A 115343-nucleotide genomic window follows, 5' to 3' on the forward strand; every position below is an offset into this window, starting at 1 on the left:
TTGTTCTATTGGTGAAGCATCTCCTGAGACCATTCGTGAGTACATACTCAATCAGGGGTAGTCGCTTACATCCCACAGGCTAAAGACCTCTGGGTTTTACGCTCTATTTTATAAAAGAACTTCTAATAGAATCTCACAAAACTAATCAGTAGATTTTTCGTTAACCGCTTTATAAAACAAAAGCAACCGGTCATAGCTGGGACATTTCTCTAAATCTTTTGTCCATCTTTCACAATTCGAGAATTGGGCCTGTAGAAATAATTCGGCATTACAGACTACCATATGAGGGCCAATTCTTATATTATCCTCGTAGGTACGGCTAAGTAAAGTAGTTTTTAGTTCTTCGATTGTCATGGCGGCAAATTTAGTATATTTACGCCATGAAAGGCAAAGAAAATACACCTTACAAACACGATCGTGTTTCGGCAGAGAAATTGCGCAAGTTGAATAAAAAATATTTAGATCGTGTCCAGATTCAGGCTAGAAAGATGGCGGAAATATTGGGTGATAACCAAGGAGAGCAGTACATTAAAGATGCTTTAAAAAATTATGACCAATTACTAAAATTAGAGTTAGAGAGGTTTAGAGCTAAAAAATAAACTCATAAAATTTTAATTCTGTGCCCTTAAAAACATCAATCACCTAGTTGACAACGGCAAACACGAATTCATAGATATAAGGATACCACTGATCTGTTCCCAAAAAAAATAAAGCCTCTAATCGTTTTTTGATGGGATGCTAAAATAACACGACGAAACGATGTAATTATACAATCCAAAAAAAATAGCGTGTAATTCCTACTAATTAAGCTTAAGGTTTGGTTCCTTCCCCATTTCTATTTCTAATAATCCACCATTTACAATATCTTGAAAAGGTATGGCTACAGATTGCTGAGCATCCCCATTCTTATGGATTGATTGGATATATCTATTTTCTGAACTATTCTGTTTTACTTCGATGATAAATTTGTCACCCTTATAATAGGATTTATTCAATTTTATTTCAATTCGATCAAATAAGGGACTTCCGATCTGAAATTCGGGATCGATCTGCGTTAAGCCTTTTACATCAAACAGCCCCATTCCAGCCATCACAAACCAGGCTCCCAATTGTCCCTGATCTTCATCTTGACCATATCCGTAACCGTGGATACCGTCAATGCCGTAAAATTCATCGCATATTGTACGCACCCATTTTTGTGTTAAATGTGGTTTACCAGAAAAATTGAACATCCAAGACACGTGTAGGTTCGGTTGATTACCATGGTTATATAACGCATTCACTCCTGCAAATGCGTCCACCGTTTTGCCACCTCCAAAAGTATTCTTTTGAGATTGGACGAAAATACTATCCAGACGATCGTTGAATATATTTTGTCCAACTTTATCTATCAATTTTTTGGGTTCATGAGGTACATAGAAAGTATATTGAATCGCATTTCCTTCCTGAAATCCTTCCCAAGCGGCTAATGGGTTAAAATCTTGCAAGAATCTTCCGTCTAATTTACGAGGACGTATGAGCTGGGTTTGTGTGTCAAAAAGATTTTCCCAATTTGAGGCCATCTTTGACAGTTTTTGATAATCTTGATCTTTGCCCAAATGTTTCGCAAACTGTGACACAGCAAAGCTGCTAAATGAATATTCCATAGTATGGGAAGCTCCGAAAACGGATCCCTTCTGCTCATCTTTAATTGATGGATCATCATTCGGAATATATGGGGAATACCCAAGATCAACAAAGGCCTCTACATCAAGTTTTCCAGCTCCAGAGGGCCGGTTAAATCCAACTAATTCATTCTTTAATGCAGCCTCATACCCTAGCTGAAAATCAAAATCACGGATCCCGCAATTATAAGCAGCGGCAATAGCAAGTCCTGTAAAATTGGTACCCACTCCAGACACAAACTTACTGTTCGCGATACCATCTCCTAACCATCCTGTTTCCTTATAAACCAGCAATTGGCTTTTCACCCAATCAGAATAATATTCAGGATAAGCTACAGCCCACAATTGTGTCAGGTTCCAGAACGCTCCCCATATTGCATCTGTATTGTAGAAATTATGTGCTGGTAAACCATCTTTATTCAACGGTATTTCACCAATCGTACCGTCGTTTTTAGGATATGCTCCATTTACATCGTTTGCAAGTCCACGCCCCAAAAGAGCGTGATATAAACCCGTGTAAAATTTGACTTTATTGTCATCAACACCCTCTACTTTTATACGCGAGAGCATCTCATTCCACCTCATTAGTGCACTTTCTTTAACCGCATCAAAATCTTGATTGGCACCTTCGGTTTCATAATTCAGTTTCGCATTTTCAATTGAAGTATAAGATTGTCCAATTTTAACCGTAATTTCCTCATTTTCATATGTTTCGTATTTTAGCGCAAGGGTTGCTCCTATCCCTTTTACTACCTGGTGATTATTAATCGAATCCCCTCTCAAGAATGATTTTTGTTCCTTTGAAGGCTTGCTCAATTTTGCATAAAAGAACATTTTCACTGTTGCTTCCGGTTGAAATTTTTTGACATATTCTGGTTTGGTTACCACGTAGCCTTCTACGGTTGTATCGTCAACTTTTGTAATGGATGCATCTACCACTGCACCACTCTCACCCAACTTATTTCCGATATCGAATAGAATATAGGATTCATCGGACTTGGGAAAAGTATAACGCTGGTATCCTACCCGGTCGGTGGCGGTAAGTTCGACTTTGGTGTTGTATTTATCCAGAAGAACTGAATAATATCCAGAAGTAGCATACTCATTCTCTTTCTTAAAAGGAGATCGATACCCTTGATCAGGTTTCTCAAGAACACCCGGATTGTTGTTTAACTCTCCAACAATTGGCATAAGCATCACGCCACCAATTTGGAATTCATGAAAACAGGCGAATCCTTCAATAGAACTGTGAATGTCCTCGTATCCAACTGCTTCCCAACCACTCGCATTTCCATACGAGCCATTTGTCGAGGGTCCAAGTTTAGCCATACCGAAAGGAACAGCACCAGGCGTGTAAAAAAACCATCGACTATGCACTGACCCTATATTTGGATTGACATATTTTGATAATTTTTCAACAGTATCTTTTCTGACAATACAAGATGATAAGGTGAACTGGCAGGTAAACAGCAACAGCAATAGGTAATTAATTTTCATTTATTGAGTACATTTAGGTGTTTGGCAGATGCCAAATTGCTCTTATAATACATGGACAAACAAGAATAAAAGGAGCTTCTAACCTTCTTTTGAGTTGTTCATTCGAGTTGTTCAATTGTTAAAGGACCCCCTCATACGACCTCCACATCCATTAAAAATTACAATTATTACAGCATTTGTCTAGCGTGTTTTCTTCAGAATATAATGGTCTGGTAAAATACAATTTTTTCAATTCAATACAAAAAAAACACCCAAACTAACTGCATGTTTTTTAACTCATAAAGCAGTAAATCAGGTGCAACCATTTATTTTTAGTATAAAATTATCATTTCTGATAGATCTCATGAAATTGAAAGTTTCGTGCAATTCAATCTTATCTTTTTTCTTTTTTGATAACCGCGAACGTCCAAGGCATGCAGATAGTATTGTATAATTTTAATTATTATCTTTATCACGGAGATTACTAACCGATCTCCTATTGACTTTAATTTGAATACCTTCAAAAATCATAACAGATTAACCACGAGAAAAAAAATGAAACATTTAACAACCTTTATTCTTTTGTTATCTGCTATTACTGGATACAGTCAAACCGATTTAACCAATTCCGTCTCATCACTAAAAAAAGAACTGAATTTCCCTACTCGTAAGAGTACAGGTCAGAAAGTACTTAATGGAACATATTTGTTCGTTGTTGAACTAGATAGTACCATTAAAGAAGTCAATGTGAAGGATAGTATGGGGTATGGTATGGATGAGCAGATTATTGAAAAATTAATGCAAAAAAAAGATTGGAAAGTAGCAAGAGTTAACAATGTGCCAACGCGCGTGTCATACTCTTTACCGATTCGTTTCAAATTGGATAAGAAATAAATGTTTTATAAAACAGAATAAGGATAAATTCAAAACTTTAATTATGTATACGTTCACACTTTTTTTAATGTATTTTTTCTGGATAGGGTTCATAATCGCGGTGATTTATGGAATATACAGACTCCTTTCTGCACTATTGGACAAATATCTAGTGACTAAAAGAGACCATACAGCTGCTCTCCGAGAACAGAATGAAACCTTACGACAAATTGCATCTGCTTTAAAAGAGAAAAGCAGCAACAGTGCTTCCAATGATTAGAAATAAAATCAAGGGGGAACTAGGTATGTCTTATTTTTCAATGCTAAGAAATTGATTACAATGCGCTAATCAGGTTTTTCTGCTTTTGACAACAATTTGGTTAGAAAATTAGTTAGTTTAGAATCTATGAATTTATTCAAAGGCAAGGTGATTATTCGCCCCATATTTCCCATAGGAGGTGAATAACTAAACACAAAATCAATTACGGTGCTCTCGGGCCTAGGTCCTGATTTGAATTCCATTTTTCCGGAATGGTAAATCATCGAATTTTCACCAGTAGACCATCCAATAAATTCCTCAGCTCTTTCCTTTACAATAAATATTTCAAATACACAGCTTTTACCGAATGCACATAATGTAATTTCCCAATGTGTTCGATCTGAATTCAAGGGGATTACATGATCAATCCAAGGTATAAGATTTGATATATTTGTAAGGTCTCTAAAAAAAAGATAAACTTCGCCCAATGATTTCTGAACAAATAGTTCTTTCTTAAAATTGAATTGTCCGTGATTTATATTTTTTCGCTGAATCCAATGTAGTATAGGAAACTTCCCAGTGAAGCCTATATAGAGTAATCCGGCTGCACCCATTAGATGGAACGGTTTAGCTCCTTTGACTGCTGAACGAAAGAGTTTCTGTCCGATTACTAAAGAAAAAAAACGAAATATAAATTGTTTAATAAAAATTGACTGTTCATTCAATCGCTGTTGAAGTTTTATCTGCTGTATTTGCACTTCTTTAATGTTATCCATGGTGATTACTATTTAAGAAATTTTGTTTAATCTATTCTCAATGAAGAAAAGGTCAAATATCACCGACCTTGAATTATATAAACAGATGACTGCCATAAAGGTTCTGTTATATGCCTGTTAGAATAATGATTCATAGCATGAATAAAAAAGGTAGGTTAATATCAACTTCATAGGTTTAAATTATTGAGCTGAAAAATTTAGCCCTCCCAGCATCAGTCGATAAAACATGCTGAAATTTACGATGTTTTATGCCAAGAAAATTAGCTCCATTTTGAGTAAAAAAAAAATTTAACGATCTTCTTCCACACAGTCGTATTTGTTTTCTAAGTATTGTTATATTTAAATTTTATCTTTTGCTTATTTTACCTTCATGAATCAGCTGCTTATTAATGGTTCCGGGATAACAGATATTTCCTCTTTCTATTTAGAAATTAACCGAGTTTTTATGAAAGATGTGGATTGGCAACTTGGCCATAGCCTAGATGCATTTAATGATCTTTTATATGGTGGATTTGGCGCTATTGAGCCTAACGAAATGAATGAAATTATATGGCTGGATTCCGACAACTGCAAAAAGACACTTGGATATGAAGCCACCCTGTCCTATTACAAGGATAAACTTAAATCAGGTTCACCTTTTAACAAGGAAATATTCCAAAAAAAACTAGAAGATCTGCAAAATGGTATTGGGAGCACCTATTATGAAATTATTAAAGAAATTATTTCCGAACATTCCAACATAATCCTTACAGAGAAGTAATTTGAATTTAAAAGAAAAAAGATATTAATCATTTAACCAGGTTGACTATCTTGTATCATTTCACATATTTCGCATTGATTAGTAGGCTCAATTCAGGACCTAGAAGTTGACTCCATGAAAACCGATTGCGAACAAGCCAAAGCCAGATAAAAATTCGTAATTTTGAACTAAATGAACTTAATTTAGCGTGGTTAAAGTACTTATAATAGATGATGAAGAAAAGCTGAGAAACCTACTTTCAAAAATTATTGGTTTTGAAGGTTTTGAATGTTTTCAGTCTTCCAATATCAAATCAGGATTAAAAAAATTAGAACTCGAGGATATCGAGGTAGTCATTTGCGATGTAAAACTCCCCGATGGAAGTGGTGTAGAGACCGCAAAAGTGATTAAAGCAAAATACCCTACAACTGAAATCATCCTATTAACTGCTTTTGGAAATATTCCAGATAGTGTTCAAGCGATTAAAAACGGAGCCTTTGACTATATAACAAAAGGAGATGATAACAACAAAATAATCCCCTTACTATATAAAGCAAGCGAAAAGGTTGCTCTCAATAAAAGAGTGCGTCAATTAGAAAAACAACTAGGAGAAAGGCATTCTTTTGATAAGATAATGGGAAAATCAAAACCTATTCTTAAGGCAATAGAATTGGCTAAAAAAGTATCTGTTACTGACACAACGGTCTTATTAACCGGCGAAACTGGAACCGGTAAAGAAATATTCGCGCAAGCAATTCATCAAGGTAGCCGTCGGGCAAACCATAATTTTCTCGCTATCAATTGTTCTGCATTCAGTAAGGATTTATTGGAAAATGAGCTATTCGGTCATAAAGCCGGGTCATTTACAGGCGCTTCTAAAGATCAAAAGGGACTTTTTGAAGAGGCTCATAATGGGACCCTTTTCCTAGATGAAATTGGTGAAATGGCAATGGACTTACAAGCTAAATTATTGCGGGTATTGGAAAACGGGGAATTTTTACGTGTGGGTGATGCTAAACCAATACACGTGAATGTCCGTATAATTGCTGCAACCAATCGAGATTTGCAGCTGGAAATTGAAAATGGACATTTTCGAAGTGACCTGTTTTATAGGCTTTCGGTATTTGGTATTCATTTACCTGCATTAAGAGAACATCCCAAAGACATTAGGTTACTCGCAGAATACTATGTAAATTATTTTGTACAGAAGTCCAAAAGGAGTCCTTTAGTATTGAGTAATGAGTATATTTCAGCATTAGAAAAGAATGTATGGAAAGGAAATATCCGCGAATTAAAAAATGTAATTGAAAGAAGTGTCATCCTAGCTGATGACGATACTTTAGATCTAGATACGCTCCCCATAGATTTTCAATATACAAAATCTACAACGCAGCAGCTTTCCGCATTTTCTATGGCTAGTATTGAAAAATTACACATCCAAAAAGTTCTAAACTACACAGCTGGTAATAAAGCGGAAGCAGCTCGACTACTGGAAATAGGTATTGCTACTCTCTATCGAAAAATTGAAGAGTATAAACTCAACTAATCGATTTTATTAACCTTATAAGGGTTAGAATAGCTTATTTGGCCCGCCAAACCACCCTTCGCCTGGATAGCCAGTTTCTTTTCGATTCTCTAAAATTTAAAAATACGTACCATTCTAATCTGTAAAAGAATATAACCCCCTTAAAACCCCCACTACCCCGTAATTTGTCACGCCTATTTATTGCTGACTCCATAAAGAATTACACTTTATTTTATACCTCTTTCCAAACTTCGCATTTCATTCCGCTTCTCAGCCAAAAAGAATAGCCTATCATTTTGATAAAAATCTATCATTATGATAGGATTGTCACTTCGACATGAACCTAAAATTAAATATAAAACACTTATTATCAAATAATTAAATACTACCGGAACACATTTTGGCATGATGGGAAAGATAGCGATGAAAAATGGTAAAAGACCTCTTCGTCTATTTGCAGGCATTTTGGGAATAATTTAAACAATAAAAAGTAGAAAACATGTTGATAATAATTTTAGTTCTAGCGGGCGTGGCCTGTTTTGGTTTATTCATTAAGGCGATCGACTTTTTTGAGAAAATGTAAAGTTAAGATGAAAACAAAAATTACACACACTATTCATCAATGGGCTCCAGAGGCCATTGATGAATTTCAAAGAATAGAAGAACTGGATGAAGAGGTAGCAGATTATCGTCTCCTTCATCTGTTGGCAGAAATATGTATACAAAAAATCAGTTCAGGTGTAAACCATGAACTAGATCGCGTACAAGAAATTGTGAAGGTTGTTAATCTGCTTTATCAAGAAGGCAATCAATATACCCGTAATGCCATCGAAAATGAATTCTTAACAGCATTCTCTTATGCAGAAAGTCCAGGAAGTCTAAAAAAACATTTGGCTCTTTTTCCCTGTGAATTACGAAAAGGATATATCAGAACAATTTTAGAGAATTAACTAGAAAAGCAAATAAACCAACTAAAAAGAAGAGACTCATGAAAAGGATAAACGAAATAACAGCCGGTCGATATCTGGCTGTTCAGTACAAAGAAATCAAAGAGGAAATACACAAATTGTCCAACAATAAAAATTTTGCAGGAATATTTCAGGCAATTGTAAATCACATCAATTTTTTACTCCATAGAGGACAAACTGAAAAAATTGCTGTGAAAATAAAATTCATCGGTTGGCTGTATAAGAGAGGGAATGACTATGTTCAGTTTATCATTGAGAATCTTTTTGTCCGCGCTTTTGACGGGATGAAAAGACGATGCACAACAGAGCAATGGAACTATATCTACCAACTCATCCCCGAGAATCTAAAACAGATTCACTTGCTACAAATAAAGAATATTTACTACTAAAAACAAGTATATGACAGCATTATTCATCGTGGCTATTGGTGTATTTATTTACATCTGTTACGTATTACTAAAGCCAGAACAATTTTAAATCATTTGTTTGGACGACTCGCAAGATAAATGGAAGCGACGAGGCGAGATCCCTCCTACTTCAAATGAATAAATAAAACAAATTTTAATTAAAAAAAATGAATACAGAAATTTTAGGAATAATCGCCACGTTTATTTTGTCGATTTTACTAGCTATACCATTGGGCAAATATATAGCAAAGGTCTATGAAGGGAAGAGCACATTACTAGATCCGGTTTTCAATCCAATAGAGAAGGTCTTTTACAAAATCAGCGGTATTACTCCTCAAACTGAAATGAGTTGGAAAGAACATATGGTGGCTTTACTCACAATAAATATGATCTGGTTTTTACTGGGTATTCTTGTTTTAATGACCCAAGGAATTCTTCCTCTTAATCCAGATCAAAACCCCAGCATGTCAGCTGATTTGGCTTTCAATACAGTGATTTCTTTTGTGGTTAACTGCAACTTACAACACTACTCTGGGGAAACAGGCTTAAGCTATTTAGGTCAATATTGGTTGATGTTTTTACAATTTGTTAGTGCAGGATCGGGAATGGCAGCTGCAGTTATTGTCTTTCGGGCATTTCGGGATAAATCAGCAAATCGACTTGGAAATTTTTATACCTACTTTATAAAATCATGTACGCGCATTTTATTGCCAGTTACCTGTATCGTAGCTGTAATTCTTGTATTTGAAGGTATACCTATGACTTTTGAGGGCAAGGATACTATAACGACCCTCCAAGGTGATTCGGTTGACATATCCAGGGGGCCTGCGGCCGCATTCATCCCGATCAAACACGTAGGAACCAATGGTGGTGGATTCTTTGGCGTAAACTCAGCACATCCATTTGAAAATCCAACATACCTATCCAATATGGTCGAAATGATAGCTCAACTAATCATACCCATTGCCATGATTTTCGCATTTGGATATTTTATAAAAAGGAGAAAATTGTCATGGCTGATTTTTGGTGTAATGAGTGTAGGTTTTTTAATGCTTGTTATACCCAATATAACTATGGAAATGAAGGGAAATCCTGCTATTGCAGCAATGGGTATCGATAATTCACTTGGGGCAATGGAAGGTAAGGAAATACGCTTGGGATCTCCTGCGTCCGGTTTTTGGAGTATTGTCACTACTGTTATTTCAACCGGTTCAGTAAACTCCATGCACGACAGTTCCATGCCTTTGTCGGGAATGAATGAATTGCTCGCAATGATGATCAATAGTTTTTATGGGGGTGCAGGTGTTGGGATCTTAAACTTTTTCATATTCATTATACTCGCCGTCTTTATCAGTGGGTTGATGGTTGGAAGAACACCTGAATTCCTTGGAAAAAAGGTTGAAGCAAGAGAAATGAAAATTGCAATGGTTATTGCCATACTGCATCCGTTTCTCATTCTAATTGGAACCGCCCTAGCCACATCACTCCCTGTTTACACCATGGATACCTTAAACAATCCTGGCTTCCATGGATTCAGCGAAATGCTTTATGAATACACCTCTTCATCTGCCAATAATGGAAGCGGTTTTGAAGGACTTGGTGACAATACATTATGGTGGAATATCAGCACTGGTTTTGTGCTCTTACTCTCGCGCTTCTTACCCATTATTGGTCCGGTGGCCATAGCAGGGTTATTAGCTGAGAAAAAATTTGTCCCTGAGAGCGAGGGAACGCTGAAAACCGATACGATAACATTTGGGCTGATGATATTTGTTGTAATCGCTATTGTGACAGCACTGGCATTCTTTCCAGCGCTAGCATTGGGGCCCATTGCAGAGTATTTTTCACTTTAATAAACTTGACTAAATAAATAAAAAATGAACAATAATACATCCTTGTTTCAGAAAGACATGGTTCGGAAAGCATTCAAAGAATCTTTCGTGAAACTCAATCCAAAAACAATGTTCCGTAATCCAGTAATGTTTACGGTATGGATAGGCACATTGGTCATGCTAGTGGTCAGTTTTTGGACATTGGCAGGAGCAAAAGAACAGGGAAGTTTTGGATACAACTTTACCGTTTTTAGTATACTGCTGTTGACATTATTATTTGCCAATTTTGCCGAAGCGATAGCCGAGGCCAGAGGCAAAGCACAAGCAGATAGCCTACGCAAAACAAGAGAAGAAACACCCGCAATACTACAAAATGGAAAATCCATTTCTTCCTCCCAATTGCAAAAAGGAGATATTTTCGTCTGCCAAGCAGGAGATATAATACCTTCTGATGGAGAAATCGTTGAAGGTCTGGCAACGATTGATGAAAGTGCAATTACAGGAGAGTCAGCTCCAGTAATACGCGAAGCTGGTGGAGATAAAAGTTCAGTGACAGGTGGTACCAAAGTATTATCAGACAAAATTATCGTCCAGGTTACAACGCAACCTGGCGAGAGCTTTTTGGACAAAATGATCGCTCTGGTGGAAGGTGCTGCTAGGCAAAAGACCCCCAACGAAATAGCACTAACAATCCTTTTAGCAGGCTTTACATTGGTCTTTATTATTGTATGCTCAACCTTAAAGCCGTTTGCCGATTACGCCAATGTAAGCATTACAATTGCTTCGCTTATCTCCTTATTTGTCTGTCTTATCCCAACCACCATCGGTGGTCTGTTATCTGCTATAGGCATAGCAGGAATGGATAGGGCTTTACGAGCCAATGTGATTACCAAAAGCGGAAAAGCGGTCGAAACTGCAGGCGATATAGACGTTTTGCTCCTTGATAAAACCGGAACAATTACGATCGGTAACCGCAAAGCAACTCATTTTTATCCCGCTAATGGAATAGATCAAAAAAGTTTTATCAAAGCCGCCGTATTGAGCTCCATGGCTGATGAAACACCAGAAGGAAAATCCGTCATTGAGCTGGCAGGGATTGATCCTTTAAGCTACGGGGTACAAAATCCTGTATTCGTAAAATTTACTGCAGAGACCCGTAGCTCAGGAATTGATTTTCAGCAGACACGGATCCGAAAAGGAGCAACTGACTCCATTCGGAATCTTATACTGCAGGGTGGAAATTTGTTTCCTGAAGAAATTGAAGAACAAGCAAAAGCCATTTCTAAAAATGGAGGTACACCACTAGTGGTATCAGAAAATGAAAACGCCTTAGGCGTTATTGAATTACAAGACATTATTAAACCAGGCATCCATGAACGATTCGAGCGACTACGTAAAATGGGTATTAAAACGGTAATGGTTACAGGCGATAATCCCTTAACAGCAAAATTTATAGCCCAAAAAGCTGGAGTAGATGATTTTATTGCGGAAGCAAAACCCGAAGACAAAATGAACTACATCAAGAAAGAACAGTCACAAGGTCGTTTAGTGGCCATGATGGGTGATGGAACCAATGATGCTCCAGCATTGGCCCAGGCCGATGTAGGAGTCGCCATGAATAGTGGTACTCAAGCAGCAAAAGAAGCAGGCAATATGGTGGATTTAGATAATGATCCAACCAAATTGATTGAGATAGTAGAAATCGGTAAACAATTATTGATGACTCGCGGGACTTTAACGACTTTCAGTATTGCCAACGATGTCGCTAAATACTTCGCGATTATCCCAGCCTTGTTTATTACTGCCATTCCCGAATTACAGGGATTAAATATTATGAACCTGTACAGCCCCGAAAGTGCCATTCTATCTGCTGTAATTTTCAATGCTATAATCATCCCCATGCTTATACCTTTGGCTTTAAAGGGAGTTGCCTACAAACCGATCGGTGCAAGTGCTCTGCTTGCTCGGAACCTATTCATATTTGGTCTTGGCGGTATTTTGGTTCCTTTTGCAGGAATTAAACTAACCGATTTGGCCATATCAGTTTTCTTTTAATCATAAAAAAATAAAAACAATGAAAAAACATATTCTAAATGCGATAAAATTGACGGCTGTATTGATCTTGTTCTTTACAGTTGTTTATCCCCTAGCAGTATTAGGCATTGCCCAGTTTGCTCCAAACTCAGGAAAAGGAGAAGTTATTCTACACAATGGGAAAAAGTTTTATACCAACATAGGACAAGTCTTTACGCAGAACAAATACTTCTGGTCTCGTCCATCAGCTATCAACTATGACGCCTCAAGCTCAGCGGGAAGCAACAAGGGTCCTTCCAATAAAGAATACCTTGCAGTCGTCCAAACACGAATTGATTCATTTTTAAACCACAACCCAGGTATAGATAAATCTGAAATTCCTGTGGATCTGATCACAGCGAGTGGCAGTGGTTTAGACCCAAATTTTTCTGTACAAGCCGCAAAAGTACAGGTAAAAAGAATTGCAAAAACAAGAAATATTAAGGAGGCTAAACTTCATCAATTGATCACCGAAAACACCGAAAAACCATTGTGGGGAATGTTTGGACCAGAAAAAATTAATGTGTTAAAGTTAAACATCGCATTAGATAATATAAACCAGCAATAAGAGCGTGATCTCCTCCCTTTAATCAAAAAATAGCTAGGGCAATCTTGGTTATATACCAGACAAATCCATTTGAAAACTGTTAAATTTTACAAATCAAAAATGAAAAGAATACTCATACTCTCAGGCCTTTTCTTAGGAATAGCAGGAAGAGGTGTGGCGCAACAATCAGAGCCAAAAACAGTCACCATAAGCGGTTATGCAGAAGTCTATTACCAGCAGGACTTTAACAACCCAAAATCAAATACAAGACCAAGTTTTGCCTACAGCCACCACCGCAATAATGAAATAAGTTTGAACTTGGGTTTAATCCAAGCGGCTTATGAGACAGATAAAGTTAGAGCAAATCTAGGGTTTGGATTAGGATCCTATATGAACGCTAATTATGCGACAGAACAAGGCGTTTTAAAAAATATCTACCAGGCGAATGTTGGGGTTAAGTTATCAAAAAACCATGAGTTATGGCTCGATGCAGGTATTTTACCTTCACATATCGGTTATGAAAGTGCAATCAGCGCAGATTGTTTCACACTCTCAAGGAGTATAATGGCTGACAATTCACCTTATTTTGAAACCGGAGCTAAATTATCTTACAGGACTACCAACCAAAAATGGGATATGGCTATCCTAGTGATAAATGGTTGGCAACGTATTCAACGAGTTGAAGGCAATACCACGCCGGCATTCGGACATCAACTGACCTACCGAATAGATAAAAAAATAATGTTAAATAGCAGTTCTTTTATTGGCAATGATTTTCCGGATGATGAACGAAAAATGCGATACTTTCATAACCTTTACGGACATTTCGAGATCAGTCATCAATTCGCTTTGATGGCCGGATTTGACCTGGGTATCCAACAAAAAGAGAAATCAAGTAGTGATTATCATACCTGGTACACGGCCGCGCTTATTGCAAAATATTCTCCTAATCCAAAAGTGAGTATAGCCGCAAGAGGAGAATATTACAACGACAAAAACGGCGTGATAATTTCCACCGATACAGCGAATGGTTTTCAGACTTTTGGAGTTTCTTTAAATATAGACTACCAGATTTTACCTAATCTACTTTGGCGTACTGAGGTGAAAAGTTTAACCAGTAAAGACGCTGTTTTTTTAACCCGTGGCGAGCACATCAACAAAGGAAATACGGCGGCCATAACTTCATTAGCAATACATTTTTAACTATTTCAGTTTACTTAGATTCTCCTTAACAATTTCTCTAAGGAGAATTAGTAAATTTATAAAACCAAACAGTTGGTATGGATGAAAGAAAAAGTGCTGAACATTTTTTAAATTTAATACAGAAATCCCGAAGAGGAAAATTCAAGCTCTACATCGGGATGAGTGCTGGTGTAGGTAAAACGTACCGGATGTTGCAGGAGGCTCATACCCTTTTGAGAAACGGCATTGATGTCAAAGTAGGTTATATTGAAACGCACAACCGCGAAGAAACACACGATTTATTAAACGGTTTACCAATCATCCCCCGAAGGAAGCTTTTTTACAAAGGAAAAGAGCTTCAAGAACTTGATTTACAAGCTATAATCAATCTTAGAGCAGAGGTCGTCATTGTGGATGAGTTGGCTCATACCAATATCGAGGGAAGTAAAAATGAGAAACGCTGGCAAGATGTGATGGACATTTTGGATGCAGGCATCAATGTAATAAGTGCGGTAAACATACAGCATATTGAAAGTCTGAATGAAGAGGTAAGAAACATTACCGGTGTAGACGTTCAAGAACGTATTCCAGATAGCGTGGTTACTCAAGCAGATGAAGTGGTCAATATTGATCTTACCGCAGAAGATTTGATTGATCGTCTTAAAACTGGCAAAATTTATGAAAGCTCGAAAATAGCACTGGCGTTACAGAATTTTTTCAAAAGCGAACATATCCTTCAACTTCGTGAATTAGCATTAAAAGAGGTTGCCTCACAAGTGCAACGCAAGGTGGAAACAGAGGTTGTACTCACTCGGAATGTCAAGAAAGAACGTTTTTTAGCTTGTATCAGTTCAAATGAAAAAACAGCCAGAAATGTCATTAGAAAAACAGCTCGATTAGCCAACTATTACAACAGTAAATGGTATGTAATGTATGTTCAGAGGCCGAATGAAAACGCCGATAAAATCGCTTTGGACAAACAGCGTCATTTAATCAATAATTTTAAATTAGCGACTGAATTAGGTGCTGAAATTATAAAAGTGAAAGCAACAAACACCACCAAGGCAATAATTAAAGAATGTGAATCCCTTAAAATCACGACGGTGTGCATTGGCAAACCGCACATTACATTAATAAAAATCATCATGGCTACAGATACATTTAATACATTATTAAATAAACTGTCTCAAGAAAATATTGACCTTGTAATATTATCATAAAATGAGAATAAAAGCAAAATTAACAGTTGGAGTAGGTTTGCTATTCTTATTGATTTTAGCGTTAGCTGTAATCAGTAGCTGGTCAATAAATCAGCTCAAAAAAGATACAAACAACATATTGGTCGCTAATTTTAATACATTACAATATTCTAGAAATATGCTGCTAGCGCTGGAGGATATGGCCTTAGATCCTTCTGCTATCCAAGTCTTTCAAAAAAACCTAGATTTACAAACAGACAATGTAACTGAGCAGGGAGAACTTGAGGCCACAAAGCTCATTATCGCTCATTACAATAGTTTAAAGACACAACCAGCAGATTCAGCACTCATATCTTCTATACGAAAAGATATCACGGAATTGATGCGTTTAAATATGGAGGCAATCAATAGAAAAAGTGATATCGCTGATCAAACAGCTCAAAAATCAATTGTAATTATTTCCATTACCGGAGCCTTGTGTTTTATGATTGCTTTTATTCTTCTGGTCAACCTACCCTCCAACATTGCCAACCCGATCAAAGAGATGACTGAAAGTATAAAGGAAATCGCCACTGAAAATTATAAAAAGCGAGTCCACTTCGATCGCCACAATGAGTTCGGAGATTTAGCGAAATCATTTAATACCATGGCGGAGAAACTCGAGGAATATTCGGAGAGTAATTTGGATAAGATTTTAAAAGTCAAGCAAAGGCTGGAGACATTAATTGATAACCTGCATGATCCCGTCATTGGAATTGATGAAAACAATCAGGTACTTTTTGCAAATGAAGAGGCATTGAAAATTTCAGGACTATCTAGGATAGATCTTTTAGGAAAGAACATACAGGAAATTGCGGTTTACAATGACCTTATCAGAGATCTTATAAAGGATATCTCCTTTGTTAAAACTGAAAATGAGAAGTCTTCTCCATTAAAAATCTATGCAGACCAAAAGGAGAGCTACTTTGAAAAAGAAGTTGTTGATATCAATATAGTACCTACCGGAGAAGAGAATAGCGAATTTATTGGCCAGGTCATATTGTTACGAAATATTACGCCATTTAAAGAGATGGATTTGGCCAAAACGAATTTTATGGGGACGGTTTCTCATGAATTTAAAACTCCTATTTCATCCATCCAAATGGGCTTGCAGTTACTGGAAAATGAACAAGTAGGAAATTTAAACCAAGAACAGAAAGAGTTAGTGAGTGGTATAAAGGATGATACGTTTCGTCTGTTAAAAATCACTGGAGAGTTATTAAATATCACTCAGGTAGAAAGTGGATCAATTCAAATAAAGTTGCTCACATCTGAAGTGAATCCTATCATTGAATATGCCGTGAATGCTACAAAATCTGCTGCTGGACATAAAAATATAAGCATTAGCATTGAAACAGATCAAAATGCGCTCATTATTTCGGCTGATAGTGAAAAAACAGCATGGGTGCTCACTAATTTAATCTCTAACGCTATCCGATATTCATACGAAAATTCGGCTATCTATATCAAAACGAAGAGGGAAAATAACTTACTGAAGTTTTCGGTTACAGATAATGGTCAAGGTATACAACCACAATACATAGCAAAGATTTTTGAACGGTATTTCCGGATACCTGGCACAAAAAAAGAAGGCACAGGACTAGGACTCAGCATTAGTAAAGAATTTATCGAAGCCCAAGGAGGCAAAATTTGGGTAGAATCAGAATATGGTGCTGGAAGCACCTTTTACTTCACCTTGAACATCGAACCAAAGCTTTCCTAGTATAACAATCGATATCCCTTCCAAAGAACTGTAAGGAAGAGAAAACCTTTGCCTACAGTTCTTTGTTCCACATTCCTGATTTGTATTGACGTTGTTAGGTCCCTTCTTGAATAACCACTATTTCTTTACAAAAATTACGATGATTTAAAACACAAAATTTATTCCTGCGCTTAAACCGCCATGAAAACTTCTTCTTTGTTTATCTGCACCCCATAATTTCCAAACAATGTCTTTGTCCAGGGGTGCCTGAACCTCACTGTAATTGAAGCTTGGCGCTACATAGAGTTCAAATTTATCAGCAAGGATTATAGCGGGGATAACCCGTAAGCTAGAACGGAAATAATCTTGTGATTTAAAGTTTTTATCAAAAAAATGTCTTTGATTGAGCTCAGTCGATAGGGTAAATTTAGCTTTATTAATTAAATGTGCCCCAAGGCCAAAATCCACTCCATATTGGCTTGCCGACTCTTGAGAATCCACGAAACTACCTATGCCCAAATTGCTATAAAGGACCCTACCCCCTGAGCTGAAATTGACGCTGAAAAATCGACTTTCATCTATTTGTACACCTATTATTTTTTTCCCATTTTTAATTAAATTCAAAATACCAATAGGATAATCACTACTATCTGCAATATTAAGAAGACCAGCAACTTGTATGCCTTTCACCCGCTTAGCAATGTTTACACCACCGGCGAGCTGATTTGATATCCTGTCTTTTGCAATATTCACTCCGCCTGCAAGTTGGCTACCTGTCCCGCTTTTGGCAATATTTAATGCGCCGGCAAGTTGAAGCCCTCTCAGGGTATCCGCATTATTCCAAAGCCCAGCAATTTGAAATCCCTTACTATTCCCTAAGATGACATTACCTAAACCTGCCATCTGAATTCCATGAACATGCCCCCCCACAACATTTATTCCACCAGCCACTTGCGCACCTTTAACATCGAATTGATTGACATTAAATATTCCCGCCATTTCAAATCCATCAACTCCAGCAGTCGAACCACCAATAATATTTAATGAAAATTTATTAACAACTTGAGAATTGAAAAATCCATGCGTGCTAAGACCGGGTGTCAAAGATACTTGAAAGGGACTATAGGCAAAGAAACCACCCAGATTAATACTTTGCAAGCGCTCTCTGGAACCGGTAAACAAGGCCCCAAAAAAATTCTTATATACAGAGCCGCTTGAATCGCTGATGGCATAGTATCCTGTCTGACTATTTTTCTTGCCTTTTCGAAGTTCTATTGGAAGCATTACCGTGATGGTGGTATCTCTGTAATTTTCCTTGCTTAGGGTGATGCTTACCGTTTGTTCAGGATATTTTACGTTCAATTCAAAATACCCATCCTGATTGGATAAGGTAGCAGATTGGAAGGTTAACCGGTCATATATGGATGCATAAGGCAATTTCTTGTTGGTACGGACATCCCGAACCACGCCAACGATCATTCCCTTATTGCTTTGATTAGTTTTCCAGTCTACATGTGCATCCATTCGTTTAGGTGCATAGGTAATGATGAGATGCTTCTCACTTTCTTTAAAAAAGTACCGATCACCTAATACGCTTTCCATGTAATCTATAAGCATTCCCTTAAAGGGTTTTACATGCACGGTGCTGTCTAAATCTAATACATTACTATTGTACGAAAAATAGACGTTTTTCTGACTGGTTATCTCTTCAAAGACCATCTGCAAGGTTGCCGATTTGTATTCAGGCATAGTAATCGTCCTTGTAAATAAATTTTGGGCTGATAGAAAATTTTGGTTAACCACCAAGGCAGTAACGATAACAAACCATTTTGATTTACGAATAATATAAATGATGATCTTGATTGTATAAAAGAAATTATTGAGTGCCATGTGTGTTATTTTATGTAATAGGTATTTCCTTTTCTCTCTAATTTCAAATTGAAAGTCTCAAGGATTACCTGTATCATTTCGTTTAAATTTTGTTGTGGAAAGGTTGCCGTATAGAGCAATTTGCCATGCTCAGCGTTCTCAATCACAAAGGTGTGGTTATACGCTTTTCCCAATACCTCGAATACTCTTTTAAGCGGCGTGTTTTCAAAAATGAATTCTTGGTGCACATAGTATCTGTAGAGATCATCGGGAACTGTGTCGAGTTTTAGTCGTATTTTACTCGTATCCTGTATGGTGATCGATTGTCTAGGTTTCAATATGACCTGCTTGTCGGCATAATTAACCATAACAGATCCTGATGTTACAATAACCTGTGTTTCTTTATTTTCCCTTCTGAGATGGAAACTTGTTCCCAAAACTGTTATTGTGCTGTTGCCGCTGGAAATGATAAAAGGCCTTTTTTCGTTTCTTTTCACTTGAAAGAAAACCTCACCTTGTTTTAGAGTTACCATTCGCTTATTAACCAGCCATTTTGTCTGGTAACTTAATGCAGCATTTTTATTTAAGTTAACAGTACTTCCATCAGGAAGTTCAGTTTGTTTGAACTCATTCTTGGAAACTACATCCAAATGAACCGATTTGAATTGAAAGAGTAACCAAAATGAAAGTAAAAAAACAATGCTTATGCTCGCAGCAACTTGCCAACGGGTAAACGTCTTGATCTTATCATTCTTTTTAGATAACGCGTCTCTTTTGGCCTTAAGCAATTGAAAATCACTCCACCCCTTGTCTACATCAACCTCCGGTAATTCTTGATCGCCTTTGTTGCTTATTTCCCAAATTCTCTTCATTTCCAAATATTCTTTTTCATGCTCCGGATCTTGTTTAATCCACTGCTCCACGAGCATTTTCTCTTCATTATTTACTTCCAAGAGTATATAGCTAACTAATAAATCCTTATTCATAATCCACTGATTAACATTAATAATAGTATGTTCAGATAATCAACCAAATATATCCGCAAATGTCTCAATGCTTTTGAAATATGACCTTCCACCGTTTTTTGGGAAATGTTTAGTTCATCAGCAATTTGCTCATATCTGAGGTGTTGAAATCTACTCAACTCAAATACTGCTCTACATTTACTAGGCAATTGTTCCAGAGCAGCATGCAATTGTAATTTTAATTCCTTTTCCTGTTGAAGCTCATAATATTCATTTACCCTCTTTTCCTTCTGAAAAACTTCATAGCGACGCTTTACCTGATCTTGTTTAATATGATTTATACTTTCATTATAAACTGATCGATACAGATAAGCCTTAGGAGATGTATGGATTTCATTTTCCCAATCTCTTTCCCAAAATTTTAAAAACACTTGTTGTACGACTTCTTCTGCCCTATCCAGATCACGAAGTATTCTATAGGCATGATGAACCAACTCTTTAAAATGTGCTCTAAAAATTGATTCAAACTTTTTTTCCTTAGATATCGGCATAAATTAATTTTTGTGCTTAATGAATATGTCTCTGATTTATCTTATGACAGCTATACTCGTCTTTACCCTTAGTTGCATCAGAAAAAAATAATTCATTATTAACCAGGGGTGAAATGCTTTTCATCAATCAAATTTAAAAATAAAGTGTGGCAAGACGTCTTAATAATGAGCGATTATAGTCTTCAAAACTACTTGATAAATAGTGTGAAATTGAGATTCAAATACTTATTGGTGCCATTGTTAGAACGCTGAACCGTTGTCAACAATCGAATACAGAAAAAAAATAAAATTAAAAACAAGGGTAAAGTCAAAATAGAGTGTCTTCAAAGTAAACAAATTAAAAATTAAAGAAAATGAAAAATCAATTAAAGTTCGGAGTATTGTTTCTATCCATAGTGTTTGGTATCCATCAAGAAGTTAATGCACAACAAATTGAATATGGTATTAAAGCGGGTGCTCTTTATAGTACCTCATCCTATGGAAATAATAATGTAAAGGACAAAGAATCAAAAATTGGTGCTCAAGCAGGCGTATTTCTTCGCACCGGGAATCAAGTCTATTTTCAACCAGAGCTTTTGGTTTCTACGTTTAAATCAGGTTATAGTGTTGATAACATCAGTTATAATCCTACATTTTATCAACTGAATCTACCACTTCAAGTAGGCTACAAAATTTTACAGGAAGATGAGTGGACCTTAAGGGCTTCTTTAGGTCCTCAGATAAATTACAATCTAAAGAAAAATAAGGCCCTCGGAAATAATGAATATAAAGATTTTAATTTCGACGGTTTGGTAAACGTGGGGGTTGATATCATGAATTTCACTATTGATTTACGTTATAATCATGGATTTACGAAAACCAGTGAAGAGCTGGATTCTAAAAATAAGGTGCTGGGATTGTCCGTTGGTTATAAATTTTAAGGAAATTTAACCACTTAACAATCATGGTATAAGTAGATTGCACGAGTATGTGCAATCTACTTATCACTTCCCTTGAATGCATAGTACAATGGTTGTTATTTTTTAATCTGTAAAGTTTTTATTCCAAAGCGTGGCATACTAAGAGAGACAGCCGCTTTGCCCTCATCTTTGCTAAGAGCCATTTCTTGAACAAGATCACCGTTCAAAAGAACTTCCTGTATACTAGATACCTCAAAAGCAAATCGTATCGTTTGCATTTGCTGATCTCCCTCCGCATTAAATAAGCGAACAAGGATATCATCACCTTTCACCTGCACACTTGTAATCTCGTATCCTGGCTGATCTATCTCAATAAAAGATCGATCTATTAATGAGATCGATGGTTGGTAAACGGCCAACAGTGGTTCGTTCCAATTGGTACTTTGGGCGGAAATTTGTGCGAGGTCCCAATCCCCTTGGTGGGGAATCAAAGCATATTTCATCTTAGTGGCCTCCGTCATTTTGTAATCGACTCCCCAAAGTCCAAGACCAGCATATTGAGCAGTCAAACTTAAAGGATAATCTTTCCCGTGACCATAGGAGGTCGTATGATCGCTAAGAAGTGCCAGCCCATAAGAATTATCTTGCGCTCTAATGTCGACCCAATTCAAAATCACATTGTGCTTAATGCTGTCCCAACTTCCAAAAAACGTGTTTTCCAATTTGCTTTTAGTCACATCAAATGGTGCATTCTTATATACATTAGTCGCTCCTAGACTTGACGGAAACATGATTTTTAATTTATACCGATCATCTGTGTACGCCCGTCTATTGTCTGTCCATTTATGTTTTTGCTCATATTCACCTATACCGATTTGTTGTGGGTTTATCCAATCGATTCTTAGATCAAAATCAATTCGCTTTTGCCCTTTTTCAAGCGTGATAATTTGGGTAAAAGGGTGTGATGCGATATACCCCTGAATTTGAATGCGAATCAGAAACTCCTGGTCTTCTAACACGGTAAAGTTAGCCAAGGTTTCCTTAGAGGAATGGAACTGGTTATCGGTATAAAAATTCCCTGCTATCTCGCCCAGCTTATACGTTTGATCGGATCCGACGAATTCTTTGTTGTTGATATGTTTGGCCACCAAGCTCTTCAAGGTACCACCTTTTGCTTTATCCAGAATGATCTTGTACATATCATTCTCGATAATGCAGTTCCCTTGCACGTCAAATGTAACACCTTTAATAACGGTATTTTTATGCTCTTTCCGCTCAATAACATAGGTTGAAAAACCAAAACTTGGTACAATCGCCTCAAAAACAATATTTATAACACCATCTTTATCAGATAGATGACTAACAACAGCTTTATGGTTACTATCGTATACAACAAGGTTCTGATTGGTAAACGAGGCAGGCAATTCAACACTAACAACTTCTGAACGTGCACTGGCAGTAGTATTGAATACACGAATGTATCCCAAGCTATCCTGATCTCTATCCGCATTCCACTGATAGGAATCCATAGCTCGATAGGTGATATCATCCGATAAAATGTTTGCACTATCAGTCCATATCCTAATGGCTTGAGCCCAAGTTTGATTCTTCTTCAACTCATTGTATGGCACAATCCAAGAATCGTGGTGTTGGGCCATCATCAGCTTACGCCAAGCTTCCCTCAGTTGACTAACTACAGGAGCATACTGAACTTCAATATTGGCCATTGCGCTTATTTTTTCGGCCATGATCAGGTTATTTTCGGATTTGCGTACTTGTCGTGCTATTCGCTGCAGAGCCTGACTGCCCCACATGAGACTCACTTGAATATCTTCTTGAGATAAATGCCAATTGTCATCGGTTTTCTTAGCTGAAATCTGTTCAAAATATTCTTTCCAAGTGAGGTAGATTGAATTGTTCTTAATCCGCGATCCCGTGCCTAACCACGGACCATTCCTCCATCCGGCATCCTGATAACACATCCCTACAGGATTGCTAATTCCACTCGCGTAACTCGACCGAAGAAAAGAATCTGAATTATTCCAAGCCTTGGTTTGCCAGGTAGAGTTATCCTCAAACTCTTCGTTGCCATATCTTGGAACTGTCAATATGGAGCTTCCCTGAGGACCAATCCAATTCACTAATTCGCCCCCACGGGCTCGGGTATAGCCACCCCAACACGTATTTGGGCATTTTAATACCGCGTATTTGAAACCGAATTGCTTCAATAGTTCGGGTAAGCTACTGGTAAAACAAGGTTCTTCGACCGCATAAGTACTGAAAGTAACCTCGGGGAAATGGGCACGTATCTTTTCTATTCCATATTCGAATTGGCGGATAATGCTCTCTCCGGAGATATTGTAGCAATACGGTTGGGCATATGTGGGATTGGTAAATTCAATCCGTTCCTGGTTGGCAATCTTGCTAAAACTCGCATAGCCTACCGGATCTCTCCGTTTAACCGTATCCCAAGTTTCAGGTTCAATTTCCAACCCTAACTTCCACTCAGGATATTGCTTTAAGGTATCCAGCATAAACTGGGTTACCCACATAGGATAGTGGCCATAGATTCCACCATGATATCCATCAACAAAGTAAGCTTGCTGTGCGTAGGTACCTGTAACCTGCAAAATCGCGCTGAGTACTGTAATAATAATATTTTTTCTCATCATGGTTTATTCAGGTTACTTCAGGCGAACAAGACTGACTTTCCTTTTTAGTGGCCTGCTAGTGTCTTTTATGGAACGCAGGAGTACCTCCATTTGATCATACCATGCTTTTCGAACTTCAGGGAACATTGCCTTTGAATACAACTCCCGTTTAGCGCTAAGCCATGCATCCTTTGGTGCATGCTCATCAAATACCTCAATGGCTTTACGATTATTCACCTCCAGCATACCTTTGGGTTGAAAGAAATTATACTGAACCCAGGCATAATCCCTAAAACGCCTTTCAATTTCCCAGCGTTCCTCATTTAAATACATAACCTTCAGGGCTTGTTGGTATTGAGGAGTATTGCTCAGGACTGCCAAATTAATTCCTGAGGCAAAGTCTTCAGCAGTCCACTCCCCTATAATCTCCTCATCGATAATCAACTGATAAGAACCCTTGAGTCCTTGTACAGTCAATACCTCTTGATTCATTTCCTGCATAAATGGAACGACTTTAGTTCCATCATATTGGCTTTTCTTACTCCCCCATCCTCTTTTCAGCGTATCCAATGGATATGGCAATGCATGCGCCTGATAATCAAAACTAATACCTGTATTTGTTTTCTTAAAATCTGTTATCGTACAGTTAACCCCTGAGGTAATTTTTTGTTTAGAGGCTTCTATATTTATCTCAGCAACCTTCATTCCGGCAAATCCTTGAGCTTTGAGAAAAAGGTAAGCCATGACCATATGGCCGTCGTTATCGGGATGAACCCGATCATTACCACAGAGCGTAAAAAAAGGATCCTCTGCTTGAAACTTTTGATTAAGTTTGGTCATTGGCACATTAAAATCATAAAATTCCCAACGATTAGCTTTTGCTGATTTTTTCTGAAAATCAACAATTTGGAGCATTGCCTTATTTTTATTCTTCAGAGATGTATTGTCTCTGATCTGCACACCTTCATCGTATGGAGAACTGCCTAGCAGAATTATTCTGGTATCGGACAAACCCTGATAACGTTTCTCCATTTGCTGATAGGCCTCCCAAGATTCTTTAACTTTTTCCCGGGCAAATTTATCCGGTTGGGAGCCATTGTATTCTAAATAACCCGTATCATTCATGCCAAAAGTAGTAATTAGGACCGTAGGACGTTTACTAAAAACATCTCCATCTAAACGTTCAATCATATCTATAACCCTATCTCCACCGATTCCAGCGTTCTGTATTAGTAAGTTCATTTCGGGAAAACGCGTCATATAATACAACCATATAAAAGAATGATAATGCCCGCCATCTGTGATACTATTACCCAAAAAAACAACCCGATCATCTTCCTTAAATGGATGAATCTCTTGGGCATTCAGTTGCATACTTTCCAATACCAGGATAGAAAAAAAGATACACAAACGAGAAGTTGCGAAAAAAGCTGTATTCATAACTTGATTATAATTGTCGGGTTAAGTATAGCGCAAGAACATACCGATATGATCCGCTTAACAAAGCTATAAAAGAAAGCGCCAATTAGGAAATGTAAGTTGGCTCATATTTAATGATTTAGAAACCAAATAAGATTAATAACTTATTGCAGAAGTTCCTCCTCGCGTTGACTATGAACTTACGCCCATAGGCTATGAATTAAAGCCTATTATTTCGCAAATGACAGAACGGGGTGAAAAACACAAAGCTATTTCTACCGAATAGAAAGTTTAGTTAGTACAGATGCATTTTAATTCACGAAGGACAAATACTAAATTTCAACTCTCAAGCATATTTTCTGAACATAGGATGTTTTCTACCAATTAACAATAGGCTTGTATCAAAAAACAGTTCAATACGGTTGGAAATAGAATATTGTGATTTGTAGGAACTTTATTCATAAGCTGGGTTGTAGCGAAGGAGTTGGATTCGTCGTTTACTCTCAAACAAATTTCATGAAATATTTATATTCTTTTATTTTGATCGGAACACTAATCGTTGGTTCTTGTAGTACCACAAAACATCAAAATAATTTATATGAAACCGACCAATTGCTCGCTCATATTAGCATCAAACCCGTTATTCAATCCAACGATTCACTTTTACTAATATTTACAGTTTATAACCACGCAAAAACTCCCCAACAGTTTTGCAAATGGCATACGCCTTTTGAGAGAACAATGAGTAAATATCTTGACATCAAAGATGAATATGGAATAGAAGCAGAGTATCATGGTGCAATGGCAAAACGTATCATGCCTGCCCCTGAAGATAGTTATATTAAAGTAATGCCAGGTGATAGTCTTCAGGTTAGCGTCGATCTCTTTAAAGATTATAAAATAAACAAACCGGGTAAATACACGATCAACTACAATGCACAAGCAATCAGTGGGCTATTAGTTAGAGACTCAATCAACTTTTTGTATAGACCATAAGCAAACGTTCTCTATGTTTAGAATTACAAAAAAAAAATATTCTCCGCATGATTTGCGGAGAATAGAAATGTTTTTCGACGCATATCTAATGTTATTGACTTAATTTGCGATCGCTATGGTTCACAAGTTGCTGTTCTAGAGACTTAGAAATCCATCAACTTCTTAAACGCTCTATTTTCATCTCATCTATTCCATCTTGGCTAATGTTCTCCTTAACATTAGCAGTATACTAACGATAGCAAATAACCGATCTTAAACGGATCTATTATTCGGTTAATTTTCTTTGTTATTCTATTAGAAAATAACCATACAGGACACTGGCAAGTGATCTGATGGATACCGATTCCCTTGATATTTATCGGAATATACTTGATAATCACGAGCCACAATATCTTTAGATAGCATAATATAATCAATCCGATCTATTGGATCATTTTGAAAATTACCTCCTCCCAAATTCGTATTCTCTACCCCTTTTCGCCCATTTTTTGATATATCATAAGCATCCGAAAGAAAAGATTTCAGTGCTTGAATTTGACTTGATTCGACTGTGGAGTTAAAATCACCGACACAAATAGCCGTTTGCTGTCCTGCAATTTCCTTGATCTTTTTTACAATCAAGGGGCCAGAGTTTTGTTTAGCTATTTGTTTTTGCCAGAAAAAATGTGCGTTGAAAAAGAAAAATATTTTACCGGATTCCTTATGCCTGAATTTGGCCCATTGACATATTCGACGGTCATTGGCGTCCCAACCAATGCTCGTGATCTCAGGAGTTTGACTCAACCAAAACACTCCAGCATCTAACGGCTCAAATAGAGCTGTTTTGTATACTATTCCAGCTTGATGATGATCATTTTTTCCTCCATAAGGATATCCTATATAATCAAAACCGGGCAGCATCTTTTTCAGGTCAATCATCTGTTTGATCATTCCTTCTTGCGTGCCGATAATGTCAAAACCATGTGTAAGAATAAGTTGGGTTAAGGCTGCCTTTCTGAGATCCCAATTATTACCCGTTTCCCTGTCTACTGCGGCATCATAACGGATATTGTACGTGGCTACATTAAAAGAAGTCTTTTTCCGGACAGATGTAGTTGAATTTTGAGCAAAACTATTTATATAGTTGCATAATAAAGCGACTAGTACGCTGAATAATGCTCTTTTTGACAAATAATTAATCATAATTTATGAGTGTAGGTGAAAATTATTCATGGAAAGATCTTCGTATTCAAAAACACGAATTAGTTATTATATTGCGTTTCCCTCTCTTCATTTACATTTTGACCTGAATCTTCTGTTCTTTTTGATTTCTGAAAATTAACAAAGTTGGGCTACTTATATAGCTATAACGTTTACTGATACGTTGAAGATCTTGAATGTTTTTGATTTGTTCTGACTGAAATTCAATAATAACGTCTCCATTTTGAATCCCGCTTTTGTATAAAGAAGAACCCGAACTAAGCTCCAAGACCAAGGCACCCTCCATACTTGGTAAGCCAGCGGCAGATTGCTCACCAAGACTTTCAATTGATTTAAAAGTTCCGCCCTTCCATCTAAACAATTCACCTCTAGTCTTTGAGTTGGTCACAAAAACTGTTGGAATATCGGGAGAATCTGTTATCGCTTTTAATCTAGGGGATTTTACACCAATATTTCTCAATTGTAGCATATTAAACGCTTCCAAATTCCCAGAGGTCACTTCAAATTTTCCTGTAGCAACATCTTTAAAATTTAAGTTCACAATAGATCCATGGGCCTCTAGACCCTTCGCCTGATCCTTTTTCAAATCATCAGGATTGGTATAAAAATTATAATCCACAGTGTCACCCCAAAATTTCACTTGAATATCTTGATGAGCTGTCATAACAATATTATTCCGAAAAACATCATGACTGTTCTTAAACCAGACATGAGGATGAAAACCATTATTCAGAATTAAATTATTAAAAACTTTTCTATAAAAACCTTCCCGTAATTTAAGCCCGCCACTCAAACAAAGATTGTTATAGATAGCGTAGTTCGTTGAACCATCATCCAAGTCAATATCCCAACCATGGTCACATTGAAATCGATTGTCTCTGATGTGTGTCGTTTCTAGCGCATCTAATTTCACCCAATTTGGATGAGTCGTGGTAATACGATCCATTTCCTGACGATTTGGGTGCCAGAAACGATCTCTACCCCAAGAATTAAATGCCCCATGATCACTTGTTTCAAGCACTGTTCGGAAAACATCATTGAAAGCTATATCATGACCACCCCAAGTCCCATCACCAATATTAATTCCCGCTCGGGGCACATCATAGATAGTATTGTGAAGGACAGATATCCTTGATGCCATAGCGATTTGAACTCCGGCTACTTGTTTCTCAATTAAGCCAATATTTCGGATTAAATTATCGCTGACCTCACAATCCATCGGGTAATTATTAGACTTTGGACCAACAACAGTATCAATTTCAGATTCAGGAACAAATTTTTCATATCGGAACGAAGGTGATCGGACTGCGTTGGGATCGCCAACAAAATTAATTCCCCCTGCTCCCACTCGTTCGATCAAGTTGCCAGTCAAACGAATATTTCGATTGTAATTACTAACGAAAATTGCATTTCCGCCCAAGTCCGTAAAATTCGAATTTTCAATCAGGCAACGTTCTGCACCCTCAATCCTAACTGCCGCCTGTCGATAAATAGTCCAATCACTTCTAAGTAAGGGCTCCTCTGTCTTCATAAAAGTTGGTGAGGTATGAATAAAATGAATTCCTTGTACATGCACATCATGTACGGGGTTCATTTGCGTACCTGAGAGTGTAAGGATTGATTCCAAAATCGGGGCCTCAAATTTCTGAGTATTTGGATCTTGCCCTTGAGGAGCTTTAAAGTATAGAGTTGAGGTTCCTTCGTCCAAAAACCATTCATTATCAGCATCCAGCTCTTCAAAAACATTTTCAACGAACCTATACGTTTCATGCATTTTGCTAGGTCTATTGTTTTGAAGACCACCTTCTAATTTTAATTCACCTCGCTGAGTCTTTCCCGTAATGCGGTAATGAAACCCACCCCATCTGCCTTCATGAAGAGCATGAACGATACCATGGCTAGGATTCTTCCAACTATTTACTCGTTCAACGCTGATAGCATCCTCTGCGTACCCATTGAATGGCAACACATTAGGGTCGTAATTTGGGTATCGAGCTCGAATCAGTGGCTTTCCATCAACGTATAAACTCTGAAATACAAAACCAGATGGAACTTTCGCACTCCATAATCCTGATGATTCTTGTTGCCAATTTAGTTTCAGCAGCTTTGCTCCAGACAATATCACCTCTTCTCCTTGTTCTGCTTTAATCGTAAACGGAGATTCTTTATTTCCGGACATTGCAGGCTCAATATGTAAAGTTTGGTCAATGTAATACTGGCCTTTTAGAATTAGCAACTCAATTGCTATTGAAGGATTTTTTTCTCTCAGTTTAGCAATACCTTGAAAAGCCGCAGATAACGAGGCATAAGGTTCCTCTTTAGTCCCTGTATTGCTATCCATACCATTTTTAGCAACATAGATCTTCAAACTGGAAATCTGTTGAGAAAACGTGCAGATATTGCCACAAAACAATAGGGCAATAATTAAAACAACATATTTTTGACTGTATTTAATTGATATTACTTTCATCTGATCTTTATCGATATAATGGTTACTGAAAAATACAATAGTTTGATATCCTCGATTCGAACATTTCAGGTCCGATTACAAGAAATAGTAGCAATGAAAGAATGAAATTGTTGATTCAAAATTTATCAAAATTGTTGGTTTTTAGCGTGGTTATCCAATGCAAATTCACTTGATTCTACCGATTTGCTAACTTGTGTATTTGCAATTAAGAAACTTAAAATAAAAAACCATTTATTTTCCTAATGTTCTATTCTTTTGCTAAATAGAAGTGGTCTATTTGATGAGTATTCAAGCAGAAGAAGTTATAACAGATCGATCTAGGTCTAACGACTGACACCACAAAAATTTTAAAAAAAACTTCCTCCTTAATTCAATAAAGCCTTTGCCTTATTTAAGTCTTCGTTCCAATGTTCAGATCGTTTTGGATTATCCAATTTTTGGATTGCATTATTTAACTCTTCCAGTTTTTTAGAATCATTCTTGTTTGACCATTTCTTTCTCAACACCTGTACTTTTTCATAATCTTGAATTCCTTCCAACATGCGCTCAAAACGTATGGAACTTCTATTTTGTGGATATACGATGTAAGTATCCCCTGCAGGCCATGTTCTAAATCTCGAATCCTGTAAAGGATTTTCTACCCATGAATTATATGCCCATCGCAATACGCCATCAAAGCCCGCTGCTAATGCATACCAAGCTAAATAGGTTGATTCTGCAGGATCAGAAAAGGTAAACTGATTAGGAAAGGAATCACTACAACAGATATAAAATGTACTATTCAATCCTCGGTTACGTCTATCAATTAAATCTTCTTTTGAATAAGGATGGCCTACCGCAATACTAATATCCTCACTATCGGGAAACTTCTTGTAGGTCTTTTGATTATCAGCATAAGAAACTCCCAATGCTGGAGCTACCTTTTTCAATAAAGCAAATGCCGCCTTCATCTGCTCAGGTTCGCGCTCATCAATAGCTATGTTTGTAATTTCCAACCAACCCTTCGTTTGCAGATGTGATGCAAAACTGGTTAGAAATGGCGTCCACATTTCTTCGAAGACTGCACTTCCTGGTTTTGCCTCAATATCAACAAATTTGCCCGTCGATTCGTCCATATAATGAATCATATTGTTCCAAGGAATAATGGAATAGCAATTAATCATTTTTTTTATCCCTAAATTCATCATAAAACTTACCCATTTATCAAACACTTTGTAATCATACTTCCACGATCCGTCCTTCTTTTTAGTCCAAACAATCATATCGGCATACGGATCATATGTTTGTACATTCCATGGATCCTTATTGAGGGTTGTGGTAATCACCTTCTGCCCTGCAGAGGCCAGACGTTTCATCACGGGTTCCAATGCCAAAAAATGCTCATCAGACCACATCGCTACATTTTCTACCCGTGCTACTGCCGAAGGGTGTTGCCACTGATCTAAATGGAAGCTCCACTGGCTAACTGGAGGTAGTACCTGATCGATAACCTCTAATTCTAAAATGAGATTTTCCAATCTTCTATCTCCAGATTTTATAGTAACATTAGCTTGATATACACCCTTTTCACTGTCTCTGGGTAAATCGATACTTATCCATACCGGGCGTACCTCTCTTGCCTTGATATCGTAGGATGACAAATCATCCAACATGTCTGGAGACAAGGATGCAGAAAAATCCTCCGGCTTGCGATGTCCACATCCAGGGCCAAATTCATCAGTCATCACATAACGGACAAATCGCGCCTTAGCTGCAGTATCTATAATCTTCCTAGTATTGGATGATCTAAACGGCCCTATCTCTATCTCGACATCTTCGACTTCCTTCACTGACCATAATAACAGCTGTGCAGATAAACGCTCTCCTTTCCAACCCTTTATGGTCGTCCTTTTGGTTAATTCTACCTGCGGAGCAACTGATCGAGAGAAGCGGTTGTCTATAGAAACGAAAGAACTATTAAGACCTCTCTTTACCGCCGACCAATCAGACAAGGTATCAGCAGTTGGGTCAGCCAATTCTACAAACTGCTGTCCTTTATTACTCGATTGTGATCGAACCAAGGAAGTCTGAGCCAATACGGCCAGAATAACAATACCTATTTTAATTAACGTTTTCAATATATTTTAATTTAGCAGACAATATAAAAAGTTCAATTCAGCAATGCAAAAAGCCACCTTATTTTGTTATTTATAAGTTATAATCAGACTAACAGATTTGCATTAATTTTATTATCCAATATAATTATCTATCAGACCTTCTAATTAAATATTCAAACTTTAAGTTTCTCAAACCTTTCCAATTAACGCTTCTCAGAATGACCTTTATCATCTGCATTAACGTGCTTCCATATTATTTATGTTTGGCCAGGTGACTTTGTTTTAGACCAAAGTTAATGAATCAAATACACACTTTAAACGAACATCTTATTAATTTGATATTGTTTTTGTTATGGTTCAACTCATATGGGCTGGCTCCAACCCCGTAAAAACTAAAGCGATCCCTGGCTAAGTCAAATCCTCAATTGCCCATCAAAGGGTCTGTAATACTATCTTTCCCGTTTTCGATACGGCCAGCATATCGCCGTTTGAAAGGGCTCCCTGGTACAGAAATTTGGATATCGTACCAACGTTTTTGCTTTTTTACTGAAATATTAATTTCTTTTTCAGCACCAGCTTTTAGCTTGATTTCTTTCTCTCCTAGTTGATACCCATTGGATAAGAGTAGTGAAACTGTTTCAGAATTTGTGTTTTTTATCTTGAAAACAAGCTCTTCATGATTTGCAAGGTATCGAAGGGTAATTTGAGGATTTACATGGTTTGAAGTTCCCTGCAAACACCGATAAAATCCATTTGGTCCATGGATAGCAAGGTGGTAGCTTTCATTTTTAAAATTTTTAAGGTTCCAAAGGTGAGATACCGTGTTACCTGGAGAACACGCAAAAGACCAATTTGCTCTTTCTAGTTTATACCCATAAGCGTAGACGTTAAATACTCCCGCTAATGCCTTTCCTTTGAAAAAATTTTTACTACTCTCGAAGCCCAAAACAAGGGTTTCTCCTTGGCATTCCTCCTGTATGTAAAGCTCATAGTTAAGCGCGTTAGAAGGTTTAATTCCGCGCTCTTGTTGTGGAAAATTTGTTGTTATTTTCCCTTCTTTTATAGCTTCAATTTCGGTCGAGCTCAGTTTTATAAAATTGTTAGGAATAGGTTTTTCTTTTGCTTTATTGATTTGAGCAATCTGTTTGTTGCGATCTAAAAATTCAGGTAATACTTCTTCCTTTGATTGAAAAGGTCGAAAAACTGAGGTAAGATTTCCTGTTATCGCCCTCCTCCAGCTACTAATATTCGGCTCAAAAATAGATTTACCAAATTTTTCGCTAAGGAAGTGTTCCAAAAACTGCAAGGTAGAGGTTATGTCACATACTTCGGAATTTACCCACCCACCTTTACTCCACGGAGATGCTATAATAAGCGGTACCCGATAACCCAACCCAACTGGACCTTCAGTTGCATATTGTTCTTCAATGCCATAACTGAGTTCTTGTTCCCGGGTTACATATTCACTGCTGCAATCTAAATCAGGCGAAACCTCTCCCGTGCTTGCATCCCCGGGTTTAGGTGCTACAAATGGAGGAACATGATCAAAATAACCATCATTTTCATCATAATTGAGTATAAAAATGGTTTTTTTCCATATCTCAGGATTTTCAGTTAAAATATTCAGTATCTCCGATACATACCAAGCTCCATACATCGGTGCGCTTGGATGATCAGAAAAGTTCTGTGGGGCACAAAGCCAGGAAACTGTTGGTAATCTATCCTGTTTTACATCTTCTCTAAATTGATGAAGAACATCTCCTCTGGGTACTGTAATTTTCTCTCCTTCAACCTCCACTTCTTCAATTTCATGATACAGTGGATCTCCTTCGTTTGTTTGGAAGGCGCGTTGATGTAAGGACTTGCTTAGAGGATCTAGTTGCTCAAGTTTTAAGGCATTATATTGATCATACTCTTTTTGAAAACTTTCTAGTTGTTGCTGTTTCTGTTCTAACTTCTTACTTAGCTTTTGATCAGTTCGATTCGCAAGTTCATTTTTTATAAGCTCTATTTCCTGCGGAAGTGCTTGAATACGTTGCTGATAAAAATCAATGTGGCTCTTTTTGTATCGGATATGGTATTGCTCAAACCATTCTAAATTATTATCTGTAAAATTTCCTAACCAACTCTCTGCTTCAGCTGACAGTTGATTTTGTATACTGACTTCATTCTGATAAACCTTCCAGTTAATGTTTGCCTTTTCAAGTCTCTCTGGAAAAGTTTTCCATCGAGCCATTCGATTAAAATAGGTATCCGAATTGCGGACCAAAGGTTTAGCTCCCTTTTCTGGAACACAAGTTCCTGTCCAAAAGAAATGTCTATTCGTTGTCGTACCTGTGATGGATGAACAAAAATGTTGATCACAAATGGTAAAAGCATCAGCAAATGCATAATAAAAAGGAATGTCTTGACGCGTATAATATCCTAAAGTTAACGGAAGGTCTTTGTAGAGCTTGTTACCTGAACGCTTTGATTCCAGCCAGTTATTATATTCTCCCTTGTTCCACGCACCAATTTGATTTTCCCAAGAATGCGGAAGATCACGTGTCCATGCAGCTCTTGAATTTTTTATATCGAGCCGGAAAGGTAAATAGGTATCCCCATTTTTATACGATTGTAACCAAACAGGGCGGTTGTCCGGTAGCCTAACAGCACGGGTATCATTGAACCCGCGAACACCTTTGAGAGTCCCGAAACTGTGGTCAAAGGATCGGTTCTCCTGCATTAAAAGTACGACATGCTCAGCATTTAAATAGGTAGATCCATGGGCGGGGTTAATCTCAAGAGCAGCTTGAATTGATTTTGGTATACTGTTTAAAAAACCTAGGCTTCCAGTTAGTAATCCTGCTTTTTTAATAAATTCTCTTCTACTTTCCATTGTATTTAAATAAGGCATCCTTGTAAGAATGCCTTAAATTATAAGATTTTAATTAATTATTTCAATATCCACATCAATTTATTGATATTATCAACGCCATCAAATTGGTTTTGCACAGCTTGATCAACATTTTGAGAATTATAATTGAACTCCGTACTTGGATACTTCCATCTCACTGGAATTTTATCCGGTGCTTCCGAATTTAGACTAGATGCCGGATTAATCTTCCATTTAGGATAACCTGTACGACGATAATCATAATACGTAGAGAACTCAGATTGCAGAAAGCTCGCTAGGTATTTTTGGGTAATGATTTCCTCAATTCTTGCTTCTGTGCTCAAAGGCAAATTGGCTCCCAGAGTTGCTACATAACTGCTCACATAAGTTGCATCCAATGGCATACCGTGGTGAAACTGACTCGAATTTGGCGTATGATCATAAATAAAATTCATGGATGCTTCTACTCCTTTCATATACCACTCCGCAACTGGCTCAGCGATCCATCCCCTAGTGGCCGCCTCGGCGATAATGAAACAAAGTTGTGCATAGGAAAGTTGCTGAGTTGGTTCTCCTGTAGGAATTTCTGTATATCGATCATTAAATTTAGAATAGTCTTCGGTATTTTTGATATCTAAAATGTCATCGTAAACTAATGAAGGGTCTATGCCAATATATGCCTGAAAATCTGATGCCGGCTTTCCTGCTTCTATTCTTTTGGATGAAGGATTGGCATAATAGAATAGTCGTCGATCCGATCGAGCCTTTAAACGCTCGATAATTTCACTCGAGACAATCGGATAAATAGTGAAGTTGTTTCCCACTTTATAAAATGGATATTGTTGACCATTTTTATCCGAACGGATCACTTGATAGTTATCTTCATTTGCCGTGAAGATGGGTTTATTAGTCAATATATGCTGGAATCGAGATTTGATGTTTAAATCAGCATCCGATTCTTTCTTGCTCAGTTGAAGTAACACATTCAAGGTGTAGCTGTTCACCAATTTTCGCCATTGTTGAGTATCTCCAGCGTATATAGGATCTCCATCAAATGTTTCTCCCTGGGAAAACGCTTTATCGGCTAATTCTAGCTCATTCAAGATACCCAAAAACACCTCTTTTTGAGTATCATACCTAGGAAAATAATTCTGTTCATTTTCCCCCTTCAAAGCATCATGATAGGGAATATCACCTAAATCCATCGTGGCTTCAAAAAATTTAACCGCCCTAGCAAAATACATCAATCCTTCATAAGAAGATGCTAATCCTTCTGTCCCTGCAAACTCTACCATAAAGTGAGCGTCGTTTATGGAAGTAAAGCTTAGTGAACCCTCCCCAAAACCATTGTACTGATAGCTCTCTACAAATTCGGTCCAAACCACATTTTTATTGAGCATGTAAGGTTGCAAAAATGATTTTTGGGTAGGTTGATTTGCTAAATTAATAATAATACGTGTTGCAATCATGGCTGAAGTTACTTTCTCGGTGGCTTCAGGATTGCTATTTATTTCATCAAATTTGGAGCATGATAATAATGAAGTGCTCAAAACACCGATGAATATATATTTGAATATCTTTTTCATTTTTTAAAATATTAAGGGATGCTATTCTTAAAACGTTAAGTTTATATTAAAACCCAAATAACGCATGGATGGAGAGTTCAGATCTTCAGATCCAGTATCTGGATCTGAGAAACGATATTCCTTGGTCCATAAAAAAAGATTCTGTCCTGTAATTCCAACACTTGCCTTCTTCGCTTTAAACCTGTTCGCTATGCTTGCAGGTACGTAATAATTCAGAGAGACTTCTCTAAGTTTAATGAAGGTTTCATCCCAGATGTTACGGGTTCCTGAATATGCTCTTTTCCAGTAATTTTCGTAGGAAACGACTTTATCATTTGGTGCAAATACTCGGTCGTCTGATGTGATTTGACCGTACTTGTCATAGGTTACTGATCCAGATACGATCTTCACTCCTTCGCCAACAAACGTTTTGTTTCCATTCACAACCTCTTCATAACGTTCGGGGGTATCCGAATCAGGATGTGCACCAGTTTGCCATAAACGTGCATTCATATTTGAATAAGAAAGTCCTTTAATACGCCCATCAAAACTAAATGATAATGAAAAATCCTTGTAACTGAATTGGTTTGTCAATCCCCAAAACCATTTGGGTCCGGTATATCCAAAAAGACGAGGCTGATGGGTAGCACTAATTGGCATGCCTGAAGCATTGTGAATAATTTCGCCATCGGGAGCTCTTTCCCAATCTCTTGTTACATAATGGTCGGTTCGTTCACCAACCTTAACATACAATGCGTCTGAGGAGTACTCTGGATCGAGCTTATGATAATAGGTTAAATTTTGTGAAAGGTTCCCAAGGATGTCCCATTTAAATTTTTCCCTTTTGATCACCGCACCACCTACTGTAATTTCATGCCCTTTGGTCATGGTCTGTTCGCTGGTATTGATCAACCTAGACGAAAAGCCCGATGCAGAAGAAATTGTGGCATAGGTCGTAACATTGTGCAAACGTCTGAAATAGCGGGTATAATTTCCATAAAGTCTATTCTCAAATAAAGCAACATCTGCACCTATCTCTGTCATATCCCGCTGCGTTGGAGAGATTGTAAAGTCTTTGATAGAGTTCGGATAAGCCGCTGTGGACATTCCGTCCCAAACATTGGAAGTCACAGCAAATGATTGCCTTATTTCATATGGACTTGGGACAGCCTTGGTCACCGCCCAAGAACTTCTTACTTTAAAAAGCGATAACCACTCTGGTTTATAGTCCTTTATTAGATCAGAAACAACAATGCTTCCTGAAAGAGATGGATAAAAGAAGGATTTATTCTCCTCTGGTAAGGTGGATGACCAATCATTCCTACCTGTCGCTTCAATGAATACAGCATTTCTCCAAGATAATGACAGACGTCCATAGATGCTATTGATCATTTCTTTATTCTTGCTTTGTGTTGCCGAAATAGGATCAATAGAATTCCTTAAGGAGTAAAATCCTGGAATGGATATGCCATTCACGGTAGAGGCTACAAGACCATTATCTCTTCGATAAAATACGGCGGCTCCTGCCAATCCATCTAGTGTAAAATCAGAAAACGATTTGTTCGCTGTGAAAATTAAGTCATTTGTGCTCGCAAAACCGTCTGTCTTGTTTGTCCAATATTTACCTTTATTATGATAACCGCTATAACCGCCCCGGGTACCGTGTATACCCATTGGATTTGTTTGTTCCTGTGTATTGCCATAATAATCATACCCACTACGCACCATGATTTTACTCCAATCGTTTATTTTGTAGTTAAGGGTCACCGCAGCATTTAACTTGTTCACTAATTCCGAGCTCAGCTTTTCATAGGCCGACAAATATGGATTATCATACCATGCACTATAATGCCAATTTTGCTGTTCATTTTCCACTAACCAATAGTCTTTGTATTGCATTAGGTCGTATTCTGGACCAGTCCATACCAAGATATTATAAATATATCCTTGTGAATTATATCCTGCACCAAAATCGTTCGGTGCATAACGTCTGTTATAACCAAAACGGCTTTCAAGGCTTATTTTTTCGGAAATTTTCGTCTCCCCAGACACGGATATATTAGTCATATTTAACTTGGTATTGGGATACTGACCTTTGTTATAAATATGATTAATGGCGGTCCGGATACTTCCATTTTCCCCCTGATTGGTAAAACTAACTGAGTTATTAGAGATAACACCCGGCTCTAAAAAGTTGTTGAAGTTATTTTTACCCTTGGAAGTTAATTCGCTTTCTTCCATTTGTTTGGTTAATGGATTCCACTGTTCATATTGGCGACCAATATCAAGTTTGTCACCCCAAACCTCGTCATCCGTGTTATACTTTCCACCATAACCGGCAGAATATGACGATTGAACATCAGGTAATGCTAAATATCCTGAAAAAAACATGTTATTCGTGCTTGCGGTGATTTCAACCCCCTTCTGATCGAGTCCCTTTTTTGTGGTAACCATGATAGCACCTCCGGCTCCCATACTGCCATATAAAGCGGTTGCTGTAGCGCCTTTTAGAACAGAAATGTTTTCGATATTATCGACTGGAACATCACGTAGATTTAGATTTTCATAGTACACGCCATCAATGACTAAAATAGGATTCATTCCTCTAAGACTAATTGAGGGCATGGTATTAAACTCTGAGCTATTAAAAACGCGTAATCCCGCGATACGGCCAGTTAAGGTCGTACCCACATCAACTCCCTTTACTTTTTGAAGTTGATCTCCCTTGATATCCTGAACGGCATATCCTAAAGCTTTTTGTTCCCTTTTAATCCCTAGAGCCGTAATAACAACCTCCTCAAGTAGCTGATTATCTTTGTTTAGTTTGATAATCTGATTATTACTAACGGTAAGTTCAATCATCTGATAGCCCATACTAGAAACCGTCATTGTGGTTTGATTATCAACATTTTTAAAAAAGAAGCGTCCCTGTGCATCTGTTTGAGTGGATCGGTTACTCCCAGTTATGTTTACTGTGGCACTAATAATAGGTTCATTTGTACCTGCGTCTACCACTCTCCCGCTGAGTGTCTGCTGTTGACCAATCTTTGCTTGCACAACCGAGTTATTTGCTGAAGCTTTGCCACGGACGATTTGGTCGCCCTGACGAATTACATAAGCATTGTTTTCAACCTTTTCAACAGTAATCTGATTTAGTGTAACTGTTTGTAAAAATTCTTCGATATCAGCGCGTTTTAAGGAATTGATGTTGAAGTTGTTTTTGATTTTTAGATTTTTGACATCTGATTCATAATTAAAGCGTATTCCAAAACGGCTTTCAACCTGTTTTAATACTTCTGTAATGTTCCTGTCTTGATGAAGCTCAAAATAGGTCCCCTTAGCAAAGTTTGGAAGGGGAACCCCCATACCCAGAACCAGAGCTAAGACAATGGTTAGCGATTGCTTTTTCATTCTTTTTTTATAATAGTTAAATTGTGGTTTGCAAATGTTCTTTGTAATATCTCTATGGTCCGGTCCAAATCATTCCTCGGGAGGTATCCTGTAAAGCTTAGTTCATAAAACAATGGCGATATACGTAATTTGGCATCAGGATACACATCGTTCAGTTGCAAAAGAACCTCCGATAATGCTTGTTCGTTAAAGCTGAGTTGATTCTCTAACCAGGCCTCGAATACCAGAGTGTCTGCCTTTCTGCGTTCCAAACGGTTTGTTCCTCCGCGATAAACAGCCATCTGTTGGGGTTTTAAAATCAAACTATCGTACACTGTTTTTACCGCTACAGAGCCTTCGGTGAGAATTACTGACTCATCCTTATTCCGGAAATTTGCATAAAAGCGGGTGCCTAAGACGCGGATAACCAATCCTTTCGGCGAATTAATCACAAATGGTTTTCTACCATCCTTATGCACTGCAAAAAAAGCTTCTCCTTTTAATTTTATATGCCGTATATCATCGGTGGCGAAATTACTAAGTGAAGTAATACTTGCTTTGGGTTGCAAATAAACGGAGGAATGATCTGACAAAACAATACGTTGGACAGTATCACTTGTATTTGAATACATTGGATAATCAGAGAGGTTCTGAGTAAGAAAATAAAAAGATAGGAATCCCACCAATAAAATAGCCGCCGCCGCAACGTATTGAAAACGGAGAGATACACTCTTCTTCTTCCTTACAGGCAATGAAGCAAGAACGTAGTCAAGAATTTCTTTGGAACGCACAGAATCTAAGGGCACATCCTGCGGTATCATCTCCTGGAGGAGCTCCATGTCAACCAATTCGTTGGCACTATTCATTTTTACAAAAAACTCTTTTATCTCCGCAAATTCACTTTGGGAACAGTGGCCTTGAAGATATTTTTTGTATAAAAATCTAAATCTATCTTGGTTCATCAATTAGTCTGTTTATAGTATATACGAACAGCTAAAGGAAAAAGACGACTCGTTTAAAAAATTTAAATGATATTCGTAAAAATAACCGCGAGTGGAAGAATGGAAGAACGGCTGACAATGTATTCCCGAATAAACTTGTTCCCTTTAACAAGCTGATCCCGTACAGTATTTCTAGAAATATTTAATGTTTCTGCAATTTCATCCAGACTTAGCTGTTCGAGTTTACTCAACCGAAATATTTTTTGTCTTTGTTTTGGAAGGTGATTGATTGCTTCTTGATAAAGCCTTTCTAACTCATTAAAATGTATGGTATCTTCGTTATTATTAATACTATAGGGTGTATTATGGCTGGCATACTCTGCAAAATTTTGGAATTGTATACGCTTTCTCAGTTCTTCAAAAACCACATGGCGAGCAATAGTATAAAGATAGGAACGAACATTCTGATCAGGATTTATACGATCACGATGATTCCAGAATTTTAAGAAGACTTCTTGCACCACATCTGCGGCAATATCTGTATCACGGAGATGTAAAACTGCATATTTGTACACTGCATCTTTATGCTGATAAAAAAAAGCTTTAAAAGCTTCTTCATTGCCCTCGCAGAGTCTATGTATCATTTCTCTCATAACATCTTGTCCCAGCGCAGGACATTTATAGCCCGTAAAATCCCTTTATCAGATAGTCTATTTCGAGTAGGTTATTACCTAATCTTTGCTAGAGTGTACAAAAATAGTTGTTAGTTTTCTTTAGTAACGAAAGGACCAAAATATCGTTAATGATGACGTTCTATTTTTTAATCAAATAAATCGAGTAACATCAATTACTTTCAATCAATACATTCAACAGGTTTGTTAATCGGTCTGAAGTTTATTGTCCTTTCATACTTCTCATTGCAAAGATAGAAATATATGCTTTTCATAAAAGAGAATTACAGAAAATTCTGTTTAAATGGATCGTCGTTGTTACGTATTTAATATGCTGAAAATTCCCTCTGCAAGTTGTGGACAGCTTCAGAGAGATAATAATAAATGGGCAAAAATTTTTCAAAAAACCCTGAGCAGAATGAATAGAAATGGAGCAAAACCGTTAGCGTCGTTCTGATCAATATTTAAAAATTCACCGGTAGATTTAGTGCCTTGGTGAAAATACCATTTAAGCTTAGCGTATAATTAAAATAAGGTTTGTTAACTTCGATTCAGATGTTTAAATTACAATCGAACCTAAGCGAAAATTATGATCAGGAAAGGATTTGGAATAAAGAATATTGCCGAAATGCTAGGAATATCTGTATCCACCGTTTCCAGGGCCCTACGTGATGCGCATGACATCAATTCGGAGACCCGAGAACGGGTTTTAAGCCTAGCGAAGGAATTAAATTTCAAACTCAATAAGAACGCATCGGCTTTGGCCTCAGGTAGTACCAAAAATATAGGGGTGATCATTCCTTTTATTACAAATTATTACTTTAGCACAGTGATATCAGGGATTCAAGAGGAAGCTTATCAATTGGGATATAACATCATACTGTTTGTAACCAACGATGAAATGGAACGAGAGAAATATGTCATAGATCACTTAGATACCACTAGTTTGGATGGACTATTAATCTCTATTTCAGCCAATTCAGACGTTGTAGAACATTTCGAGGGGCTTTTGGAAGACGGATTTCCGTTGGTCTTCTTTGATCGCGTACCCGAGAACATCAATGCTTCCAAAGTCCTTCAAAGTGATTTTGAGGGAGCATTCCTAGCGACAAGCCATCTAATTTCTAAAGGGTATAAAAAAATCGCCCACCTTGCCGGACCTGAAAATTTAAATTTTAGCCAAGAGCGTTTAAAAGGATATTTGTGTGCCCTTGAAAAGGCTAATTTTCCGATTTGCAATACGCTGATACTCCATTCTGGTTTTACCCAGCAACATGGATATTCGGATACAGAAAAATTATTGGAACTAGCCAATGGGCCTGACGCCATATTTGCAGTAAATGATCGCAAGGCCATCGGCGCCATCCAGGCCTTAAAGAAGGCCGGTAAACGAGTAGGAAAGGAAATCGGTGTCATTGGCTTTACGAACGATCCAATGTCCACTGTGATAGAACCTAATTTAACAACTGTCGAAGAACCTGCATTCGAAATAGGGAAACAAAGTTGTCAACTCTTAATCAAACATATTAAGAATAAAGATTTTGAAACACGTTCGTTAATTATTCCATGCAAGCTAATTCACCGAGACTCGACATAATTTTCAATCACGGGCAATTAATTAGCCTACATTATCTCTCATAAACGAATCGACCATCGATCATGGTCTTCTGTATTTGGATGTTGTTATCGAACAGTAAAATATCGGCTTTTAAGCCAACCGAAATGGCCCCAATCTGATGATGAAGTCCTAATATTCTTGCAGGATTTAAGGTCAACATCTGAATAGCATCTTTAAGTTCCAATCCAGCCATATTACACATCGTCCTGATCAACTGGTCTGCCGTTGCAACACTTCCGGCAAACGATTGACGATCAGGTAGTTTTGCGACCTGATCCTCAATGACAACTGGCAGACCGTGATCCCTACTTCCCAGAATACTTTCCTTTACATCAGTTCCGGCTGCACGCATGGCGTCAGTAATCAATATAATCTGGTTTTTAGCTTTCACTTTACAAATCAGTTTCAAAAAGGGTTCAGGAAGATGGGTACCGTCTGCAATAATCTCCACATCGATATCATCAACCAGAAGGCAGGACTCGATGGCCCCAGCATACCGATATGCATTCCGCCGGGTCATGCCAGACATACCTGAGTACAAGTGTGTTGCAAGACGATACCCAGACTCAACTCCTTTAAGTATGTCTTCATAAACCGCATTTGTATGAGCAAGCGAAAGTAATATTCCATGCTCACAGACCCTTCTTCCGAAAGGTAGCGCACCAGGAAGCTCAGGAGCGGCACTCCATCGGGCAATTAAATGTTTATATTTTGATAAGATAGGTTCATATTCTTGCGGATCGGGATTTCGGATATATCGAGGGTCTTGGGCACCGCGTTGCTCCATAGCAAAATAGGGACCTTCCAAATGTAATCCATAAAATCGGGCTCCATTATTATTTTTTACTAGTGCTTTAGCATATACCTCAAAGGTTTCCTCTAAAAGACTCTGTTCACTGGTCAATGTCGTTGGAAGCATTGCGGTGGTTCCATATCGAGCATGTGTTTGGGCTATGTGTAAATAAGCATCCATGTCATTGTCCATAAAATCTGAACCTCCGCCTCCATGTACATGAATATCAATAAACCCTGGGGAAAGAAATAAACCTTGGGCGTCTATTATCTGATGACTGGCGGTAGCTATCGGCCAGTTAACTGACTCTTGAACATCGATAATTCTTCCATTTTCAATACTAACAAAACCTTTTTCAAGGATTCGGTAAGGCGTAATTATTTGAGCATTAATAATACTAATCATCACTTGAGTTTTTACGCCAATATTTTAATTTATGGCCGGCAAAAGCGTAATAAACGATATAGATAAAGCAAGGCACTAATACCCAGTAGCCTGTTTTCACTTGACTCGCATCTGCAAGAGCGCCATAAATCATTGGTAATATAGCGTTTCCGCATAAACCCATAATAAGCAGTGCAGATCCTTGTTTGGCATACTTCCCTAATCCATTCAATGCAAGTGGCCAGATACCTGCCCATATCAGTGCATTAGGTAGTCCTATCATCGCTAAAAACCATATCGAGATATCCATATCCAGACCCAGCCAGCTTACCGGATGAGTTGTCATACATACCAAAATTGATAACAGCAATCCTAATACTGCACAGAATTGCAACATGCGTTTTTGCGAAATCAATGCCGGTATCAATACAATCCCCATTAAATAACCAACAATGTTAGCTGATAACACGTACGAGGGTAATACTTTGGCCTCCAATAAGGAAACACCCATTGATCCTGCATAGTTAATGATGGTATCAATAGCGATAACCTGGGTTCCTACATGCAAAAAAATCGCTATTGCACCCAATACTAAATTCGGGAATTGAAATACCCCGGACCGTTCCTTGGTATGCTGGTCCTCTTGCTGATTTTGAATCTCAGGAAGCGGAGAAAACTGAACAAAAAGACCGATTAGAAACAGAACGACAGCGACAACAATATACGGCAGAACAACACGTAAAATTAACTCATCTAACGTGTGAGCTCTTGTTACCTCATCCATCAATGGAATTTGTTTAAACAGCTCATTATCACTAGGGCGCAGAATTGCCCAAGAAAAAGCTAATGGAGCTAAAATTCCAGCCCCCTTGTTGCAAATCCCCATGATACTGATTCTTTGTGCAGCACGTTCTTTCTCACCAATCATGGTAATGTATAGATTGGCAACAGTCTGTAATATTGCTAGTCCAGAACCTAAAGTGAACAAACCAACTAAAAATAGTACATATGTACGCCCATAGGCCGCCGGCACAAACAAAAGGGCTCCTACCGCCATAATCCAAAAACCGATCGTAATGCCCCGTTTATAACCAACTCGCTTTAACAGATAAGAAGACGGCATAGACATCACCAGATAAGAAATGTAAAATGCGAATGCAACTAAATAGGATTGAAAATTACTCAGTTCACATGCTATTTTAAAATAGGGAATCAATATTGCATTCACCCAGGAAACGAAACCAAAAATAAAAAACATGGTCCCAATAATCCCGATCGAAATTACGGTTGTCTTCTTATCTAAAATTTGTATGTTCATCATTTAGGTTTTAGGAGGATAACAAGGACGCTGAACCTTTGTCTAAATAGCAGAAGCAATGTTCATGATTTTGTAATATACTGGCCGGGTAATTTTCCGAGACGGCTTGATTTAAACAATTTTTTACCGCTTCGGCTTTCCGTTTGTCTGGAACAGCACAAATAATCTTCCTGGCTTTCATAATTTGTTTAATGGACATGGAAATTGCTTGACGCGGAACCTCATCAAGGCTATTGAACCAGCCTTCTCCCATTTGTTGCGTTCTACATTGTAAATCTAAGTCGACAACAATGTACGGATCTTCCACCTGGTAATCCGCCGGTGGGTCATTAAAAGCCAAGTGTCCATTTTCCCCTATCCCGACAAAACCAACATCTATAGGATGTTCTTTAATAATCCTCCCCAATCGCTCACACTCTTTTTTTGCATTTTCTTCTCCATTAATCAGTACAACTTCTTTTAAGGCTCCAACCTTATTCAAAAAGCGTTCAGTTAAGTATTTTCTAAAGCTTGCTTTATGCGTGATGGGCATACCGATATATTCGTCAAGATGGAACATGCGTACCTTGCTCCACTCGATATCCTGATCTTTGGTAAGTGCCTCCAAGGTATCAAATTGACTTTGACCTGTTGCTAATATAATATTAGCCTCCCCTTTCTCATGGATAGCCTCTTTAATCCATTGGGCACCCTTTGCTCCAGCATGCGCGCCCAAAGATTCCCTATCCGCGAAAATTTCAATATTCATATCGTGTTTTTTAGTCTTATTTTTTGTTCGTTTTCAATACTTTGGTAGTACCACCAGTTTCCAAATGTATCGTATGTACCAGATTGTCCTTCCATCTTCCCATTGTAAAATCAGGCACTTGGATTGGCTGAGATCCATTGGCTACCGACCACTCGCTCAGTGGGCCAATAGCGCTCCAACTTGCCGCATCATAGACATCCATATCCACTGGTAGACCATTCCTTAAACAATCGATTAATCGCCAATCCATAATAAAATCCATCCCCCCATGTCCCCCAACCTGCTGGGCCATTTCTCCGATATACGAAATAATCTTGGGTGTATTTTTGCGTTCAATTTCCTTAAACTCTTCCTCGTCCAAGAATTTCTCATGACCAATAGCCAATTTTGCAGGTAATGGATATTTCTGGGCGAAAGCCTTTGTTCCACTAATCAAATGAAGTCTGGAATAAGGTCTTGGTGTGCTCACATCATGCTGTAGCATGATTGTACTTCCATCATTATTCTTAATGGTGGTGGTATTCATATTTCCCCTAAAAGGATACTGTAGGTATTTTTCAAAATCTTTATCGGTCTTTGCCAATTCTTCCGCCTTTGGACGAAGTGAAAAATCTTTGGATGATACCGAGCTCAGAAATTCCATTTTATTTCCCCTATTAAGTTTTAAAACCTGGGCAATAGGTCCGAGTCCATGCGTGGGATACAGATTTCCATTTCGTTTAGCATTCTCCAGCAAACGCCATTTATCGTAACGGGCATCTTCCTTAAACAAGCTTTCCAGAATATCGTGAATGTAAGCACCCTCGCAATGAACGATCTCACCAAAGAACCCCTGTCGTGCCAGATTCAGGGTTAGCATTTCAAAGAAATCATAACAACAGTTCTCCAAAATAACGCAATGTTTTTTCGTCCGTTCAGAGGTTGTTACCAAACGCCAACACTCTTCTATAGTGACTGCGGCCGGTATCTCCAGGGCAACGTGTTTACCTTGCTCCATTGCATAAATAGCCATTTCCGCATGCTTGGCCCAATGCGTTGCCACATAGACAAAGTCAATATCCTCTCGCCTGCACATTTCTTTCCACACTTCTTCGTCTGCACTATATATTTTAGCTTCGTGGCCCGGGCTCGCAATACGGGCTTTAGCCGCTTGGGCTTTTTCATCTCGGACATCGCAAATCCCTTTAATTGAAACACCATCAATCAAACTCAATCGGTATACTGCAGCAGATCCTCTATTGCCAACACCAATAAAGCCGGTCCGGACAATTGGTATGGCCGGTGCTGCATAACCCGACATATTAAAGATTGGTTTATAAGGTTGTTCTACCTGTTTTAAGATATGGTGAACATTGGACTTTGGGTTCAATGGACCTGCGGAAACCTGATTGGATAGTATTCCCAATCCCGCTAATCCAGATAATTTCAGAAACGATCTTCTATCTGTAGACATCATATTAAGTTTAAGGTTATCGGATAATTTTTATTAAAGAAACAGGAATTGTCTTAATATTCCAATTTCAGACCTTGCTAAACTACGGCATCGTTATCGGTAATTTCTCGTGAATGTAAACTGTTCCATCTTTTTACCGAGCAATCGGATTCGAGTATTCTGGCTTCCAATGTTGTTCTTGATGTGTTTCCATTGCGATATTAGCCATATGACAAGCAATAGCTACATCCCGAGCTGTATATACATCAGCAGATGGTGTGTTTCCGTTGCGAACACAGTCGCAAAAATCCGCTAATGCATAATAGGTTGGATCTTTCTTTAGTGGATCCAAATCAGAATAATCTAGAATTTCTCCATCTCCATAATGTGCTGCCACCGTAGCGCCTGTTACCCCGTCCACAGTACCAATTTCTTTTTTTACGTTCTCAGAAAACAAAAAGGCTTGGTCCCGCTCGACAATAATAGATCCCTTGTCTCCCAGTATCCGAATACCATATCCCTTATAACCGTTTGATAAAATAGATGAAACGCTGGATTTAATTCCATTGGGATATTCATATACGACACGAACATTATCATAATTCTCACGTCCATCCTTCCAATAGTCAACACCTCCGATCCCACTTACGCGCAAAGGGTGCGAGCCAACCATCCAATTAACGACATCAATAGGGTGTCCACATAATTCAGTCATTAATCCTCCGCTGGACTCTTTATACATCCGCCAATTCACAAAACGTTCTTGCAATCCAGGAGGAACCGGAAATCGCCAATCCGAATTTCGGTGGTACTGGCATTCGTAATGAAGTACTTTACCCAGCCAGCCTTTATCAATCACTTCTTTGATCCGCTTGTATAACCCAAAGTAGCGGTATTGATGACCTACCTGAAAAATAAGTTTAGATTTTTCCACCCTATTGACTAAATCAATCGCTTGTGGGATGTCATAGGAAATAGCCTTTTCTAAATACACATGTTTCCCATGATCCAGGGCGGATACTGCCATGGGGTAATGCAAATAAAGTGGGGTAGCAATAATAACCGCATGTACCTGTTCATCTTTCATTAAATCCTTGTAATTCTTAAAGATTTTCGGTTGAAGGGTAAACATTTTTTTTGCTTGAGCAATATGGTCCTCTCTGAGATCACAAATCGCTGTAATCTGCACGTTTTCAATGTCCTTTAACAGGTTTAATAATCCTTTCCCCCTACTTCCTACTCCGACTATACCGATCTTCACTACTTTTGAAGGCGGTGGGTTCCCTAAAAAACTCAGTTTGCCAGGCCATATTGCAAGGCCAGAAATTGCCATACTGCTATTTTCAATAAATTTTCTTCTAGATAGGTTATTTATCTTCATGATCTAAAGTTTTTTAATTTTGATATTGCGAAAACAGGCACCATCTTGATGATCAGTTATCAGAATATGTCCAGCGGATGCCTCGCCGTATCTAGAGGAATACATGGCGAACTTTGTCTTTGCCAGGCGCGCTCTGAATTCATCTGAACCCCTTTGGTAAGAAAGGACCTTGAGTCCATTTAACCAGTGCTCTACTAATTTTCCTTTAGCTACTATTTTGGCCTTATTCCATTGACCAAAACGCTTAAAAATCTTGTTTTCAATTGGAGCATACAACAAATAGAGGGATCCAGTTTCTGTTTTAGGACTAATTCCTCCTTTGACAGATTCATGGTTGTCATCATCAATCATTTGAAACTCAGGACCATTTAATTGTACTTTTCCCTCTTTGGTATGCAATGGGCTGACAAAATATTTAACCCCGGTGTTCGCATTTTTCTCTAATTTGAATTCGATTTCCAAGATAAAATCTCCATAAGTTCTCTTGGTCATAATGTCTCCCCCTTTTTGGCCAGCTAACAAACGAAGTTCTCCTTGTATTGCTTCCCATCCATGCGCTGGAAAACCATTTCCATGGACACTGACCCAGTGTTTAGCGGGGTCTTTTCCATCAAAGAGTGTCTCCCAACCTTGGTTTGCATTTAGCTGATTTTTGTCAGCTACGGGATTGACAGTGGTAAAGAGTGTTGAAAAATAAACCCAACACACCAACATACTAAACATTTTCATAGTCTGATCCGTTAATATTTAAAGAATTTCGTCAAGGGGTGGTATATTTCTGGAAGCACCATCGTAACCCTTATTTTGATTAATTACCCCCTTTGTATTGGCCGTAATCACTGTTGATGGTATAGGCCACAGTACATGAAACGGGGCAATATTAGCGACATTCCCAAGCATCTCAATCTTTTGATCGTAGGTAGGGTTATGTCTTTTCAAACGATCAAAGAAATAATTCTTCTCACTGAAATTAGCAGTCGTGTAACCTTTAAGGTTCTGATCAGCAAGCATGTATGAAATTCTCACCATTTCAGAGTGCCTAGGTTCTTCGGCAAATAATTCTCGCGCTCGTTCATCCATAATAAAATCAATGGTTACCTCGCTGGAGGTCATAGGAAGCGCTTTTGCCCTTGTTCTGATCCGATTGATGTCAGAGGCGGCTAAATCCATTTGACCTTTCCAGTAATGGGCCTCAGCTCTTAACAAATAAGTCTCTGCTAATCGAAAGACGTACCAATCACCATTTCCTCCTGCAGGTAATGCAGCAGGGTTCTGCTCTGGAACATACAGTTTATAATGCGGTGTCGCATAAATACTTCGAAAAGTATCTAACGGATCTGCGAAATATGCTGGATTCACAGGTTTGCCAAAATCTTTCGAACTTGGATTGTTGTAGAAATATTCATGTTTATCCATCCAATTCGCATCACTCCTTCTTAAATCAGTTGTATTTTGCCAGGAAGCTCCTTTATAGGACCAAACATCATATTGATAATAGCCTGTCAATCTAACATTGGCATTTCCTCGTCCTAAAGAATCGTACATTGGTCCTGAGGCAACCATCCCTGCTTTACCTTCACTATCTTTAACGGGTGCTTGAAACCAGGAACATCCATAATAGCGCATGGTAAATAAGCCTAAAGACCTGGCATCAGCTGGCGCCTCAAACCTGTCAATGGTTGCTAATATGGTTTCTTTATTGCTTGGTAAGGAAATATTTTCAGGCCTATGCAAATCCCATAGTACATTACGATAGTTATTTGCCGCATCTTTTCCAAAACGTTCATTCATCAAGGCATAAGGTCCATTAATAACCTCGGTGGCCGAGCCAATAGCTTTGTCAAATTCCAGATTTGCTAAATACACTTTGGTCAATAAATGATTGGCAGCTCCTTTAGTCAAATCACCTGCCGGGGCAGAGATCGGCAACCAATTGACTGCAAATTCCAAATCGCTTTGAATTTTCTTTAATATAGCCGCCCTGCTATGGGTTTGAAAATCCAATTTAGCACCCTCAATTTCCTTATCAATAAAGGGTACATCTCCATAAGAATGTACAAGTCGATAATACCAGTATGCCCTAAACCAGAGACCTTGGGCCAACAACGCATTTTTCTCTTTCTCATCTTTAAATTCGACCAAATCGACCCTCGCAATTAGCACATTACAGTTCTTTATATTCTCATATATTGTATTGAACATTTTTAAAAAATTATAATACACATCGTTGTTTGGGGTAAGCTTATAGAAATCTAGTTGAGACCACGGTGACCCTAAATCAGATGCTGCAAATTCCATAATCAGGTTATGGATTCCATTCCCTGTGTTATGGGTTTCTTCCTTAAGATCTCTCTTTAAAGTAACCCCTAAGGAGGCTAATCCCTGGGGATCTTGGTAAACATTCTCTGGCGTATAAAACGATAAAGGTTCTGGATTCAACCATGACTTACCACAGGATAAAATCATCATGCTCAGTAAGAAACAGATTAGTATGAAATTGATTTTTTTCATGATTTTGCAATTTAAGGTTATAAAGAAAAGTTTAGACCGGCAGAAAATGTCCGAGGCATTGGCATCGTGTTTTGCGAGTTATAAGCCGTTTCTGGGTCCCAACCAGGCCATTTATCCAAGGTAAATACATTCCTGGCAGCCAGGAATATTCGCAGGTTTTTAACCTTGATTCTTTCCAAAGTTGAATTGGGAACTGTATAAGAAAAGGATAAATCTTGCAGACGTAAATACGACAGCGGTTTATAAATCTTAATTCCGCCGCCGAAGACTGTTGTTATCGTATTTAGTCTTGCATATTCAGACTCTCCATTTTCAGGTGTCCAATACGGCAAATCGTAAGTACTGCGTTTATCATAGGTATCGGTTCCTCCGGCACGGGCGGCCTCAGCAAAATAGCCCAAATGTCCTAATTCTGCTCTTAAAAAAAAGGAGACACTAAAGTTTTTTAAGAAATCGAAGGAATTTCTAAAACCAATTCGATGCCTGGGTTGCTCGTATCCGATAAACTGCTTGTCTATCAGGGCATCATAAACGTAATTTCCATCCAAATCCACCACCTTGAAATCCCCTGGTTTAAGCTTATACTTAGCAGCTTCCTGAGCTTCTTCATTCTGCCAAATACCTATCACCTCATAATTCCAGATCTGATCAATAGCTTGACCTGGAAACCACTCATTTGTATAATCCGGAAGTTCTTGATAGCCTGTCTTTCCACTAATGGTAGTTTCGCCAAAATCGCCAAACAACTCTTCTATTTTATTTCGGTTAGCAGAATAAACTATACTGCTGTTCCATTTTAAATTTTCTCGATCAATATTTACAGTATTCAATGAAACTTCCCATCCCTTATTGCTTAGCCTTCCTAGATTGGTTACAACACTTGTATACCCCGTAATTTCGGGTAATTTTCGGTTCATCAATAAATCAATAGTTTCCATGCTATAAGCATCGGCAGTCAAACTGATCCTATTTTTAAACATCGTAAGGTCAATACCGAGGTTATAGGATTCTGTTTGTTCCCATTTTAAATCGTAATTCGACAATGTATTATTATATACCCCAATCTGAGATAATGAACCGTTGTAATAGCGATTAGAGTTCACAGTTGCCAATGCGGCATATTCCCCGATAGAGCGGTTACCATTTATACCCCAAGATGCACGGATTTTTAGATCATCAATGTGTTTAACTTGAAAAAAAGATTCTTGCGAAAGACGCCAAGCGACAGCAAATGCAGGAAAGGTCGCTCGTGGATTTTTCTTTCCAAAAGCTGAATATCCGTCGCGACGGACCGACGCCGTAAATAAATACTTATCGTTCAAGGTATAATTTAAACGAGCCATCGCGGCATCACCGGTAGCTCTGGTGTCGTTAGAGGAAACTTTATGATCCGATCCGAATTGAATCCCATGATAACCAAGCGATTGGTTAGGACTAAAGGATTGATTACTTAAGGAGGAGCTCCAGGAGTCTATCTTTTCAGCGCTGTAGAGCAAAGTGGCGTCAAACTGATGGATTCCAAATGTTTTATTCCAATGAAACAGATGATCAAGAATCCACTCGAAACTCGAAGACTCCACCCGCGTAGCATAACCGTCTTTATATGTAGATCCACCTGTTAGGGTGGTGGACGGGAAAAAATTATACAGTTTACTAAACGTATATCGAGGTTGAAAGGAGGCTTTATAGGAAATGCCAAGAGGTAACTTGATGTTCATATATACTGATGAAAACAAACTATTTACCTTATTTAATTGATCCTGCCCTCCCAAGTTATTCAGCAGTGGGCTAGCCACGGCAAATGAGTTAGGATACCACAACAACTCGCCGTCCAGGCCATACATACTCCCAAAGGGACTCATTAAATACATGGAATTTATACTGGGAATTATTTGCTGTTGATTTCTGTCTGAAAATTGGGCGTTAATACCTGCTGACAACCAATTAGTTAACGTAAAGTCTGTATTCAAACGGCTTCGAATAATATTAAAATCATCCCCGAGTGAAATTCCTTCATTGTCTTGATAACCCAAGGACCAATAATATTTCACTTTTTCAGCACCACCTGAAATGTTAAGATCATAATTCTGTTTAGTTCCTTTCCTGAATACCTCATCCAACCAATAGATTTCCTTACCTGCAAGGTAATTTTCTGTTTCAATATCATAAAAATTCAGACGACTAAGCCATTCTCTTGTATTGTCTTCTTGCGGGTTGTTACTCGCCTCTCTCCAGGTCTCTAAATCAATACCTTGGGGCAGATTATCAGGATGATTAAAATAGTAAGCGGGTTTATTGGAATTGTATCCACGCATAACATCGGTTCTAAATTTAATATAGCCCTGGCCATCGTAAGACTCTAAGGCATGGGTTAAACTAGAAACACCTAAATTGGTTTCCAAATTAATTCGAGGACTACCATTTATTCCTTTCTTGGTGGTTACCTGAATAACCCCCGCTGCCGCTCTGGCTCCATAAACTGCTGTAGAACTGGCATCCTTTAAAATATCCATCGTCTCAATATCAGCCGGGTTAATGTCCGTTAAACTTCCATTGAATATAACACCATCCAGTACAATCATCGGCGCGGTTGATGCATTCAAGGACTTAGGTCCACGAATCTCCATGCTTCCTCCACCGGCCGCAGTAGAACTTTGATTAGAGTTAAATCCCGCTACCGTACCATTTAACATTTCAGTTAATTGCGTGGTTGGTTGATTCTGGAATTGTTTAGCGTCAACCCGGGCAATGGATCCGGTCAGGTCACTCCTTTTCGCCGTACCATATCCAATAACCACCACCTCATCTAAGTTGTCGATCGAACCCTGTAATTTGATCACTAAATTTGATTCAGACTGACTGGCGATAAAATCTTGTGATTTATAATTCAACATACTGAAAATCAACTGATCCCCCTGATTCACCTCTATGTTAAAATTTCCCTGGTCGTCAGAAACTGTACTTCTTTTTTTTCCTTTAGCAGAAATCGTAACACCAGCCAGTGGTTCATTGGTTTCCGCTGAAATAACCCTTCCACGAATCTCCATAGTCTGGAGTTGATTAATGTAAGATTCATGAAATAACTTCATGGGTGTTTTTGCATGCAGTAAGCTTGGGCTGAGAGCTGTTGATATGGCCAACAGTAGTAGACATTCTTTTCTCATAATTTATTAGTTTAGAAAGGGGTAGACAAAGCACAGTATAGCTACCGTGCACTAACACAATGATAAATATATTCTCTATTTCATTTTTTGAATTACCCCAATTTATTACCGACAGCGTTTCCGTTAATTTTTAGTTTTTAATTAAAAATAATAGGGTATTTTGTAACAACAAGTTCCATATATGAATGAAAACATATTTAATAAATAGTTTTAGCAGCCCATTTATTGTCTTTTTAATGGTTTTAATCAATTACCAATCCGCATTTACGCAAGGAAAAATCGTTTGGGATGATAATTCGATCACAACTTGGCCAAATGAGGCACAAATAATTGACATCGTGTCATCAATTGATGGAGATATTCAAAAAAGTTATTTATTTCGAAGCAAATCAAAGGAAAAAAGACCGCTAATTATCAGTCTTCATACCTGGAGTGGCGATTTTAAACAAAAAGATCCCATCCTAAAATATTGCATAGCTGCTGATGTACATTACCTGCATCCTGATTTTAGAGGACCTAATACTAGACCAGAAGCCGCAGCGAGTCCTTTGGTGATCCAAGACATTGATGATGCCATACAGTGGGCTCTGGATTCTTTACAGATCGAGGAAAATCAAATCCATATTTTAGGGGTTAGTGGAGGGGCTTTAGCAAGTGTAGTGGCCTATATGAAATCCAAACATGCTATTGCCTCTGTGCATGCCTTTGTGGGTATGTATAATCTAGAAGATTGGTTTTACGAATCCAAAGCACGAAAGAATCCGTATGCAGATCATATCTTAACCATCACCGGTGGAGATAAGAAACCCAACCTCAAAGAAGCAAGAAACCGATCTCCGTACTATATGCAAACCCCTGTTAAGCGTCGCCAAAAAAGCAGTATAAATCTATATTGTGGGCTAGATGATGGGTACACCGGCTCGGTTCCTATTTCCCAAACCTTGGAGATGTACAATAAATTAATACAAGATTTTGATCCCAATGAAATGGCCTCGAGGATCCCTTTGCTAGATATTTATACTCTTTTGAAAAGAAAGCATAGCCCTAGTTTCCAAGTGATAAACAATGGATTCATGGGAAGAGATTTAATATATAAAAAGAACTATCAGGATAAAGTCCAAGTCATTGTATTTGATGGCGGCCATGAAATGCCAAAAGGCAATGTGTTAGAGTTAATAGGAGAAAACTGAAATTGTCCGTAGCGTGTTCATTGAAAACGTTCTCGCTGAAAGCGTTTCGTTTATCCTGTATTTTATAGTACAATTGCATAGATCCAGAGAGCAAAAATTCAAATTTACTATGAGATTAAACAACCATAACCTAAACCAGATTGCCTTAGCAAATGACTTCAGCTATGCAGAGAGAAACAAACTGAGCGAAAAGGTAATTCAATTTGGCACAGGTGTATTATTACGGGGTTTAGTCGACCCCTACATTGATCGGGCGAATCGTAGTCAGTCCTTTGCAGGTTCGGTTGTGATCATCAAATCAACCCAGCTCGGCGATTCCACTGTTTTTCAGGAACAGGATCAGCTCTATAGCCTGCAAACCGAGGGATTAGTGCGGGGGAAACCTGTCCAGAGAAAACAAATCATCACATGCATTTCACGAGTCCTTACCGCACATCGGGATTGGAAAAAAATAGAAGAACTTGCCAGAGACCCCGAGATCGAATTTGTGATTTCCAACACGACTGAAGTCGGAATAGTTGACATTGATGAGGTGCTGGAAAATAATGTCCCTATAAGTTTTCCCGGAAAATTAACCGCACTGTTATATCACAGATTTAATTATTTTAAAGGTTCACCGGATCGTGGCTTAATTATACTCCCTACAGAACTGATCGAGAATAATGCTGATACATTAAAAGCAATTGTCTATGAATTAGCTAGAAAAAATCATTTACCAGAACGCTTTTTAGACTGGATCAGAGATCATAACCATTTTTGCAATACCCTTGTCGATCGGATTGTACCTGGACTAGTGAATACGTCCCAATGGAATTATCAAGATGAGCTGGCAATCCGTGCAGAACCTTTTAATTTGTGGGCAATTGAAGTCAAATCCGAGAATATAAAGCAAAAATTAGGTTTTGCGAACGCAAATCCAGAAATTCAATTACTACCTTCCATTGCCCATATAAAAGAGCTTAAATTGAGGTTATTAAATGCTACGCACACCTTAACCTGTCCGATTGCGATGATTGCTAATCAGAAATTTGTACGCGAAACACTCGGAGATATCCTTTTCGAGGATTGGATAAGAGGTTTAATGTCTTCCGAAATTCAACATCATTTACGCTGTCAGGATATTCAACAAATAGACATCAATAGTTTTGCCAGCGCTGTTATTGATCGGTTCAAAAATCCATTTATTGACCACAAATGGTCATCTATTGCCCAAAATGGATCCAGTAAATGGAAGCAGCGTGTCATCCCCATAATCCAATCATGGTATGCCCATTACCAAACTCCCCCAAAAGCCATAACGCTAAGCTTAGCCTCGTTTTTAGCATGTCATCAATTATTTGACGATCATCAATTTGTGCATGATGCACAAATAAAAATGGCTTTAACGCGTCAGGCGTCTATGGCTGAAATCTTGGCAGATGTTCAGATATGGGGTATTGATCTCACGCTTTATCCTCATTTTTTACGGGAAATTGAAGAACATATCACGGATTTAAGCGTATCAAATATTCGAGAAAAACTACATTAAGTAAAATATGAAATTTTTAAAATTAGATCTTGCTGATAATATCATTGTTGCTCTACAAGATTTGAAATCGGGGGATGTCATTCAAATAGACCTTGATCAGATTATTATTCCAATGGATATTCCGGCAAAGCATAAATTTTTCGCCAGGAGTCTGCAAGCAAATTCCGATATTATCATGTATGGAGTTACCATTGGCAAAACCACCACCGCTGTACAAAAAGGAGAACAAATGTCCACCAAAAACAGCAAACATGCCACCGAACAGTACGCTTACCGAGGTTATCAAAGCTCTTGGAAACCATTGGACATCTCCAATTTCAAGGATCGGTTTTTCTACGGTTACCACCGAGAAGATGGACGGGTCGGAACAGCCAATTATTGGTTATTCATTCCAACAGTATTTTGCGAGAACCGCAATATTGAAGTGATTAAAGAATCACTCTTGCATAATTTGGGCTACGGAAAAACAAATGATTATGATCGGTATGTAAAACATCTGATTAACTCGTTTAACCAAGCACCTAGCTCCGAGCATGAGCATGAAATACGTGCCTATTCAAGCCAGGAAAAATTATTTAAAAATATTGATGGTATTAAGTTTCTCACTCATCAAGGAGGTTGCGGAGGCACTCGTGAGGATGCTCAAAGCCTTGGAAAATTACTTGCCGCATATATTGATCACCCAAATGTAGCTGGAGCCACAGTATTGGGACTCGGGTGTGAAAATCTACAGATGCAAGCTCTATTGGAAGAGCTAATGGCTCGGAATCCGAACTTTTCGAAACCAATTCTACATTTTGAACAGCAGAAAACAGGAACTGAACAAGAACTGATAAAAAAATGCCTTCATGATACTTTTAAGGCGTTGGCAGAGGCCAATAAACAACAAAGAAAAGCTGCCAGTTTAGATCATTTGGTCTTGGGTGTAAAATGTGGCGGTAGTGATGGATTTAGTGGCATCTCTGCAAATCCTGCTGTTGGCCATACCGCGGATCTTTTGGTTAGTTTAGGCGGATCTGTTTTACTAGCCGAATTCCCCGAACTCTGCGGAGCAGAACAACAGTTACTGGATCGCATGCGCAAAAAAGAACATGCCCAAAAGTTTACCCAATTGATGGAAATGTATAGTGAATCAGCCCTTAAGGTAGGTTCAGGCTTTCACATGAACCCCTCTCCTGGGAATATTAGAGATGGCCTGATTACCGATGCAATGAAAAGCAATGGAGCTGCCAAGAAGGGAGGAACTTCTCCTATTGTGGATGTGTTATCCTATACAGAAGGAATTAAACATAATGGGCTAAATTTAGTATGCACTCCTGGAAATGATGTGGAGGCAACCACGGGAAAAGCCGCTTCAGGAGCAACATTGATCCTCTTTACAACGGGACTAGGTACACCAACTGGCAATCCCATCTGCCCGACCATTAAAGTGTCCACCAATAATCAATTGGCAACACGCATGCCTGATATTATTGACATCAATACAGGTGGTATTATCGATGGAACTAAAACCATAAGCGAGCTTGGTGAAGAAATATTAAACTATTGCATCAGCGTAGCCAGCGGTGAAATTATTCCAAAGGCAGTTCACCTGCAGCAAGATGATTTTATTCCATGGAAACGCGGAATAAGCTTATAAAGACATTGTATCAATACCGATTTTAAAAATTATAAACTAACTCCCAAAAAAGTGTTTTATATTTCAAAAGATCATTGTCTAAAAGCAATTAGAAAAAGTCTTGAATAAAGTACTCATCTGTATAACAGTACAGAAACGAATAGATAAAAAGATTACTTCTATTCGTTTTTAACTTACGTTTCATATGCAGAATCGGTTTTTTTGGCTTGATATTAAAAAGATCTGCAAGTTCTGGGGAGGCTTCAATGGCCCATATTTTTTGCTCTCCTTCCTTCACCTCTATTTCATGGTAATTTTTTAAGGTGTCGAACAAAGAATTTTTTTCAAGGTTATGCAAGGTAAAACGAGGGATGTTTATGTTGCTTATATAGGTTTCCTCAAAGAGTGTTGGCAGACTATTGACGTAACGAAGTCTTGAAAAATAAATAGATCCTGCTTCTTTTTCCTGGGCAGAGAGTTCAAATTCAAACGGCTCGGGCCAAAGCTGTTTCTTGGGCTTGGTAACGATAGCCGTTTTTAAACTATGCTTCCCCACTCCAGCCGTTGCGCCTTTTAAGGATAAGATACCTAGCCCATGTTTTGGCTCGCAGACAATGCTCCCTTTGCCATGTTGACGAATAATGTACCCCATGTTGGATAGCTCTTTCAATGCCTGCCGAACCGTTGGCCGGGTGGTAAAATAAAGTTTACACAATTCGTTTTCAGAGGGCAACAAATCACCTATTTTGAAAAGACCAGCGTCAATCTTGCTCTTCAACTCCTCCAAAACTTGCTTGTACAATGGTGTTCCTGATCTTTGCATAATTCCTTTATATTACCGCACAAATATAGCGATTAACCTAACGATTTAGCAAGTGTTTCTTGTATATACAGGTTATTAAAAATTTCATGAGCTACAGGTGAATTTATGACAAGAATAATGAAGTTCTAAAGATATCATTTTTTCCCTTTTTAAAAACCATATAACAGAATGTGAATAACCCTGATAAACTTGTCTACACCAATATGTTTATATCAAAATTAGAAACAATATTACGATAGGTAATTATATAGTTGATTTTAAGATATATAAAATCACAATATATAAAAATATCATTTTATTTAAAATAAACTCTTGTATATACAAGTTCAATTATTATATTTGATTAACTGATCAATTTAAGACATCAGATATCTTAATATTATGAGGGGAAGAAAACACATTGAAACCTTCTCCATATGTGCAGAAACTATTCCTTGCTTCCAAAATGATTGATGGCACTATTTACAGCAATGAGTCACCGGGAGACTAACGCAAATACAGATTCACAACTATCCAAACTTAGATGAAAAATATAACCTCTACCCTTTTAATTGGCCTGTTGATGTTTTCAATAAAAACATATGGTCAATCAGACTCGAGATCATTGGTCTTCCAGGCAGGTGCAGCCATCAGCAACATCACACCTAAAATAGGTTCCTCCATAAATGGGAATATGCAGGACGTTCGGGTCAAAAATATTCATGATGATATCCACGCTAAGGCCATCGTACTAGACAATGGCATCACTCAATTGGGTTTTGTAGTATTGGACCTTTGTATGGTGTCACGAGAGACCGTTGACAAAGCAAAAGAAAGGGCCTCTGAATTCACAGCAATTCCTGTTGAAAACATATTGATTTCAGCTACCCATACGCATTCTGCAGGAACCGCTTGCGGTGTATTTCAAAGCGAGCCGGATTCGGCTTACTTGGAATTTATAGCTGAACGCACAGCAGATGCACTGATTCGTGCCCATAGGAACAGAGTTCCTGCCAAGGTTGCTTGGGGAGTTGGCGAAGAAGCAACAGAGGTGTTTAATCGTCGTTGGCATATGAAAGCAGGAACTTCTATTCCTAATCCATTTGGTGAACAAGATCAAGTCAAAATGAATCCAGGGGTTGGCAATGTCAATATGCTGAAAGCTGCAGGACCTATCGATCCACAGGTACCAACCTTATTGCTTCAAACTCTCCAGGGCAAACCCATCGCCGTTCTAGCAAACTACTCATTACATTATGTTGGAGGTGGTGGCAGTGGTGAAATTTCAGCCGATTATTATGGACTGTTTGCTGATTATATTGGTGAACGTTTACAAGTCAAAAAGGAGCCTCACTCCCCTGATTTTGTAGGCATCATGAGCAATGGAACAAGCGGCGACATCAATAATATCAATTGGTCTGGTAAAAAACAGGATCCTTTACCCGCCTATGAAAAAATGAGCTCGGTAGCCAATAAGCTGGCCAGTGCCGCCTACCTGGCGATCAAAGACCAACCACAACACACTTGGGTGGCCTTAGCAGCTAAGCAAAAGGAAATTTCACTTGGCGTAAGAAAACCAAGCGACACAGACATCCAACGTGCAAGAGCAATTGTAGCCAAAGCGAACAGTCCAGTGATGACCTCCCTAGAAGAAATTTATGCCCGAGAAACTTTACTTTTAAAAGACTATCCGGATCAGGTCAATGTGTTATTGCAAGTTTTCTGTATTGGAGACCTCGCCATCACCGCGATACCGGCAGAGGTCTTTGTAGAAATTGGTCTTGAATTAAAAGAAAAAAGTCCTTTTAAGCCTACATTCAATATTGAATTAGCAAACGGATATAACGGGTACCTGCCAACCCCTGCTCATCATCGTTTGGGTGGATACGAGACTTGGAGAGCGAGATCAAGCTATCTGGAAGAGACGGCATCGGATAAAATCTTAGGAACCTTATTCGATCTTTTAAATCAACATAAAGAACAACAAAATAGTTCTAGCTCTTCTGATAAACTTGACAAGAAAACCATAACCAAAACTAAACAATGATAAGATATACTTTATTTATCCTTTTGCTGGGTTCATGCATTGTCAGTTGTAAACCCAAACATGAAAATGAAAGAATCCGGCAAGCCTTGGAAAGTTTCCAGTTGGAAAAAGGACTTCGTATTGAATTGGTGGCTTGTGAACCACTGGTGATCGACCCCGTAGCCTTTGCCTTTGACCGAGACAGAAACATGTATGTGGTAGAGGATCGTGGTTATCCGGACCCCGTAGAAGAAGGTCCCCCAAGCAAGTTGGGAAAGATCGCCTTGCTCACGGACACCGATGGAAATGGCACCTATGATAAACGGAGCGAGTTCGCCACTGGCCTTACTTATCCAAACGGAATCTTACCTTGGAAGGGAGGTTTATTTATTACTTGCGCGCCGCATATTTATTATTTCAAAGACACCGACGGTGATGGCGTAGCCGATCTCAAAAAAACTATTCTAACCGGCTTTAATGATACCAAAACCTCTCAAATAAGAATGAGTCACCCCACCCTTGGGCTAGATGGATGGATTTACGTTACAGGAGGCTTAAACGGTGGTCACATAACCTCTCCAGAGCATCCTGACCGTCAAGCCGTTACATACACTTCAGCCGATGGACGTTTTCATCCAGAAACCTTTGAGTTTCAAGTTACCGGGGGCAAAAGTCAATTTGGATTAAGCATGGATCCCTATGGCCACCGCTTTGGCACCTCCAACCGTCACCCGGTAATGCAAGTGATTATGGAACCCTGGAATCTTGCACGTAACCCTCATCTTGTTTTCAATCAAACAGTACAAAACGTTTCGCCTGTGGAAGCCCAGGCAATCGTTTATCCCATTAGTAAGGCAGTAACAACTGCGGATTATATCCCGAGCTTAATGGGAAAATCACATGCAGGAACATTTACCGCAGCCAGCGGACTCGTCGTGTTTAATGGTAATGGATTAACTCCCCAACACAAAGGAAATATCTTTATATGCGAATCTGCACAAAACCTTGTCCAGCGGCAAATCGTACAAGAAAATGGTCCAAGCTTTTCCTCAGCGATCGCTGAAGATGGAAAAGAGTTCTTAGCCTCTAGTGACGAATGGTTTCGACCCGTATTTGCGCAACATGGTCCCGATGGAGGACTCTACATTGCCGATATGCATCGAAAAATAATTGATCATCCTGCCTACGTTCCTCAGGAAATGAGGGATAAACTAGATTTTCGAAGTGGAAAAACAGACGGGCGCATATACCGGGTCTTGAGGGAGAATTTCAATATGAAGCAACAAGATACAATAGGAAATGTTCATACTGGTTCCTCAAACTCCGATTTAGTACGTGCCCTATCCTCTTCAGAAGAATGGACCAGAGCAACCGCGTTTGGTCTGTTGCTTGCTGAAAAACCGAAAGAAATCATCGGCCAATTAAACAATACCATTCAAAGGGGAGGAAATCCAGAAGGAAAAACCCGCGCATTATGGTTATTACATCTGATGGGTGCCTTAAATTCCAATTTATTAGATCTGGTAGCAGCCGATTCATCAGCCTATGTGAGGGAACAAGCAGTACAAATCTTAATTTCCAGTCCCCGAATGTATATCGATGCGCAGCCATTGCTGTTTAAAATGGCCAAAGATTCATCTGCCCGGGTTCGCTATTACACGGCCCTTGCCTTAGGAAATATGCAGCATTCTAATGCTGTACAATCCCTTTCACAGATTGCAGCAAAAGATGGCATTAACCAATGGAGCAGGGCCGCTGTTTTCAGTGGCTTAAAAGGAAGAATTCAAGATTTTATTACCGCTTTCCGTACCATAGAACCGGTAGAACAAGAAACATTTGCTCTGGTCATGCGAGAGATCGGTAATTTACTTGGCCATGGCGGAACTCTGGCAGAATCAAGAACATTTTTCCATGACTTATTAACAGCAGATTCTCTAGATCTGTGGAGGGTTCCTGCTATGCTCGGACTTGCAGAAGGTCTCAGTACTAGAACGCAAGAGATCCCCATAAGTAAAAAAGGTCTTTTGGACGCAATTAACGGGTCTCAAACTCGCCAGAAACTTGATCAATTTATTGTAATGCTGAAAGCACAAGCTTTAAACCAAAACTCTCAAAAACAAACTCGAGCGATTGCACTTTTAGGTTTTAGCAATTTCGAACAAGCCGGAGATGTCCTTGCTCAATTATTAGCTGCACGATATGCTCCGGCGGTACAGATACAAGCTATCAATTCCCTTGCTAAATTACAAGATCCACGGGGAGCAAAGATTCTCACTCAAAATACTATATGGAAATCCTATTCACCAACGGTTAAACCGGTGGTGATCGCAGCACTCATCTCCAATACAGCATTTATTCCCATTCTTTTTACAGCAATCGAAAATGGCCAAATAGCGGCAGCGGAGATCTCATCAGTCGACCGTGTAAGACTCACCAAAATGAAGGAATCAGCTATTTCCGAAAAAGCAAAAATTCTTTTTAAGGAATTGGAAGCAGGAGATAGAATGGCTGTATATGAGCATACAAAACGATCTCAACCAACGATGCTCAGCCAAAAGCTGGAGCTGTTATCTTTCAAAAGCAATGCAGTGCTTGTCATACTTATGCTGGAAAAGGTGGTCAGGTAGGTCCTGATTTGTCAGGCGTTAACAATCAACCAGCAGATGCACTTTTGCTTCATATCTTGGTTCCAAATTATGAGGTATACCCCTCCTATCAATCAGTCCATATCAAAACCAAAGATGGACGTGTTACCTCCGGTTGGGTAGTTTCAGAGAATGAAAACAGTTTAACGCTTCGCACAGTCACAGGAACCGATCAGGCTATCTTGAGGGAAAATATTGAATCTTTAAACAACTCGGGACTTTCTCTAATGCCAGATGGAATGGAAAAAAACATATCCAAAGAAGAAATGGCAAATTTGATTCAATACTTGAAAAAGGGAGATGAAAATTAAATACACAATATAACTTGTATATACAACTTAGATTTATATATTTGTATTAGAAACCTAAAATAAAGAAACAAAAAACGCAAGCACGTTAAAAATACATCTATAACGTTTGAGCTTTAAAAGTCTTATTTCCACATTTAAATTAAGGAGATTAATTATGAAAAGAATATTTGGAATTATGTGTACATGCTTCATGCTCCTGTTTGTATTACAGGCATATATTGACGCGCCACGTCCTATATTTGAGACAAAAAAAGCGATTCCCCTATTCAACAAGAAAAATCTGGATGGGTGGTATGTCTTTATCCAAGACCGTGGAATAAACCAGGATCCAAAAGGTGTTTTTACCGTCAACAATGGAGTGCTCAGGATTTCCGGAGAAGAATGGGGTTGTATTACGACCAATGAAGAATACGCGGATTACAAACTGATTATGGAATTCAAATGGGGAGAAAAAACCTTTGGAAGCAGAAAAGAAAAAGCCAGAGATAATGGGCTCTTGTTTCATTCTGTCGGTGCGGATGGTGGATACTCAGGCATTTGGATGCGCTCTATCGAATGCAACATTATTGAAGGCGGCGTTGGTGATTTTATTGTAGTTGGCGATGGAACAGACGCTTTCAAGATTACAAGCCCAGTCTCTGCAGAACGTCATGGCGGTACCCCAGTGTATCAGCCTGGTGGAGAGCTTGTCACGATCAATAAAGGAAGAATAAACTGGTTTGATCGAGATCCAGCATGGAAAGATACGCTTGGATTCCGTGGTACCAAAGATCTCGATAAGCCTGTTGGGCAGTGGAACAAATTAGTTTGCATCCTCAAAGGCGACTCGATAGATATTTACCTGAATGATATCCTGGTCAATCAAGCAATACGGGTCACACCATCAAAAGGAAAGATCCAAGTCCAATCAGAGGGGGCAGAAATGTTTGTCCGCAAACTCGATATGATTCCCCTGAAAGGTTCTAAAAAATAACACTCAAAAACGCTAATTATGAAGATAACTGCATTTATTATTTACATCATGCTGGCCTTGAATTCCAGTATGTGCTATTCCCAAAGTAAACACTTATTTAATGGAAAGGACCTCTCCGGATGGACCGTTCATGGCACTGAGAAATGGTACGTCGAAAATGGCGAATTGATCTGTGAGAGTGGGCCAGAAAAAGAGTATGGCTACCTGTCCTCGAACACTTCATACACCGATTTTGAACTCACCTTGCAGTTTAAGCTTGAGGCCAATGGTAACAGCGGCGTATTTATACGTTCGAGTATAGATGGTTTGAAAATTAAAGGTTGGCAGGTAGAGGTTGCCCCTGCTGGATTACATACTGGAGGTATCTACGAATCTTACGGACGCGGCTGGTTAATCAAACCCGAAGATGAAATACAAAAAGCCCTAAAGCCTGATGGCTGGAACACAATGAAAATCCTTGCCAAGGGAGATGAAATTACAACTTGGTTAAATGGTAAGCAAATGGTTTATCTAAAGGATGAAAAAATCGGTGCGGCAAAAGGGTTTATCGCTTTGCAAATCCATGATGGAGGCGGGATAAAAGTAAGATGGAAGAATATACGCATTAAGGATCTCTCCTTATAAAGTTAGGACATACAATGAAACAGGAAAACAAAAAAATCCGTGTCTTGGTTGTCGGATGTGGAAACATGGGAGCATCCCATGCATGGGCATACCATACACTCGAGAGTTTTGAAATTTGTGGTTTGGTATCTCGCGGAAAAAGCAAAGAATCGCTAAACGAAAAATTAGGAAACGCATATGAACTATTTGATGATTTTGAAACCGCGTTAGCGACTAGCAAACCTGATGCTGTCTGTATTTCAACCTATCCGGATACACACGAGCAATACGCCGTGGCAGCGATGGAAAATGGCTGCCATGTTTTTATTGAAAAACCCATTGCCAGTTCAGTCCAAGGAGCTGAGCATGTACAGCAAGTTGCTAAAAAAACGAAAAAGAAACTTGTTGTTGGTTATATTTTAAGGCATCACCCCTCTTGGATAAAATTTATTGCTATGGCTGGAGAATTAGGAAAGCCTTTGGTGATGCGCATGAACTTAAATCAACAAAGCGATGGAGCGATGTGGACCCTTCACCGAAATTTGATGGCTAGCCTCAGCCCTATTGTGGATTGTGGTGTTCATTACATCGATGTGATGTGTCAGATGACCAGGTCCAGACCAACCCAAGTGTATGCCATTGGCGCCCGGTTGACTCAAGAGATCCCAGTAGACAATTACAATTATGGCCAACTGCAAATTCGCTTTCAGGATGGATCAGTCGGCTGGTATGAAGCCGGTTGGGGACCAATGATCAGTGAAACGGCCTTTTTCGTAAAAGATGTTGTCGGACCCAAAGGATCGGTTTCCATTGTAGCCAAACAAGCTGGTGGAGCGGGAAAATCAGGATCCATTGAAGCACACACCAAAACTGAATCTCTGCTACGCCATTATGCCGAGTTGGATTCCAATGAAAAGTTCGCCCGTACGGATGATTGGGTCGATTTAATGGACGAACCTAACCACCAAGAGCTATGCAACCGGGAACAAACTTACTTCCTTCAGTCCATACAAGAAGATCTGGATCTAAGTGACCACGTTGAGGACGCTGTTAACAGCCTACGCATTGCCTTTGCATGTGATCGTTCCATAAAAACAGGCGAAGTAGTTCACTTATAGCGTGCTCTTAAAGGAAAAGGAAATAGTCGTAATTTATTAAAAATATGAAGAACCTAACGATGAGAAAAAAAAGTATGTTAGCAGAGGGGTGGTGGGATTATACTACCTTGGATGAACAGATAATGCGTGATGCAGCTCAACTTAGTGAAAAAGATTTATTGCAACTGAGCCGCCCTGGGTTCAGAGTGATATTCCACGATACCTTGGAAGAATTTTACCTAGCAGAAGCTTTGGAATATATTGACGCCTGGAAACAGGCCACCGATTCATCGCCGGCCGGAATATGCGGTCCCATTGGTCCTACCGAACAACTCCCCTTGGTTGCACAATTAGTCAATAGTTTAAATATTTCGTTAAAGAACTGTCATTTTTGGGGAATGGATGAATGGTACGAAAATGGTAAAGAAGTTCCGGAAACACATCCTTTATCCTTTGTAAAAGCCAATCGCAACCTACTCTTTGATCAAATAAAGCCTGAACTCAGAATGCCGGAACAAAACATACATTATCCACTCGCCTCTAACCTGCAAGCCTATACCAAGAGTTTCGAGCAAATCAGATGTGTGACTATGCAAGGAGGTCAAGGAGATACTAAGCACTGGGCATTCAACGACCCATTGCCTCGGACAGGTGCCTATATCGATCAGCCCCCTACACCCGAAGAATACCGTAAATTAGGAGCTCGTGTCGTTGATTTACATCCCATCACGCTGATGCAAAACGCGCGAACCTCCGGAGGTGGTTATGTGGTTGGAGTTCCCAATCAGGCACTAACTGTAGGACCCCTTGAAACCTGGAATGCTGAGAGAATATCAATTTGGCAGGCAGGAAATCACGATAACCCATTTGGAATGCGCTTAACGGCTTTCATGATTGCTAAGGGAATTGTAGACACCGCTGTCCCAATGTCATTATTAGCAGACCATCCTCATGTAGAATTCCATTACTATAGAAAAGCAATTAAATCTGTTGAAACCGAAATGCATTAAGAAAGCAAATGAGCGATATTAACAAAACCATCTTAGCCATTGTAGCACATCCTGACGATGCAGAAATCTTGTGCGCAGGAACCTTAGCCCTTTTGAAAGAAAAGGGTTGGCATATTGAAATGGCCACCATGACCCCCGGAGATTGTGGGACCACCACCCTTTCGCGCGAAAGCATCAGTGCCATTCGAAAAAAAGAGGCAAAAAAAGCGGCTGATCTATTGCAAGCAAACTATGAATGCCTGGAATGTGACGATCTTTTTGTATTGTACGACAGGCCGACTATATTAAAAACAATCAAGTTGATCCGAAAAGTAAAGCCCAAAGTAGTTCTTACTATGAGCCCTTCTTGCTATATGGTAGATCATGAGATGACGAGCAAGTTAGTTCAAACGGCTTGCTTCAGCGCTGGAATTGTAAATGTAGAAACTGAAAATACAGATCCCTATTTTTTTACACCCTACCTATATTACATGGACGCCCTGGAGGGTAAAGATAAATTCGGAAACGATATCAAACCAAGCATGATCATCGATATCTCATCCAAAATAGCCCTAAAAGAACAAATGTTGGCCTGTCATGCCTCGCAACGTAGCTGGTTAAAAGAGCACCATGGAATGGATGAATACATTATCGCTATGAAATCCTTTTCCGCAGTACGAGGTGCACAAATATCTACCTCTTATGCAGAAGGTTACAGGCAACATCTTGGACATGCATTTCCTGAAGACAATATTTTAATGCAGGAATTAGGAAATCTAGTCCACATTAATTTATAACGGATTCAAAATTGTCCTGTTTATATTTTAACACTTACTTATGAAATTATATCGTTTAAATAGACTTTTTAATGCTGCATCAGGCAATTGCTTTGATGTGGCAATTGATCACGGTTTTTTTAATGAACCCTCTTTTTTACAGGGTATAGAAAACATCAAAAACGCCGTGGATATTTTAGTGGATGCTGCTCCTGATGCCATACAATTAACTCTGGGGCAAGCCCGCTACCTACAGGCCATGCCCGGAAAAGAAAAGCCTTCCTTGGTACTTCGAACAGATGTTGCAAATGTATATGGAAAACAGCTTCCCAGAACATTATTCAGCCGAATGATCGAGAATCCAATTGAACAGGCTATTCGGTTAGACGCTGTATGTGTGGTAGTTAACCTATTTAACATACCAGATGAGCCAGAAGTAATGGATCAATGTATTCAGAATATACTAAAGATTAAACCAGAAGCTGATCGGTATGGAATACCATTAATGATCGAGCCACTTGTTTTTCGTGCGAACAAGGAGGCTGGCGGTTATATGGTCAATGGAGATCCAGAAAAAATTATTCCATTGGTACGTCAAGGGGTAGAATTAGGTGCCGATATTATCAAGGCAGATCCCACAAACAATGTATCAGAATATCATCGTGTGGTGGAGGTAGCAGGTGACATTCCCGTCTTGGTTCGTGGCGGAGGAAAGGCCAGCGATCAAGAAATCTTGGATAGAACTTATCTGTTGATGCAACAGGGCGTTTGCGGAATTGTTTATGGAAGAAATGTTATTCAACATGCCAATCCAGGGGGAATGACACAAGCATTAATGGAGATTGTACATCGGGGAGCCAAACCCGATGAAGTTAGTCACTTATTAAAGCCCAAATTATGAAAACAGTAAATGTTGGAATTATTGGGGGCGGGTTGATGGGTAAAGAAGCGGCGAGCGCTTTTGGGCGATGGTTTGCTTTGAATGATTACCCCGTCAAAGTCCAGTTGAAAGCTGTTTGTGATGTAAATGAACAAGCACTGAGTTGGTATAAACAAATTGAAACGGTTAGCCTACTGACCACAGATTATAAAGAATTAATTCAAAGTGATTTAGTAGATGTTGTCTACATTGCTGTTCCCCATCATTTACATCGATCACTGTATATTGAAATTCTACAAGCTGGAAAAGACTTACTTGGTGAGAAACCTTTTGGTATGGATTTAGATGCAGCGAAAGAAATTGCGAAAGTCGCTACCGACTTGAAGCGATTTGCCAGATGTAGCTCAGAGATGCCCTTTTTCCCAGGTGCTCAGCGAGTTATCGAAGAGGTAAAATCAGGACGTTTAGGACAAATCATTGAGGTAAAAGCAGGCTTTTTACATTCAAGCGATATGAACCCCTTGAAACCTATCAATTGGAAAAGACAATCGCAGTACTGCGGGGAAATCGGTGTCATGGGTGATCTAGGAATTCATGTACTCCATATCCCACTTCGTTTGGGATGGAAACCCGCATTGGTGTTTGCACAACTTCAAAAGATTATCACCAGACGTCCAGATGGCAAAGGCGATTGGGCTACCGCAGATACTTGGAACAACGCTACTTTAAGTACGCGTATTCACCCAGAAGGGGAAGATATTCCGATGACCCTGGAAATGAAACGATTGGCACCTGGAGAAACCAATACCTGGTACATTGAAGTATATGGAACACAAGGAGGTGTGCGATACAGTACAAAAGATATAAAAGCGCTGTGGACCTTCAATTGGAATCAAGGCAATGAGCAATCTTGGCAGCGAACAGATCTTGGATTTCAAGTTCCATTCCCTACGGTTACCGGTGGAATATTTGAACCTGGTTTTCCGGATGCATTAATGCAAATGCTCGCAGCCTTTTTTGCTGAACGAGAGGGACAATTGTCAGAAAGTTTTGGTTGCGTAACCCTTCAGGAGGTGATCGCTAGTCATGAAATTTTTGCGGCCGCCCTAATCTCCCATGAACAGAGCAAAACCGTGGAAATACCCTCATCAAACGATGAAATTTCCAATTGAACCTAACAATCACCAGAAAAAATAGTATACCATGCACAATACAAATAGATCCGGATTGCTCGCTGCCGGAAATTGGATTCTGGACGAAGTGAAATTAATTGATAAATTTCCCCAGGAACAATCCCTGGTCAATATTTTGGATGCATTCTATAGCAATGGAGGTTCGGCCTATAATATCCTGACGGGTATGTCCCGATTGGGTGTAACCTTCCCCTTAGCAGGTATTGGATTGGTTGGAAATGACGCGAACGGCAGACGTATTCTGAGCCATTGTAATTCCATAGGCATTAACACCGAGCAAGTGCAGATTGTCTCAGATCTGCCTACCTCCCACACGATTGTTGTCTCGGTAAAGGAGACAGGCAAAAGAACTTTTTTTCACCATCGAGGGGCAAATTCAAAACTCGATACAGATCATTTTGATTTTAGTCTTTCCAAGGCACGCATCTTTCATTTAGGTTATTTGCTCTTATTGGATCAAATGGATACCATGCAAAGTAACGGGCGAACCAGGGCTTCAGAAATCTTAGAAAAGGCCAAAATTGAAGGTTTTATTACCACAGTAGATTTAGTGAGCGAAGACTCAGATCGCTTTTGCAAAATTATACCCAGTGCGTTACCTTACGTAGATTATCTGTTTCTAAATGAATATGAGGCGAGCCGGCTCGCAGCAGTCGATCTGATGAATCTAGATGATCATCAGCTTATGGAAGATCGGTGTAAAATAGCTTTTAAGACAATCTTTGAAATGGGCGTGCTCGAATGGATTATTATCCATTTTCCAGATGGGGTTTGGGCCGCACATCGCCATGGTAAGCGAATATTTCAACCCAGCTTAGCGCTTCCATCTGATTACATCATGGGTAATAACGGTGCTGGAGATGCTCTGGCAGCGGCCTTATTAATGGGAGTACATGAACAATGGTCCATGGAAGAGAGCTTAAATCTTGCCGTATGTGTAGCTGCAGCTAGCCTATCGGATCTGACCTGTTCTGATGGAATAATGGATTTTCAATCCTGTTTGGCTTTAGGTAAGAAGTTCGGATATCGCAAGAATAAAATATAATCAAGCTAAACCAGAAAGTTTCGTTTTCTGAGGTAACGATGATATTGTTTCACGATGTGTTGCGCATTCTATAATTCAATCTAAGCTCAATTTAGCCGCAATCTCTTTGCGGCTTTTGATTTTTGATTAGAAAAATCTAATTGAAAAAATACCCTAATATTTTTGACCCCAAATCCTATATTTCTTTGAAAATGGCTTCTATTAACTTAAAATCAGGTAACTCAATCCATATACCGTTCAAGCTGGATGTGTTTACATTAACTTTCCAATCTATTTCCCACTCCACCGCTTCCCTAAAAGAACTCGTTTCTAGTTTTTTGGAGATCTGAAAGTAATAAACAATACCGCGTAGAGATAATGGCAAGCCAAATCACAAGCGTCATACAGGATGGTGCATGGTGGTGCAGGATAGCGCAGGATGCATATGTTAGATCTGGACTATACATTTGTGTATTAACACAATGCAATAGGTGTTAATGCCAATTCAGCCAACATAAACTAAAATAAATCAAAATATAGCAACAGTTATCTGTGTCCAAATTGCATTAATTAATATAGTGCATCACACGATAGCCTCAATTGTAGTTAAAGTCTATAAAAGCCGAATAAACTTTTATAGACGAAAGTTAACCAAACTTAAACCGGTTTGATTCAATGTGTAATATGGAGTTAAGTGAGCATTTCTCAAAGCATGCTTGTATTTTCTATAACCCACACGTTGACTTTTATTGGAATTTTTTAATTAATTATATCAAGCTTAAATTATGGTAAATGAAAAATTTCTTTTCTTGAAAATTATTTGTTTTTTATCATTTCACCTGTTGATTTTTGAATCGGCCTCGGCCCAGGATTTAAAAATCATTGGAAATGTAAAAGATGGTGAAACTTCTTTATCTGGTGTGACTGTCCAGCTCAAGGGTGTACAAGGACGAGGAACCCAAACCGATCAAAATGGGAATTATGTTATCGATGTCCCATCTTCTTCCTCAACCCTGGTTTTTACAATGGTAGGTTATCTGGTTCAAGAAATTCCTGTAGGTGATCAGCGTGAAATCAACGTGGTTATGCAAGTAAATCCAGATGCTTTAGAGGAAATTGTGGTGGTTGGTTTTGGAACGCAAAAGAAAACTGAGGTCGTAGGTTCGGTAACCTCCGTCAGACCCAAAGATTTAAAAATTCCTGCAAGCAACCTAACTGCTGCCTTCGCAGGGAATGTGGCCGGCATGATTGCCTATCAACGTAGCGGAGAACCTGGTGCAGATAATGCAGACTTTTTCGTTCGGGGAATTACCACTTTTGGGGCCAATACTAAACCCCTTATTCTGATTGACAATATTGAACTAACCACCACGGATCTCGCGCGTCTTCAACCTGATGACATTGAAAGTTTTTCCATCATGAAGGATGCTACTGCAACGGCGTTATATGGAGCTCGCGGAGCAAACGGTGTAATTTTGGTTACAACGAAGCGAGGTGTGGAGGGTCCGGCTAAAATATCTTTTAGAACCGAGGTTTCGGCCAATACACCTACCCGCAAAATTGAACTAGCTGACCCGATTACCTATATGAAGTTACACAATGAATCGGTCTTAACCAGAAATCCGCTGGGAGATTTACCTTACTCCCAAGATAAAATTGAAAACACGCTACAACCTGGTTCGAGTCCTTATATCTATCCTGCTAATGATTGGTACGATATGCTGTTTAACGATTATTCAGTATCCGAGCGCGCAAATCTAAGCGTCACAGGTGGAGGAAAGGTAGCTCGATATTTTGTATCATCTGCTTTCTCAAAGGATAACGGAAATCTTAAGGTAGATAAAAGAAACAGTTTCAATAACAATATCGATTTTAAAAATTATAACCTACGGGCAAATGTTGACATCAATATTACCCCTTCTACTGAATTAGGTGTTCGCCTATCTGGAAATTTTGATGACTATAATGGTCCCAATCAATCCGGAGAATATATGTATAAGGCGGTAATGCGTTCAAATCCTGTTTTATTCCCGGCGACCTATCCTTTGGATGAGGATTTTAAATATGTCAAGCACATCATGTTTGGAAACAAAGAGGGGAATTACAGAAACCCTTATGCCGAGATGGTTAGAGGATATACAGATCGAACCCGTTCACAAATGTTGGCCAGTTTGGAGGTCAATCAAGATTTGAGTTTTATTACCAAAGGTTTAAAACTGATGACCATGTTGAATATCTCCAGATTGGCTGAATTTAGTATTATCCGTTCATATCAACCATATTGGTATCAACTCAAAGGAAATTACGATAGTTTTACCGGAGAATATCACCTGGACCGTTTCAATGAAAATGGAACCGAATATCTGGATTATCGAGAGAGCGGGAAGGATGTGGAGGCTACGACCTATTCGGAAACTCGGCTTAATTATAATAACGCATTTGGCAAACACGGTGTCAGCGGATTGATGGTATTTACCACCCGCCAATGGATTGCGGCCAACCAAGGGAATCTTCAATTATCATTACCCTCCAGAAATGTCGGTTTGGCAGGTAGGTCTACCTATTCCTACGATAATAAATATTTCTTTGAATTCAACTTTGGTTATAATGGTTCAGAACGATTTGCAGCAAATAACCGCTGGGGATTTTTCCCTTCTGGGGGTGTAGCCTGGGTTGTTTCCAATGAAAACTTTTTCCAAAAATATACCTCTGCCATTAGCAATCTAAAACTTCGTTATACCTACGGTTTGGTAGGAAATGATCAAATCGGTGGCCGCGCGGACAGATTTTTCTATCTCTCTCAGGTAAATATGAATGATACCGGTCGAGGGGCATGGTTTGGGGAGAATTTGGAAAATTCTGCTGCCGGGATTCGGATAAATAGGTACGCAAATGAAGCTATAACCTGGGAGAGCTCAACCAAACAAAATTTCGCACTCGAACTTGGTCTTTATAATAAAGCCAATATCATTGCGGAGTTCTTTACCGAAGAAAGAAAAAATATTTTGATGACCAGAGCAGCAATTCCTTCGACAATGGGACTACAAGCTCCCGTTCGCGCAAATATTGGAGAGGCCTCAGCACGTGGATTTGACATACAGTCTGACTTCCAACATTCCTGGAATGAACATTTCTGGACTTCAGCACGAGCAAATTTCACCTATTCGACAAGTAAATTTAAAGTCTATGAGGAACCTGAATATAAAGAAGCCTACCGCTCCAGAGTGGGTCATTCCTTATCCCAAGAATGGGGATTTATAGCAGAACGTCTATTTATGGATGATTCTGAAGCCCAAAACGCTCCTCCTCAAATGTTTGGAGGTCAATATGGGGGTGGCGACATTAAATATCTGGATGTCAATCGTGATGGTCAAATTACTGCAGCAGATATGGTTCCAATTGGTAATCCTACTTCTCCTGAAATCATTTACGGATTTGGTCTCTCGGTGGGTTATAAGGGACTTGATGCCTCCGTTTTTTTCCAAGGTTTGTCCAACGAATCATTTTGGATAGATCCTCAGGCTACTGCACCCTTCCAAAATTGGAAGGAAGATGGCGATCCTTCACCTTATCAAAATCAGGCACAATTATTACAAGCGTATGCAGACAGCCATTGGTCGGAAGATAACCAAAATCTATATGCGTTATGGCCGAGGTTAAGCAGCACCTCGGTACCCAATAACAACCAGCGAAGTACCTGGTTTATGCGTGATGGAACTTTCTTGCGCTTAAAGCAAGCTGAAATCGGCTATTCAATTTCAGGAAAATGGAAAGAAAGAATTCATCTTAACACCTTTAGGGTGTATTTAAGCGGAACCAATCTATTGATGTTTAGCAAATTCAAACTATGGGATGCCGAAATGGGTGGAAACGGTTTAGGATATCCCCTACAGAGGGTCTTTAACATCGGTATTAACATGTCATTTAATTGATTTTTAACAGATAACACGATGAAAATATTCATAAAAAATATAAAACTCAAAATTTGCATTCTCGGTGCTTTCAGTATGCTAAGTGTTTCGTGTGAAAAATACTTAGATATTGTACCCGACGATGGAGTGGCAACCCTCGAGAGTGCTTTTAGCATGCGTTCCACTGCGATTCGCTACCTGTATACCTGTTATGGTTTTTTAACATCCGAGGGTAATTTGGATGGTGACCAGGGCTACATGACGGGCGATGAATTGTGGTCTGTAATCGATCGCCGCGAAAGTGGCGGAACTTGGGGAGGCGGACTTTTTAATATCGCAAGAGGATTTCAAAATGCCTCAGCCCCTATCGCTGATGATTGGGGTGGCATCTATGAAGGAATCCGCGCGTGTAACGTCCTTATGGAAAATATTGATAAGGTTCCGGATATCCCTGAATGGGAAAAGAAACAATGGGTTGCAGAGGTTAAATTTTTAAAAGCCTATTATCATTTTCATTTAATGAAGAAATGGGGTCCTATCCCTATTATTAGAGAAAACCTTTCTATCAATGCTAGTGTAGAAGAAGTACGGGTTTATAGGGATCCAATGGATGAGTGTTTTGATTATGTTGTCGAACTTTTAAACGAAGCAATCCCAGATTTACCACTAACTGTACAGAGCCGCGATGAACTGGGTCGAATAACCAAACCAATTGCTGCTGCCGTTAAAGCGAAAATCATGGTATTCGCTGCCAGTCCTTTATTTAACAACAATAAAGATCAGGCCGGTTTAATTGATGGCAAAGGGGTACATCTGTTTAATACCACTAAAAGCCCTGAAGAAGTTTTAGCGAGATGGAAAGATGCCTCCATAGCGTGTAAAGAAGCCATTGCTATCTGTACTGAAGCTAATAACGGACTTTATGAGCATGAAGGTCGGGTACGGTTAAACGATACAATTATTCGCCAATTAAGCCTTCGCAATGCCATTACAGAAAAATGGAATAAGGAGATTATTTGGGCAAACACCCATACCTCACTCGGGGCCAATGCAAACCTGCAGCGAGCGGCAACGCCAAATCTTCAGTTCAATCAGTATCCGGATATTCCAAATCTCTACAGCCATATCCAACCACCATTAAAAATTGCAGAGACTTTTTACACCAAAAACGGGATTCCCATCGAGAATGACCTGGAATGGGCCAATTTAGATCCTTATAGTCTACGCGAGGGTACGGATGCCGAAAAATGGAGGATTAGACAAGGATACACCACTGTACAATTAAATTTCGACCGTGAACCTCGCTTTTATGCTTGGCTTGGTTTCGACGGTGGACAATGGTATGGTCAAAAACCGGAGGTAAATGATCCGCTTCCAAATGATCTATTTTGGATAGCCTCTCGATCAGGAGGTGCTCAACAGAAAAAAGGATACGATTGGGGTCCTGTGACCGGATATTTTTTGAAAAAAGTAGTTCATTATCAAAACCGACAAAGTTCCGCCTCGAGTTATGACATTGTAACCTATCCTTGGCCGATGTTGAGATTAGCGGATCTGTATTTACTCTACGCTGAGGCAATAAATGAGTTTGAAGGTCCTTCAGGAGCAAGCAGCACAGATATGTTCACGTATTTAGATGCTGTTAGAGAGCGCGCCGGACTTCCAGGAGTGAAAACAGCTTGGGACAGATTTAGTAATAGCCCAGGCAAATACAATACGCAGGTTGGTATGCGTGAGATTATTCAAAGAGAGCGATTGATTGAACTTTCATTTGAAGGGCAGCGCTTTTGGGACCTCAGGAGATGGAAACGATCAGCTGTAGAATACGAAAAAGGAATCTATGGTTACAAAATAACGGCAAGTAAACCCGAAGATTATTATCAGAAGGTACAATTGGCTAAACAACAGTTTTCCTTGAAGGATTATTTCTGGCCATTGCGCATTTCGGTCATTGAACAAAATCCAAACCTGGTACAAAATATTGGATGGTAAACCTTTGAATGTTTAAATTATGAAAAGATTATTTTTTTGTATTGCTATATGGCTTACAGTAATTGCATGTAAGGAAGAAGGAAGAATAGACTATATTGATGATAGTGCACCTGCACCTCAGCCTGTAGAAGTTATCGATGTAGAAAACACCTCTGGGGGGGCTATTATAAGATTTAAAATCCCCAATGACAACAATTTATTGGGTGTCAAAGCGATGTATGTACGCAATGGTGAGCTCGTTGAAAAAAAGGCATCATTGTATGTAGATACTCTGGTTGTTGAAGGTTTTGGAACCACAGACGCGCAGGATATTGAGTTAGTGAGTATCGGGAAAAACGAGAAAGTTTCTTCACCTGTCAGCGTGAGCATTAACCCTCTCCCACCGCCGGTTCGCTCGGTAGACTTTGATGTAGAATCGGGTTTCGGCGGCGTGATTGTTGAGCTAGAAAACAACAAAACAAATGCCGATATATCGATGGTTTTGATGGCAGATACCTCAGGAACAGGGAAGTTTGTGGATATGCAAACCTTCCACACAAAGTCCGATAAAATTAAGTTCCCAAGGAGAGGTTTGAAAATTCAGCCTACAAAATTTGGTGTTTATCTGCGTGATCGTTGGAACAACAAATCAGACACTATATTCAAAGAACTGACTCCTATCGAAGAGCAAAAAATTCCAAGTGACCTGTTCCAGAATGCCAACCTTCCGACAGATTATTTTGAAACGGCCGGGGGAAGTCAAAGTTACAGGCTTGAAAATCTATGGTTAGGTGGTGATGCTTCAGATGAAACATTTTATGCTTCATCGCATATTGCGCCCGTCCCACAGTGGTTTACAATTGACTTAGGAAGGAAGGTAAAACTTAGCCGAATTCAAAAATGGCCAAGACCGAATTATGAACTGTATTCTAGCACCGCGCCAAGAGTATTCCAAATATGGGGAAGTGATAACCCGAATCCCGATGGTAGTTGGGATGAGAGTTGGTTTTTAATCGCAGAATTAGAACAGTTTAAACCTTCTGGTTATCGTGAAGGTAGAGAAGTAGGGCCTATTACAGATGAAGATAGAGATTACTGGTACAATAGAACAGAATTTGACATTATGCCAACCGAATTGGCACCAGATCCCTATCGCCCGGTAACCCATGTACGAGTAAAAGTGTTATCTACTTTTCAAACATATGGTACTGAATCCAATAAGAGCCAGGTTATTATAGGCCAGCTCGTATTTTGGGGACAATTTGTTGATTAAGCAATAAGCTCATAACATTAATTTAAAAGAGATGAAAAAGTATTTTATATATCTATTGTCCTTCATTACGCTCCTTGCGGCCTGCAAGGAAATGGATAGCGAATATAAGGATTTCATTGTGCCTAACGGGCTGACCTATCCACAAAAAGCGGATTCACTGAAGATATTTCCGGGCTTTAATAGGTTGAGACTACAATGGTTGAAACCAAAATTTCCTGGAGTCAAGTATTCAATGGTATATTGGAATAATTATGTAGATTCCTTAAAGGTAGATTTTGATCCAAATAGCGATACCGTGTCTGTGGATATATCTAATTTAAGTGAGAACTCCTATTCTTTCAATATAAAAAACTATGATGAGCAGGGAGTCTCATCAATTCCAGTGGAAGGAACCGGAACTCCATATGGGGAGAACTTCTTAATCGGAGCTTCAGATCGGACCTATATTAGTGCCCTCAGAGATGATCAGGGAATCGGTACCATTATCTGGGGAAACAAAACACCAAATTTGGTTTACACCGAGGTGCGCTATACAAACTCCTTGGGTATTGTGAAGACAGCTCAGCTCGAGGTGGAAGAAAGTATATTGGTCTTACCAGACATTGATCCCAATAAACATTTCGAATACCGATCCGTCTTTCTCCCTCCCAAGGGTATTGATCTGATGAAAAAAGAATGGAAAACCTCAGAAAAAGTGTTCTTATTTAAATATCCTAGAGATACCTGGAGTATCGAGGCACGATCAGGTAATCACGACTGGGGTGATGGTGGTGGTGGTCAACCTACTTTGTTACTAGATGGAAATACCACAACAGGCTGGCATTCTAAGGTTGGAAGTACCATGCCGCAGGTTGTTGTTACAGATATGAAACAGTCTTTAAGAATAGACCATATAGCCATCGTTCCCCCCTCAAATGTCAGTTGGAGGTACATGAATGAAGTGGATGTTTATATTACGGATCAACCCATTACCGCAGATGTACCGAATGAAAGTTGGGGAGAACCTGTTATAGCCTCTGTTATTTACAAGGGTGAAGATATCTTTAAAATTAACTTACCCGAAGCCAAAACCGGCAGGTATATAGGAATCGTTTTTAAAGATTCTAAATCCCAGACGTATATAAGTTTTATGGAACTCGAGGTATATGGTTTCTGACGACCATAATCAGCTTTTTAGCTGATTAATAATAACAAACATGATCAAGGGGCGAGGTTTTATGAAACCCCGCCCCTTGATCTTAACCGACTATACGTAACCACCGTAAACCCCCATCCTTATTATGGAATAATAACTCCACAAATCATTCAGATTATATGAGGAGATTTATCCAATGAATTTCTCATTGAAAAAAGAAAATGGGGCAATCAATTAAACGAATTATCTACAGCAAACCTCACTGACTCCCCCGATTTCTTAAAAATAAAGTATAATTTAGGAAAATGAAACTACTCTTTTCTTTTTTGTTATTCCTTTACATCCAAGGAAGTATTGCACAGACAGCAGACACTATTTGGTATGACAATAAATGGAAAAAAACGGATAATGTAGATGCAAGGCACTATTCACGCGTTATTGAAAAGATTGAACAAAACAAATTTCATGTAAAGGATTATTACGAAACAAATGCGCTCCAAATGGAAGGCTATTTTTCCTCATTAGAACCCGAACTGAAACATGGAAAATTTATCTACTGGTTTAGAAATGGAAATAAACAGATGGAGGCTACCTATCAGGAAGGCCAAGCTGTTCAAATCTGTCAATTCAATGAGAAAGGTGAGATTGTCAAAGAATGGGAACGCATTAGTGTGATAGAAATGAAAGACGGAAAACCTATCACAGTATACAAAGGAATTCAACGCTCAGCTCGATTTCCTGGCGGTCAGCACGCATTAAATGCCTATATCATTGAAAACCTTCAACTCGTAAAAGAAAGCACATTAAAGGGAAAGGTAATTGTACAATTTACGGTAAATAAAGCTGGTAAAGCCGTAAATCCAGTTGTAACTACAGGTTTAAGTTCCAAGCATGACCAGATGGTGGTGGATTTAATTAACAAAATGCCCAATTGGGAGCCAGCTAAACAAGACAATAGGCGTATTGAAATAAAAACTCAACTTCCCATAAATTTTGAATAGTCAGATTGCTAAATACAACCCTTTGCTGATTCAATGTATAGCGAGGTAAGCTCCTGATAAACTGCATTGGATTAATTCGCCTGAACTGACGGTCCAATAATAAGAGATTACGAACCATTTCATGTTTAATTTTTTAGTTCAACAATTGAATTGAGTTCCCTGTCCTAAAAAATCACGATATCTCTTTTCAACACCAATTAAATTTTAGCTAACTTTGCTGCTTCATATTCATTTAATAATTCAGCAGTGTCCTTAGATAAATTAAAGCTTAGTAAACGTCTTCATGCTTCTATGAGCGATTTGGGTTATATAACAGCAAAAGAAATCCAACTAAAATCACTCTCCCGAATAATTGGTGGCCATAGTATTATTGCCATTGCCCCTGAAGGTGCGGGAAAAACTACAACGTACGTTCTAGGGGTATTGATGCGTTTAAAATACACGCAAGATGAGGCACCAAAATTCTTAATTCTGGCGCCTAATGAAGAAAGAATTGCTGAAATAGTTGATCGTTTTCTAACCATTAGCAAAAATAAGGACCTTCATATCATGGGACTCAAAGCGAGCGGAAGTATCGAAGAAGAAATTGAAGATTTAATCCGTGGTGTTGATATTGTAGTAGCAACCCCAAACCGCGCCCGTGCTGTTTATCTTAAATTAGGTCTGAATTTAAACCGCATTCAGACTTTCATCATCGATGATGCTGAAGAGATTGTGAAACAAGGAATGCAAACAACTGTTCGTGAATTGGCACAAAGCTGCGGAGATGTTCAATATTTAGCATTTAGCACCGTCGAACATGAGAAATTGCATATGATGATAGATAATTTTATGCCTTTCGCTACAGTCATTGAAGTTGAAGAACTTGGAGAACAGATCGTTGAAACGCATGAACTGATGCTGTACCAAGTGGCCAATTTTACCACCAAAATCAATTTGCTAAATTCCTTAATGAAGGATGAGGAAGTTTTTGATAAAGTTGTTGTATTTGTGAACAGCCGCTTGACTGCACATAACCTATTTCAAAGACTACATGTTAAAAAAGGAGAAGCTGCTGTATTGAACCCGGTTTATCATGATGATTTGGGAATTGATGATATCAATGATTTTAAGCAAATCCCTGAATGTCGAATACTCTTTGTTGCCAATGAAGGCTCAAACGATATTGATTTAAGTGGAATTCCTTTTATTTTCCACTTTGAAGTTCCGGAAAATAGAGAAGTTTTTGTGAAACATGCTCTAAAAAATTCAAACGATGAAACCATCGTTATCACATTTGCAACAGACCTTGAACTTCCTGATCTCAAAAAAATAGAACAATCTTTAGGGAAGAAAATTCCTCTGATGCCCTTCCCTGATGATGTTATGATCTATCAGGCGCCCAATAATCCAAAAGAAAAGAGTGAAATAGACGAATCAAAAGGCGGTGCTTTCCATAAAAAGAAAGAAAGCAATAGCAAGACCTATAATTACGGCGGTGGTACAAAAGCCAAAATGACGATGAAAAATAAGAAAAGGTAACGTCCTGACTCAATTAAGCTCCGCTCCGTAAACTTAGCGGAGCCAAATATCTAACGCTAGATGCTAATAAATATTGGCTAGTCTCGCCTCCTAGTTACCGGCTCCTTTTTAGACCTTAGCAGTGACATAACATTCCTGGGAGTTAAGAATTATAAGAATTTCAATTCCATCGCTCAACTCAATCTGAGTTTTAGCGTAAATCGTATCTCTAAAATATGCTTCAAAAATAAGTCTACGACAATTTCACACCTCAATTCTACCCTTTATTCAAACTCGGCAAGATCTTGCTAATTAAACACCATATAGTTTTCAAAGACACTACTGAGGAAAATCTAAATAACTCAGTTGGTCGGGTTTAAACTTCACTTGATTATAATAACAAAGGAGAAATCTTGCTCTTTAAGCTGCAATTGTCCCTTAAATCATTCGATATAGTCACTTTGTAGTCGTAAATAAATCAGGTTGTAGACCTTTCAGTATTGTATATACCAAATTGTTAACCGAATTTTATCGAGGTCATCGTATCCTTTATGCATTCTTCAAAGATGTGCAAAGGATAAAAAAAGGGAATCAATACGCATTACTTATTTTGATGCTATTGACTGATCCAAATTAGCCGTTACTCATAGCATTAATGGGCATTTAAACTAAACCAGGAATGCCGAACGAGGGGATTCGTTTTCAAAATTTAAATATTAATAATATGAAGTCTAGTATTTTAGAACGCATTTTGGAGTTAGGTGGTAATATTGATGGTCTCGAAGGAAACTCTCTACAAGAAGATTTGCAAGCCATTAAGTTAAAAAGTCCGCTCTACACAAAACCAGTAGACACTCCTTGGAGTAAGGCTGAAGAAATGGAACCGATTGATGGTCTGGCAGACTATATCATTAAACATGAAGATTTATTAAAAAGTAATAAAGAACATTTTTATGAACAAATGTTGAGTCATTATTTTACTGAGAACCTTGAGGATAAGCCCAATGCACAAAGTTATTATATTAGTAAAAAATTTACTCCGTTTACTTCGGGGAGCGAAGATTTTAAGGAATGGGAAGGAATCATCGTTGAATCCAACGTTCGGGAAGTAGTAAAAGGGAAGCGCCTTGAGTTTATGCAAATCATATGGTCCTATAGCTATCCTGATTTCTATTTTATTTGCCTGAGTGATCCTAATCCTGACAATCCAATAGTCTATGGCACAGATCACGAAGATTTTTTTTCTGAGATCGAATCATATGGCACATTAGAGGAGTTTCTATATACTTATTATTCCACAAAAGAATTAATCCAAGCGGTAGAACATAGAATTAACTCATAAAAAATGATAGTTTAGAAATACAAAATATTCGCTGAATATAATAATTGCAGTCAGAAATCACGGAATTCAAGTAAATGTCAGCTCTAATTTTCGTAAAAAGGATAAATAATCCAGTTTAAAATATACTATTTGAAATTTCTGATAGTTTGGGAAGTATATTTCTTAGTTTCTAAGCTATGTTTTATAATTTTAAAATATGTTAGAAGAGAAATTCTATTATTTAAATCAACCTTAGAACTTAACGGGTTTTGATAATGATACCAAACAGACTTTTTGCTTAATTTATCATTCTCGGTTCTTATTGAATTATTTATAAAGGACAAAACTTCCGTTTTATTTTTGATAATTTTATCGAAGCTGGCTTTACATCTTGAGGTATCAATTGATATATCCTTTCCTTTATTTAAGGATAATCTTTTTTCATACTCGTGCTTACTCTCTAAAAGAATTAGAAGCTCTTTAGTGTAATCATCAACACGAGTTTGAGCAGCTATATTACTGATTATGCCAAAGAAATGAAGATTAAAAAGATATTTCTCATTTTTTATTATTTTAATTAGCTTCCATTGGTAGGATAATTTATACTTTAAAGTATATGAGTTAAAATATAAATTTGTTTATTGTTTTAATAGGTTTTTAAATATACTACTATTTACAGGTATTTCAATAGTTATGTCAAATCGAACTTTATTCAGAACTGGATATCGATACCAGAGTAATATGAAATCCCTAATTATCCATCATATTTCAACATCGGGTTCCAAAAAATTATAAAAGGATTGATAGCTTTCTTTATTTCCCACTGGAAGTGATAGATATTTTCCATTTCTTTTCATATTTAGTGTGACACGACCTTCAATATATTGATAGAAAAAGTTTCGGTTGAACAATACCCCCTGTGCACAGTGCTTAAACCATTCTACTGGCAATAAATCTTTTGTTTTTTGAAAAGTATCCCCAGATATTTCCGTTTGACCACCTACCATATAAATGGTTACTTTTTTATTCTCAGTCATAATGTATATGATATTTTTCCATTCTATCAACCTACGTTGATTCCGTACTGGCCCTTTCAGTAATAAATACGAGTAATTATCATCAAGACGAACTTCCGATGCGGGGAGCAATTCGTATAGTTGTTTGTTCAAACGCCGTAGAGCACCTAGTAATCTGCTCTTACTAACCTTTTTTAGTAACACGTCAACAAGTGCCATATCATATCCAATATCTTCATACTTTTGGAAGGAAGTATATAAAATTGTTGGGATTTTGGGATTTGCCAATGTATTAAGAAATTCAAATCCTGTACTATTGGCTAATTCCATGTCAAGAATCAAGAAATCTACCGGATTGGACTGCAAAAATCGTCTGGCGTCCTTCTCCTTGGTAAATTCATTGATAATATCTATAAATTCGATATCTTGTAATAAGTCCAATAAATGATCGATTGCTTCTCTTTGGTCGTCAATAATAATTCCTGTCCATTTTCTCATATTTTGTGTTTTGGCTATAGTTTAACTACCAGTTGTACTTCGTAATGACTATCATCTTCATTAATTATTAAGCTATGATCGTCTCCATAAATCATTTCCAACCGATTCCTTAAATTTTGCAACCCCATTCTATGGCTTATTGATTGATATCCCTTTGGACGTTTTCGGTTACGAACACTCATAGTGTACCGCATATGTCCAACCGTTATATCCACTTTTATAGGGTCGCCCTGTTGACTACAGTCACCATGTTTTATAGAGTTTTCTATTAAGGTTAATAGACACTCGTGGGTGGAACTGAAAACTGCATAAGGCTGCCCGAAACAGACACCTCAATAAACTTATCCTCTACTGATATATCTTTATGAATAGCGATAAAATTATTCACGGCTTGAACTTCATCGTCTAATAAAATAGTTTTGGGACTGTTAAGGTCATGCGCCTTCATGTAAAATTGCATCATTACATATAGCCTTCCCATTTGATCAGCTATAGATGGGGTTATAAATTTCAAGGTGTCTTCCCATATTAAAAATATGTTAGCAAATGTGTGTGGAGGGACTTGAGCTGCAATTGCCGAATATTCAAATTCTTTACGCTCGTATTCTGCCTGCCTCCTCAATTCCATTTCCTTAATTTTCTGTCCGGATTCGAGAAGTTTACCATCGTAATGAAATGTAATCAATGCTAGAATACTAAAGTGACCATGCATTATCAACAAAGTCTGCAGGAACTCTTGCCAAGTTAATGTATAATTGGGCACAACATAGGCTCCATACACCAATGAAATCGCAAATCCCCCATATAACACGAAATAGATTATCGATGAACTGCAAACATAAAATAAGAACAAATAAAACAAACCTGTCCATCTTTTTTGATGGAGAAAGTAATGGTTCAATATATAGGAAATCGAATAATAAACAAATGCGAAGTATGGCAGAGTGATAAGCACTGTAAAAATAGTCATATCTTTATTCGCTAAAATATTAATGGCGTAGAAATAAACACCATAAACCAACCAATATAAAGTATATTTTTGCCATTTTCTCATAAGATACTAGGTTAAAATGATTGGTTAATGATATGAATAAATATAAATCTAGATTTTAAGGTAATGATAATTATCTAAAAATTAAAAAAAACATTATTATTTATAATTTTATCATATCTAGATGCATCTATATTATATATTTCATAAGTCAACTTATCCATTAAGTAACAAAGTTCACCTTTTTGAAAAGGAATGTATCTAATATCCGATTGGCATTTCAAATCTTTTTTTGATGTATCAATAAAACTATGCACATAAGACCAGCCTTCCCAAGGGATTTTATTCTTAAGAAGGGCGCTCGATAACTGACTATAAATGGATATTATAAGATTATCTGTAAAATCTCTTCTATTCTCTTTAGAAGTATAAGCAGAATAATAATCCAAATAATCTAATAGAAAAGAATCGGAATTAATTTGAGTGGGAGCTATCATTAAACAAACTGGCTTAGCCAGTAAGTAAGCAATTTGTGCAAAACCAGTTCGCACCCACAAATGTCCTTTCAATACTTCAACACTTTGAAACCCCTTCTTCCCCTGCTTGGCTATTGATAAAGCACCAGTACCACCATCCGCATAAATAAAGATCAAATATCCGTCTTCTATAGATTGTCTAACCTTATAGAAAACCTGAGGATTCTCTGCTTCGATAAATTTCAGATTAGCATAAATTTCAGGAGGTAGTATATCTGAATAATATTTTTCATGTTGACTCTTAATATCCCTGCTTACCATAATACATATCTTAAATCCAATTTTTAGTAGTGATAATGGTAAAAGCCTGTAGTAACCATAATGAAAGGTTACAATTATAGGGGATAATTTCAGAAACTTTTTTAATCGATCTGTCATTTGATCAGTTGAACTCCCCAATAGATCTAACGTACACTGCTCCTTTGCATAGATCATACTTGATTCAAACAATTTTAATTGTACACTGACCTGTTTTTCATCAGTTAACTGTTGCATATTGGCCGAATAGAATGAAAAATCAATCCAATCTTGCTCAAGATATGGAGTCATTATTTTTTTCCATGTACTCATAATTTTTATTTCTAACATTAAGATTATAGCTATTAATACATTACAATTTGAATATATCTCAACTTTGCTAGGAAATGGATAATTCGAAATCGATATGTCCAAGTTCCAAAATTCGATATTTCGACACTCAAATTTTTATATCTATTATTTATAAAAGCCGTCCTAGAAAGAACGGCTTAATGGAAATTTGATTAAAATGGAAATGCAATCTTGCATTTTCTCGGTGCTGAACTTTGAATCTCACTAACCATCTCCTCAAAGGAAACAGGAATGACGTCCAAAAGATCAAACATTTCTAAAAACAACTGAGTGTCCATAGATTTATCCTATTAAAAATGAAACCATATCCTGGTCTTGCACCAGGCCTACAGCTTCAAGCGCTTGAAGGCTATTGATCGATCAAAAACAAAGATTTATCAAATCCGCAAAAAAAACAACAAGGAAAGGTTGTAATACCAAGTTGGTCCCGAGATAATACCCTTTTCCCCTATTTTTCCTTAGCAAAAGCCATTATAGAGCCCGCAATTCCATTGATGAATGATCAATGAGATCATATAACAACAATTTTTATATCTTTAACTTACTGAAAAACAATTGTTTAAATTTAAAATCACAAGAGATATTTTAAATCACATTTTCAAACTGATTGCAATCATTTTTAGTTGAAATAAACACGTGATACTGATGATGTCAACCCTATACATATTGCAAGAAACCGTGGATCATTACCTTGAACACGAATACAAAATAGATTCAAAAGAAAACGATTCTATTAAAGAATTATGCAAAAAAGCCATGGTAGATATGACTCAGATTTATAGACAATATATTGATATTAACATAGCTGCCCAGGCATCAAACCAATGTTATACTTTACTCATACATCTTCTAGATCAATTGACTTTGAAACCTAACAGTATCGCCATATTCAACAATGCAAAAGATTTACTGCAGTTATTTGAATACCACTATGGACATCACATTAAGCCGAATAATGTCCTTCCACAGTATGAACAAGAGGATTTAAAGGAATCCGTTTCAAAGCGGCTGCCCGATATAATCCAGAAACTAAAGAGTAAATCAGTACCTGTAATTTTTCTTGATGAGTTGGGTTATGCCATGAGTAGCTTATTCCACCCTAATAAACTACCCGAGCTTAGCTATAATCATCGGAACTACTTGCCTAAACTATTGAATGCGCTGGACAACATAGCCGAAGACAAAAGATCCAAATCCTGGACTAATCGTTTCATCCATCTGCTGGTGAATTTTAATTTCAATTATATGGGTTTTTACAATCGTTGGGAAAATATGCAGGATGAACAACTTGAAACAGCAATTATGCAAGGGAATGTTGAAACCACCTTGCTTCGCCTAGAGATGGAATTAAATCGTTTCGGCATAAAATCAAACTTGGCTTATAATCATTGCCGTAAATCTTTATTAACTTACATGCAGAATTATCTCGAACTTAAGAAAAAAATAGTCAAGGTTACACTGCGAAATAGCCTACTGAACAACCATTCATTTATTCCTCTCAATATAAACGGCAACGAGGCGAAACTCTTTTTCCATGCAGGCTACGCTGTAAATCTATTCACCGCAGGTAATAAAGAAGAGACCGCAAAAGCAATTGCTCCTAATATCCGTACGCAATCGGGTATCATGCTTACTTATCAAAGCCTTGGCAAATATGATAAAGACAAGCTTGCCCCACAAGCCAATGCCGTTATCCGCAAGTTAAAAGATATGACTAAGTTTCTCGAAGAAGATTTTAGATAAATTTAATTATTTAAAAAAACTAGGGGCTATCCCCTTTTTCCCCTCTAATTTTACGTACCAATTAACCGCAGATGTCTTCCTTATTAATCCGTTAACTAAGAAATCAATAAGAATCTACTTCTTTAAATAATATGCTAATCATCCCCCAATCTTTTATTTAACTCCTTTATAATGCTTGAAATTGAACCTTTTGTGTTGAATTTCCTCCCCCTGCATCTCACATCTTTTGATATACATTTGAATTGTAACTAGCAAACGTGATAGTAAACATAAACTAATCAAAACGCAAAAATAGAATGGTTAACTCTCGATTTCGCGAACGAAAAGAAAACAAAAAGATGAAAACAAAGGACTATGCTCTTCATATCATAACTATAGTCTTGTTGATATTATGGATACCTGTAAGTTTAGATAAGATATTAAACTTCAGCACTTTCCAAGCAGGTATCCTTAGGCAACCATTTGCAGACAAACTAGGTTATTTTTTGATCTATATCTCACCAATACTGGAAATTTTTACGGTCGTATTAATTTTAATTTCGAAATATAGGCGGATCGGATTTTGGCTATCCTCGCTATTGATGACCACCTTTACTATCTATATTAGCGTTGCACTCCTAGGCGCCTGGGAAAAATTACCTTGTGGATGTGGCTCGGTAATCTCAGGCATGAACTGGAACCAACATCTTTGGTTCAATCTGTTTTTCTTGGTAATCAGCATTATTGGTGTTATGTGGCAAAAGAAAATACAAACTAATTATCTAGAATCCAGCGAAAGATTTCCATCAATAACGGAAGCTCCAGAAAATATTAAACAAAGCCAACATAGGCTTTAATTGAATAGCACAATAACACAAAACGGAACTTGAACTCTAGGCTAGTTTGGGAGAAGGGCTCGTCGGCCAAAAGACTATTCAAACTATCTAAGGATCTTGTCCTTGCTTCGTACTAAAATGGTCTAAGGTTTAGATAGCATTCATTTCTTTTTCACCAGAATAAAAAGACGATAAAATAAGCTATACAAATAGTAAAGAATAATATAACTCAAAATTTATGAAAAATTAAAGAACAAAATAATGTTAAAAAGAATCAAAAAAAATGCAATGGTCTTGGTAGCCTTGGCTATTGCAGTAGGAAGTTTAGCTTCAGCTGGTATAAGTAAATATCACAATACACATGAGGTGTTTTCGGGTCCAGTATGGTATGAAGTAGAAGTAGTTAATCCATCATTAGGACAGACCCCAAGTAATCTGAAAATCACAGGTATAGCTCCTACTCCGCCAAATAATACAAGTCCCGGAAATTTTTGTGGCACCAAAAATCTAACTGATTCTTGTATGGCTCGAATCAATACAGATCAATTAAATGATCCAGAAGACATCTTAGATTTGACCATTGATGAAGCTGAAAATTTAGATGCACCTTTAGAGCCAGAGGCATCAGGTGACGGTTATGCTCGATCAGAACAATAATCAAATTAGAAACAAGGATGGCGATTATAAACCGGGACTGTAAACATTTTGAATCGCCTTTACAGAATTGGTTTATAATCGTTACCTAACCTTTACTTATCTCGGATTTTGCACGAAACCTCCAAAATTAATTTCTTTATCAGGAAGTGGCCAAGTGTTTTTAAGACTTGATGACTCTAAATAATATTTATTCCCGTTAATTAATCGTTCAACACTTTCCGAATATTCAGGATTATAACCATTTCTACGAAGATCTTCCCATCTTGTTCCCCTTAAGACAAGTTGCTTTCTTCTCTCGACCAAAATTTTTCTAATCATTTCTTCTTGGTTCTCAATTTTCAGATCTTGAAATTCATCGGTCTTATGTCTTTTTCGCAAAAGGGCATTGAGCGATTCATTCGCCATTTCTATTTTATTTAGTCGAGCTTCTGCTTCTGACTTAATTAAAAAAATTTCATCAATTGCTAAACCACAAAATAGCATACTGAAACCAGTATAGGTTCCTTTAAAATGGTAGTTATCTTGTGAGTTCTTTGTGAAATACACTAATTTTCTAAGATCTGAATCTTCATAAAGATCTAATAAAGATGTGTCTACAGGCATTTCCAGGCCAAAAACCTCTATATTACTATCATAAAATATTATTTCGGGATTTGACTTCCCATAATCTCCAGTGAATGGAAAATCTTGATCATAATTTATCGAATTATAATCAATTAAGGTTTTTCGAATATCTAGTGTCTTATTAGCATAAGTTAATGCCATTTCATATTCGTCCATTAATAAATACATTTTTGAAAGTAAAGCCAAGGAAGCAATTTTTGACGCTTGAATTGCGTTTTGAAAATCTCCATCAAACAATTTCAAAGATTCTTTTAAGTCGTAAATGATTTGTGAATAAGTCTCTGAGACAGTTGATCTTTTTATATTTAAACTAACATCCGATTCTAATCGTAAAGGTAAACCAAATGCATCTAAATCTCGAGCTTGGTATGGAGCAATAAAATTCTGACTCAATTGATAGTAATTATAGGCTCTGTGAAATAGAGCCATTGCTTTCAAATTGGATAGTTTAGCAGATTTAACTTCTATCTTTTCTAACACTTCTATTGCTAAATTTGCGTATTTAATCCTATTATAACACTGATTCCAATCCGGTACATCTGCGCCTTCGTAAACATCGGTTAACCATAAATAAGCATTCCGCTTATAAACCAACCTAACAGCACTATGTTGACCATCTGATAACAGGTATTCATCAGAACCAGCGACCGATAACTCTCTTCCGGCGCCCTGATAAATAATTCCATTAATTAATGCTTCAGCATCTTCTAGAGTTGTCGGAATACGTAGCGCTTGATCGCTTTTTACATCTAAAAATTTGTCTCCACATCCTACCATAACAACCATTGAAAGGGTAAGAAAAATAAAAATTGTATGCTTCATTATTTAAGACTTAGTTTCATTCCTATAGAATAAAGTTTTTGTACATTATATTCCTTACTATGGTAGTCCGGATCGATATTTTCTGTATTTTTTCGCCATATAATTCCTAGATTTTGGGCTAAAACATACAAATTCAATCTATCTATTACTTTTGAATCGATACTGAAATCATAATCTATTTTTACATCGTTAAGTCTAATATGATCAGCTGGCTTTACCAGGGCTGTAGTATATAAATAAGCTGTACTTTGCATTGGCTTTCCTTCCCCAAAACCGACGGCTCGAGGCACATCCGTAACTTTTTCATCCCCTGCTTTTTTCCACCGCCTGAAGTAATCCATGTGGTATATACCATAGTATTCATTTCCAGAATCCAAAGTATTCTTCCGGAAAACATAACCGAGCTTAAATTGAATCAAAAAAGATAGAGATAAATTTTTCCAACTTATATCATTTCGAAAAGAACCGTAAGAAGTTGAAATAGCTGATCCAGACTGTATTAACTCATCTCTTTTTTTAGAATAGAAATATGATGCATAATCATCTGTTTTTATACCATTTAAATAAATTAATGGAAATCCTGTCATGGGATCCAACCCATACCATGGTAGTGCATAAACCATATCTTTAGAAATTCCCTTTTGTGGTGGCGCAGCACCGGTAAAATAATAAGATAAATCGGTCATTTCAGGAGTATTATATTTGAGTATTTTATTTTTAACTAAACTCCATAATACTGTACCGCGCCATTGAAATGATTCTGTATTTAAACGAGTATTCAACTGCAAATCAATTCCCTTAGTTTGAATATTTGCATAGTTAATAAGATAATCATTAAATATTCCAGTAGAGGGAGGTAAATATGTGTTCCCGATTAAATCTATTCCTGTCTTCTTATACAGATCGATGCTTCCAGAAACTATTTTATTCTTTAAGCTAAAATCTGAACCTATATTAATAGTCCTAACATTCTCCCATCTTAAAGAAGGATTTCCAATACTATTTATAATAGCAGCTGGTACATTCAGTAATGGATTTTCATCAATTCTTATTATTGGATAATGAGAAACATTTTTATTCACATTCCCGCTGTATCCATAAGTAATTCTTAATTTCAATAAATCAAATAAATCAGTTTTTAAGAACTCCTCTTGATGAATATTCCACGCTGTTCCAATAGACCATAATGCTGTTCCTTTTTCATTAGTCTTAACTCCAAACAGGTTTGATGCATCCCACCTTATACTTCCTGTCAACAAATATTTACTAGCATAACTATAACCAAGATTACCATAATATGAAAGAAAATTATCTTTTAACATTGCATGTTTCGGGTTTAAAAACGGTATTCTTGCCCTTCCAGAAGGTCGTATTGCGTGTAAAGATTGAAAGTCTAAGATACTATTACCTGTCAATAATTCTGTATCATAGTTATACATGACAGATCCAGGAAGAGTTTCGTTTTTCATCATTCTTACTTCGAAACCTGTTAATGCATCAATTGAATGCATATTATATTTGAAATTATTCATATTTAACTGAGCCCGATAAGAATGTGCCGTACTTCTGTCTAAGGGGTTTCTTAAAAAAATTCCATTATCAGGGATAATTAGTTTATTATCAGGTTGTGTATATCTATTGACTAGGTTACGAACATAGTAAGAGCTTTTATCGTAAACTGTATGCGACTCTGATATACCTTTTTCAAATTGATAATTTCCGCTCAAATGTAAAAATTTAAGAAACTTTTGTTTAAATGAAACTCTTATAAGCACTTCTTCTCCTTGAGATATATTATTGATCAAATTCAAATCATCTAGTGGTCTGTAATTCCAATCTTTTAAACCTAAATATCTTGCCTGATCCGTATATTGGAACGGAAATCTGGTAGATATAGATAGGTTTTCTCCGTTCTCATTTCTTAATGGCATATATTGATTATTCACAAGTGAGGAGTGTTCTAAAGATTGAAAACTTATCCCATTCATTTGAGCATTTCTCGAACTATATTTTAGTCCCGTTGTCAAATCAAAATTCTTACTGGTTAAAAATGTTCCAGAGGAATTTACGGTAAATCGGTTAGAATTATTCCCTATTTGTTCGCTATTATGAAAGTCAGCGCCTAATGATATATTAAAACGATAGTATTTTCCCCCACCTGAACCAGATAATGCATACTGTTGCAAATGATTAGGTTTATATAAATATTTCATGGCTTCTTGTCGACTCTCTGTTTGTTTAAATATCCCCTCTTGTCGTTCAAATTCTTCTTCGGTGATTTCGTCCTTTTTAAGTTTTTCCAATAATTCCACATAAGCAGGTATTGCTGTTTTGTCATTAAATACATAAGCACCCTTTTCATACTTCTCTTTTTCAATCGCTAGAATAACAGCAGAGGGTAACCTGTTTTGACTAGTCATGAAGTCAGGTTTTCCATTTAAAGTATGATTTTGATTAAAGTTAATTTGAATTGGACCATTGAATTTGCCACTTTTTGACTGAATCACAATTACACCATTTCCAGCACGAGCACCCCATATTGAAGCTGCTGCCGCATCCTTAAGTACGCTAACACTTTCTATATCAGCAGGATTAATATTTCTTATATCACCATTATAAGGAAAGTTGTCCAATACAATTAACGGCGTTTCATCCGAATGGATCGTGCTTAATCCTCTTACTCTAATATCAGATGCTGATGTACCCTCAGGGGTTTTAAATTGCAGGCCTGGAACAAGATTATCTAATCTAGATAAAATATTATCTCCTACCGATCGATTTAAAAGCTTTTCATCAATGTGAGAATAGGCCCCTGTTGCCCTCTCTTTTGGTAAATTAAAATATCCAGTATGTATAACTTCGACTTCCTGTATTAAGGACTGATGTGGTATCATATAGATATTATTTTGTTCTTTCCATTCCGCAACAGTAAAATCCACTGACTTGTATTGCAAATGTTCAATACGTATATCAGAGGTTGAATCTGAAAACTGTAATGAAAAAAAACCGGATTCATCACTGAGCGTCCCTTCTTTCTTTCCAATCAAAAAAATAGATGCCCCTTTTATTTTTGTACTATCTATACTTGACCGAAGGTATCCTTTAATTGTAATATTTTTCTCCTGAGCAAAACCGATTCCGATTAGAGAAATATAGATTGTTAACAATACGATACACTGAGTCCATTTTATATTTAGAGTTAAATTCATCGTCATATTCTCTTAATTTACTTTGTAAACTATATCATCAGGAACACGGTCTAGCTCACCAGTGAGAATATCCTTGAATAATTTTTGATCCTTAGGAACTCCTTGCGAAACACCAAAGTATTTACCATCTTTTATCCAAACCATTGGTCCCAATACACTTTTGTTAAAGAAATACTTACTTAAGGCGAATGCACTTCTACCTATTACATGTATACTTTTCCAGTCTCGCTTTTTAATCTCCAACGGAACACGATATGAATAATCTATTGCTACACCGATAAACTTTACATCCTTGCCGAATTTTTCTTTTTCACTTTCCCATAGATTAACAGACTCTAAGCATGGCTTGCAATGTGAATTCCAGAATTCCAATAATAGAAAGCCATTTCCTGTCAAATCTCTTAAACTTATAACATCTTTAATAGTGTCGGAAGGATTTACTATCCATAAAGGCATGTCCAAAATATAATCAGGAAGTTCACCCCCAACTGCGATTGGAGCAACTTGTTCTCCAACAATTTCATATAATTCTGCAGGGTATTTACTAAGGTTTGCTTGGGGAAATTGTTTTAAAATCTTGTCTGAAGAAAACGCATAATCTTTTCGATTCACCGAATTAATTAAAAAATCTATAGATCGCAGATTAGATGCTGACCGATCCAAATTAACGTTTTCAATAGGCAGCTGTCCAGAACACACTATACTGACAATCATATGAGATAAAAAAACTAAAGATTTTAATATATCATGTTGATATTTATTAGAAATGTTTTTTTCCGTGCTTTCCTTTAACACCTTACTGATGAACTTCTTATCATTGTTGTTGTATCTTATACATTTTTTAGACCTCAGCAAATAACTATTTCTTAATTGTATGGGATTCAATCGTTCACCCGCTTTCTCTTTTAGTATTAATACTCCGTGTTTAAAGATTTTTTTTGATAATATATCTATTGGTTTAAGGTATTTTTCTTTTATTACTTCGGAAATTGATATATCAATATCAAAAAGGCTAAAGCCATTGGATACTTTGACAAAACCATCTGTCTTACTTGAAAATTGATACAATAGATTTAATTTAGAGGTATCGCTTTCTTTCTGAGAGATATCATTATCTGTAAGTTCTTGACATTGATTAACAAGACGATTTTTCATCGGTGATATAGCTGTTTTATTATAGCTTAGAAGACAATAATTTATCTTATTTGAATCGTGGGGTGCCCTAAAAAATCTAGGCAATAGCTCTCCCCGCACATAAAATTTGTTCATTTTTATGGTTATAATATGGTAATGCAAATAGCTTCTCTACGGATCAGTAAGATCCTCAAAGTGGCAATTGCTATTCTGTTAATAAGATTTTAAATAAACGAAATCCATGCACTTGCGCCTCAATAGGGAATTTAATCGGTTTGTTATCGGCAGGATTCGAAAGATAGATGGGTACATATAATGATATATTATCAATCTGGAGGTGATTTTACCAATACCAAAATATTAACCCAATCCATCTTGGATTGGGTTAATAAACCACCCTCTAATATTAGGGGCTCTTTTAACTCAATTCTGAGCACTGAAAAACCGACATCAGATTTGAAGTTAAACTTATTGCACGTAAACCTATTAAAAAGTTTTTTTTTCATGGCTTCCTCAATTCGTTTTGTTTTTCAGTCCGCAGAATGAAGAATGTGTATTAGTTATAATTGTATTATCAAAGGTAACAAATTAAAACAATGTATTCAAATAACACTACAAAATATTTTTAATTTTTATTGTCTTTTGATATATGGAGTTTGATGAAGGAAAATTTTCAATTGCTTTTGGTCAATACCTAAAAGATATTCGAGAGGGGAAAAAAATAAGGATGGGGGAAAAAATTAGTTTAAGAAAATTGGATCAATTATCAGGTATAGACCATAGCCATATACATAAAATAGAAAAAGGAATAATTTCCCCTTCCCTACTTACTTTAAAAGCTTTGGCACTTGCATTAGAAATCAACTTAGTTGATTTAGTGAACTTTGAAAATTGATTATTTCAAACTGTTAATTCGAATCTGGCATAATTTGTCCGTAATGGTTAACATTTTATTTAACCTTCTGCTTATTTCCTGAATATCAGCTAAATCTACCTCAAAATCAAGTTTATATTTACCACTAATATAGGCCCTGTTCAAGAGGTCAAATAATCTTTTTTCATTGGTATCTTTTACTTCAGGGAAAATTGTATTTAGATCTGCAGAAATAGCATTAACAGCATTTCGGTACTTGTATAAATTATGAAGCTTAGGTTTTATTCCCATAAATACCAACAATAACGCACTATAAATAGATTCAACTGTCTGAAACAAAAACCAAGTGTTCAAGCCTGATCTAGATTTACCTTTTAACATTAAATCATAATCAAAATGGAAATGAGCATAAAATGTATTCGCATTACCAATCCAAAACTCATAATTATTTTCAACATTAATTCTAATTTGTTCAAGGCTAAGTGGCTTTGGTTCAATTAATTTACTATTTCCGTTATCGTACAATAGGACCCCTTCAAAATATACGGGTACAAAAAAGAAATTACCTGTTGACAACTCGCGATTAAAATAATCTATGTCATACATGAAGAAATTAATATCAGGACGTGATTTAATTCTTCTTTCAAGTTCCTCAGATAATTGATATTCTTTTATAGTAGTCTTATTGGTAACTACAATTAAGTCATAATCACTAATGTAAAAATATCGAATGCCATCTTTTATATAAACTTGGTCTTTATAATCACCCCTTGCATAACTACCATACAGGATAATCATATCCGGTGCAACAAAGTCACTAATCACTTGTTTAATGGCTTCTATCTCCTTGAGTTTGTGCTCTGGTAATGTTATAGGTAATTGGGCGTTCATAGGTTAAAGGTAGGGAAATTTAGTATGTTGGACAAGGTCTTATAACTCTTAATATAATGTAGGTATTAATTAAAATCATCGAAAAAAAATGTTTACCATTTCTTGATGAACATAGACCCAAGCTATCCTGTCACACAATTAAAGAAGACTTGGAACTATGAGCATCGTTTTCTCACTTCTTTTTCAAGTCTCGATAAACTATATGATTATGAATTCGACCTTTATTATTGATGAAGTACTCCATATTTTTACGGTTTTTTCATATTGTTCGAAAATAAATATTTCGAATCTTTGAAGGGTTTCATTCATCATCTTCTCTTTTGCTTCTTTCCCTTTAATTGTTCGTATGAAACCGCCTCCAATATGAAACGAAGATGGGGTCTCTATTTTCTTATCCCGATTAAATGGAACCGGGTATATACGAGCTAGCAGGTTCTAATTTCACAGACAATGATTACTTTAAATACATTGGGTTCCGAAGGATTGAACTATATTTATTAATAAACTGTATTTAAGATGATTATAATAAATATTCATTTTTTTTCAATTTAGATGTAATGATTTGGCAGAGATACCTGTCTTTTAGTAAATAAGCAATAATAATGATGAACCAAGAAACCTTTAAAAATACGGTATTTGTCCTAAAGGATAAGCTCTACCGGTTTGCAAATAGGTTTTTGGAACATCAAGAAGATGCTTACGACCTGGTACAGGAAGTTATGTTAAAGCTGTGGGAAAAGAGAGATCAGTTGGAGCAGCTGCAGAACATAGAAGCTTTCTCCATGCAAATGGTAAAGAATATGGCATACAACAAAATTGAAAGGTTAGCAAGTCAGGCGAAATATTTAAATCAGCTATCTGCTGATACTCAACCAGAAAAGTATCCACCATTAACACAGGAGTTAATTTTGAAAATGATTGATGATCTTCCTGAAAAACAAAGCTTGGTGATGTATCTACGAGACATCGAACAATATGAGATTGGAGATATCGCAGAGATGGTCGGCTTGGAAGAAAATGCAGTAAGGGTCAACTTATCGAGGGCCAGAACAACAGTAAGGTTAAACTTAACGAAGGTTTTTGATTATGAAAAAAGAAGAATTGGATAGGCTAAAGGCTCAGTTTTGGAAAGGTAACACTTCTTTGGAACAGGAGCGCAGATTGAAAGAGCTGGAAGAAGATAGATTCTTTGCCATGCTTCGGGAGCCAGAGCAGAAGATGGATTGGGACTTTGATGATTTCATGCAACAGGTTAACCAACAGGAAAAACCTAAAGTAAAGAAAGTCGTTCCAATGACTCGTCGTATCATCACGATAACAGCTGTTGCAGCCTCTTTAATAGTAGGACTCTTTGTAATTCGTCAAATAATTGAATCGAATGCCGATAAAGTTAAACCGCTAATAGTACGGACGGAAAGCAATAACCAAATTCTGGATATGGAATATCCTGAAACGAACGACAAACAAGGTATAAATAATCAGGATGAAACTCCAGAAATTATTAAGCCACACCTCAAGGTCACTGGAGTAGAAGATTCTCCTTTCATTGCTAATAAAAAAGGTCATCAGCAATCAAAAGAGAGCTTCGAACCAGCGCAGGCTATAGAAGAACAATTGTATGTTGAGATAAATGGTGTTAAAATCTACGATGAAGAAAAAGCAATAGAAGTCACTGAAACGGCATTGCAATTAGCCACCTCAAATCTAAGAAAAGGAATGAAGGGTGTTGAAAATATCAAGTATTTAAAAATTAAAATATAAAATAAGCTATGAAAACGCTCATGTTAATAATAAGTCTGCTTGTTGCGACGAGCACACACGCACAGATCTCTAAATTGGATGAAATATTCGAGCAATATAAAGAACAAAAAGGGGTAACATCTATTAAGATAGGTAAACCAATGTTCAAGATGTTAAACAAAATGAATATCGACGATGCCGATATAGAAACCTTCAAACCATTATTGAGCAAGGTAAACTCGATCAAGATGTTGATATTTGAAAATGCTGGTTCAGTCATTCAAAATGAAGTAGCCTCCGCAATTGACAATCTGAAATATGAAGAATTGCTGGTGATAAACTCAGATGGAGATAAAATTAAGTTCCTTGCTGAAAATGTAGATGGTGACTTGTTAGACAATCTCCTATTGAGTATCGATTCCGAAGGTGAAACTATATTTATGATTTTGGATGGATCACTGAGATATGATGACATCAACGCACTAGTAAATAACAAATAGATATAAGACCTAAAACATTAAAATTATGAAACGCTTTATTGGAATTATTTGTGCCACGATCCTATTAATAAGCATGCAAAGTTGCTTGATCAAAAGGAGTGCAAACATGGACTTTGCTAAGAAATCCAATTTATCCAATGATGCTGAAATTGTTTCCATCAATGTACCAGGCTTTCTGATGAAAACGTTTATTCGCGGGGAAATTAAAGAATTGGAAGAGGACGATCCTGCTTTAGCACTTGCTGTTAAAAAAATCAAAAAAATTAAATTAATGACTGTTTCGGGTGATGACAAAACTAATCTTTATGAAAAATTCGATAGCTACCTAGTAGATAATAATTTTGAAGAATTGATGAGTATCTATAGCGATGGTTCTAAAATCTCTATCAACACCAAAACAAAAGGAAACAAAATAAAAAATATTATGTTGGGCATTACTGATCAGGATGAACATGTATTTGTAGATCTTAAATCTAACTTAGATATTAATGAATTAAATAATTTGATAGAATATTACGAAGAGACCAAGAAAAAAAGTAACCGTCTATAAACTAATGTAACACGCAGAATAATTTATTATTGTCGGAAGTTGGGAGTGTCAAAACAGGGAAGTCTGCTTCAGTAATCTATTTTATCGCATACGATTAAATTCTTAGTGAAAGATTTTCTTGATTTGGTTGCTCATTTAAATCGAAAAATAATAACTGTTAAATGTAGATAAAGTAGAAGTCTAAAGGCGATGGAGAAAAAACGGGGTGCAATATCGGATATCAAATACGTTCGGGATATCTAAACTTACATACAAACCGGTATAGTTTCCACTTTACCGATTTGTATGATAATTATCTATAACACTTATTTTAATTTTAGCTTTAAATGGTGTTTTCCTGCCCCTAATTCTATCATTTTGTTACCATCTACATTTTCTGGTGCATAGAATGTAGCCGTAGAGTTTGCGGGAATTTCAACATTATATACAATGGTTTTTTTATTCTTTTTCCAGCTAGATACAATTTCGCCATAAGGAGAGCGGTGAGTAACCTCCGATTGATCTAGTCCTTCCGGGAATATGGGTTTTAACAAAATATTTTTAAATCCTGGATGTTCAGGATCTGGCAAGATTCCACCTAAAGATTTAAAAAACCAACCTCCTATTTCTCCAAACATCATGTGGTTATCAGAAATATCTCGTTTAGCCTCTAAATCCCAATTTTCCAGCAATGTAGTAGCCCCATTAACGACCCACCATCCCCAAGATGGATAGGTATCTTGAACGGCTACCTTATAAGCAGATTCACTATACCCATTGTTTTTAAGCGCATTCAGTAAAGCTTTTGCGCCTAATACTCCCACGTCAAGATGAAAATCAGTTTCTTGTACTTTCTTGTTAAGATTAGCAGCTACTTTGGTTTTCATATCATCTGGAACAACTCCCCAGTGTAGGGGTACGCTTAATTCCGTTTGCGTCCCGTCCGCATAAATGCCTGTCTCACGATTTAAGAATTTAGTGTTAATAGCGTTCTTTATCTTTTTGCTAAGCGCATCATATTTTCGATAATCGTCCTCATGACCAAAAAGCTTAGCCGCTGAGGCTAAAATTGTAGCATCTACATAAAAATAAGTGGAGGAAGTTAATTCAAGATTGGAATTTGATTTAACAGGAACCCAGTCACCTCTTCCAAAAGTCGTGAGTCCGTTAGTACTTGTACGGTCAACATACTCCACATACCTTTTTATATTTTCATAACAATCTTCAAGAAGTTTGCTATCCCCATAAAACATATAAACCTGCCAAGGAATAATAGCAATTGTGCTTGTCCAATCTAGCCCATTTGCAGTTCCATATCCCCAACCACCAGTTGGAATAATGTCTGGCAAGACACCGTTGGGTTGTTGTTCATCGCGGTGATCAGCCAACCACTTTTCATAAACGGTAATACCATTAAAATTATAGAACCCAGTCTCTATAGCTAAATGGCCGTCTCCTGTCCAGCCATTTTTTTCTCTTTGAGGACAATCAGTGGGGTAACCCATAAGATTAGATAGATATGCGTTATTGGTAATTCTCCAAAGATCATTGACCAATTGTGATGAAGTTTTGACTGTCCCTGTTTGCTCAACATCACTGTGCATAAAATAAGCAGTGATATTTGTTTCATCAAGCACAATGGGATTACTACTGGAAACTTCTACATAGCGAAAACCCTTATAATTAAATTTAGGCATAAATTCATCCTCTTTCTTACCGCTAAGGATAAGAATATCAGTTTGGAATGGATCTTTTTCTTTATCGCCTCGGTAGTATACGTCAATGTTGGACATATCCAAATGGCCCTGCTCATCCAACCGTTCACCATGCTTGATTTTCACCACTGTTCCTTCTGCACCTTTAACCTTAATTCTAGTAACCCCGGACATATTCTGTCCCATGTCAAACAGATAGGTTTTCTCGTCAATTTTTTTGACAGATATTGGATTATAAGCCTTTACTAAACGTATTGGTGCAACCTGTTGAGAAACAATATTATTTGATGGTGTACTTCGGTAGCGAACTCCCTGCCATTTTGAATCATCAAAATTAGCCGTGTTCCAGCCCTTTTGTTCTAATCGAGCATCGTAATGTTCGCCTGTATAAATGTTATTTGAAATAATGGGACCAGAAGATGTTTTCCAATCTCGTTCCGAGACGATAGTTTCTTCTGTTCCATCGGTATAAACAATATGAAGGTCCAAACAAAATGCAGGTCTATTTCTCCAAGGTGCGTTGTGGAAATCCCAGACGGCTAAGGGTTGGTGATTATACCAGCCATTCCCCAATATTACGCCTATAGCATTTGCGCCTGATTGAAGTTCCTTGGTCACATCATGTGTTACATAAAGCGTACGTCGATCAAAACGAGTATACATTGGATCTAACATATGATCACCAACGCGTTCACCATTTAAAGAAAGCTCAAACAAACCAGCAGCGGCAATATATGCACGAGCATATTTAATGGTTTTTTTGACATCAAATTGCTTTCTGAAATATGGAGCTTCCTTACGGTGAATATTGTTGTGATCACTAATCCAGGTTCCTTTCCACTGATTAGCTCCCATTATGCCCGTTTCAAAAGATGCAACCTGCGAGGAATGCGCTTTTCCATCTTTATCCCACGTGGTAACTTTCCAAAAATATCGTGTCAATGGTGTTAACTTAGTTCCTGAATAACGAACAAGAATATCCACTTCTATCTGCTTCCCCGTATCCCAAATTTCTCCCCTATCATTTACAACATCCAACGAGTCCCTACCAACACGTATTTGATATGCAGTTTGTAAAGCTCCTTGACGGTCATCCGAGAGCATCCACATTAATCTGGGATTTTCGGCATCTATGCCAATTGGATTGACTAAATGTTCGCATTTCAATCCAGTAGGTTGACCATTCTTTGGAGCAAGGTTTCCATAAAGGTTTCCACTTAATCCCAAAACTGCAAACAATAAAATTTTTCTCATTTCAATAAATATTTGTTTTTTCACTTTTCACGCCACATCTTAGCAAAAATCATTATAATGGTTTTACCTGAGTATCAATAACTAATGTATCGCCAATAGGAATAAGTTCAAAAACAGGATCAGTCCCATCTCCTTTTTTTACATTTCCTTTTTTAAGCTGGATTTGATAGTTGTAATTTCTAAATTCGCAAACTAAATTAGAGGCATTAACCGTCTTGAAAGGAAGTTCATCGTAACGCTCCTCCGGGACATTTAATTCCAACGTCCATTGAAACTTCTTGGACTTTTTTTGACAGCTAACATGAATCTCTTTTTCTTTAAACACAATGTCAAAAACGTGCCCATATTGATCAGTGCTCGTAGTCTGCAATACATCTTTAGCTCGTTCAGTAACAATAGGTGAAGATAGGATCAATTCTTCTCGTTCTCCATTTGGATCTATTTTCATCAAACGTAGGCCAGCGTGTTCTGTCTTTGTACTCCAGAAAAATCCATCAACTAAGGGAAGTGTAAAGTAAAAAAAGCGGTCACCTGTTCCCGGTTTTGTTAAATAATCGGATTGAAAATTCTCATCGAAAAGATGAATATCTCTAAATCGAAACGCATTTTTCTGAAAATATAAGTTTGCACGGTAAAAGCGACTGTTATACCAAACACTCTTGTTTCCCTGCTTCCGATGATCGGTAAGTGTCGTAACAGCTGTGGCCGGGGTTTCTGCAAATTCTTTTTTATACCATTCTCCTGAAGCTTCTAGGGTTTCTATTCTTATTTTCCCAGCTTTTTTCAGCGAATCCAAAATCGGAAATTGCATGAGCAATCCATCTTTCATTTCATTCCAGGTGAACGAATTTTCCTGTCCGACTTGAGCATAATTAAATGCTAGACTCGGTTGATTAACGATAGATTCAAAAAAATAATCAACCCAGTCTTTATTCATACCAGCATGTTCATATACCGGTTCCAGTGAAATGACGCCTTGTCCATCCGTACCTACACCCATGTCATATTGATACATAGGATCACTTCCAAGCATTCGAAAAATAGGAACGGGTATTTGATTTTCTTTTTTTTGAGCCGGCATATAAGCGTTCTTTTTACTTGGGTAGTATGCTTGATTCCAGTAACCACCCCATAAGGTATATCCATCTGTACCCACTTGATCTTTACAATTGCTTGAAGCTACGATGTCATATTTTTCATACATATATAGCAGGGTATGTGAATCGATAAACCACGACCCTACAGATTTGGGATAATGTCCAAAGACACCTTTAAACTTAGCCATATACACATCAACTAAGCGCTCCCTTTCACTAGGCGTGTAGCCTGTAGTAAAAGCAATATTAGCTGTTGAAACCCAATCATGATTTCCTCTCCAGGTTATGCCCGCTGCCTCTACGTGTGGTTTTGTAATTTCCCACCACGCCCCTACTTCAGAATCTTTACTTAGCTCTTTGGTTAATAATTTTTGATATTTTGGATTAATCAATGCATCATATTGCAAAAGGAATGTTCCTGGAAATGCATATTGTTTTAAAAGTGCAACTTGCTTTTGTGTGGCATCGAAAAGCAAACTGTCTGCATTTTTCACACGATAGTCTGTTTGTCGAATAAAATTAATGATATTAATGATTCTTGGTTGCTCTTGTGGTGAGATCTTCTCTTGAGCGAATGTTGAACTAAAATTACTCATCAACACCAGGAGAGTAATTGTCTTTAAAATTAAAGTAAGCTTTGAATTCATAGGTAATTAATAAAAAAACGTCATTCTCTAACTTATATAAATCGATTTAGCTTATAATTGGAATAATCACTTACATCGATTATCATTCTTAAAGCTACCCAATAAAAGTATCGGTTTTTTAATCGTTTTGTTGAATAACAATTAATAATTTATTCAAGGTTAAGAATGTTCAATAGTAAGTTTTTGCTTTTTCAATACCATCCTGTACTGTGCTGTATCCGAATTATTTTTTGGGTTTTCTCATTGGGTCATTTTTTTAGGATTAAATAAATAACCATCAAACCCTCCTGTATGGGAAATAATCTGAATCCGTTTTTCACGTCTAGGTTCCTCACTTTATCTTAAAATTTGTCAAATTAATTTCTCAATTCACCTCCCTTACAAGCTCTTTATCCAGGTTTTCATAATATGTAAAACCTCTGGAGAAATGGTTTCTTCAATAATGGCATATTCACTTATATCTCCAGTTTGCGCGTGTTGAAAAAGATGATTTAAATTAGGCAAAATCATTGTCTTAAAATTCTTATTTCCCGCTTTTGTAAGCAATTTATTGAAGCCATCGAGATTTTCTTTAGCGGATACCTGCGTATCTTTTTCTCCATTTAGAGCCAGCACCGGTATCTTAATTTTCCCGAGCGTAGTTGAAGGGTCGTATGTTAAAAAGTAACGCATCCATGGCATGAAAAAATGAGCCGCCATTTGATCTATATTGCGATTTGCATCAGGGCCTTTATAACCAAGCTTCTCAAGGAATGACTCTGGTTGACTATCTAACCATGCCTGCATTTTCTTTGCAAATATTGGTTGTATTTCTTTTTTTTCTGTATAATTTACTGAAAGATCAATGATCATGCTAATTAATGAATCTAATTTATTGATTTGCTGAGCATCTAGTCCAAGCTGCAAATTACTCCTTTCCATCTGCTTCTGCATCAACTCCATTCCTTTAACTCCCACCCCCGCCAAACTTATGATAAAGGCAATATCAGGAGATCTCACCGCTGCTAAAGGAGCAATCACTCCTCCTTCACTATGACCAATCAAACCTATCTTGTTGATATTAATCCCCTTCCGCGTTTTTAGGTATTCCATACCAACCAAAACATCATCCGCAAAATCCAAAGAGGTAGCATTCATCACCTCTCCCGTGGTTTGGCCAATTCCCCGATCATCAACCCGCAAGACAGCAATACCATTCCTACTTAAATAATCGGCAATTACCCAAAACGGTTTATGACCAAACAATGTTTCGTCTCTATCTTGCTGACCAGATCCAGTAATCAGAATAACTGCTGGAACGTTCTGGTTTGAATCGGGTAAGGTTAGTGTCGCACCATACTGAATTGACTTGTCTTGATTATGGTAAATTACTTTCTCTTCTATGTATGGGAAAGGCTCCCTGGGTGTTTGCGGTCTTTTAATTTCAACGTCCTTTTCGACCCTTTTAAGAACTAATGGCATTGTTCCACCCTGCTTCCACTCTCCCACGAGCTCTGTTCTATCGGCATTAAAAGCACCATAGAAACCACCTCCTATTTGAGCAGAATAAGCAATCACACTGTCTTTTGTAATTGATAATTCAGAAACTTGCAAACCCATGGCACCTTGATCCGGACTGTCGAAAACAGCAGTATTTTGATCGGTTATGCTATCCTTAGATATTTTTAAAACCAAACGAATTGTATTTAGTTCCCCTTGCCAGATTGTTTTATCCAATAAATCTTGCGCTGATAGTCGAGAGACTGAAGCAATCAATAGCAAAAGTGAAACAAATAATTTAATGGTCATAAGAAGTTAGTAGTTGTTTTACTAATATAATTTTTCCTCAGATGAAATACAAACTTTTCACAATACGATTAAACGATTAAAAGCAAATATTTTTCCCAAGTACCTTTTAAGGGGAAAAAATTATTTTTTAAGGTAATGTTTCCTTCAGCTAGAACGCAAATTAAAATTAACCAGAAAGGGGACTTCAAGCTTCTATCAATTGGTTTTGTCAATTTTGCTGATCCAATTCAACCCCTTAAAAAAAGAAGGAAATTGAGTATCCATGTGATCAAGATTCGAATAGATATCAAAAGAAAGGTTTTCTCTTCCTAAATTCTTAACCAACGTATCTGAAATATTTTGCAAACTTAAACTCGATGGATCATCCGAATTTTCAAGCCCTCCGTAAGAGATATATACTTTTTTATTATTGGAATCGGAGTTACGGTACTGGTTGCTCTTGGAAAGCAGATAATAATCATTGTAATGCAGAGAAGGACTGGCTGCAATAAATTTATTGATCTTGCCGTCCACAGAATTCGATGCTTTGAGGAAGGAATATAAAGCGAAATAACCGCCAAGAGAATGTCCATAAAGCACAACATTTGAGGGATCGATTCTATAGGATTTAGAAATTTTCACATACAAATCCTCTTCGATAAACTCCAAAAACTTGTCAGCTCCACCACTTGTGCTCATTTCGTATTCAGCAATCGCTTTTGGATACGTATAGTCACGTTGCCGCAATGAATCCATAGCCTGGAAATCCTTATAACCAATACCAACAAGTATTGCCTGTGGGGATAGACCCACGTTCCCATAATCACGCAGTGCTCTTGCAAAAATATCAAAATACAGATTTGCATCCAGAAGGAATACAACAGGATACTTATCCTTTGAATCCTTATATCCTGTGGGTAAACTAACCTTGATAACAAAATTGTCTTTCACACTAATTGACGTCATCTTAAAGGTCTCAATTAATGACTCATCTCTTGTTGAATCTGTTCTAGGAGTTTGACAGCTTATCAAGATGAAAATGGATACTATAAATAGGCACGTAAAAGGTTGTTTCATAGGAGTCATTTAAGTTTAAATTTAAAAATAATAGTTTTTTTTATTTATTATTCATATTTAACAATCTGTTAACTAAATACTTGCCATTATGAAAATCTATAAATTGGCAAATCGTAGAAATAAAAATCTTGAAATTGATATTGAGGATTGTCGTGCTTAGGAATGTGCCCATACATAAAGTTATGGGTTCCGAGAACTGTGATTTAGGCATATATGAAAAGAATAATAATGGAATATAATTTTTTAAGAAATGATTAAACAATTATTTACCATTAAAAAATTTTTCAGTTTACACTCATTACTAGTATATTTAGTGAACCAATTTATTTACCATGAAGAAATTTCTTTTTATTTCCTTACTAATTTTGTCTCAATTAGGGTTTGCGCAAAATAAACCACTTTACTATAAAATAATAGAAAAGACTGACCAGAACGGTAGCTTGTCTGAAAAGATCTATTATATATCTATACACCAGACCAAAGAAAAAAAAGGTAATCAAAAAACATCTGAAATGCGGGTAGATGGCATAGAAGATATTGATCCAAAAGATAGTTCGGTACATTACTCAAGCTTGAAAACTGAAAATATGGGCCAATACCTTAGAAATTCAGGAAACTTCTTTCATTTGATGCAGAGTTATTTACCAATCCAGTTTACAATTCAAAAAGAAGGTGTAGTGATCGATAGTATAGGTTTTAACGAAAGATTGTCAAGTATTTCTGATGAATTTGCTTTAAAACAGATTTTCACTAGAGAGAATTTATCTTATTTTTACCATGGGTATAAAAGTCTCTTGGATGAAATATATTTCTTTGATCTTTCAGACCTCGCCAATGAAAGTTTGAAACAGTCTGAAATTCATAAATCAGGTTTTAAATATGAAATAAAGGAGAAGAACAAAAATAACTGGACGGTGGAAAAATCTAAAACTGATACATCCATATTTTTTCAAATAATTAAATTCGATCCCAAAACAAACCTTATCCACTCAAAACAGGGTAAGTTTGAACATGTGACAGAGGTTGATGATAAACCTTATAAATTTACTCACATCAAAGTATTATCCAAAGTAAAAAAACACCCCATTGAAACCCTTACTATCAAATATCATGAGATGATCATGAAAGGCAGTCATTGGAGTAAGTATTTTAAATTCAATCAAGAATTAGATAGCATTAAATTCCTCCAGTATATCAGTGATTATGAAAATGAATTTGGATCCGATATCAATTATCTAAAAAGTATATTATCAGCTTATCAGACGAAGGGTGATTATAAATCCTATAACAGGGAATTGATTAAAATACCTAGTAAAAAACTCGCTAATACCCATCACCTTATTAATAAGGTTCAAATTGAAGAGCTACAAGACGAAGATTTTCTAGAAACAGTTTCTTTACTCTCCGACCATCAGCTTTATGACTATTTACAATCGGGATTATCCCAAGGCGTAAAAGCAGATCGTCAAGCAAGCTTGCTAAGAATGAAATCTATTTCTGCCAACCTATCCGAAAGAGAGAAAAGAGCCATAGACCCTATGCTAATATGGGCAAATTATAAAGATTCAAAGGACAATCAAATTGTTCAGGACGGTATTAATAAATTGTACGCTCTACCTAACTCCGACTGGAAGCAAGGGAATGTTGGACGATATTTCATTATGCTGATCCAAGCGCAGTTTGCTAATGGAAGAACTGACCTAAGCGATTATGAGAAAGCCCTAGAACGATTAAAAATCTTAGCAGAAGATGGGGACCTAGATAAAAAACTGATAAATAAGGCTCATCTGGCTCACGTTAATTTTTTGATGTTTGAGGCCTTACAAGAAAAATCTCCTAAAGAAGGTATGATCTATTTAAAAGAGGCCTATACATTGTCTCCTAAAACATCTCAAGACTATGAATACCAAAGTTTTTACGATCAGCATTTCACAGGAAGTAAGAAGGATTACACAGCGGATTATTTGACAGAGTTAGGCAAGCAATTTGGAAAGGATGGGGTACTACAACAATACATAACCGAATTTTCAAACTCACCTGCTAAAAACTATCCCATTCTAAAGAAATTTTATTATGAAAATTACGGTCAATCAGGGTTTGCAGATTTTCTTAAGAATGATGTTCTTAAGCATTTGCAAACTGCCCCGGCTTTTTTATTAAAAGATTTAGCGGGCAATGATGTTTCCCAATCTCAATTCAAAGGGAAATGGACTTTCATTGATTTCTGGGGAACTTGGTGCGCACCATGCGTGGCCGAATTACCTGAATTTAATGCACTTTATGAAAAAAAATTATCTTCGTTGACCGATAAATTAATGGTACTGACTATTTCATGCTATGATAAGGAGCAAGACCTTAAAGAATTCATGACCAAGTATAATTATACCTTTCCCGTACTGATCTCCGATGGCAAGGTTCAAAAAGACTATAAAATCAATGGCTATCCATCAAAGGCACTAATCAGCCCTGACGGTAAGTTGATTCCAATTGAATTTGGACAAGATTGGAAATGGCTACTGGAAGAATTTGTTTTGAATACACCAAAGACATAATCCAATGTGCGTTAATTTTGGGATATTTCAGGATCCAATGTTTGAGTATTGTGATTAATTTCCGATTGCGCTTTTAGTTTTTAATAAAAATAAGGCTCCACTATAGTTGGTAAGTTTGATTAATAATCAGAGAAGAGCAGTATTTTAAGGTTTAGAAGGTTTCCTGACTACACTACTGAGCGATGAACCAAAAGCTGACTAATTCACTATCTTCTGAATTGTTAAAAGAAATTCCTGTGATTTCCATATTAAAGGTTAATTGGTTGACAATGTTATATATTTATGTCTGCATTCTCAAATTTTCGTGAATTTAAAGTAAATTTTTTATTACACTATTCCTTGTTAATGAAAGATTTTTTCTCCATATACATGTTAACAACTATAGTATGAGCAGAATATTAAACGTATAACATAAGCAAGAGATCTAAAGCCTAAGCATTTTTTGTTTTAGTTGAATTTTTAATTATCTTGGTTAAAAATATGCTAAACCAATTCTAGGATGCACCTTAATACATCATCTATGAAACCAACTGCTAACCTCTACTTATTTTTGGCTATACCTGTCTTAGCTTGCACGGTCCTTCTATTTAACTCCTGTGCTAAAGACGATTCTAATAATGAAATGGAGCTAATTGATCCCAATTTAAAAGAGATTATGTTGCAATCAGGCTTTACAGATATGGTATCAATCAAATCGGATGCATGGACCATTTCTTATGTTAAAGATGGAAAAACCGGCGAGTTCTTGAAAGAAACTAATGGAGCACCACTAAAATTAGAAAATTTAGGTGAAGCGGAATTAGAGGATGGATGGTTAAGGCTTGGAAAAATGGAGGATAATACATTAAAAATAACCCTATTGGAAAACTTCAGCAATGAACCTAGAGATTTTATTATTGGGATTTTATCTGGTAACGATCAAAAGGAAATGCATTTTATTCAAAGCAGAGCAGCACAGTATGAACTGGTTAAAAAAGAAATTGAAGAACTCGAAGGTAGTCGAAAAATATACATTAGCGCAGAAGGTTGCAGCTCTTTTACGTTTGTAAATAATTCTGACCAAGAGAAAACAATAGAAACCACAACGGTATTCAAAGACGTAAAATATAAATCGGAATTTTCCAGCGAAGATTATGGTGCTTTTGATTGGTTAAATAAAAAGGACTCTTCAATTTTCATGGATGAGGTGATAAAAGATGGATACAACGTTTGGTCAAAACAAGTGGCTTATAAAAAAGGAATTACCCATGAAAATTTCATCAAAACCGATGGATCTAAAGAACATATAACAATGAGACCCCATTCAACTGCCGTAATAAGTGGCCAAATTGAATATTTAGAGAGAACTTGTAAGTATACCTTTACCATCAAAAATAAAGATTCAGGAAATGAGTTTAAAATTAACGGTATCTGGAAGCAAAAGATACCTTTGGTTTCTCATACTTTGTTGAATTAATAAAGAACATTCCACCAATCATCATTTCAATCTGAAAACTCCTCGTCATCTATTCTCACAGGCTTCCAAATTGTAGGTCTGCATATATTCTTCGCTGGTACTGGTTCAATCAAAAACGTCAAATTGTCTAATCAGGGAGAAATTGTTTTTGATGAAGTATACTTCAACCAATCTCCAAATAATCGTTAAACAGGCACGACCTTATTAGAGAATATTTAAGAACCATTAATTAGTTATTTATCGTTTTTGAACCGCTTAACCAGCCTGCTTAAGATTTAGAAATTTAATTGTGATTCCTATTTGTCCAAGGTGATAAAGGTCATGATGGATCAGCCCTTCGATTAGATGATGAAATGTATATTTATCACGGTAAGTGTTCTCTAAAAAGGAATCCTCCTTGTCCCCCAATATTTCGAGAAGTTGGTAGGTGCTTTGATAAAAATCCTCTCTGAGCTTGACCCAGCCGTCCTCAATAAGCTCTTGGTTTGTGCGCCAATTTTCGGGACTATCCATTGACAGATTCGTCTCCCTCCCGGTGAGTCTATCTATAGATGCTCTGCGCCATACTAAAAGATGAGAGAGGAGCTCACCAACACTGTGCAGTTCGGGGACAGGTCTTTTAAAAACTTGCTCTACCGGAATATTGTCAATTTTCTTTTTAAAACTTTCGTCCAACCAGTTCTCACCTTCCTGTATATCTAAAAACTGTGAAATCATATTCCTTATTAATTTGTTTTCGTTAGTTGCCGGAATTCCTTCTATATTCATAATAATCATTTTTTGTATTAAATAAATTTACAATTGAGATGACGATTTGTTTGCCATTATCCTTAATCAATCGATAATAGGATTAGAATTCCAACTTGGTACGTGGAAGGAATGCAATTACCCAGATATTAGTGTTGGCGCTATGGTGGATATTCAGGAAATAACAAGCTAACAGTAGATTTTCCATACGGATACAATCCTTGGGTTCACGTAAGAAACAGCTCAAAAATTAACTTAAAATTATGAGCATTTTTGTGTCCCTTTTAGTTATCCACCAAAAGGTTGGAAACATGGATGTCTCAAAAATCATGAAGTTATTATTACATTAAGGTGGCCTAACATCCAAATAAAAAGAGCTATCTTAGAAAAAAAAGATTATGTCAAAAGAAAAGGGAGTACAGAAAAGCAACGACAAAAAAACCGCTGTTAAAAATTTGAAGGAGAAAAGGGCTGAGAAAAAATTAAAACAAGCAGAGAAAAGCAGAAAAGACTAATAACTGCATAATAACTGTGAACCCTAATGCCTCATGTCCAAATATATACATGCAAAAGGTCGAAATATTGTATGCTGAAAACGGGCGAATGTATCAAGCGTTTTTAAAGTAAAATAGCCTTTTGAGATAACTCTTATGGCCTGGTTTCTACAATAAGAAATCATCGAAAAATCCGTAATCAATTAAAGATGTTATTAAATTAATTCTTCATTAAGGGCTAACAGAAAGCAAATAAATCAACATAACCTAATTTCAATAATTTCTTCGTTTAGTGACCTCTTCTGGTATACCTAATATACTCAGAAGAGATAGATAGTGAACTATGAAATAATCCCAATTCAAAAACATTAAATTTAATATTTACAATTAGCTGGATAATAAACAACAACCTAG

At 37.5% G+C, this 115343-nt stretch carries 86 protein-coding genes; 49 read left to right on the forward strand and 37 right to left on the reverse strand.

Going from position 1 to position 115343, the window contains the following annotated elements; genetic code table 11:
- Positions 1 to 141: 141 nt before the first annotated feature.
- On the reverse strand, positions 142 to 354 hold the full coding sequence (locus AC6CHH_RS05125; protein ID WP_498280404.1) for a DUF6965 family protein: 213 nt from the start codon (positions 352 to 354) through the stop codon (positions 142 to 144).
- A gap of 26 nt (positions 355 to 380) precedes the next feature.
- Between AC6CHH_RS05125 and AC6CHH_RS05130 the strand changes: the two genes are divergently transcribed.
- Entirely contained in the window at positions 381 to 599 is a 219-nt protein-coding gene (locus AC6CHH_RS05130) for a hypothetical protein (protein ID WP_498280406.1), read from the forward strand.
- Between the two features lie 201 nt (positions 600 to 800).
- On the opposite strand, the gene AC6CHH_RS05135 is transcribed toward AC6CHH_RS05130, so the two are convergent.
- Entirely contained in the window at positions 801 to 3161 is a 2361-nt protein-coding gene (locus tag AC6CHH_RS05135; protein ID WP_498280408.1) for a GH92 family glycosyl hydrolase, read from the reverse strand.
- Positions 3162 to 3695: 534 nt separating this feature from the next.
- Here AC6CHH_RS05135 and AC6CHH_RS05140 point away from each other — a divergent pair.
- Together AC6CHH_RS05140 and AC6CHH_RS05145 are read left to right on the forward strand one after the other, a co-directional pair.
- Positions 3696 to 4034 carry an energy transducer TonB gene (locus tag AC6CHH_RS05140; protein WP_498280410.1) on the forward strand — a complete coding sequence of 113 codons (339 nt, stop codon included), beginning with the start codon at positions 3696 to 3698 and terminating at the stop codon, positions 4032 to 4034.
- 43 nt (positions 4035 to 4077) lie between these two features.
- Positions 4078 to 4293: an SHOCT domain-containing protein gene (locus tag AC6CHH_RS05145; RefSeq protein WP_498280412.1), complete on the forward strand. Its 216-nt coding sequence runs from the start codon at positions 4078 to 4080 to the stop codon at positions 4291 to 4293.
- Between the two features lie 65 nt (positions 4294 to 4358).
- Here the strand turns inward: AC6CHH_RS05145 and AC6CHH_RS05150 are convergent, their stop codons facing one another.
- The gene (locus AC6CHH_RS05150; protein WP_498280414.1) at positions 4359 to 5048 is read right to left on the reverse strand and encodes a hypothetical protein; all 690 of its coding nucleotides are present in this window, start codon (positions 5046 to 5048) and stop codon (positions 4359 to 4361) included.
- Positions 5049 to 5418: 370 nt separating this feature from the next.
- On the opposite strand from AC6CHH_RS05150, the gene AC6CHH_RS05155 reads away from it, so the two are divergent.
- The 11 genes from AC6CHH_RS05155 (at position 5419) to AC6CHH_RS05205 (ending at position 17282) form a co-directional block, all read left to right on the forward strand.
- Complete coding sequence (locus tag AC6CHH_RS05155) at positions 5419 to 5808, forward strand: barstar family protein (protein ID WP_498280416.1); 390 nt, start codon at positions 5419 to 5421, stop codon at positions 5806 to 5808.
- 187 nt (positions 5809 to 5995) lie between these two features.
- Entirely contained in the window at positions 5996 to 7333 is a 1338-nt protein-coding gene (locus AC6CHH_RS05160; RefSeq protein WP_498280418.1) for a sigma-54-dependent transcriptional regulator, read from the forward strand.
- Between the two features lie 569 nt (positions 7334 to 7902).
- Positions 7903 to 8262, forward strand: coding sequence for a DUF7674 family protein (locus AC6CHH_RS05165; RefSeq protein ID WP_498280420.1), 360 nt, complete (start codon positions 7903 to 7905; stop codon positions 8260 to 8262).
- 38 nt (positions 8263 to 8300) lie between these two features.
- The gene (locus AC6CHH_RS05170; protein WP_498280422.1) at positions 8301 to 8669 is read left to right on the forward strand and encodes a DUF7674 family protein; all 369 of its coding nucleotides are present in this window, start codon (positions 8301 to 8303) and stop codon (positions 8667 to 8669) included.
- 10 nt (positions 8670 to 8679) lie between these two features.
- Positions 8680 to 8757, forward strand: a complete 78-nt coding sequence (kdpF, locus tag AC6CHH_RS05175) for a K(+)-transporting ATPase subunit F (RefSeq protein WP_498280893.1) — start codon at positions 8680 to 8682, stop codon at positions 8755 to 8757.
- 97 nt (positions 8758 to 8854) lie between these two features.
- A complete protein-coding gene (gene kdpA, locus AC6CHH_RS05180; protein ID WP_498280424.1) occupies positions 8855 to 10540 on the forward strand; it encodes a potassium-transporting ATPase subunit KdpA in 1686 nt (561 codons plus the stop codon).
- 24 nt (positions 10541 to 10564) lie between these two features.
- Positions 10565 to 12574 carry a potassium-transporting ATPase subunit KdpB gene (gene kdpB / locus AC6CHH_RS05185; RefSeq protein ID WP_498280426.1) on the forward strand — a complete coding sequence of 670 codons (2010 nt, stop codon included), beginning with the start codon at positions 10565 to 10567 and terminating at the stop codon, positions 12572 to 12574.
- 19 nt (positions 12575 to 12593) lie between these two features.
- Positions 12594 to 13160: a K(+)-transporting ATPase subunit C gene (locus tag AC6CHH_RS05190; protein WP_498280428.1), complete on the forward strand. Its 567-nt coding sequence runs from the start codon at positions 12594 to 12596 to the stop codon at positions 13158 to 13160.
- A gap of 99 nt (positions 13161 to 13259) precedes the next feature.
- On the forward strand, positions 13260 to 14342 hold the full coding sequence (locus AC6CHH_RS05195; protein WP_498280430.1) for a porin: 1083 nt from the start codon (positions 13260 to 13262) through the stop codon (positions 14340 to 14342).
- A gap of 77 nt (positions 14343 to 14419) precedes the next feature.
- Positions 14420 to 15541, forward strand: coding sequence for a sensor protein KdpD (locus tag AC6CHH_RS05200; RefSeq protein WP_498280432.1), 1122 nt, complete (start codon positions 14420 to 14422; stop codon positions 15539 to 15541).
- A 1-nt stretch (position 15542) separates the two neighbouring features.
- Entirely contained in the window at positions 15543 to 17282 is a 1740-nt protein-coding gene (locus tag AC6CHH_RS05205) for a sensor histidine kinase (protein WP_498280434.1), read from the forward strand.
- Positions 17283 to 17426: 144 nt separating this feature from the next.
- On the opposite strand, the gene AC6CHH_RS05210 is transcribed toward AC6CHH_RS05205, so the two are convergent.
- From AC6CHH_RS05210 to AC6CHH_RS05220, 3 genes are read right to left on the reverse strand one after another with little or no spacing between them, the layout of a single operon-like run.
- Positions 17427 to 19151 carry a peptidase associated/transthyretin-like domain-containing protein gene (locus AC6CHH_RS05210; protein ID WP_498280436.1) on the reverse strand — a complete coding sequence of 575 codons (1725 nt, stop codon included), beginning with the start codon at positions 19149 to 19151 and terminating at the stop codon, positions 17427 to 17429.
- 5 nt (positions 19152 to 19156) lie between these two features.
- On the reverse strand, positions 19157 to 20116 hold the full coding sequence (locus tag AC6CHH_RS05215; protein WP_498280438.1) for a FecR family protein: 960 nt from the start codon (positions 20114 to 20116) through the stop codon (positions 19157 to 19159).
- Positions 20113 to 20646 carry an RNA polymerase sigma-70 factor gene (locus AC6CHH_RS05220; protein WP_498280440.1) on the reverse strand — a complete coding sequence of 178 codons (534 nt, stop codon included), beginning with the start codon at positions 20644 to 20646 and terminating at the stop codon, positions 20113 to 20115. The genes AC6CHH_RS05215 and AC6CHH_RS05220 overlap by 4 nt, the downstream gene beginning before the upstream one ends.
- 353 nt (positions 20647 to 20999) lie before the next feature.
- Here AC6CHH_RS05220 and AC6CHH_RS05225 point away from each other — a divergent pair, with 353 nt between their 5' ends.
- Positions 21000 to 21566, forward strand: coding sequence for a porin family protein (locus tag AC6CHH_RS05225; protein WP_498280442.1), 567 nt, complete (start codon positions 21000 to 21002; stop codon positions 21564 to 21566).
- Between the two features lie 95 nt (positions 21567 to 21661).
- Here AC6CHH_RS05225 and AC6CHH_RS05230 read toward each other — a convergent pair whose 3' ends face one another.
- Positions 21662 to 24217, reverse strand: coding sequence for a glycoside hydrolase family 38 N-terminal domain-containing protein (locus AC6CHH_RS05230; protein WP_498280444.1), 2556 nt, complete (start codon positions 24215 to 24217; stop codon positions 21662 to 21664).
- Between the two features lie 12 nt (positions 24218 to 24229).
- Entirely contained in the window at positions 24230 to 25636 is a 1407-nt protein-coding gene (locus AC6CHH_RS05235; RefSeq protein WP_498280446.1) for an SGNH/GDSL hydrolase family protein, read from the reverse strand.
- A 145-nt stretch (positions 25637 to 25781) separates the two neighbouring features.
- Between AC6CHH_RS05235 and AC6CHH_RS05240 the strand changes: the two genes are divergently transcribed.
- Together AC6CHH_RS05240 and AC6CHH_RS05245 are read left to right on the forward strand one after the other, a co-directional pair.
- Positions 25782 to 25901 (forward strand): winged helix-turn-helix transcriptional regulator, encoded by a 120-nt coding sequence (locus AC6CHH_RS05240; protein WP_498280895.1) that lies wholly within the window; start codon positions 25782 to 25784, stop codon positions 25899 to 25901.
- A gap of 230 nt (positions 25902 to 26131) precedes the next feature.
- On the forward strand, positions 26132 to 26611 hold the full coding sequence (locus tag AC6CHH_RS05245; protein WP_498280448.1) for a protease: 480 nt from the start codon (positions 26132 to 26134) through the stop codon (positions 26609 to 26611).
- Between the two features lie 294 nt (positions 26612 to 26905).
- Here AC6CHH_RS05245 and AC6CHH_RS05250 read toward each other — a convergent pair whose 3' ends face one another.
- The 8 genes from AC6CHH_RS05250 to AC6CHH_RS05285 all read right to left on the reverse strand — a co-directional run bounded on the left by AC6CHH_RS05250 (position 26906) and on the right by AC6CHH_RS05285 (position 41792).
- On the reverse strand, positions 26906 to 27793 hold the full coding sequence (locus AC6CHH_RS05250; RefSeq protein WP_498280450.1) for an endonuclease/exonuclease/phosphatase family protein: 888 nt from the start codon (positions 27791 to 27793) through the stop codon (positions 26906 to 26908).
- 91 nt (positions 27794 to 27884) lie between these two features.
- Positions 27885 to 30281: a right-handed parallel beta-helix repeat-containing protein gene (locus AC6CHH_RS05255; protein ID WP_498280452.1), complete on the reverse strand. Its 2397-nt coding sequence runs from the start codon at positions 30279 to 30281 to the stop codon at positions 27885 to 27887.
- Positions 30282 to 30646: 365 nt separating this feature from the next.
- Complete coding sequence (locus tag AC6CHH_RS05260) at positions 30647 to 32398, reverse strand: DUF4091 domain-containing protein (RefSeq protein ID WP_498280454.1); 1752 nt, start codon at positions 32396 to 32398, stop codon at positions 30647 to 30649.
- 400 nt (positions 32399 to 32798) lie between these two features.
- A complete protein-coding gene (locus AC6CHH_RS05265) occupies positions 32799 to 35255 on the reverse strand; it encodes a phosphocholine-specific phospholipase C (RefSeq protein WP_498280456.1) in 2457 nt (818 codons plus the stop codon).
- A 56-nt stretch (positions 35256 to 35311) separates the two neighbouring features.
- Positions 35312 to 36838 (reverse strand): SusD/RagB family nutrient-binding outer membrane lipoprotein, encoded by a 1527-nt coding sequence (locus AC6CHH_RS05270; protein WP_498280458.1) that lies wholly within the window; start codon positions 36836 to 36838, stop codon positions 35312 to 35314.
- A 27-nt stretch (positions 36839 to 36865) separates the two neighbouring features.
- The gene (locus AC6CHH_RS05275; protein ID WP_498280460.1) at positions 36866 to 40228 is read right to left on the reverse strand and encodes a SusC/RagA family TonB-linked outer membrane protein; all 3363 of its coding nucleotides are present in this window, start codon (positions 40226 to 40228) and stop codon (positions 36866 to 36868) included.
- Positions 40225 to 41073, reverse strand: coding sequence for a FecR family protein (locus tag AC6CHH_RS05280; protein ID WP_498280462.1), 849 nt, complete (start codon positions 41071 to 41073; stop codon positions 40225 to 40227). The genes AC6CHH_RS05275 and AC6CHH_RS05280 overlap by 4 nt, the downstream gene beginning before the upstream one ends.
- Positions 41074 to 41231: 158 nt before the next feature.
- On the reverse strand, positions 41232 to 41792 hold the full coding sequence (locus AC6CHH_RS05285; RefSeq protein ID WP_498280464.1) for an RNA polymerase sigma factor: 561 nt from the start codon (positions 41790 to 41792) through the stop codon (positions 41232 to 41234).
- Between the two features lie 616 nt (positions 41793 to 42408).
- Between AC6CHH_RS05285 and AC6CHH_RS05290 the strand changes: the two genes are divergently transcribed.
- Positions 42409 to 43416, forward strand: coding sequence for a LacI family DNA-binding transcriptional regulator (locus AC6CHH_RS05290; protein WP_498280466.1), 1008 nt, complete (start codon positions 42409 to 42411; stop codon positions 43414 to 43416).
- A 31-nt stretch (positions 43417 to 43447) separates the two neighbouring features.
- Here the strand turns inward: AC6CHH_RS05290 and nagA are convergent, their stop codons facing one another.
- The 8 genes from nagA to AC6CHH_RS05330 form a co-directional block, all read right to left on the reverse strand.
- Positions 43448 to 44635, reverse strand: a complete 1188-nt coding sequence (nagA, locus tag AC6CHH_RS05295; RefSeq protein ID WP_498280468.1) for an N-acetylglucosamine-6-phosphate deacetylase — start codon at positions 44633 to 44635, stop codon at positions 43448 to 43450.
- Positions 44628 to 45932, reverse strand: coding sequence for a sugar MFS transporter (locus AC6CHH_RS05300; RefSeq protein WP_498280470.1), 1305 nt, complete (start codon positions 45930 to 45932; stop codon positions 44628 to 44630). The genes nagA and AC6CHH_RS05300 overlap by 8 nt, the downstream gene beginning before the upstream one ends.
- Before the next feature lie 10 nt (positions 45933 to 45942).
- On the reverse strand, positions 45943 to 46680 hold the full coding sequence (locus tag AC6CHH_RS05305) for a glucosamine-6-phosphate deaminase (RefSeq protein WP_498280472.1): 738 nt from the start codon (positions 46678 to 46680) through the stop codon (positions 45943 to 45945).
- Positions 46681 to 46696: 16 nt separating this feature from the next.
- Positions 46697 to 48133, reverse strand: a complete 1437-nt coding sequence (locus AC6CHH_RS05310; RefSeq protein ID WP_498280474.1) for a Gfo/Idh/MocA family protein — start codon at positions 48131 to 48133, stop codon at positions 46697 to 46699.
- Between the two features lie 133 nt (positions 48134 to 48266).
- Positions 48267 to 49493 carry a Gfo/Idh/MocA family protein gene (locus tag AC6CHH_RS05315; RefSeq protein ID WP_498280476.1) on the reverse strand — a complete coding sequence of 409 codons (1227 nt, stop codon included), beginning with the start codon at positions 49491 to 49493 and terminating at the stop codon, positions 48267 to 48269.
- 3 nt (positions 49494 to 49496) lie between these two features.
- The gene (locus AC6CHH_RS05320; RefSeq protein ID WP_498280478.1) at positions 49497 to 50222 is read right to left on the reverse strand and encodes a 3-keto-disaccharide hydrolase; all 726 of its coding nucleotides are present in this window, start codon (positions 50220 to 50222) and stop codon (positions 49497 to 49499) included.
- Between the two features lie 18 nt (positions 50223 to 50240).
- The gene (locus AC6CHH_RS05325; RefSeq protein WP_498280480.1) at positions 50241 to 52004 is read right to left on the reverse strand and encodes a RagB/SusD family nutrient uptake outer membrane protein; all 1764 of its coding nucleotides are present in this window, start codon (positions 52002 to 52004) and stop codon (positions 50241 to 50243) included.
- Between the two features lie 17 nt (positions 52005 to 52021).
- Positions 52022 to 55168 (reverse strand): SusC/RagA family TonB-linked outer membrane protein, encoded by a 3147-nt coding sequence (locus AC6CHH_RS05330; protein ID WP_498280482.1) that lies wholly within the window; start codon positions 55166 to 55168, stop codon positions 52022 to 52024.
- Between the two features lie 185 nt (positions 55169 to 55353).
- Between AC6CHH_RS05330 and AC6CHH_RS05335 the strand changes: the two genes are divergently transcribed.
- From AC6CHH_RS05335 to AC6CHH_RS05345, 3 genes are all read left to right on the forward strand, one after another.
- Positions 55354 to 56358 (forward strand): alpha/beta hydrolase family protein, encoded by a 1005-nt coding sequence (locus AC6CHH_RS05335; RefSeq protein WP_498280484.1) that lies wholly within the window; start codon positions 55354 to 55356, stop codon positions 56356 to 56358.
- Between the two features lie 109 nt (positions 56359 to 56467).
- A complete protein-coding gene (locus tag AC6CHH_RS05340; protein WP_498280486.1) occupies positions 56468 to 57886 on the forward strand; it encodes a tagaturonate reductase in 1419 nt (472 codons plus the stop codon).
- A gap of 7 nt (positions 57887 to 57893) precedes the next feature.
- Positions 57894 to 59525, forward strand: a complete 1632-nt coding sequence (locus AC6CHH_RS05345; protein WP_498280488.1) for a UxaA family hydrolase — start codon at positions 57894 to 57896, stop codon at positions 59523 to 59525.
- Between the two features lie 88 nt (positions 59526 to 59613).
- Here AC6CHH_RS05345 and AC6CHH_RS05350 read toward each other — a convergent pair whose 3' ends face one another.
- Positions 59614 to 60327, reverse strand: coding sequence for a GntR family transcriptional regulator (locus tag AC6CHH_RS05350; RefSeq protein ID WP_498280490.1), 714 nt, complete (start codon positions 60325 to 60327; stop codon positions 59614 to 59616).
- Positions 60328 to 60850: 523 nt separating this feature from the next.
- Here AC6CHH_RS05350 and AC6CHH_RS05355 point away from each other — a divergent pair.
- The 18 genes from AC6CHH_RS05355 (at position 60851) to AC6CHH_RS05440 (ending at position 84956) form a co-directional block, all read left to right on the forward strand.
- Positions 60851 to 62353, forward strand: a complete 1503-nt coding sequence (locus AC6CHH_RS05355) for a neutral/alkaline non-lysosomal ceramidase N-terminal domain-containing protein (RefSeq protein WP_498280492.1) — start codon at positions 60851 to 60853, stop codon at positions 62351 to 62353.
- Positions 62350 to 64959, forward strand: a complete 2610-nt coding sequence (locus AC6CHH_RS05360; protein ID WP_498280494.1) for a PVC-type heme-binding CxxCH protein — start codon at positions 62350 to 62352, stop codon at positions 64957 to 64959. The genes AC6CHH_RS05355 and AC6CHH_RS05360 overlap by 4 nt, the downstream gene beginning before the upstream one ends.
- A complete protein-coding gene (locus AC6CHH_RS05365; RefSeq protein WP_498280897.1) occupies positions 64902 to 65288 on the forward strand; it encodes a c-type cytochrome in 387 nt (128 codons plus the stop codon). Before AC6CHH_RS05360 ends, AC6CHH_RS05365 begins: the two co-directional genes overlap by 58 nt.
- A gap of 175 nt (positions 65289 to 65463) precedes the next feature.
- Positions 65464 to 66261, forward strand: a complete 798-nt coding sequence (locus tag AC6CHH_RS05370; protein ID WP_498280496.1) for a 3-keto-disaccharide hydrolase — start codon at positions 65464 to 65466, stop codon at positions 66259 to 66261.
- An 18-nt stretch (positions 66262 to 66279) separates the two neighbouring features.
- Positions 66280 to 66885, forward strand: a complete 606-nt coding sequence (locus tag AC6CHH_RS05375; RefSeq protein ID WP_498280498.1) for a 3-keto-disaccharide hydrolase — start codon at positions 66280 to 66282, stop codon at positions 66883 to 66885.
- 14 nt (positions 66886 to 66899) lie between these two features.
- Entirely contained in the window at positions 66900 to 67982 is a 1083-nt protein-coding gene (locus AC6CHH_RS05380) for a Gfo/Idh/MocA family protein (RefSeq protein ID WP_498280500.1), read from the forward strand.
- A 44-nt stretch (positions 67983 to 68026) separates the two neighbouring features.
- A complete protein-coding gene (locus AC6CHH_RS05385) occupies positions 68027 to 68971 on the forward strand; it encodes a sugar phosphate isomerase family (RefSeq protein WP_498280502.1) in 945 nt (314 codons plus the stop codon).
- Between the two features lie 8 nt (positions 68972 to 68979).
- Positions 68980 to 69747 (forward strand): PIG-L deacetylase family protein, encoded by a 768-nt coding sequence (locus AC6CHH_RS05390; protein ID WP_498280504.1) that lies wholly within the window; start codon positions 68980 to 68982, stop codon positions 69745 to 69747.
- Positions 69748 to 69787: 40 nt separating this feature from the next.
- On the forward strand, positions 69788 to 70627 hold the full coding sequence (locus AC6CHH_RS05395; protein WP_498280506.1) for a class I fructose-bisphosphate aldolase: 840 nt from the start codon (positions 69788 to 69790) through the stop codon (positions 70625 to 70627).
- Entirely contained in the window at positions 70624 to 71778 is a 1155-nt protein-coding gene (locus tag AC6CHH_RS05400; protein ID WP_498280508.1) for a Gfo/Idh/MocA family protein, read from the forward strand. Before AC6CHH_RS05395 ends, AC6CHH_RS05400 begins: the two co-directional genes overlap by 4 nt.
- 31 nt (positions 71779 to 71809) lie before the next feature.
- Positions 71810 to 72844 (forward strand): carbohydrate kinase family protein, encoded by a 1035-nt coding sequence (locus tag AC6CHH_RS05405; protein ID WP_498280510.1) that lies wholly within the window; start codon positions 71810 to 71812, stop codon positions 72842 to 72844.
- A gap of 788 nt (positions 72845 to 73632) precedes the next feature.
- Complete coding sequence (locus AC6CHH_RS05410; protein WP_498280512.1) at positions 73633 to 76755, forward strand: SusC/RagA family TonB-linked outer membrane protein; 3123 nt, start codon at positions 73633 to 73635, stop codon at positions 76753 to 76755.
- A gap of 18 nt (positions 76756 to 76773) precedes the next feature.
- Positions 76774 to 78726, forward strand: coding sequence for a RagB/SusD family nutrient uptake outer membrane protein (locus tag AC6CHH_RS05415; RefSeq protein WP_498280514.1), 1953 nt, complete (start codon positions 76774 to 76776; stop codon positions 78724 to 78726).
- 19 nt (positions 78727 to 78745) lie between these two features.
- On the forward strand, positions 78746 to 79978 hold the full coding sequence (locus AC6CHH_RS05420; RefSeq protein WP_498280516.1) for a DUF4959 domain-containing protein: 1233 nt from the start codon (positions 78746 to 78748) through the stop codon (positions 79976 to 79978).
- Positions 79979 to 80009: 31 nt separating this feature from the next.
- Positions 80010 to 81134: a DUF4998 domain-containing protein gene (locus AC6CHH_RS05425; RefSeq protein WP_498280518.1), complete on the forward strand. Its 1125-nt coding sequence runs from the start codon at positions 80010 to 80012 to the stop codon at positions 81132 to 81134.
- Positions 81135 to 81418: 284 nt separating this feature from the next.
- Positions 81419 to 82114 (forward strand): energy transducer TonB, encoded by a 696-nt coding sequence (locus tag AC6CHH_RS05430; protein WP_498280520.1) that lies wholly within the window; start codon positions 81419 to 81421, stop codon positions 82112 to 82114.
- A 246-nt stretch (positions 82115 to 82360) separates the two neighbouring features.
- On the forward strand, positions 82361 to 83635 hold the full coding sequence (locus AC6CHH_RS05435) for a DEAD/DEAH box helicase (RefSeq protein WP_498280522.1): 1275 nt from the start codon (positions 82361 to 82363) through the stop codon (positions 83633 to 83635).
- A 703-nt stretch (positions 83636 to 84338) separates the two neighbouring features.
- A complete protein-coding gene (locus AC6CHH_RS05440; RefSeq protein ID WP_498280524.1) occupies positions 84339 to 84956 on the forward strand; it encodes a hypothetical protein in 618 nt (205 codons plus the stop codon).
- Positions 84957 to 85696: 740 nt separating this feature from the next.
- Here AC6CHH_RS05440 and AC6CHH_RS05445 read toward each other — a convergent pair.
- The 3 genes from AC6CHH_RS05445 to AC6CHH_RS05455 form a co-directional block, all read right to left on the reverse strand.
- Complete coding sequence (locus AC6CHH_RS05445) at positions 85697 to 86449, reverse strand: LytR/AlgR family response regulator transcription factor (protein WP_498280526.1); 753 nt, start codon at positions 86447 to 86449, stop codon at positions 85697 to 85699.
- Positions 86450 to 86723: 274 nt separating this feature from the next.
- A complete protein-coding gene (locus AC6CHH_RS05450) occupies positions 86724 to 87503 on the reverse strand; it encodes a hypothetical protein (protein ID WP_498280528.1) in 780 nt (259 codons plus the stop codon).
- Positions 87504 to 87577: 74 nt separating this feature from the next.
- Positions 87578 to 88564, reverse strand: coding sequence for a hypothetical protein (locus AC6CHH_RS05455; protein ID WP_498280530.1), 987 nt, complete (start codon positions 88562 to 88564; stop codon positions 87578 to 87580).
- Between the two features lie 666 nt (positions 88565 to 89230).
- On the opposite strand from AC6CHH_RS05455, the gene AC6CHH_RS05460 reads away from it, so the two are divergent.
- The 3 genes from AC6CHH_RS05460 (at position 89231) to AC6CHH_RS05470 (ending at position 91800) form a co-directional block, all read left to right on the forward strand.
- The gene (locus AC6CHH_RS05460; protein ID WP_498280532.1) at positions 89231 to 90328 is read left to right on the forward strand and encodes a hypothetical protein; all 1098 of its coding nucleotides are present in this window, start codon (positions 89231 to 89233) and stop codon (positions 90326 to 90328) included.
- 338 nt (positions 90329 to 90666) lie between these two features.
- Positions 90667 to 91164, forward strand: a complete 498-nt coding sequence (locus AC6CHH_RS05465) for a MauE/DoxX family redox-associated membrane protein (protein ID WP_498280534.1) — start codon at positions 90667 to 90669, stop codon at positions 91162 to 91164.
- 240 nt (positions 91165 to 91404) lie between these two features.
- Positions 91405 to 91800, forward strand: a complete 396-nt coding sequence (locus AC6CHH_RS05470; RefSeq protein WP_498280536.1) for a hypothetical protein — start codon at positions 91405 to 91407, stop codon at positions 91798 to 91800.
- Positions 91801 to 91896: 96 nt separating this feature from the next.
- Here the strand turns inward: AC6CHH_RS05470 and AC6CHH_RS05475 are convergent, their stop codons facing one another.
- Genes AC6CHH_RS05475 through AC6CHH_RS05485 form a run of 3 tightly spaced genes read right to left on the reverse strand, consistent with a single transcriptional unit; the run spans position 91897 to position 97724 of the window.
- A complete protein-coding gene (locus tag AC6CHH_RS05475) occupies positions 91897 to 93246 on the reverse strand; it encodes a RagB/SusD family nutrient uptake outer membrane protein (RefSeq protein ID WP_498280538.1) in 1350 nt (449 codons plus the stop codon).
- On the reverse strand, positions 93246 to 96455 hold the full coding sequence (locus tag AC6CHH_RS05480) for a SusC/RagA family TonB-linked outer membrane protein (protein ID WP_498280540.1): 3210 nt from the start codon (positions 96453 to 96455) through the stop codon (positions 93246 to 93248). Before AC6CHH_RS05480 ends, AC6CHH_RS05475 begins: the two co-directional genes overlap by 1 nt.
- Positions 96456 to 96467: 12 nt before the next feature.
- Positions 96468 to 97724 (reverse strand): TlpA family protein disulfide reductase, encoded by a 1257-nt coding sequence (locus tag AC6CHH_RS05485; RefSeq protein WP_498280542.1) that lies wholly within the window; start codon positions 97722 to 97724, stop codon positions 96468 to 96470.
- A 514-nt stretch (positions 97725 to 98238) separates the two neighbouring features.
- Between AC6CHH_RS05485 and AC6CHH_RS05490 the strand changes: the two genes are divergently transcribed.
- The gene (locus AC6CHH_RS05490) at positions 98239 to 98484 is read left to right on the forward strand and encodes a helix-turn-helix domain-containing protein (RefSeq protein ID WP_498280544.1); all 246 of its coding nucleotides are present in this window, start codon (positions 98239 to 98241) and stop codon (positions 98482 to 98484) included.
- On the opposite strand, the gene AC6CHH_RS05495 is transcribed toward AC6CHH_RS05490, so the two are convergent.
- A complete protein-coding gene (locus AC6CHH_RS05495; protein ID WP_498280546.1) occupies positions 98485 to 99354 on the reverse strand; it encodes a hypothetical protein in 870 nt (289 codons plus the stop codon). It abuts the gene before it with no gap.
- A 602-nt stretch (positions 99355 to 99956) separates the two neighbouring features.
- Here AC6CHH_RS05495 and AC6CHH_RS05500 point away from each other — a divergent pair.
- From AC6CHH_RS05500 to AC6CHH_RS05515, 4 genes are read left to right on the forward strand one after another with little or no spacing between them, the layout of a single operon-like run.
- On the forward strand, positions 99957 to 100463 hold the full coding sequence (locus tag AC6CHH_RS05500) for a GFO_1088 family ECF-type sigma factor (RefSeq protein WP_498280548.1): 507 nt from the start codon (positions 99957 to 99959) through the stop codon (positions 100461 to 100463).
- Positions 100441 to 101115 carry a hypothetical protein gene (locus AC6CHH_RS05505; RefSeq protein WP_498280550.1) on the forward strand — a complete coding sequence of 225 codons (675 nt, stop codon included), beginning with the start codon at positions 100441 to 100443 and terminating at the stop codon, positions 101113 to 101115. The genes AC6CHH_RS05500 and AC6CHH_RS05505 overlap by 23 nt, the downstream gene beginning before the upstream one ends.
- An 8-nt stretch (positions 101116 to 101123) precedes the next feature.
- Entirely contained in the window at positions 101124 to 101594 is a 471-nt protein-coding gene (locus tag AC6CHH_RS05510) for a DUF4252 domain-containing protein (protein ID WP_498280552.1), read from the forward strand.
- Between the two features lie 25 nt (positions 101595 to 101619).
- Complete coding sequence (locus AC6CHH_RS05515) at positions 101620 to 102144, forward strand: DUF4252 domain-containing protein (RefSeq protein WP_498280554.1); 525 nt, start codon at positions 101620 to 101622, stop codon at positions 102142 to 102144.
- Positions 102145 to 102449: 305 nt separating this feature from the next.
- Here AC6CHH_RS05515 and AC6CHH_RS05520 read toward each other — a convergent pair whose 3' ends face one another.
- The 4 genes from AC6CHH_RS05520 to AC6CHH_RS05535 all read right to left on the reverse strand — a co-directional run bounded on the left by AC6CHH_RS05520 (position 102450) and on the right by AC6CHH_RS05535 (position 109680).
- A complete protein-coding gene (locus AC6CHH_RS05520; RefSeq protein ID WP_498280556.1) occupies positions 102450 to 105092 on the reverse strand; it encodes an alpha-L-rhamnosidase in 2643 nt (880 codons plus the stop codon).
- A gap of 52 nt (positions 105093 to 105144) precedes the next feature.
- Positions 105145 to 106836 (reverse strand): hypothetical protein, encoded by a 1692-nt coding sequence (locus AC6CHH_RS05525; protein ID WP_498280558.1) that lies wholly within the window; start codon positions 106834 to 106836, stop codon positions 105145 to 105147.
- A gap of 378 nt (positions 106837 to 107214) precedes the next feature.
- The gene (locus AC6CHH_RS05530) at positions 107215 to 108624 is read right to left on the reverse strand and encodes an alpha/beta hydrolase family protein (RefSeq protein WP_498280560.1); all 1410 of its coding nucleotides are present in this window, start codon (positions 108622 to 108624) and stop codon (positions 107215 to 107217) included.
- Between the two features lie 195 nt (positions 108625 to 108819).
- Positions 108820 to 109680, reverse strand: a complete 861-nt coding sequence (locus AC6CHH_RS05535) for an alpha/beta hydrolase (protein ID WP_498280562.1) — start codon at positions 109678 to 109680, stop codon at positions 108820 to 108822.
- A 332-nt stretch (positions 109681 to 110012) separates the two neighbouring features.
- Here AC6CHH_RS05535 and AC6CHH_RS05540 point away from each other — a divergent pair, with 332 nt between their 5' ends.
- Together AC6CHH_RS05540 and AC6CHH_RS05545 are read left to right on the forward strand one after the other, a co-directional pair.
- The gene (locus AC6CHH_RS05540) at positions 110013 to 112232 is read left to right on the forward strand and encodes a TlpA family protein disulfide reductase (RefSeq protein WP_498280564.1); all 2220 of its coding nucleotides are present in this window, start codon (positions 110013 to 110015) and stop codon (positions 112230 to 112232) included.
- A 520-nt stretch (positions 112233 to 112752) separates the two neighbouring features.
- Complete coding sequence (locus AC6CHH_RS05545) at positions 112753 to 113688, forward strand: hypothetical protein (RefSeq protein ID WP_498280566.1); 936 nt, start codon at positions 112753 to 112755, stop codon at positions 113686 to 113688.
- Between the two features lie 255 nt (positions 113689 to 113943).
- Here AC6CHH_RS05545 and AC6CHH_RS05550 read toward each other — a convergent pair whose 3' ends face one another.
- A complete protein-coding gene (locus tag AC6CHH_RS05550) occupies positions 113944 to 114456 on the reverse strand; it encodes a DinB family protein (protein ID WP_498280568.1) in 513 nt (170 codons plus the stop codon).
- Positions 114457 to 115343: the final 887 nt, after the last annotated feature.

This window comes from Sphingobacterium sp. GQ94 (genome assembly GCF_059758715.1).

Bases quoted from the DNA above. Each gene is read 5' to 3' on its own strand.
- AC6CHH_RS05125 (WP_498280404.1), bottom strand. From the start codon at position 354: ATGACAATCGAAGAACTAAAAACTACTTTACTTAGCCGTACCTACGAG.
- AC6CHH_RS05130 (WP_498280406.1), top strand. From the start codon at position 381: ATGAAAGGCAAAGAAAATACACCTTACAAACACGATCGTGTTTCGGCA.
- AC6CHH_RS05135 (WP_498280408.1), bottom strand. From the start codon at position 3,161: ATGAAAATTAATTACCTATTGCTGTTGCTGTTTACCTGCCAGTTCACC.
- AC6CHH_RS05140 (WP_498280410.1), top strand. From the start codon at position 3,696: ATGAAACATTTAACAACCTTTATTCTTTTGTTATCTGCTATTACTGGA.
- AC6CHH_RS05145 (WP_498280412.1), top strand. From the start codon at position 4,078: ATGTATACGTTCACACTTTTTTTAATGTATTTTTTCTGGATAGGGTTC.
- AC6CHH_RS05150 (WP_498280414.1), bottom strand. From the start codon at position 5,048: ATGGATAACATTAAAGAAGTGCAAATACAGCAGATAAAACTTCAACAG.
- AC6CHH_RS05155 (WP_498280416.1), top strand. From the start codon at position 5,419: ATGAATCAGCTGCTTATTAATGGTTCCGGGATAACAGATATTTCCTCT.
- AC6CHH_RS05165 (WP_498280420.1), top strand. From the start codon at position 7,903: ATGAAAACAAAAATTACACACACTATTCATCAATGGGCTCCAGAGGCC.
- AC6CHH_RS05170 (WP_498280422.1), top strand. From the start codon at position 8,301: ATGAAAAGGATAAACGAAATAACAGCCGGTCGATATCTGGCTGTTCAG.
- kdpF (WP_498280893.1), top strand. From the start codon at position 8,680: ATGACAGCATTATTCATCGTGGCTATTGGTGTATTTATTTACATCTGT.
- kdpA (WP_498280424.1), top strand. From the start codon at position 8,855: ATGAATACAGAAATTTTAGGAATAATCGCCACGTTTATTTTGTCGATT.
- kdpB (WP_498280426.1), top strand. From the start codon at position 10,565: ATGAACAATAATACATCCTTGTTTCAGAAAGACATGGTTCGGAAAGCA.
- AC6CHH_RS05190 (WP_498280428.1), top strand. From the start codon at position 12,594: ATGAAAAAACATATTCTAAATGCGATAAAATTGACGGCTGTATTGATC.
- AC6CHH_RS05195 (WP_498280430.1), top strand. From the start codon at position 13,260: ATGAAAAGAATACTCATACTCTCAGGCCTTTTCTTAGGAATAGCAGGA.
- AC6CHH_RS05200 (WP_498280432.1), top strand. From the start codon at position 14,420: ATGGATGAAAGAAAAAGTGCTGAACATTTTTTAAATTTAATACAGAAA.
- AC6CHH_RS05205 (WP_498280434.1), top strand. From the start codon at position 15,543: ATGAGAATAAAAGCAAAATTAACAGTTGGAGTAGGTTTGCTATTCTTA.
- AC6CHH_RS05210 (WP_498280436.1), bottom strand. From the start codon at position 19,151: ATGGCACTCAATAATTTCTTTTATACAATCAAGATCATCATTTATATT.
- AC6CHH_RS05215 (WP_498280438.1), bottom strand. From the start codon at position 20,116: ATGAATAAGGATTTATTAGTTAGCTATATACTCTTGGAAGTAAATAAT.
- AC6CHH_RS05220 (WP_498280440.1), bottom strand. From the start codon at position 20,646: ATGCCGATATCTAAGGAAAAAAAGTTTGAATCAATTTTTAGAGCACAT.
- AC6CHH_RS05225 (WP_498280442.1), top strand. From the start codon at position 21,000: ATGAAAAATCAATTAAAGTTCGGAGTATTGTTTCTATCCATAGTGTTT.
- AC6CHH_RS05230 (WP_498280444.1), bottom strand. From the start codon at position 24,217: ATGATGAGAAAAAATATTATTATTACAGTACTCAGCGCGATTTTGCAG.
- AC6CHH_RS05235 (WP_498280446.1), bottom strand. From the start codon at position 25,636: ATGAATACAGCTTTTTTCGCAACTTCTCGTTTGTGTATCTTTTTTTCT.
- AC6CHH_RS05245 (WP_498280448.1), top strand. From the start codon at position 26,132: ATGAAATATTTATATTCTTTTATTTTGATCGGAACACTAATCGTTGGT.
- AC6CHH_RS05250 (WP_498280450.1), bottom strand. From the start codon at position 27,793: ATGATTAATTATTTGTCAAAAAGAGCATTATTCAGCGTACTAGTCGCT.
- AC6CHH_RS05255 (WP_498280452.1), bottom strand. From the start codon at position 30,281: ATGAAAGTAATATCAATTAAATACAGTCAAAAATATGTTGTTTTAATT.
- AC6CHH_RS05265 (WP_498280456.1), bottom strand. From the start codon at position 35,255: ATGGAAAGTAGAAGAGAATTTATTAAAAAAGCAGGATTACTAACTGGA.
- AC6CHH_RS05270 (WP_498280458.1), bottom strand. From the start codon at position 36,838: ATGAAAAAGATATTCAAATATATATTCATCGGTGTTTTGAGCACTTCA.
- AC6CHH_RS05275 (WP_498280460.1), bottom strand. From the start codon at position 40,228: ATGAAAAAGCAATCGCTAACCATTGTCTTAGCTCTGGTTCTGGGTATG.
- AC6CHH_RS05280 (WP_498280462.1), bottom strand. From the start codon at position 41,073: ATGAATAGTGCCAACGAATTGGTTGACATGGAGCTCCTCCAGGAGATG.
- AC6CHH_RS05285 (WP_498280464.1), bottom strand. From the start codon at position 41,792: ATGATACATAGACTCTGCGAGGGCAATGAAGAAGCTTTTAAAGCTTTT.
- AC6CHH_RS05290 (WP_498280466.1), top strand. From the start codon at position 42,409: ATGATCAGGAAAGGATTTGGAATAAAGAATATTGCCGAAATGCTAGGA.
- nagA (WP_498280468.1), bottom strand. From the start codon at position 44,635: ATGATTAGTATTATTAATGCTCAAATAATTACGCCTTACCGAATCCTT.
- AC6CHH_RS05300 (WP_498280470.1), bottom strand. From the start codon at position 45,932: ATGAACATACAAATTTTAGATAAGAAGACAACCGTAATTTCGATCGGG.
- AC6CHH_RS05305 (WP_498280472.1), bottom strand. From the start codon at position 46,680: ATGAATATTGAAATTTTCGCGGATAGGGAATCTTTGGGCGCGCATGCT.
- AC6CHH_RS05310 (WP_498280474.1), bottom strand. From the start codon at position 48,133: ATGTCTACAGATAGAAGATCGTTTCTGAAATTATCTGGATTAGCGGGA.
- AC6CHH_RS05315 (WP_498280476.1), bottom strand. From the start codon at position 49,493: ATGAAGATAAATAACCTATCTAGAAGAAAATTTATTGAAAATAGCAGT.
- AC6CHH_RS05320 (WP_498280478.1), bottom strand. From the start codon at position 50,222: ATGAAAATGTTTAGTATGTTGGTGTGTTGGGTTTATTTTTCAACACTC.
- AC6CHH_RS05325 (WP_498280480.1), bottom strand. From the start codon at position 52,004: ATGAAAAAAATCAATTTCATACTAATCTGTTTCTTACTGAGCATGATG.
- AC6CHH_RS05330 (WP_498280482.1), bottom strand. From the start codon at position 55,168: ATGAGAAAAGAATGTCTACTACTGTTGGCCATATCAACAGCTCTCAGC.
- AC6CHH_RS05335 (WP_498280484.1), top strand. From the start codon at position 55,354: ATGAAAACATATTTAATAAATAGTTTTAGCAGCCCATTTATTGTCTTT.
- AC6CHH_RS05340 (WP_498280486.1), top strand. From the start codon at position 56,468: ATGAGATTAAACAACCATAACCTAAACCAGATTGCCTTAGCAAATGAC.
- AC6CHH_RS05345 (WP_498280488.1), top strand. From the start codon at position 57,894: ATGAAATTTTTAAAATTAGATCTTGCTGATAATATCATTGTTGCTCTA.
- AC6CHH_RS05350 (WP_498280490.1), bottom strand. From the start codon at position 60,327: ATGCAAAGATCAGGAACACCATTGTACAAGCAAGTTTTGGAGGAGTTG.
- AC6CHH_RS05355 (WP_498280492.1), top strand. From the start codon at position 60,851: ATGAAAAATATAACCTCTACCCTTTTAATTGGCCTGTTGATGTTTTCA.
- AC6CHH_RS05360 (WP_498280494.1), top strand. From the start codon at position 62,350: ATGATAAGATATACTTTATTTATCCTTTTGCTGGGTTCATGCATTGTC.
- AC6CHH_RS05370 (WP_498280496.1), top strand. From the start codon at position 65,464: ATGTGTACATGCTTCATGCTCCTGTTTGTATTACAGGCATATATTGAC.
- AC6CHH_RS05375 (WP_498280498.1), top strand. From the start codon at position 66,280: ATGAAGATAACTGCATTTATTATTTACATCATGCTGGCCTTGAATTCC.
- AC6CHH_RS05380 (WP_498280500.1), top strand. From the start codon at position 66,900: ATGAAACAGGAAAACAAAAAAATCCGTGTCTTGGTTGTCGGATGTGGA.
- AC6CHH_RS05385 (WP_498280502.1), top strand. From the start codon at position 68,027: ATGAAGAACCTAACGATGAGAAAAAAAAGTATGTTAGCAGAGGGGTGG.
- AC6CHH_RS05390 (WP_498280504.1), top strand. From the start codon at position 68,980: ATGAGCGATATTAACAAAACCATCTTAGCCATTGTAGCACATCCTGAC.
- AC6CHH_RS05395 (WP_498280506.1), top strand. From the start codon at position 69,788: ATGAAATTATATCGTTTAAATAGACTTTTTAATGCTGCATCAGGCAAT.
- AC6CHH_RS05400 (WP_498280508.1), top strand. From the start codon at position 70,624: ATGAAAACAGTAAATGTTGGAATTATTGGGGGCGGGTTGATGGGTAAA.
- AC6CHH_RS05405 (WP_498280510.1), top strand. From the start codon at position 71,810: ATGCACAATACAAATAGATCCGGATTGCTCGCTGCCGGAAATTGGATT.
- AC6CHH_RS05415 (WP_498280514.1), top strand. From the start codon at position 76,774: ATGAAAATATTCATAAAAAATATAAAACTCAAAATTTGCATTCTCGGT.
- AC6CHH_RS05420 (WP_498280516.1), top strand. From the start codon at position 78,746: ATGAAAAGATTATTTTTTTGTATTGCTATATGGCTTACAGTAATTGCA.
- AC6CHH_RS05425 (WP_498280518.1), top strand. From the start codon at position 80,010: ATGAAAAAGTATTTTATATATCTATTGTCCTTCATTACGCTCCTTGCG.
- AC6CHH_RS05430 (WP_498280520.1), top strand. From the start codon at position 81,419: ATGAAACTACTCTTTTCTTTTTTGTTATTCCTTTACATCCAAGGAAGT.
- AC6CHH_RS05440 (WP_498280524.1), top strand. From the start codon at position 84,339: ATGAAGTCTAGTATTTTAGAACGCATTTTGGAGTTAGGTGGTAATATT.
- AC6CHH_RS05445 (WP_498280526.1), bottom strand. From the start codon at position 86,449: ATGAGAAAATGGACAGGAATTATTATTGACGACCAAAGAGAAGCAATC.
- AC6CHH_RS05450 (WP_498280528.1), bottom strand. From the start codon at position 87,503: ATGAGAAAATGGCAAAAATATACTTTATATTGGTTGGTTTATGGTGTT.
- AC6CHH_RS05455 (WP_498280530.1), bottom strand. From the start codon at position 88,564: ATGTTAGAAATAAAAATTATGAGTACATGGAAAAAAATAATGACTCCA.
- AC6CHH_RS05460 (WP_498280532.1), top strand. From the start codon at position 89,231: ATGATGTCAACCCTATACATATTGCAAGAAACCGTGGATCATTACCTT.
- AC6CHH_RS05465 (WP_498280534.1), top strand. From the start codon at position 90,667: ATGAAAACAAAGGACTATGCTCTTCATATCATAACTATAGTCTTGTTG.
- AC6CHH_RS05470 (WP_498280536.1), top strand. From the start codon at position 91,405: ATGTTAAAAAGAATCAAAAAAAATGCAATGGTCTTGGTAGCCTTGGCT.
- AC6CHH_RS05475 (WP_498280538.1), bottom strand. From the start codon at position 93,246: ATGAAGCATACAATTTTTATTTTTCTTACCCTTTCAATGGTTGTTATG.
- AC6CHH_RS05480 (WP_498280540.1), bottom strand. From the start codon at position 96,455: ATGAATTTAACTCTAAATATAAAATGGACTCAGTGTATCGTATTGTTA.
- AC6CHH_RS05485 (WP_498280542.1), bottom strand. From the start codon at position 97,724: ATGAACAAATTTTATGTGCGGGGAGAGCTATTGCCTAGATTTTTTAGG.
- AC6CHH_RS05490 (WP_498280544.1), top strand. From the start codon at position 98,239: ATGGAGTTTGATGAAGGAAAATTTTCAATTGCTTTTGGTCAATACCTA.
- AC6CHH_RS05495 (WP_498280546.1), bottom strand. From the start codon at position 99,354: ATGAACGCCCAATTACCTATAACATTACCAGAGCACAAACTCAAGGAG.
- AC6CHH_RS05500 (WP_498280548.1), top strand. From the start codon at position 99,957: ATGATGAACCAAGAAACCTTTAAAAATACGGTATTTGTCCTAAAGGAT.
- AC6CHH_RS05505 (WP_498280550.1), top strand. From the start codon at position 100,441: ATGAAAAAAGAAGAATTGGATAGGCTAAAGGCTCAGTTTTGGAAAGGT.
- AC6CHH_RS05510 (WP_498280552.1), top strand. From the start codon at position 101,124: ATGAAAACGCTCATGTTAATAATAAGTCTGCTTGTTGCGACGAGCACA.
- AC6CHH_RS05515 (WP_498280554.1), top strand. From the start codon at position 101,620: ATGAAACGCTTTATTGGAATTATTTGTGCCACGATCCTATTAATAAGC.
- AC6CHH_RS05520 (WP_498280556.1), bottom strand. From the start codon at position 105,092: ATGAGAAAAATTTTATTGTTTGCAGTTTTGGGATTAAGTGGAAACCTT.
- AC6CHH_RS05525 (WP_498280558.1), bottom strand. From the start codon at position 106,836: ATGAATTCAAAGCTTACTTTAATTTTAAAGACAATTACTCTCCTGGTG.
- AC6CHH_RS05530 (WP_498280560.1), bottom strand. From the start codon at position 108,624: ATGACCATTAAATTATTTGTTTCACTTTTGCTATTGATTGCTTCAGTC.
- AC6CHH_RS05535 (WP_498280562.1), bottom strand. From the start codon at position 109,680: ATGAAACAACCTTTTACGTGCCTATTTATAGTATCCATTTTCATCTTG.
- AC6CHH_RS05540 (WP_498280564.1), top strand. From the start codon at position 110,013: ATGAAGAAATTTCTTTTTATTTCCTTACTAATTTTGTCTCAATTAGGG.
- AC6CHH_RS05545 (WP_498280566.1), top strand. From the start codon at position 112,753: ATGAAACCAACTGCTAACCTCTACTTATTTTTGGCTATACCTGTCTTA.
- AC6CHH_RS05550 (WP_498280568.1), bottom strand. From the start codon at position 114,456: ATGAATATAGAAGGAATTCCGGCAACTAACGAAAACAAATTAATAAGG.